Source organism: Dietzia sp. ANT_WB102, assembly GCF_008369165.1.
GTDB lineage: Bacteria > Actinomycetota > Actinomycetes > Mycobacteriales > Mycobacteriaceae > Dietzia.
Genome location: NZ_VOBA01000001.1, coordinates 1,196,734 through 1,311,182, shown reverse-complemented (window position 1 = coordinate 1,311,182; position 114,449 = coordinate 1,196,734). Strand labels below are relative to the sequence as shown.

Genomic DNA, 114,449 nt, shown 5'->3' with positions numbered 1-114,449 from the left:
CGACGCTGGCGAGGTACGCCAGGTAGCCGGGAACCAGCGGGATCACGCATGGCGAAGCGAACGACACAAGCCCCGCCAGGACGCACGCGCCCAGGGCCAGCAGAATCGGTCCGCTGGCCACGGTCTGCTGGAACGTCTCCCCCACGCTCTGCGCGAGCAGGATCACCTCAGGGTTCACACCGGCTCGACCTCCTCGGCGAGAAGTTCGTTGACGGTATCGCGCAGCTTCTCGTCCGTGATCTCGGCGAGGTACACCGCCGCCACCCGGTGCTGCTTGTCGAGGATGATCGTCGCCGGCACCACGGAGGTCGGGAAGCCCCGTAGTGCGGCGACCGCCGCGTTACTGGGATCCCAGATCGACGGGTATGTGATGCCGTTGTCCTCGACAAAGTCCACGGGCTTCTGCCGGTTCGGGTCGCGCAGATTAATGCCGAACACGGTGGCACCCTGCGGCCCGAACTCTTCCTGCAGGCGTTGCAGGTCGTCGGACTCGGCGCGGCACGGCCCGCACCACTGTCCCCACAGGTTGAGGATCACAACCTGGCCCGCGAAGTCGTCTTGCACGGTGAGCGTCCGGTCAGGGTCCAGCAGATCGGGCCCGGTGATCGACGCGACCGGCTTACGCTCGGACGGGAGGTCGTAGTGGATCTCGATCTGCCCATCGGGGCTGACGAACTCGAACGTCTCCGGGCCCACCACCACGGCGTCGTCGCCGGTCGCGCAGCCGGCAGTGAGAGCGCCGGTCAGCAGCAACGCGCCGAGGACGGCCTTGGTCTTGCGCATTGTTCAGGCTCCAGTCTGCGACGGGTCGGACGCCCCCGCCGGTTCCGAGTAGACGATGTCCCGCAACGTCGTGCCCTCGAACACCAGCGAAGTGATCGAGGCCAGCGAGCACTGTCGTTTCCGCGGGTCGTGCCACAGTCGCCGCCCTTCGAGGAAGCGGCGGGTGGTGTAGACCGGCAGCTGGTGGCTCACCAGGACTGCCTCATGCCCGCGGGCGGTGTCGAGTGTGGAGTAGACGGCGCCGATCATGCGGTGCGCAATCTGCAGGTACGGCTCGCCCCACGACGGCCTCAAAGGGTTGCGCAGGATCGGCCAGTACTGCGGGTCGCGCAGGGCGCCGCCGGGGCCGCCCACCTTGCGCCCCTCAAAGCGGTTGTCCGCTTCGATGATGTCGTCGTCGATCCCCACCGGCAGTCCGAGCAACTCGGCGAGCGGCGCGGCCGTTTCCTGGGCGCGCTGCAGCGGCGAGGCAACGACCGACACGATGTCGTGTCCCTGCCCCAGGACCCGGCCCACGGTCTCGGCTTGACTGCGCCCCAGCTCGGACAGTCGGAAGCCGGGCAGCCGCCCGTAGAGGACGCCCTCGGGGTTGTACACCTCGCCGTGGCGGACCAGGTGGACGATCGTCTGGGTCTCGTTCGCGCGAGACGAGGTATCGCGGGGGGTCGGCGACGACGAGACCGGCTCACCCGGAACGGCGATCGTCCCCGGCTCGGCCCCGTAGGCGGCGGACCCCTCGGGCTGCGTCTCGACCGGCGCCTCTGCCGGGGCCGCGGTGGCGGCGGGCCCGCGCAGCGACGGCGGGGCCGCGGCAGGGGCCGGATGGTCACCGCGGAGGGGAATCGGCAATGAGGTGGGGCCCGTCGACGGGACAGCGAGCCGCCCCCGCAGACCTCGCCCGGTGCGGCTCATCGGCCCGTCACCGGGGCGGACGCCGCGGCGGCAGCCTCGGCGGCCACCGGCAGGGCGTCGGCGATGTGCTGGAAGTCGTCGTCGGTGAGCGCGGTGGACACGAACCAGGCCTCGAACGCACTGGGCGGTGCGTAGACCCCGCGATCGAGGAGGGTGTTGAAGAAGGGCGCGTACCGGAAGGTCTCGGCCGCCTTGGCCCCGGCGTAGTCGATGACCTGCTCCTCGGTAAAGAACACGCTGAGCATGGTGCCCGCCCGCTGGATGTTGTGGGCGACGCCCGCGGCCTGCAGGGCGTTGCTGATGAGCGCCTCGAGCCGGTCGGCGTTAGTCTGCAGCGTGTAGTAGCACGAGTGGTCGGCCAGCCGCAGCGAGGCCAGACCCGCAGCTACCGCGACCGGGTTCCCGGACAGGGTCCCGGCCTGGTAGACGGGGCCGGCCGGCGCGAGGGCCGCCATGACGTCGGCGCGACCGCCGAACGCCGCGGCAGGCAGTCCGCCGGACATGACCTTGCCGAAGGTGGTCAGGTCGCCGGCCACGCCGTCGATCCCCCACCAGCCGCGGTCGCCGGCGCGGAACCCGGTCATGACCTCGTCCATCACAAGCAATGCGCCGTTGTCCGAGCACAGGGTGCGCAGTTCCTCGTTGAAGCCGGGCAGCGGCGGGACGGTGCCCATGTTGCCGGCGGCGGCCTCGGTGATCACGCAGGCGATCTCGTCGCCGTGGTTGGCGAAGACCAGGCGGACTGCTTCGATGTCGTTGTAGGGCAGCACGATGGTGTCGTGGGCGGCTGCACCGGTGACGCCGGGCGAGTCCGGCAGCGAGAACGTGGCCAGGCCCGAACCCGCGTCGGCGAGCAGTGCGTCCACGTGACCGTGGTAGCAGCCGGAGAACTTGATGATCTTGGAGCGGCCGGTGAAACCGCGAGCCAGGCGCACGGCGCTCATGGTGGCCTCGGTACCGGAGTTGACCAGGCGCACTTGTTCGACGGAGGTGCGGGCGACGATCTCACGGGCGAGGTCGACTTCTCCCTCGGTGGGGGTGCCGAAGCTCAGTCCGCGGCCCGCGGCTTCGCGGACGGCGTCGACGATCTCGGGGTGTGCGTGCCCGTGGATCATGGGGCCCCAGGAGCACACGAGGTCGATGTACGTGTTGCCGTCGACGTCGATCATGCGCGAACCCCGCGCTTCACGCATGAAACGCGGGGTTCCGCCGACGGAGTTGAATGCACGGACCGGGGAGTTGACTCCGCCGGGGATCAGCTCACTGGCCTCCGCGAAGAGCTCGGCCGATCGGGTGGTGCCGGACATGCCGGACGGGGTCTGGAAGGCATCACTCGAAGTCGTCACCCGACCAGTGTCTCAAAGTCCGGCCGCGAGTACCCCCTCGCGGTGTCAGGCCTGCGGCGACACCGGCGGTGCGGGGGGCGCGAACAGCGCCTTGGCGGCTGCGTCAACCTGGCCGGTGAAGTCGTGGAACGCCTTCTCCGCCTGCTGGTGCAGCTCCTGCGGCGTGGGCAGCGGTGCCGGTGCCGGCAGGACCGGTGCAGGTGCCGGTGCGGGAGCGGCACCGGCGTCGCGGTGTGTGCCGTACCAGTCGTCAGCACCGGCGACCGGGGCGGACATGCCCTGCTGAGCGGCGGCGATGCGCTCGGACTCGCCCCACTTCGGCAGCGGCTCGGGGGACGGCTTGCCCTCGACGTGGCCCGGTGTGGCGACACCGGTCTCGAGGAAATCCATCACCAGGTTGTCGACGGCCTCGTTGCCCATGCGGAAGGTGCCGTGGTCGCCGCCGCCGACGGTGACGAGTGCACCGCCCATGGCCTCGGCGACTCGGTGCGCGCCGGCGATGGGGGTGACCGCGTCGTTCTCGGAGTGCAGCACCAGCGGCTTCTCGTCGAGCGCGTCTCCGTTGGGGCGGATGGTTGTGGCGACGGGCTGCCAGCCGACGCAATCATCGCCGGCGGCTTCGACTGCGGCGCGGGTGGTGAGACGGTTGCCGCCGGTCGCCTTGTCGGCCTTGGCCGCCATCACGCCCAGCTGGTCGGCCGGTGCGGCGGTCTCATTGCAGGTGATGATCGAGTTCATCTCGATGTCGGTGCGGAACACCGGCGAGCGGTTCTCCTGCGCGGCCAGCATCAGTCCCACGGTCTCGTAGTCGACGCGCGCGATGGTGCCGCCGTCGTTGTAGTACTTGAGGATGTGGGCGAGCATCGGCCACGCCTGTTCGGAGTAGGTTGCGCCGACGGTGGCGTCGTACAACCCGGTGGTGGCGTTGTTCGTCAGTCCCTGCAGCGCCGCGGCCCGGGCGAAGCCCTCGACACGGGCACGGGTGGGGGCGGTCCCGTTGATCACGTCGAGCGCGGGCTGTTCGACCGCACTGCCGCGGAGTTCCACGGGCAGGTCACCGGTCTGGGCCGGCGGCGGAGTGAGGTTGGCGGGGCCGCCGACCTCCTGGTCAGTGACCCACTTCCAGGACTGGAACACCTTCAGGGGGGTGTCGCCGAGGCCGTAGTAGTCGTCGCGCTCCGCGATCCACGCGAAGATGTCATTGATCCGCTGCTCCTGGGCCAGCGCTCCCTGCTCGGCCTGCTTGGACCACCGCCAGTCGGGGTGGGTGTTGGAGTCCAGCACCATGCGGCCGGTGTGCTCGGGGAACAGGGTGGCGAAGTCGGTGCCGATCGCGGTTCCGTAGGACACGCCCACGTAGTCGACCTCGGCCAGCTCGAGCGCCTCACGGACCGCGTTCATGTCGCGGGCGGCGTTCTCGGTGGTCATGGATTTCATGTACTCGGGATCGGTCCCGTAACAGGCGTCGTGGAGCGGGTTCACCGCGTTCGGCCCCACGTAGTCGACGTTGCAGACCATGGGGTTGGAGCCGTACAGACCGCGCGGCTGAACAGCGACGAGGTCGTGGTTCTCGTACAGACCGGCCGGGCCGGTGCCGTCGAGGGCCGGGCTCCAAAAGTTCAGAGCGTAGTTGCCCGGCCCGCCGGGGTTGCCGAATACGGTCGAGCGCGGCTGCCCAGACGAGGCCTTGATGCGGGTGAGCGCGACCTGGGTCTTGGCGGAGTCGGGAGCGTTGTAGTCGACGGGAACCTCGACGGTTCCGCACTCGAGACCGGCGGGGACGTACTCGGCCTCGATGCCGAGCATCTCAGTACAGTCCTGCCATTCGACCTGGGCGGCAGAAGCCACTCCGGATCCCAGAAGGGCGATCGCTCCCACGACCGCGGTGGTGCCAACGAAAGTGCTAGACGGCTGCACCGATCCCCGTTTCCCTGTGCTGTAGGTGTTACTCCGACGAATCGGACGCATCGTCCGCCCATTTTCACGAGCGTCACATGCGTCCGAACCGCACCAAATGTAGCCTGTGTTCCGCGCCACGCGGCATCGGGCCGAGCACACTCAGGGAACCGTCATCTGATCGTTACCGCGGCGCGGGTTCGGCCCGGAAAAGCCCAGGCAGAAGTAGATCCGTCAGCCTCTTCCTCGAGGGGTGCGCCGGAGGACCGCGAGAGTCGTGAGGACCATCGTCAGCCCGGCCATGACGGTGGCTACCAGGAGCAGTCGAGTATCGGTGCGGACGCGTTCGATGCTGCCGTCTACTGGCGGGTCGACGACCGGCGGTGCGACGACCATGATGTCTCGGGACAGCCACCACAGCAGGACCGCGAGCACGGCGGTGACGACCGCGGCAACGGCGAGCCGGCGAGAGCTCACGTGGGGTCCGGCTCGCCGCGGACTGCCCCGACGGCTCCCGAGAGGGCGGCGTGCAGCGCCGCGCGGTTGCGGGCCCAGGCGCGGACCTCGGCCCCGGTGTCGAGGCGCAGCCCCACGGTGGACCGGCGACGGGGCACGTCCCGCAGTTCACCGAGGGTCCGGGCGGTCTCCCACTGGGCCTCGGGCTCGCCGGCGGCGGGAAGGGGCAGGACTCGCTCGACCCGGTCCAGCTCGAGTTCCTCGGTGCCCTGGATGTACACGTCGGGGGTCACGCGGATACGGCCGTGGACGCGGGTGGCGGCGATCATCACGCCGTGGCAGAGCGCGGTCGCGATCGCACAGACGGTGAGCATTAGCCAGTGCACGGGAGCTCCGGTGGCCAGCTCGAAGAGCGCGGCGAAGGCGCAGAACACGGGTGCGGCGAGGATCCAGGCCCAGCTCCAGCCGTCCTCGGCGTACAGAATCGGCCCCTCCGGCTCGATGCCCGGCCGGGTAACGGTGGGTTCATTTGCCGGCATGCGTGCCGCCCCCCGGGGTCGTGTACCGCATGGCCTCGGCCCTGTGCTGGCGCCACACTGCGGTGGCGGCGCACAGTCCGGCGAGGATCTGGAGGGCGATGATGACGAAGCTCACCACCTCGCCCCGCTCCCCCGCGGTCGCGACTCCGCCGAACACGCCGATGATCACGGACACGGCGTCGACGATGAGGAAGATGGCGACGATGTCGAGCATGGTGCGGGCCCAGCCCCTGCCGGAACGCAGCTGGAAGGCCAGCCACACGGTCACGGCAGCGGCGATGAGTGCCAACACGGCGCCGACGGCCCGGGCGATCGAGAACACGCTCTCCACGGTGATGTCGGCAGACGCGGCGCCTGCGACGGCGTCGCGAAAAGCGTCCCGGGTGGCTGGGGGCAGATCTCCGAAGCTGGCGGTCGCGGAGTTGATCAGCATCCCGATCAGCCCGAACGCGGAGGCGGCCAGCCACAGAACCCACGCGGTGTGGATCTCCTCCGGCGGAGGGCCGGGTCGCTCGTCGGGCGCGTCGCCGGGTTCGCCGGGGCCGGGGGCACCGGGGGCACCGGGGGCACCGGGCCCCGGGCTGGCCGGAGCGGGCGGGGCGGGCGGGCGCCAGGGCCCGCTGCTGCGAGTCACCGGGCGCCCCACCCCTGGGAGAGGAGGCGTGCGGCGTGCAGGGCCCAGTAGGTCAGGACGATGTCCGCGCCGGCCCGGCGGATGGAGATGAGCGACTCCATGACGGCCGGGTCGTGATCGATCCAGCCGCGCTCGGCCGCGGCGGAGATCATCGCGTATTCGCCCGAGACCTGGTAAGCGGCGACCGGGACGTCGGCCAGTTCGGCGGTCTGGCGCAGGATGTCGAGGTAGGACATGGCGGGCTTGACCATCACCATGTCGGCGCCCTCCTCGAGGTCCAGCTGCACCTCGCGCAGGGACTCACGCATGTTGGCCGGATCCTGCTGGTAGGTGCGGCGGTCCCCGCGCAGGGACGAGCCGACGGCTTCACGGAACGGGCCGTAGAAGGCGCTGGCGTACTTGGCGCTGTACGCGAGCACCGCGACGTCCTGGTAGCCCTCGCGGTCCAGGGCCTCGCGGATGGCGACGATCTGGCCGTCCATCATCCCGCTGGGGCCCACGACGTGGGCGCCGGCGGCGGCCTGTGCCACGGCGAGGTCGTTGTAGGCGGCGAGGGTGGCGTCGTTGTCGACGATCTGCTCGCCGCGCGGGTCGGTGCCGAGCACGCCGCAGTGGCCGTGGTCAGTGAACTCGTCGAGACAGGTGTCGGCCATGATCACGAGGTCATCGCCGACCTCCGCGCGCACAGCGGTCAGGGCCCGGTTGAGGATGCCGTCGGGGTCGGCGCCGCAGCTGCCGGTGGCGTCTTTGTCGGCGTCGAGAGGCACGCCGAACAGCATGATGCCGCCCAGGCCCGCCTCGGCGGCGGCAGCCGCTTCGCGCCGCAGCGAGTCGACGGTGTGCTGGACGACCCCGGGCAGCGACGAGATGTCGCGCGGGGCGTCGATCCCATCGGCCACGAATGCGGGCAGCACCAGCTGTCTCGGGGCGAGCGTGGTCTCGGCGACGAGCCTGCGCATGGCCGGCGTCGAGCGCAGGCGACGCGGGCGCACCAGCGGCGCGGGAACGGATGTTGTCTCGTCAGGCGTTGTCGTCACGGTTCCCACTGTACGAAAGTCGCCGGTGGTCGGGCGCGGCGCGGATGGCGTCGGTGCGAGCGGCGCTGGTGGACCGGCGCGGGCTCGTGGCCGTCTGAAGACGCCCTCACCCCGCCCGGCGGGTCGACGGGCGGGGTGAGGGCGTGCTGGTGCGCTGGCTCAGCGGCGCCGGGCGCGGCGGCGCGGGGGCGGCAGTTCGCCGGCCGCGCGCAGGTGGTCGGCGTGCGCGGCGAGGGCGTCGACCAGTTCGAGCACGGAGGCGTTCTCGGGCTGGACGTCCACCCGCAGGCCGAACTCGGCGGCGGTCTCGGCGGTGCGCGGGCCAATGCAGGCGATGAGCGTGCGGGCGTGCGGCTTTCCGGCGATACCCACCAGGTTCCGGACGGTCGAGGAGCTGGTGAAGCACACCGCGTCGAACCCGCCGGTCTTGATCATCTCGCGGATCTCGGCGGCCGGCGGGGCGGCGCGGACGGTGCGGTAGGCGGTGACGTCCTCGATCTCCCAGCCGCGGTCCGTGAGGCCCTCGGCGAGGGTTTCGGTGGCGATGTCGGCGCGCGGCAGGAGGACCCGGTTGACGGGGTCGAGTACGTCGTCGTACGGCGGGAACACATCGAGCAGGCCGAGGCTGGACTGTTCGCCGGTGGGCAGCAGCTCGGGCTGGATCCCCAGTTCACGGACGTGGGCGGCGGTGCCCTCGCCGACGCAGGCAATCTTCACGCCGGAGAACGCGCGGGCGTCCAGGCCGAATTCGACGAACTTCTCCCACACAGCGCGCACGGCGTTGGCGGAGGTGAACACGACCCACTGGTAGCGGCCGTCGACTAGGCCCTTGACCGCACGCTCCATCTGGGCGGGGCTGCGGGGCGGCTCGACGGCGATGGTGGGCACCTCGACGGGCACGGCGCCGTGCTCGGCGATCCGCTCGCTCATCTCGGCGGACTGCGCCTTGGTGCGAGGCACCAGCACGTTCCAGCCGAACATGGCGCGCGACTCCCACCACTGATGACGGTGCCGCTCACCCGCGGACTTTCCGATGGTGACGACCAGGTCACCTTCCATCTCGCGACCGACCTCGGCCATGGTGGCCAGGGTGCCGTCGGCGGACTTCTGGGCGCAGAGCGAGCCGGCGCACGTCACGGTCACCGGGGTGCCGGCGGCGAGGCCCTGCTCGGCGAGGTTGGAGGCGGCCTCAGCGAGGTGGCGGCCGGTGGTGCGCAGGACGATCGGGCCGGGCGAGCCGACGAGGGCGGCCCAGTCGACCTTGCCGCGGCCGTCGGCAAACACGTAGCCGGAGCCGAGCGCGATGCCGGCGAAGGCGGGCACGGCGGTGGCCTCGGCGACGCCGGGGACGACCTCGAACGGCACGACGGTGCGGCCGACGGCGGCGATCTCGGTGACAGTGGCGTCGGTGGTCATGGGGTCACCGGTGACGAGGCGGACCACATCCCGGCCCTTTTTGGCCTCGGCGACGAGTTGCTTGGCCACGGCGGCGGGCTCACCCAACACGGGGCGGACGTCGGCGGCGGTGGGTGCGGGCAAGGTCTTGAGACGCTTGACCTCCGCCTTGTCCTCGGCGGCGACGGCGGCGTCCATCTCGGCCTGTCGCGCGTCGAGCAGTTCCTGTGGGACCGGGACCTCGGTGGCGATCAGCGCCAACACGTCGGCCGAGACGTCGGCGTCGGCAAACACCAGCGAATTGCCGGTGAGGACCTCGCGGGCCCGGCAGGTGAGCATCCCCGCGTTGCCTGGGCCGCCGCCGACGAAGCGGACGGTTCCGGGGCGGGTGGTGCGTGCTCGAGTCATTGTTCGTCTCTCCGTGGGGTGGGTGCCGCGCGCTGGCTGCGCGCGAAATGGGAGTTCGGGGGTCAGGGATCGGTGACGGTCGGTGGTGCCGTCGTGGATACCTTGGGTACGAGTGGGGCGCGTTGCTCGGTCGAGTCCTCGGACATCAGGTCCCGGGCGCCGCGCTCGAGTAGTTCGGCCGCGAGTCGGCGGCCCAGCTCGTCGGCGGCGGCGATGGGCCCGTCCGGGTGGTCTGAGGTGGCGGTGGCGCCCTGGGTGCGCAGGACGGTGGAGCCATCGTGGGCGGCGACCACCGCGTGCAACGTCAGTTCGCCCTCCTCGAGCTCGCCGCGCGCGCCGACGGGGGCGGTGCAGCCGGCCTCGAGGTCGCGGAGGAGTCGCCGCTCGGCGGTGATCCGGACCCGCGACGGAAGGTGGTCGACGACGGTGAGGGCCTCGATGGCTTCGGTGTCGTCGGCGCGGCATTCGACGGCGAGGGCGCCCTGCGCGGGGGCGGGGAGCATCTCGTCGATGCCGAACCGGTGGGTGGCGCGCTCCCCCACTCCGGTGCGGTCGAGACCGGCCGCGGCCAGGACGACCGCGTCGAGGTCGCCACTGGTGACGTATCCCATGCGCGTGTCGATGTTGCCGCGCAGGGGATGTAGGTCGAGGTCTGGGCGCAGGGCCGCGAGCTGGGAGCGCCGACGTGGGGCGGAGGTGCCGACGCGTGCGCCGACCGGCAGCGTGTCCATGGTGAGCCCATCGCGGGCGATGAGCACGTCCGAGGGGTCGACGCGCGGCGGGACGGCGATGGGCGCGAACCGGTCATCGGGCGCGGTCGGCAGGTCCTTGTACGAGTGGACGGCGATGTCGCAGTCCCCGCGTTCGAGGGCGGCGCGTAGTTCGAGCGTGAACACGCCCACGCCGATGCGCTCGACCGGGGCCATCACCACGTCGCCGCGGGTGCGCACGATCACCAGTTCGGCCGGGTATCCGGCGGCGATGAGGGCGTCGCGGACGTGCCCGGCCTGCGTGGTCGCCAGGGTGCTGCCGCGCGTGCCCACTTTCAGGGTCCTGCTCATGACGCCTCCTCGTCCACGGTGTTGTCCAGGTCGAACAGTGTGCGTACGACCGCTGCGTAGTTTTCGCCATCGGGTTGGGCGGCGAGTTCCTTGAACCGCACCGTGGGCGGATGCAGGAGCTTGTCGACGACCCGGCGAACGGTGTTGGCGACCTCGTCGTGGACCCGGTCATCCATGTCGGGTAGCCGCGATTCGAGTCGCCGCATCTCGGCGGCGACGACCTGCCCGCCGCGGCCCCGCAGTTGGCTGATCAGCGGCCCGACGCCGGCCATGCGCTCGGCCTGGGTGTACGCGGTGAGCTCGGCGTCGACGATCGTGCGGGCGGCGTCGGCGTCCGCGGCGGCGGCGGAGGTGGCCGGGTCGGCCTTGAGCGCCTCGATACCCAGCACGGTGACGCCGGGCAGACCCGCGACGGCGGGGTCGACGTCGCGCGGCATGCCCAGGTCGCAGATGACCAGCGGGCCACGCTCGTCGCGGCCGGCCAGGGCGGTGTGCACGTCGCCGAGGGTGACGACCGTGCCGACGGCCCCGGTGCAGGTGAAGAGGATGTCGGCGCGGGCGACGGCGTCGGCGAGCCCGTCGAGCGGGAACGCCTCGGCGGGGGTCCCCGCGTCGCGGGCGATCTCCGAGAGCCGGTCGGCGCGCCCCGGGGTGCGGTTGGTGATCTCGATATGAGCGATCCCGCCCCGGCCGAGGTGGGCGACGGCCAGGCCACCCATCGCGCCTGCGCCGAGCACGACGGCCCGGCGCCCGTCGAGCCGGCGGGAGGCCGCCGCGTCGGCATCGGAGCTGCCAGTCGCCGCGGCGGCGCTGCTGCCAGCAGCGTCGGCGTTGAGGATCTCGGCCGCGCGGTCCAGTGCCACCGACACCACCGAGGCGCCGGCCGAGTCGATGCCGGTCTCGGTATGCACACGCTTGCCCACGTGCAGCGCCTGCTGGGCGAGCCGGTGCAGTGTCGTGCCGGCCGCGCCGATCTCGGACGCCGACTGGTAGGCGGTGCGGATCTGGCCGATGATCTGCTGCTCACCCACCACCATGGAGTCCAGGCCCGAGGCGACGGAGAACAGGTGCTCGGCGGCCGACTCGGAGTAGCGCACGTACAGGTGCCGGCTGAGCTCGTCGGCGGCCAGGCCGGAGTGGCGGGAGAGCAGGGCCACGACGTCGTCGAGGGCCGGGTGGAACGCGCCCACGGCCGAGTAGACCTCTACGCGGTTGCAGGTGGTGACGATCATCGCCTCGTCGACGTTCTCACCGGCGATGAGTTCCTCGGTGAGGGCGTCGCGGTCCGACTCGGAGACGGCGACCGCCTCGAGCAGGGACACCGGCGCACTGTGATGGGACAGCCCCACCAGGAGAATGCTCACAACCGACCCCCGGATGTCAGGGCCTCGAGGCCCCCTGCCAGAATGGGTGCTAAGTCGTCAACTCGGCGAGGAGACGGTCTGCGGGAAGACGGAACCCCGCAGGACGAACTCGCGGAACGCTGGTCCACAGTCGGTCGTCTCCCGTCGGTGTGCACGGCTGTGTACAAGGCAGTTCCATGCCGGAAGCGCCCTGCCGGGACGGCCGTGGCCTCAAGCCTGCGTACGACCCGTAACGGGCTCCACCGTAACCCGCTTGGCACCCCGGGACAAAACCGTCACCGGGGTGGATGCTATATCCGGGTGCCCCTCCGCACCTGCCGTGAACTGCTCGGACGCCGACCTCGCCCTCCCGTGAGGAACGCCGCACGAACCCCTGCCCGAGACCTGGCTCACTGTGGGGCCTCGTCAGGAGTCGTCCGACGTCGACGTACGGTGTCGGGCGTGCCCCCTCGCCGCAGGTCCTCCGCCACGATGTCCGCCGCGACCCGCGCCCGCTACGCCAAGCGACGTCAGCGGCGCCTGTCCCGCGTCGACAACGACCTCACCGATCCGCAGTGGTTCGAGATCCTCGATGCGTGGGGAGGCTGCGCCTACTGCAACGCGACCGGGCCGGCACTCCAGAAGGACTGCGTCATGCCCATCTCGCGTGGCGGCCGCTACACCCTGGAGAACGTCGTACCGGCGTGTGCGTCGTGCAATGCGTCTAAGCACAACAGCGAGGTCACCGGGTGGCTGCGGCGCAAAGAACTCGACGAGGGCGCGTTCCTGCTCCGGCACGCGACCATCCTGCGGGCCCTGCGGGATGCGCAGCCGGAGGAGTGACCGCCCGGGGGGCGCAGTGGTGGCGTGGGGGCCGGTTCAGTCCCACCCCGCGAACGGGCCGGGCTCGGCGAGGGTGGCGATGAGCTCGTCGTCGTCGATCTCCCAACACGAGTGCTCGGCGCCGTCGACCAACACCACCGGCAGCCGGTCGCCGTACTCCACCGCGAGTTCCGGGTCCGCCGCGTGGTCGACATCAACCGCCTCGAGGCGGGCGCCGGCGTCCTCGCACAGTGGGATCAACTGGCCGTGGACGCGGACGCAGCTGCCGCAGCCCTCGCGGGTCAACAGGGTCACCGTGTGCACCATGTCTCGATAGTGCACCACCCCATCGGGGCTGCCCTAGGATGGGGTGTCCGCGCCCTTCAGGAGGTCCCGCCCGGTGAACGACTCCCGACCGATGGACGACGACGACAACGACGCCGGCGGCCCCGAGAACAGCAACGCCGACCACGCCCCCACCTCTCCAGCGGAGAACGCGGACGGCACCGCCGATTCCGAGGATGCCCGCCGTTCCCGGTCGGGCCCGCGACTTCCCGGGCGCGCCGATTTCGTCACGGCGCTGGGTCGGCTGGTGTGGCGGCGCCGCGACGCCCGGATCCAGCGACGTGCCGGTGAGGCCTCCGCCGAGCACGCCGTCAAGCTCGAGCCCGGTGTGGAGCCTGGCGCCAAGTCCGGTGCCACGGCGGTCGCCGACACCGCTGCCCCGTCGGCCGACGAGCCCAGTCGCCCGCCTATCGACGGGCCGCCCCAGCCGGACCCGCAGGTCGCGGCGTTCTTCGACGTGGACAACACCCTCATCCAGGGCGCGTCGATCATCCTGCTGGCGCGAGGACTCGCCAAGCACCGCTTCTTCACCGCCCGGGATCTCGTGGGGTTGGCGTGGTCGCAGGCGAAGTTCCGGCTCTCCGGCGAGGAGAACGCCGAGGACGTCGCCGCCGGCCGCGACAAGGCGCTGAGCTTTGTCGAGGGACGCACCGTCGCCGAGCTGGTCGAGCTCAGTGAGGAGGTCGTGGACACGTCGATGCTCGACCGCGTCTGGCCGGGCACGCGCTCACTCGTCCAGATGCACCTGGACGCCGGTCAGCAGGTATGGCTGGTGACGGCGACGCCCGTGATGCTGGCGCGCGTGATCGCCACCCGGCTGGGCCTGTCGGGGGCGCTGGGCACGGTCGCGGAGGAGCGCGACGGCGTCTACACGGGCCGGCTCGTGGGCGACATCCTGCACGGGCCCGGCAAGGCGCACGCGATCTCCAAGCTCGCCGAGGTCGAGGGCTTCGACCTGAGTAAGTGCTACGCCTACTCCGACAGTTTCAATGACATGCCGATGCTCACGCTCGTCGGCAACCCCGTCGCGATCAACCCGGATTCGAAGCTGCGCAAGTACGCCTCGGAGAACGGCTGGGATGTCAAGGACTTCCGCACGGTACGCAAGGCCGCAAAGAAGGCGATGCCGGGAGTTCTCGCCGTCGGGGGCTTGGCCGGCGCCCATGCGGCCGCGCGCTCGTCCTATGGGGTGCGCACGATCGGCTCGCTGCGCCGCCTGTTCTGATTCTCCTGAAGAAGACTCAGCCGAAGAACACGCTGCCGCGGCGCGCGAGGTTACGGAACAGCGTGTTCTGGATGGTCTCGCGGACCTGGTCGGTGATCTCGAAGACCACCATTGGGTCCTCTGCGGCGTCGGGGCCCAGGTGTGAGGTCTCGATTGGCTCGCCGAACTCCATCGTCCACTTGGTGGGCAGTGGAATGCCGCCGAGAGCGCCGAGGAGCGGGAAGGCGGGCGTGATGGGCATGTACGGCAGGCCGAGCAGTCGCGCGAGTGCGGGCACCTCGCCGATCTTGGGGTAGATCTCCTCGGAGCCGACCACCGAGCACGGGATGATCGGCGCACCGGCGGCCAGGGCGGTGGCCACGAACCCGCCGCGACCGAAGCGCTGCAGGCGGTAGCGGTCGGCGAACGGTTTGCCGAGCCCCTTGAAGCCCTCCGGCCACACGGCCACCACGTTGCCGCCCTCCAGCAGCCGCTCGGCGTCGGCGGCGCACGCGAGGGTGGCACCTGCCCGGCGGGCGAGCGGCGCCGACACGGGCAGCGACATGGCCAGATCGGCGGCGAGCAGCCGCAGGGCGCGTCCGGCGTAGTCGTGGACGGCGACGGTGGTCATCATCCCGTCGAGTGGCAGGACGCCGGCGTGGTTGGACACGATCAGCCCGGCCCCCTCCTCGGGGATGTTTTCGGCGCCGATCACCTCGACCCGGAACCAGTGCTCGAACAACGGCCGCCACAGGGGAAGCCACACGTGGGTGTGGAAGTGCTCGTCGAACCCGAACTCGTCGACCTCGTACCCGCCGGTGAGGCGGGTGGCGAGCAGCTCGCCGGCAGCGCTGACGGCGTCGGCCAGCCCGGTCATCGCGCTGATGTCGCCCGTCGCGAGTGCCGTGTCGACGCCGCGGGCCAGGTCACGGACGGGGGCCAGGACCTCGGCGTCGATGGGTAGCGCGTCGGCGACCTGTGCGATCGACATCCGCATCGAGGTGAGGAACCGGTCGACGATCCGACCGAGCTCGGTGGCCGCGGCATCGCTGTTGGTGGTGTTGCCGAGGAAGCCCTCCCCGACCATCCGGTCGCTGCGGGCGTCGCGTCGACCCTCGCCCCATCGCGGTCCACCGAGGGGCTGGGACAGGTCGAATTCCGGGCCCTTCACGGCGCCTCCTCCTCGATGGGGTCGGGTAGGGCCCCCATCGCTTCGAGCTCGCCGATCGTGGTGTCCACCCCTGCGCGCAGTCGGCTGGCCATCGGGGCCGGCAGTCTCCTGGCGAGCGTGGCGGTCTTCCGTTCGAGCGAGGTGCGGGTGATCAGTGGCTCGGCACCGGAGTCCACGAGGTAGGCGTGCAGCGCTTCCTCGGAGGTGTACCTGGGCGTGAACCCGAACTCGGTGCGCATTCGGGTGGTGTCCATGGTGCGGCCGTACCTGAGGTATCGCAGCTGCGAGGGCCCGATGTCGCGCAATCCCTGGCTCGACAGCAGCCGGGCCGCGAGCCTGAACGCCGCGGGCATCACCGGCAGGGGGATGTGCCCGGCGCGTCGGATGGCCTGGGTGAGGGTGAGCACGCCGTCGGCCGCGATGTTGTACGTGCCGGGGGCCGCGCCCGTCGTGGCGTGCAGCAGCGCGTCCAGCGCGTCCTGCGGGTGCAGCAGCTGGATGCGCGGGTCGTACCCGGCCAGCACCGGAGCCACGGACGGCACCAGCAGTTCGCCGACGACCGTGGGCTCCGGCAGTCCGAGGATCGCGGGGATGCGCAGGATCGTCACGTCGATGTCCGGGCGTTTGCGGGACATGCCCCGCACATAGCCTTCCACGGACAGGTGATCGAGCGGGATGCCGCCGCTGGGCTGGCCTCGCGCGGCCATGTCCTCGGTGAACATCGCCGGGTCGACGCCCGAGGAGCCGTACACGGAGGTCGAGGAGATGAGGACGAACCGCTTGACCGTCGCGGCCCGCCCGCACGCGGCGATCACGTGCATCGAGCCCATGATGTTGGCCTCCTTGACGGCCGCGCGGCCGCCGGGGGCGAAATCCGTGTGGTGCAGTCCGGCATGCACGACCGTGTCGATACCGGCCTCACGGAGGATTCCCTGCAGTCGCGGGGACTGCGGGTCGAGGCGCACGAACTCGGCGTCCCGCATCCGTCGACGGTGCTGCGGCGACGGCTTCACCGAGTCGATCGCCAGGACACGCTCCACGGAGTCGTTGCGGAGCAGCATGCCCACCAGGTGCGCGCCGAGGTACCGACTGCCGCCCACGACCGCGACGGCACGGGCCGGGCGACGGGCTGCTAGTTCGGTATCCACCCGGCTGAGTCTAGCCGCGGAGCTGCCCTCCCATGTGGGTGGTCCGCGCAGCCGACCGTCCGCCCCCGGGGGTGCCGGACACTCCCGGCCGTAAATACACCGATGCCCGCCACCACTGCTGGTGACGGGCATCCGCTACAGGCGTGAGTCCGGGCGCTATCAGGGCGCCGCCGGACTCACTTACCGAGTTTGCGACGCTGCACGCGGGTCCGGCGGAGCATCTTGCGGTGCTTCTTCTTGGACATCCGCTTGCGGCGCTTCTTGATCACAGAACCCATATCGGGGTCACCTACCTGTCGACTACTGGTCTGGGGCCTTACAGCCCACAAATGGCCTTGACTTGCGCTCCGGCGCCTGAGAGCGAGCTCGAAAGCCGGGACGGAACCCGTCCAGACTACCTCCCGCGCCCCGCCGCCACGAAAACGGGCCGGGCACCGGCCCAGCGGGTTAACCCGCGGAGAAGTACGACGTGTCGAGATACTCGTGCACGGCCTTGGAGTGGACACGGAACGACCGCCCCACCCGTACGGCGGGCAGCTCGCCCGAGTGGACGAGTCTGTAGACCGTCATCTTGGATACGCGCATCAGCGCGGCGACCTCAGCAACGGTGAGGAACTGCGAGCCCCCCGCCGCCTGCGAGCCGCCCTCGGTCTTGTCGGTAGTCGCCATCGTCACAACCCTTCGTGGCACGCGTCGTGCCGCAGGCTTCCCCTCCTGCGGTACGGACACGCACGTGCTGGGTATGAGCCTAGCGTGAATGGTGTGATCAGTGCGACGGGAGTGGGCGATTAACTTCGACGACACGCCGCCCGGCCCAGGCCTCACCCGTTCTGAGCTGGGCTTGTGCTAAATACGCGGACCCGCCGGGTGGCTCACTTCTCACCCGGCGGGTCGGTTCGGCAGGGGCACGCCCGGCCCGCTCGGCCGCATCGGCGACGGGCTCTGGGCGGCAGTGGTCAGTCGTCCTCGTCGTCGTCAGCAGCGGCCTCGGCCAACGTCCGTGACCGCGACGCCGCCGCCTCGACCGCGTCCGCCACGGCCCCGCGCAGTCCCCCGGCCTCGAGCTGGCGGATCGCCGCCGCGGTGGTGCCGCCCGGCGAGCTGACGTTGTAACGCAACTCGGCGGGCCCCTCGTCACCGGCGGTGAGCATCGCGCCCGCCCCGAGCGCCGTCCCCGTGGCCAGTGTGAGCGCCACGTCGCGCGGGAGCCCCCGCTCCACGCCGGCGTCGACCATCGCCTCGACGAGGAGGAAGAAGTACGCGGGACCGGACCCGGACACTGCGGTGACGGCGTCCATCTGGGCTTCGGAGACGACGACGACGAGGCCCACGCTCTCCATGATCGTCACCACCTGCCGGAGGTGCTCGTCGCGCGCGTAGCGGCCCTTGCAGACCGCGGAGACGCCGTGCCCCACGAGCATCGCCGTATTGGGCATGACCCGCACCACCGGCGAGCCCGCACTGAGCCGGTTCTCCAGCACCTGCGTGGGCACGCCCGCCGCCAGGGACACCACGATCGACTCGTGGACACTGTCCGAGATGGCGTCGCCGATGCGGCCGACCACGGCGGGCACGTCCTGCGGCTTGACGGCCACCACGATGACGTCGGCGCCCTCGCAGCCGATGTCGAGGTTGGTGGAGAGGATGCTGTACTTCTTGGCCAGTTGGTCCGCGCGGGCCTGCACGGCCTCGATCACCACGATGTCCGAGGGCTCGGTCCCTGCCTCACGGAGTCCCGCGATGAGGGCCTCGCCGATGCGTCCGCCGCCGACCACTGCGATTCTCGTCATGCCCATCACGATGCCACACCCGTGCGCGGGCCTCGTATGCCCGCGGGGTCGCCGGGCCCGGCGGTGCACTGCCCCGGACTCGGCGCACAGATGACTCCGCCCGCACCTGGGGCAGGTGCGGGCGGACTCTGTGCCGGGGCGGGAGGCCAGCTAGGTGACGATCCTGAGCAGGAGCGGCCCGCACGTCACGCCCAGACCGACGATCACGGCCAAGGCGATGCTCACGGTGTCATTGGATCTGCGCAGGACGCGGACCATCGCGACCAGCCCGACGATCACGACGATCGCCAGGGCGAAGGCAACCCACGGCAGGTCGCCCCAGAGCAGCTGGAATCCGATGAACAGAGCCGCGCCCGCAACCGCGGAAGCGAGCACCTGCGCGACGAGGATCAGCCACTGCGAGGCCGAGGTCCGCTCGGGAGTGGTCTGGTCGAGGCTGTCACGCTCGACGCTGTCCGGGTCCACGCGGTCCAGATCGGCGCTGTCCCGATCGGCGGCGGGATGAGCGGCGGTGGTCTGGGGCCGGTCAGCCTGCTGCGTGTCGCTCTGCTGCTGGTCGGCCTTCGACCGATCGGCGCCGGCGCCCGCGCCGACGACCGCCGCGGTCATCCCGGCAACCCCGGCCCCTCCGGCGGCAGCTGCGGTCGCCGCGCCGGCGGCGCCCTGTCGATCGGGGGCGTCGGCCGCGTCGGCCTGTGAAGCGGGGGCCTCAGGGGCCCGGTAGGCCGTCGAGCCACTGCCCGACGGCACGCCCCAAGCGGGACTGTCGGAGGGTGCGGTTGACGAGTCAGCCGCGGCTGCGCGCTTGTCGGAAGCTGACTTGTCCGCGGCGGGCTCGTCCGCGGCGGCGGGCTTAACGGGAGCTGGCTTTGCGGTAGCTGGCTTGGCGGTAGCTGGTTTGTCCGCAGCGGGCGTGCCGGTCGACGCGGCAGCAGGACCGGCGGGCGTGCCGGCGGCCGGCTTGACTGCAGGTCCCGCGGGCGCCGGGGAGGAGGCCGTCGCGGTCGTGTCCGCGGTACCTGCGCGTGTGTCAGTCGCCCCCTTCCCTGCCGTGCTGGACGGGGCGACCTTCTCTGCCGGGCCGGCAGCCGCGGTTCCGGCGACACCGGCAGCGCCGGCGCCCACGACACCGGCGGCCGCGGCCCCGGCGGGCCCCACTCCGCCGCGGTCGGGCCGGTCTGCTGGCATCGAACGGTCAGCCCGGGCGTCGGACTCCGACTGCTCCACGCCCTTACGCCTGCGACCGAATAGTCCTCGCAGTCCGCCCTTCTTCTCGGGCTCGTCGGCGGCGTCGGAGGCCGCAGAGCGCGGCGGTGTCGGGGACGAAGGTGGGGTCGGAACTGCAGCTGGTACCGGGGTCACGGCCGGAGTCGACGTAGACGGCTGAGTCGACGCGGACGGCGTGGCCTGCGTGGAACGAGTGGTCTGCCCGGTCTGCCCCGGCCGGGTTGTCGAGGTCGGGGCCGATGACTGCGCAGCCGGCTTCGGCGTCTGACCTGCCGGAGCCGGCTGACCCGCCGGAGCCGTCTTCCCGGCCGCCTCGGCAGACGCAGGCGACCCGCCCTCGGGGGCCCGCCGCCGCCCCGTGGGCTTCGGAAACTGCGGGGTCTGGGGGGTCGACGAACTCGTCGTCGTCTCCGAGGTCTTCTCGGCGCCGACCCCAGCGCCCTTCGCAGCACCGCCCCCGGCACCCGGCTCCGCGCGGGATTCCGCGCCCTGGCCGGTGTCGCCTTCGGCGGGTGTTGTCCCCTCGGCTTCCTCGGCCTCCCGTGCCCGGCGACGCGCCGCGCGTCCACTGAGCACGGTGTCGTCGGTGATCCGCGGGATCTCACCGGTGAGTTCGGAGACGGTGACGCCGCCCTCATCGGCCCGGCGACGCCGGCGCCCGGTCGGGGCGGACTGCTGCTCTGCGCCCATGCGCTTGAGCAGTTCCGCCACGGTGATCTGCTGACCGTCTGAATCCTCGGCCATCGTCAGCTTCCCTTCCCGTCGCCGCCCACGTCCCGTTCGAGACGCTGCAGAATGAGCCCCTCTCGCAGAGCCCACGGACAAATCTTCACACTTTCCAAACCCAACGCACGCATGGACGCCTCCGCCACCAGCGCTCCCGCCACCACCTGATGGGAGCGGTCGGAGCTGATGCCCTCCAACTCTGCCCTGTCGGCGGCTGTCATGCGAGAAATAAACGCGATCACCTGCCGCAGACCGGCCGCCGTCAGGACCCGCTCGACGCGAGGCCCCTCCGACGACGGCGCCGCACCCGTGAGTCGGGCCAGCATGCGAAAGGTCTTGGAGGTGGCGCACGCCAGATCTGGCTCACCGGCCGCGCGCAGTTCCCGGGCGGGCCCATCGAGCTCGGCGTCGATGTAATCGCGCAGCTGATTGATGCGCTTACGCTCCGGCGGATCGGTCGTGAACCAGTCATAGGTGAGCCGGCCGGCACCCAGTTGCAGACTGTGGGCCTGCTCGGGCAGCTCGTCCTCGCCATACGTCATCTCGAGCGACCCACCACCGATGTCGAGGTTGATGATCCGCCCCGCGCTCCAGCCGTACCAGCGGCGAGCAGCAAGGAAGGTCATGCGCGCCTCATCCACACCGGACAGGACCCGCAGTTCGATGCCGGTCTCCTTGGCGACCTTGGTCAGCACCTCCTCCGAATTGGCCGCGTCGCGCACGGCGGAGGTGGCCAGCGCCATGACCTCACGGCACTTGGTGGCGCGCGCCAACTCGGCGGCCTCATTCACCGCGTCGATGAGCCGGGCGATGCCGACCTTGGAGATCTTGTTGTCCTCGTCCAGATACTCGATCAGCCGCAGCCGCGTCTTGGAATCGTTCATGGGCGTGGGATGGCCACCACGGTGGGCGTCGACCACCACGAAGTGGACCGTGTTACTTCCCACGTCCAGGACACCTAATCTCACACGACCACCCTAAACGGTCTACGGTCGCAGGTTGTGACCGCCACCGATCGCCCCTCCACCCCAGGTGACCCACTCCCCGAGGCCCCCCTCGACTTCCCTCGCGAGTGGTACACCTTCCCCGACCCCGCGAACGCCGAGCACCTCATCTCCGCCGACATGACGTGGCTGCTCTCCTCATGGACGTGCGTCTTCGGCACGCCCGCCTGCCACGGCATCGAACGCGACCAGCCCGACTCCGGCTGCTGCACGCACGGGGCGTTCCTGTCCGACGACGAGGACCGGCAGCGGCTCAAGGCCAACGTCGCGCTACTGCGGCCGGAGGAATGGCAACACCGGGAGGCCGCCCAGTCCGCAGCGTCTGCGGAGGGAGTCGTCCTGGAGTCGTGGCTCGAGGAGGACGAACTGACCGGCGACGACGGCGAGATGGAGCCGGCTCTGAGAACGCGCCGCCTTGGCGGGCGGTGCGTGTTCTTCAACGATGTCGGTTGGCCGACCGGGTCGGGCTGCGCCCTGCACCACCTCGCCGCGCGGACCGGGCGGAGCCTGCCCGAGTCCAAGCCGGACGTGTGTTGGCAGTTACCGATCCATCTGACGCACGAGTGGGAGACCCGCGCCGACGAGGTGGAGATCCTCCACACCCGTGTCGGTGAGTACGACCGCCGCGGCTGGGGCCCCGGCGGGCTGGACCTGGACTGGTACTGCACCGGTTCGCCCGAGGCGCACGTCGGGGTCGACCCCGTGTACATCTCGCTCCGCGACGAGTTGGTCGAACTGCTGGGGGCCGAGTGTTACGAGATCCTCGCGGCGGCGTGCCGGCGCCGGCGGCAGCTGGGGATCGTGGCCGTGCACCCGGCGACCGAGCGCGCGGGCGGCGCCTGAGCCGGATCCCTAGCCCCCGGGTCGTGGGGCCCCCGAGGCGTGGGGCCCCCGAGGCGTGGGGTCCCCGGGGCCCCTGGGGCGTGACGCCCCCGAGGCGTGAGGCCCAGGAGGGGGTGTGACGCCCCCGCGGTCAGCCCTCGAACTTGTAACCCAGCCCGCGGACGGTCACCAGGTGCACCGGCTTGCCCGGATCGGACTCGATTTTCGAGCGCAGGCGCTTGACGTGCACGTCGAGCGTCTTGGTGTCGCCGACGTAATCCGAGCCCCACACCCGGTCGATGAGCTGCCCACGCGTGAGGACCCGACCGGAATTGCGCAGCAGGTACTCGAGCAGGTCGAACTCCTTGAGCGGCAGCGTGACGGCCGAGCCCCGAACCATCACCGTGTGCCGCTCGATGTCCATCCGCACCGGCCCGGACTCCAGTACGCCGATCTCGTTAACCGGCTCCGCCTCGGAATCCGCGCCGCGGCGCAGCACGGCACGGATGCGGGCAATGAGTTCGCGGGCCGAATACGGCTTGGTCACGTAGTCGTCGGCGCCCAACTCCAGGCCCACGACCTTGTCGATCTCGCTGTCCCGGGCGGTCACCATAATCACCGGGACCTTCGAGGTCATCCGCAGCCGCCTGCACACGTCGGTGCCCGACATCCCGGGGAGCATGAGGTCCAGCAGCACGATGTCCGCGCCATCGGACTCGAAGTTCTCGAGCGCGGTCGGGCCGTCTCCCGCGACGGCGACCTCGAAGCCTTCCTTGCGGAGGAGGAACGCGAGCGGATCCGCCAGCGAGTCCTCGTCCTCCACGATCAGCACCCTGGTCACGGCACCTGGTCCTCTCCATGTTTGACGTGCTCGACGCCGGGCGTTCCCCCGCCGCCATCCGGCTCCACATGAGCCGGGAGTTCGAGTGTGAACGTCGACCCGGTACCGGGCCGGCTCCACAGGCTGACGGCGCCGTCGTGGTTCTGGGCGACGTGCTTGACGATCGCCAGCCCGAGCCCGGTCCCGCCGGTGGCGCGAGAGCGCGCCTTGTCGACGCGGAAGAACCGCTCGAAGACGCGGGCCTGGTCCTTGGGGGCGATGCCGATGCCGCGGTCGGTGACGCGCAGCATCACCGTGTCACCGCTGATACCCCGGGTGATCGACACCGGAGTCTGCTCGGGCGAGTAGTTGACGGCGTTGGAGATGAGGTTGGCCACCGCCGTCACCAAAAGAGTCCAGTCGCCCTTGACCTCGAGCCCGGACGGCGCGTCGGTGATGAGCTCGATCCCGGCCGCCTCCGCCGCCGACGCGGACCGGCGCAGCGCCTCGGCCACCACATCGTCCACGTCCACCGGCTCCGGGTCGCGGATCCGCTCGGCCCCCTGCAGCCGCGACAACTCGATGAGTTCGGAGACCATCTTCCCGAGACGCTGAGCCTCGCTCACCACCCGCCCGCCGAAGTACTCGACCGATTCCGGGTCGTCCTTGGACTCCAGCAGCGCCTCTGCCAGCACCGCCATCGCCCCGACCGGGGTCTTGAGCTCGTGGGAGACGTTCGCCACGAAGTCCCGGCGGGCGGACTCCATTCGACGGTGCTCGGAGTCGTCGTCGGCGAAGACCACCACGAATTGCTGACCGTTGCCCACGAGGATCTCCCCGCGTCCACTCACCGACGGAATGCGGCGGCGGCCGGGGGTCATCTTGGCGGGCAGGTCGAACGCAGTCGTCACCCCATCTGTGAACGTCGACTGGGCCGCCCGCCACACCGGCTCGACAAGCAGACGGTCGTCGACGATCCCCAACTCGGCCGCGCGACGGTTGTAGAGGACGACGTCCTGGTGGCGATCCACAACCGCCAGCGCGTACGGCGCCTGCTGGTAGACGCCCCGCAACACGTCCAAGCGGCTCGGTCCGGCCTGCTCAGCGCGGCGCCGATCGCTGCGCCGATTGATGAGCGGAACGACGAAGCCGCCCACGAGAAAGCCGATGATCCCGGCAACGATCGCGAGGAAGATCCCCAGACTGACCTGCACAACCCTGATCCTACGGTGTGACCCTCCGGCGCCCGAATCGACAAACCCCCGGCCACCTGCGGGAAGTTCGCAGGCAGCCGGGGGTTCACGACCCGTTCACCGGGGCTCCATCTCCTACTTGGCGCCCTGGTTGGCCACGGCTGCCGCGCCGGCGGCGGCGGCCTCCGGGTCGAGGTAGGTACCGCCCGGGTTGGCGACCAGCCCGGTCTCGTCGAAGTTGTAGACCAGCGGGATCCCGGTAGGGATGTTGAGGCCCGCGATGTCCTCGTCGGAGATGCCGTCGAGGTGCTTGACCAGTGCGCGCAGCGAGTTTCCGTGGGCGGCCACCAATACCGTCTTGCCCTCCGCGAGCTTCGGTTCGATCTCGGCGGCGTAGTACGGGATGAACCGATCCACGACGTCCTTGAGGCACTCGGTCAGCGGGACCTCCGGCAGGTCCGCGTAACGCACGTCCGAGGTCTGCGAGTAGTCGCCCGCCGGGTCGATCGCCGGCGGCGGGGTGTCGTAGCTGCGGCGCCACAGCATGAACTGCTCGTCACCGAACTGGTCCTTGATCTCCGCCTTGTCCAGCCCCTGCAACTTGCCGTAGTGGCGCTCGTTGAGCTTCCAGTGCCGGATCACCGGAATCCAGTGGCGGTCGCACGCGTCCAGCGCGATGTTCGCGGTGGTGATCGCGCGGCGCAGCAGCGAGGTGTACAGGATGTCCGGCAGGATCCCCTGCTCGGCGAGGAGCTCGCCGCCACGGACCGCCTCCTCGCGCCCCAAATCGGTGAGGTCGACGTCCACCCAACCCGTGAACTGGTTGGACGCGTTCCACGTGGACTGCCCGTGACGAAGAAGGATGAGTGTTCCGTAAGCCATACGGCCATTATGACCCGACTCCTTAGGACTACGGTGCAGACATGACTACTCCCGCCGGAGCCGCCACCCCCGGACACGCCGACCGGCCGTGGACCGCCCACTACACCCCTGGCACCACACAGAACCTCGATTACGGCACCACCACCCTGATCGACCAGTTCGACAACGCCGTTGGTGCGCACGCCGACCGGCCAGCCACCGAATTCTTCGGTCGCCTGACCACTTACTCCGACCTCGGCAGACGCGTCCGCCGCGCCGCCGAGGGCCTGCGTCGCCTGGGAGTGAACCGCGGGGACCGGGTCGCCGTGCTGCTGCCGAACTGCCCCCAGGGCATCGTCGTGTTCTATGCGGCGCTGCGCATCGGCGCAATCGTCGTGGAACACAACCCGCTCTACACCGCCGACGAGCTCGAAGGGCCGTTCTCGGACCACGCCGCGAAAGTCGTCGTGACGTGGAACGTCGTCGCCGACGTCGTGCAGGAACTCGCGAACCGCCCCGGTTCCGTGATCGAGCACGTCCTCGCCGTCGACCTCCTCGACGCGTTCCCCACCGCCAAGCGCCTCGCGCTCCGCCATCTCCCCGTGCCTGCGCTGCGCGCCTCACGCGCCAAGCTCTCCACACCCGCCCCCGGCACGCAGAACTGGGACGAGCTCGAGACCGGGCCCGAGTTGGACTTCTCGCACCCGCGGCCCGAGCAGGAAGATCCTGCGCTCATCCTCTACACCTCCGGCACCACCGGGGCCCCCAAGGGCGCGACCCTCACCCACGCCAACCTGGTGGCCAATTCGATGCAGGGCCGAGCCTGGGTGCCGGAACTCCAGCCGGGCAAGGAGAAGTTCCTGGCCTCTCTTCCCATGTTCCACGCCTACGGGGTGACGATGTGCGTGGTGTTCGGCATCGCCCAGGGAGCGCGACTGCAACTCGTGCCCACACCCGACATGGACCTGATCATGCCGATCTTCGCCAAAAATCTGCCGACCTTCATCCCAGCTGTCCCGCCGATCTACACGCGCATCCTCGAGGAAGCCGGCAAGCGCAAGATCTCGCTGCAGGGTGTGAAATTCTCCCTCTCCGGCGCCATGAGCCTGCCCACCGACCTCATCGAGAAATGGGAGAGCGCCACCGGTGGCCTGCTGGTGGAGGGCTACGGCATGACCGAGACCTCACCCATCACCGTGGGCAACCCGATGTCGACGGCGAGGCGGGCCGGCTCGATCGGCGTCCCGTTCCCCGACACCGACATCCGGATCAGCGACAAGGACGACCCATCGAAGGACGTTGCCGCTGGCGAGCCCGGTGAACTGCTGGTCAAGGGGCCGCAGGTCTTCCCCGGGTACTGGGGCAACGAGAAGGCGACCGCGGCGGCCTTCCACGACGGGTGGCTGCGCACCGGTGACGTGGTGGTCCAGGACCCCGACGGTTTCCTCACCGTGGTGGACCGCATCAAGGAAATGATCGTCACCGGCGGGTTCAACGTCTACCCGTCCGAGGTCGAGGCGGTGCTGCGCACGGCACCCGGGATCGCCGACTGCGCTGTGGTCGGCCGGCCGAGCTCGGACGGCGGTGAGAAGGTGGTGGCCGCAGTCGTCCTCGAGCCCGGGGCCACGTTGGACGTCGACGCGGTCCGCGCCCACTGCAAGGCATCGTTGGCCGGGTACAAGGTGCCGCGGGAGTACATCGAGGTAGACGAGCTCGCCACCAACCCGATGGGCAAGGTTCTGCGCAAGAAGGTAGCCGAGCAGATCGCCTCCTGACCGGTCACCGCAACCCGCGTTGAGTCACTCAGTCAGCCGCCGGCGCCACGCGCCCTGGCATAACGCTGCACGCAGTGACTCAACTCCCGGCTGAGCGGCCACGCCCAGTGCAGAACCACGCCCCGCGCAGCACCACAGGTCACCCGCCACGCCCGGCGGAGCATCTACGCGCGAGCGCCGGGCCGGGGGTTTACTCGGGCTGGGGCAGGTCGGTGGTGAGGTGGCGGAACGCGTCGAGGTTGCGCAGCGGCTCGCCCCGAGAGACCCGCCACTCCCATTCGCGGCGGATGGAGGTGTGGAAGCCGGTCTCGAGCAGGATATTGAAGTCATGGTCCGCGGCCTCGAGCACCTGTCCTAGGACGCGGTCCAGCTCCTCCTCGGTCACGGCGACCAGCGGCATCCTGCCCACCAGGTAGATGTCGCCGTTGTTGTCCAGCGTGTACGCCACCTGGTACAGCCGCCGGTTACGACGAAGCAGATACTTGTAGACCTTCTCGAAGTCCTCGTCGGGGTTGCGGCAGACGAACGCCTCGACCCGCACGCTCTCCCGGTTCACCGTCAGGTGGCACGCGGTCTTGAGCCGCTTCTCCCCCGGCAACTGCACGACGAAGGTGCGGCCCCCGGCGAGGGTCGATTCGATGTCCCGCTCCACCAGGAAGTTGCGGATCCGCTCGACGGTCGGCGCGTCGACATCGTCGTGGTGCGGGGCCGGCCCGCCGTCGTCGTCCATGCGCTTGCTCTCGGTGGGGTCGATCATCGTGACTCCTTCGGGGTGGTCGACTGGGGCTCGGCGTGGCTCCGGACTCGTAAGCGATTCGACGCGGCGGCTCGCGCGGACGGGGGTCAGGACGCAGTAGCCTCCGAACGCCGGGCCCGATACGCCGCCATTGTGCGCGCATACGAGGACAGCAGTCCGTCGGCCGTGGAATCCCAGGAAAACCCGGAGGCGTGCACCGGGGCGGCCCGCGACATCGACAGTCGCAGTTCGTCGTCGTCCAACAGCCCCGTCAACACCCGGGCCCATTCACGCGGATCGTGCCCGTCCACGGTGATCCCCGTGCGGCCGTCGGCGACGGCGGTGGGCAACCCGCCCACCGCGGCAGCGACCACGGGGGTACCGCACGCCTGTGCCTCGAGCGCCACCAAACCGAACGACTCCGAGTACGACGGCACAGCCACGATGTCGGCGGCGCGGTAGACGTCCACCAACTCCGACGGCGGCCGCGGCGCGAGGAAACACACGCGGTCGGCGACACCCAGCTCCTCGGCCAGATCCATCAGCGAGCTCGGCCGATCCATCCCCGACCCGCTCGGCCCGCCCACGACCATCAGGCGCACGTCGCGGTGCGGCTGGGTGCGCACGATCTCGGCGAGCGCACGGACGATCACGTCGGGGGCCTTGAGCGGCTGGATCCGGCCGACGAACGCGATCACCTCGGCGCGCTGCGCCAAGCCGAGCGCGCGGCGGGCCCGTTCGGTGCCCCGCTGTGTACCGGGCGTGTACTGCTCGAGGTCGGCCCCCGGCGAGACGACGTCGATATCGGCGGGGTCCGCGTCGTAGAACCCGACGAGTTCGTCCCGCTCCCCGGTGGTGTTGACGACGAGGCGGTGCGCGGCATCCACGATCTGCTGTTCCCCGATGCGCCGGGACTCCGGCTCGGGGGTGTCCCCGGCCGCGAGGACCGCATTCTTCACCTCCGCCAGGGTGTGCGCGGTGTGCACCAGCGGCACGCCCCAGTGCTCGGAGGCCACCAGCCCCGCCTGGCCGGAGAGCCAATAGTGCGAGTGGATGAGGTCGTAGTAGCCGGGTGCGTGACCCGCCTCCGCCCGCATCACGCCCGCCACGAACGGGCACAACTGCGTCGGCAGGTCCTCCTTGCGCAGGCCCTCGAAGGGCCCCGCCACGATGTTGCGGACCAGCACGCCGTCACCCGCCTGCTCGACCGGCGGCTGCGACGAGTGGGTGGCGCGGGTGAAGATCTCGACCTCCACACCGCGGCGGGCCAGTCGGCGTGCAGTCTGCAGGACGTACACGTTGAGCCCGCCCGCGTCACCCGTGCCCGGCTGCGCCAGCGGCGACGTGTGGAACGACAACACGGCGATGCGCCGGGGCAGCGGATGCCCGGCGAGGGAGTCGAGGTCGGATACGGTCACACGTCCGATTGTGCCCGCGCCCGCGCCGCCGTGCACGTGGCCGCCGGTCGACCCCCCGACGCCGCAGTGCCGAGCACCGCCAGTGGCCCTGCCGCTTGAAGCGCGGCCTCGTGACTCACCGCCGCTAGGTGCATCGGCGCTAGGAGTACCGCCGCTAGAGGGAGGCGGCGAAGTCGTCGAGCTCCGCCAGGAAGCGAGGCGTCTCCTCGAGGAACGGCGCGTGCGCGGAGTCGCCGAACTCGACATAGCGTCCGCCGGGGATCATCTCGGCGTTCGCCTGCCCGGCCGAGGGCAGCACCACTCCGTCGTGGGCGCCGTGGATGACCAGCGCGGGGACCGACAGGCCGCGCAGTGTCTCGTCATTGTCCACGCGGCGAGTGAGCAGCTTCTGCCGCACCGCCGGCGGGGTGGCCAGCGACAATCCCAGGATCCGCTGGGAGTCCGGGCCCGATCCCGACCGCATCATGGCGTTGCCGAAGCTGGTGAACGCCGCGAGCGCGACGGACGGCTTCTCGTCGAACGCGCCGCCCGAGGTGACCTCCTTCATCGCCGGGCCGATCGCGCCGCCGGCCGAGCGGGAGAGCGACGTGACCGCGCCGCACAGCACAATCCCGGCGATCCTGCCCTCGCCGCGGCTGGCCAGGTAGTCCGAGACCACGACCCCGCCGTACGACCAGCCGAGCACGATCGCGCCGGCGTCCTCGCCGATGCCGGCGGAGTCGAGGACCGCCTCGACGTCGTCCGCCCACTGCTGCGGCGAGTCGTACCCGCTCTCCGCGACACCGGAATGTCCGTGTCCACGCAGGTCGATCGCCACCACGCGGAACCGCTGCGCGAGTTCGCTCAGCAGCTCGGTCCCCCAGCTCGAGCTCGACTGGGCCCAGCCGTGGATCAGCACGAGCGGCCTGGCGGCGGGGTCACCGAGCTCGCGGTAGGCGATCGCGGTGCCGTCCGAGGAGTGAGCCGCGGCGACGGACGAGGGGGCGGGGGCGGGGGCGGCGGGCGAGGAGGTCATGGGCCTCATCGTGCCAGCCGCGCCCCGGCCTTGAGGGTCGCCCGGCGGCACCACCCCTGCGTCTACTGCACGCGTCGGCACGGCGCCCCGGGGTCGCACGAACGGGTAGGGGTGCGCGGGTGCGGGCGCTGTGCCAGCGCACCAGGTGCGAGGTGCGCTGCCCCTTTGGCTTGTGCCGGCCGAATGCACAGGGTGTCTCGGGGTGCGCTGGCGGAATGGACCATTTGGGCATCGCAGGTCCTCCCGGCAGCGCGTCCGGTGGTAGTTGCGCTGGCAAAATGCACGTGGATCACCTCGATCCGCCCTCCTGACCGCCGCCGTGACAGCTACCGTTACGCAATGGCTGCCACCACCATTCGCACCGACCCCGACGTCGTGGTCCGTACGTTCTTCGACGCCCTGACGACCGGGGCCACCGCCACCGCCGTGAGCCTGCTCAGCGACGACGTCTGGTGGGCCAATATCGGACTGCCCACCGTCCGCGGCAAGCATGCGGTCGCCCGCGCGATCGCCTCGATGCACCGACGCCTCCGCTTCGGCGTGGATATCCACCATCTCGCAGTGTCGGCGCCCGCAGACCCGACCGATGCTGCGGCGCCCATCGTGGTGCTCACCGAACGCACCGACTACCTCGGGTTCGGGCCGCTCCGCGTCGGGTTCTGGGTGTGCGGGCGCTTCGAGGTTCGCGATGGCCGGGTCTGCGGCTGGCAGGACTACTTCTCCAAATCGGACATGGCCAAGGGCGCGGTGCGCGGGCTTGTCGAGATGGTCACCGGCCGGGGTCGCTGACCTCGTCTTCGTCGCCGTCGTGTCGTCTCGTGTCCTGGCGCGTGGCACCCGCGGCTCGCACGACTCGCCGACGCTGTCGGACCCTCCGCCTACCCTCTAGTCCATGAGCATCGACCACTCCGCCGCCCGTGAGCGGCTCGCCGCCCTGCCCACCGAGACCCGCGTCGCAGTAGTGACGGGCGCGTCGTCGGGAATCGGCGAGGCGTCCGCGCGCGAATTGGCTCGCCTGGGGTTCCATGTGATCGTCGGGGCGCGGCGGGTCGAGCGCCTGGAGTCGCTGGCCGCGGAGATCGGCGGCACCGCCCTTCCCTTGGACGTGACCGACGCCGAGTCGTGCACGGCGTTCTGCGCCGCGATCCCGCGACTGAACGTACTGGTCAACAATGCCGGCGGCGCCAAGGGCACGACCAGCGTGATGGACGCGGACGAGGACCAGTGGCGCTGGATGTGGGAGACCAACGTTCTCGGCACGCTGCGCATGGTTCGCGGCTTCATGCCGGTGCTGGTCGACACAGGCGATGGGCTGGTCATCACCATCACCTCGATCGCCGCCCTCGAATCGTACGACAACGGCTCGGGCTACACGTCGGCCAAGCACGCGCAGGCCGTCCTGCACCGCACGCTGCGCGGGGAGCACCTGGGGCAGCCGGTGCGGTTCACCGAGATCGCGCCCGGCATGGTCGAGACCGAGTTCTCGCGCGTGAGGTTTGATGGCGACGACGACAAGGCGGCCGCCGTCTACCGTGGGCTGACCCCGATGGTGGCCGAGGATGTGGCGGAGATCGTCGGCTTCGTGGCGAGCCGGCCCTCGCACGTCAATCTGGACCAGATCGTGGTGAAGCCGCGGGACCAACACTCCGCGATGCGCGCCCACCGAGGCTGACCCCGGATAGGTGAGGCTGGCCATCCCGGACCGAGGTTAGGCTTACTGACCTGGCACAACGGCGGCGGCGAACATACGCTGGGCCTCTATCGAAAGGGGCCCAATGATGGCCAGGAACAAGAACTCGTTCGTCGAACTCCTCTCCGCTCAGGTCGGTCACGAGTTCGCTGCCAGCCAGCAGTACATCGCGATCGCCGTGTGGGCGGACGCGCAGGACCTGCCGCAGCTCGCGACGCGCTTCTACACGCACAGCCTGGGTGAGCGAAACCACGCGATGATGATGGTCCAGTACATGCTCGACCGCGACATCGCCGTGACGATCCCGGCGGTGCCGGCGCCCCAGGCCACGTTCGGCGGCCCAGCCGACGCGCTGCGCACGGCGCTGGAGCAGGAGAAGGAAGTCACCCGGCAGATCGAAGCAATGTTCCAGGCCGCCCGCGCGGAGTCCGATCCGCTGGGCGAGCAGTTCATGCTGTGGTTCCTCCGCGAGCAGGTCGAGGAGGTCGCCAACATGAGCACTCTCGTGACCATCGCCGAGCGCGCCGCCGGCGACTGGTTCCGCATCGAGGAGTACCTGGCCCGCGAGACCGATGCATCGACCAACACAGGCACCCCGCCCTCCGTGGCCGGCGGCGTCGTCTGACCCCTCCCCGGTAAGCAGACAGACCGCCCCGATCGGCGGGCAGACTTCACGATTCCGACGCTTCGGAACGTGAAGCCTGTCCGCCGATCTGCTGTGACGGCTGGACGCACCGCTAAGCGGCTCGGCAGGCTGGGCGGACGCGGTCAGGCGCGGCTGTACTCCACGTAGCTCACCCCGCTCTCGAAATCGCGACGCGTCCGACGGGTCAGCGTCAGCGGGAGCGCCCCACCCGCCACCAGCGGAACGCCCGCGCCAAGGACGACCGGGTTGACCTTGAGGCGGAACTCGTCGATCTCGTCGACCAGTTGACCGGCCAACGCCCCGCCGCCACACAGCCAGATGTCGAGCGCCGAGTCCTCCGCCTTGAGCCTGCGGATCAGCGTGACTGGGTCCTCGTCGGACGCCGTCAACGCCTGCTCGGCGGGCAGGTCCTCCGGCCGGTGCGTCACCACGTACTGACGCAGGTGCGGGTAACCACTGGACAGGCCCGCGTCCACGGCCACCTGGTGGGTGGTGCGGCCCATGATCACCGTGTCGAATACCCGGTGCGGCGTCTGCGCCAACCCCAGAGGCTCCCGGAGGTGTCCGGGGATAGTTTCGGGGTAGTGCTCGATGATCCAGGGCATGTGATCGCCCTCGACGAGGAAGTCGTCGAAGCCCCCCTCGGGGTCGGCGATGAAACCGTCGATACTGACGGCCACGTAGTAGATGAGCTTGCGCATGGCGGTTCCTCTCTGCGGTGGGATGTGCTTTGTCCACCCCGCTGGAGCAGGGTCAGCCGAGGGTGATCACGTCGTCCACCCCCACCAGTTCGCACCCCGAGGAGGCCTCGACCTCCGAGAACAGCCGCGCCCGCGCCCGCCCGTCGAGGTTGTCTGTGGGCTCGTCCAGCAGCAGAACCCGGGGCCGCCCGAAGAGCCGACTCGCCGCCGCGGCCAGGCGCTCGCCCACGCCGAGTTCCTCGGCGAGGGTGCGATCCGCAGGGGCATCGGCGAGGAGCTGCGGCAGGTAGGCGACGGCGGGCAGGCCAGCTCGTTCGCCATCGACGCTGATCGAGCCGCGTGCCAGCTGCAAGTCGCCCGCGATGAGGCGGAGCAGGGTGCTCTTGCCGGCGCCTTTGCGGCCGACAAGCGAGGTCAGTCCGGGGCCGACCGCGAGGTCGAGTCCGGTGAAGAGTGCGGTGTCGTCAGCAAACGCGTACGCGACGCCGGGCAGGACGAGGGAAGACATGTGTGCTCCAGGAGAGGTGGCGTGGGGCCGGGACTCACCTGCGGTTCAGCACTGTCCTTCGTTCTCCTCGTCTGATGTTCTCGGCTTCGCGCCCCTCACGCCCTAGGTCTCCCCGTGGTCGCGCCGTGCGCAGGCCGACGTGGCGAGCACGTTACGCCCGGTCGGCCGCGGCGGCAAGGGTTCGATCCGGTGGGCGGTGCGTTCCAGGTCTGCCCCGCGGCGGTTTTGCTGGCGGGTCGGTTGTTCTGGCAGATCTGATCGCGGCCCGGCCGATTTTGGTCGCAACCAGCGCGGGATCTCGGCCGATTTTCCGCGCTGGTTGCGACCATTTCCGCTATGCGTACGACCAATCTCGCAGCGCGGCGGGGCGAGCGCGGCGGGACGAGCGGGGCGCGGCGGGGCGGGGTGCCGGTCGCGGCGGGGGTGAGGGCGGGACGACGGCGAGGACTACATGAACGCGCTGGGCGGCAGGCCTTCGCGGCTCGTCATGGGCAGCTCCTTCTCGAGCCGCTCCATGAAGAAGTGCGACTGCACCGCGGTCCAGACGTTGTTGGTCAGCCAGTACAGGCCGATCGCGATGGGGAAGTTGAAAAAATACGCGCCCACGATCGGGAAGAACGGGAACAGGTACATCATGATCTTCATCGATTGGTTCATCGACTCGGTCATGGACTCGGTGATCGACTGGAAGTCCTGCGGCTTGTCCACAGCGCCGGAATTCGCCGCGCCGGAGGCCGCCCCGCCAGCGCTCGCCGCGCCGTCATCCGCCGTGCCGGAGTTCGCCGACGTCGCAGGCTTCTCACCGTCGATCTCGAGCACCTCGCCGTCAACGACCGGCCCGCCGGCGCGCTCGTCGGCATCGATCTGCGCAACTGCCGCCTGCTCGGCCGCCTTGGCCGCCTTCTGCCGACGGAAGGAGTTCCACATGTTGATGAACGTGGCGATGCCGGCCAGCACGAACAGCGGCACGGCCAGCACGAGAATGTCCTCGCGCACGAGCCCCGGATGCAGCGAGTCCATGACGTCCTGCGGCATCCGGATGTAGGACGCCAGCGGCACCCCGAAGATCTCGGCGTTGAGGAACGACGCCACCTGGTCGGGGCCGAACGCGCCGTTCGTGATGGTCGAGGCCTCCTCGATCGACATCCCCCGCGGCGAGAAATTCAGCAGCACGTGGTACAGCCCGATGAACACAGGGATCTGCACCAGCAGTGGCAGGCACCCCGCCGCAGGATGGACCCCGGCGTCGGCGTAGAGCGCCTGCATCTCCTTGGCCTGTTCCTGCCGGTCCTCGGGAGACTTGCGGTCCTTGTACTTGTTCTGCAGCTGCTTCATCTTTGGCGCCAACTGCGCCATCTTGCGCATCGAGTACTGCTGCCGCCACATGGACCGCATCAGCAGCAGACGCACGGTCACCACCAGCAGCAACACCGAACCGACCCACGCCGCTCCGGAGTCGGCGTCCACGATGAAGCTCAGCGCCCAGTGCCAGAACTTCATGACGAGGGACACCGGATACGCGAACAGGTCCACGGGATTCTCCAACGACGAGCGGCGCCGGGACGGGCGCGCGGGGCGGGACAGACCAGACAGGTCATGCTCCAGCGTGCCAGGGTCGACGCCCGGGGTGGGCGTCGGGGTCACACGGCCGGGCACTCCACGAGCGGCCCGGGGTCACGAGACCGGGCACTCCACGGGCGGCCCAGTGTCACGAGACCGGGCACTCCACGGGCGGCCCAGGGTCACGCGCCCGGGCCGACACACCAGGACGGCCGGGTCAGATGTGGCAGCCCACCCACACCGGCTCGGGGTGCAGCACCACCCCGAAGGCCTCGCGCACGCCGTCACGGACCTCGCGGGCCAGCGCGATCACGTCGTCCGCGGTGGCCGCCCCCCTGTTGGTCAGCGCCAACGCGTGCTTGGTGGACAGGCGCGCGGGGGACGACGACGAGGGATGCCCCTTGGAGAAACCGGCCCGCTCGATCAGCCATCCCGCCGAGAGTTTGACACCCCCGGGGGCGGAGAAGGCGGGCATTTGTTCGGCCTGCGCGGATCCGAGCCTGCCGGCCACCCGGGATCGGACCGTGGGGAGTTCGTCCTCGCGGATCACCGGGTTGGTGAAAAAGGATCCTGCGGACCAGGTGTCCTCGTCGTCGTCGTCGAGCACCATCCCCTTGCCGCGGCGAAGGTCCAGCACGGTGCGCCGGACCACGGCCGGGTCGCTCCGCTCGCCCGGGGAGACGCCGAGGCGGCCGGCGAGTTCGGCGTAGCGGATCGGTTCGCTGCGGCCGCCGGGATCGAGGCGGAACTCGACCTCGAGGACCACTGCGGCTCCGGTGTTCTTGAGCACAGACGTGCGGTACCCGAGGCCGAGGGCGTCCGGGGTGACCCACTCGTCGACGCCGGTGGCGCGGTCGAACCAGCGCACGCGGTGCAGGATCTGGGCGACCTCCACCCCATACGCGCCGACATTCTGCACCGGCGTCGCGCCCACCGAACCCGGGATGCCGGACAGGCACTCGAGGCCGCCATACCCGCGCGCGACAGTGTCGGCGACCAGGTCGTCCCACGTCAGGCCGGCCCCGGCGCGGACGAGGAGCACATCGTCGGTGGCGCCGGTGAAATAGGCGACGTCCCGGTTGCGCAGGGCGACCACGACCAGGTCGAGGTCGCCGCCGGCCACCACCAGGTTCGAGCCGCCACCCAGCACCAGCACCGGCACGTCCGCGGCGTCCAGGGACCGCACGGCCGCGACAATCGCGTCCGGCGTCGCACACTCCAGCAGGGCGCGGGGGCGGCCGCCGATGCGCAGGGTGGTCAGGTCAGCGAGGCGAGCGCCGGGGACGACGTCGATGTCGTCGATGTGCGACAGTTCGGCGACGACAGGGGCGGCGGGGCGCGGCGAATCGGCGGGATCGGGCGACGGCGGGTTCACACGACCGAGGGTAACCGGCGGCTTGTAGTGTCTGACCCCATGGCGACCCGCTTCTCCCACACGGCACGCATCGACGCTCACGTCGAGACCGTGTTCACCTCCTACGGCGACGAGGCCTACTGGCACGACCGCATTGCCGCCGTCGGCAGCCCGAACGACACCCTCGACGACTTCTCCGTCACCGGCGACACGGTCACCGTGACAGTCACCCAGCACATCCCCGAGGACGACATCCCCGACCTAGCCCGCAAGTTCCTGCCGGGGCAGCTGGTGATCGTCCGAACCAGCACCTACACCGGTTTCGACGGCGAGCGCTACACCGGGACGTCCCGCGCGGAGGCCGCCGGCGGGCTCGGGCAGATCTCCGGCGGCGCCGAGGCCGAGTACCGGGACGGGGCGGCCCACGAGTCCCTCACCGGTCAGGTCACCGTGTCGGTGCCGCTGCTCGGCGGCAAGCTCGAGAAGCTGGTCCTGTCCCACTTAGACCGACTGTTCGAGGCCGAGTACCGGCACCTGCGCCACTGGACCGCCGCCCGCTGACCTGCGGCGGAGGCGTCGGCGCTGCACGCTCGGCCCGGATCGGTGACAATCGGACGAATGCAGCAGCCGTACGACACCCAACGACTCCCCGCGTACGACCAGCCCGGCGTCCAGCACGCAGAGACCCAACAGTTCCCCGGACCCGGGGCGCCCGGCTCGGGCGAGCCCTGGACCGACGGGCGCGACTCGAGCGGGCGCGGCGCGGGCAGGAGGCGTCGCGGGCCGATGATCGCGCTGGTGGTGGCGCTTGCCGTTATCGGGCTGATCGCCGGGCTGGTCGGGCTCGAGTTCGGCATGCGCAACGCCATCAAGAACCGCATGAGCGAGGAGGTCACGGCCAGCCTCGGGTCCCCCGCGCAGGTCGAACTCGGCGCGCGCCCCGTGCTCCTGACCTACATCGACGGCTCGCTCGGCTCCGTCCACATCACCACCGACGGCACCCCCGCCGACGGCGCTACCGGCCCGGCACCGCAGATCGACATCCGGGCCGAGGGGGTGCGCTCCGACGGCGACCTGACCCACGTGGAGTCACTGACCGGGACCGCGTTCGTCTCCGAGCAGGCCATGTCCACCGCCGCGCAGTCCGAGGGCGCGGCAGACACCAGCCCACTTGGCGGGCTGATCCAAGTCCAGGACATCGTCGCCGACCCCACCGCCGGCACACTTCGGGTCTCGATCAGCGGCCTGGCCGAGGCGGTCGTGACGCCGCGGCTCATCGGCGGCAACCTCGAGATGCAACCGGAGCGGGCGTCGATCTTCGGCTTCCAGCTGCCCTCCGAGCTCCTCGGCGGGACCATCTCGATGATGGACTCGGCCCTGGCCGAACTGCCCGAGGGCGTCGAGCTGACCGACGTCCGGGTGGTGCCCGGCGGCATGACCGTCGATATCGCCGGGCAGGACGTCGTGCTCGAGGCCACCAGGTGAGCGTCGGAACGCGCATGCTCATCATCGCCGACACCCACGTCCCCACGCGCGCCCGCGACCTGCCCGCCCGGGTGTGGGACGAAGTCGACGCCACCGACGTGGTGATCCACGCGGGCGACTGGATGGACCTCGCGCTCCTCGACGCCCTCGAGGAACGCGCGGACCGGCTCATCGCCTGTTGGGGGAACAACGACGGCCCGGAGTTGCGGGAGCGCCTACCCGAAGTGGCACGCGAGACGCTCGACGGCGTGCGACTCGCGGTGACGCACGAGGCCGGCGCGTCCGCGGGCCGGGAGACACGCATGTCCGCCGCCTACCCGGACACCGACGTCCTCGTGTTCGGCCACTCACACATCCCGTGGGACACCACCGCGCCGAGGGCGTCCGGCGAGGGCAGCCTGCGCCTGCTCAACCCGGGCTCCCCGACCGATCGGCGTCGCCAACCGCACTGCACGTACATGACCTCGACCATCGCAGGCGGCGAACTGGGCGACGTCGAACTGCACCAGCTCTGAGACCGGCCCGGCGGCTCGCACCCGACGGGCGGCCACGGATTCTGCCACCCTGGAACCCATGAGCAACGACACCACCATGCGCGCCGTGCACCAGGACACCCTCGGGGAGCCGGATGTTCTCGCCGTCGTCGACCTCCCCCGACCGGCGCCCCGCACCAACGAAATCCTCGTCCGCGTCAAGGCCGCCAGCGTCAACCCCACCGACTGGAAGCACCGCGCAAACGGTGGCTTCCTCGGCGAGCCCCCGTTCGTGCTCGGCTGGGACCTGTCCGGCGTCGTCGAGGAGGTGGGCATCGGCGTAGCGCGCTTCTCCCCCGGCGACGAGGTGTTCGGGATGCTCTCCTACCCGTTCGGGCACGGCGCCCACGCCGAGTACGTCACCGCCCCCGCGGCCTGGTTCGCCCCCAAACCCGCCTCGCTCGACCACGTGCAGGCCGCCGCCCTTCCGCTGGTGTCACTGACCGCGTGGCAGGCACTCGTCGAGAACGCGGACATCCAGCCGGGCCAACGGGTGCTCGTCCACGCCGCCGCCGGCGGGGTCGGTCACGTGGCAGTGCAGATCGCCAAAGCCCGCGGCGCATACGTGATCGGCACCGCCAGCGCCGGCAAGCACGATTTCCTGCGCGAGTTGGGCGTCGACGAGGCGATCGACTATCGCGAAGTCGACATCGCCGACGACGTCCGGGACGTGGATGCCGTGCTCGACACGATCGGCGGCACGACCTCCCTGAAGTCCCTGCGGACGCTGCGTCCCGGCGGGATCGTGGTGTCGATCCTGCCCGTGGGTTCCGACGACTTCTACCGCGAAGCCGACGAGCTGGGGGTGCGCGCGGTCCGGATGCTCGTCGACGCCTCGCGGCACGATCTGGTGTCGATCACCGAGCTCGTCGAGCAGGGATCGCTCCGGGCGACGATCGCAGAGGTCTTCCCGCTGGAGCAGGCCGCCGAAGCGCACCGGCGTGGAGAGACCGGCCGGACCACCGGGAAGATGGTGCTCACCACCAGCTGACTCGCGGGCGGCTGCGGGCAGCTACGGGCCCGCGGTGGTCGCGAGCACGCCGCCAGCGCATCCCGTCCCGGATACGCTGCCTCTCCGGCTTGCGCGCCCTCTTTGGTCCATACCCGACGCGCATGCCGGGCGATTGCGTACATTCTTCGATCGCAAGCCGCACGGACTGGCGCCGCCGGCGTCAGCGGCGACGGCGCGCAGGGCGGGTCCGGGCCGGGAGCGGGCTGCTGGCGGGGTCGGGGTGCAGGCCGGGTGGTTACTCGGGGAAGCCCTCCAGCACCGCGCGGCTGCCGCTCAAGCCCAGCCGGGTCGCGCCGGCGGCGATCATCGCGCGGGCCGTGTCGGCATCACGGATCCCGCCGGACGCCTTGATTCCCAGTTGGCCGCCGACCGCCCGGTGCATGGCCTCGACCGCACGCACGCTGGCGCCGCCGGCGGGATGGAATCCGGTCGAGGTCTTGACGAAGTCGGCGCCAGCCCGGGCGACGGCATGGCAGAGGGCCTCGATCCGCTCGTCGCCCGCCTCCTCCCCCAGCGCCTTATGGATCGCCGCGGTCTCGAGGATGACCTTGATGACCACGGGCGGGGGAACGGCATCCCGCATGGCCAGCACGTCGGCCATCACCTCGTCGACCAGGCCCGCGATGGCGGCGCCCACGTCGATCACCATGTCCACTTCGCGGGCCCCCTGGTCTACGGCGAGCCGGCCCTCCATCGCCTTGACCAACGAGTGGTGCTTGCCGGACGGGAAGCCTGCGACCGTGGCCACGATCTGTTCCCCGGTCCGCACCGGGAGCATGGCCGGACTCACGCACACGGCCTTGACTCCCAGGTCACGGGCTTCGTCGACGCAGGCCTGGACATCGTCGCGGGAGGCGTCTGGGGAGAGCAGGGTGTGGTCGATCATCGCGGCGACCCGGGCGCGGGTCAGCTGGTGAGTCGGGGTGGCGTCCATGCGGGCCAGCCTAGCGGGGCCGCCCGGCAGCACTGCTGGCACAATGGGCACTCATGTCACGACGCTTCGTCCTCACGCTGGGTTGTCCGGACCGCATTGGTATCGTCGCCCGGATCGCCACCTTCCTCGCCGAGCTGGGTGGGACGATCGTGGAGGCGGCCTACCACGCGGACGAGGATTCGAACTGGTTCTTCACCCGCCAGTCCGTCGACGCGGAGTCAATCGGGATGGAGCTCGACGAACTTCGGCGTCGCTTCGAGCGCGTGGCGGCCGAGCTGGGCCCGGAGACCGACTGGAAGATCTCTGACTCCGCCGAACCCAAGGACATCGTCATCCTGGTCTCCAAGGAGGGGCACTGCCTTCACGACCTGCTGGGGCGGGTCGAGAGTGGCGACTTTCCGGCGCGGGTCCGAGCCGTGATCGGGAACCACGACAATCTGCGGGGGATGGCCGAGGCGCACGGCGCACCGTTCCACCACGTTCCGTTCCCGGCCGACCCGACCGAGCGGGGCCCGGCTTTCGAGGAGGTCGCCGCGCTCGTCGACGACATCGACCCGCACGCGATCGTGCTGGCCCGCTTCATGCAGGTCCTCCCGGACGGACTGTGCACCCAGTGGGCGGGCCGCGCCCTCAACATCCACCACAGTTTCCTGCCCAGCTTCGTGGGCGCCCGCCCGTACCACCAGGCGCATATCCGCGGGGTGAAGTTGATCGGGGCGACCTGCCACTACGTGACGGCCGACCTCGACGAGGGGCCGATCATCGAACAGGACGTCATCCGGGTGGACCACACGGCGACGGTGCGGGACATGGTCCGGCAGGGCCGCGACGCGGAGAAGCTGGTCCTGGCCCGGGGGCTGCGCTGGCACTTGGAGGACCGGGTACTGGTGCACGGCGGGCGGACCGTCGTGTTCGCCTAGATCGTCGTGATCGACTAGGTCAGTCCTCGGGGAAGCCGTACCGCTCGGTGAGCAGGGTCTGGGCCGCCGAGAGGAAGATCAGTCGGGCGGCGGCACCAGCCCGGGGCATGATCCCCGAGACCCGTTTGACGATGACGGACTGCTCCATCCCGGCGTCCCTCATGGTCTGGACGAGGACCTCGAGCGCCTCGGCCGCGGTGCTCTGCCCCTCGAGGAACAGGCGGCCGATCTTGCCGATCCCTTCCTCACCGACCCCGAGGACGATGAGCTCGCGGAACAACTCGTACATGTAGCGGTCCGCGAAGAAGTGGCCGGCCGCGCCAGATTCGCTGGTCAAGCCGATGGCCGATCCCTTTTCGAGGAGGTCCTCCCCGAACTCGAATCCCGCCACGGACTCCACACCGCCACGCGGGATTCGACGCCGGGGGCTGCTGGAGCGCCGCTCCGGCAAGACGGTCTCCACGTTCAGCAACTCAGTGAGCGTGAATCCGTGGCGCTCCGCGATGAACAGTTCTTCGATCGTGGCGAATGTGTAGCCGCGGTCGAGCAGACGGAGGATCTGGTTCAGGCGATGCTTGTGGGCCGGCCCGTAAAACGCGGTGCGGCCCCGGCGACTGGGCGCCGGTAGCAGTCCCCGCTCCTGATAGACGCGGATGTTGCGCACCGTGGTGCCGGAGTCCTCGGCCAGCTCCTCGATCCGCTGCAGCGGCCCGGTCTCCGACTGTTTCACCTGCGCCGTCCGCCGACCGCAGGTCGAACGTCAGCGAAGAACACGCCCACCGCGACCATGGCGATGATGCTGAGGAACCCCAATGGCCGGATCGCGAACATGAGGGCAGCAACCGCGCAAATCCCGATCCAGGCCGGCTTGGGCCACTTGCCCTCGACCGAGTACGCCGCTGCCGGCGGGAGGACGGCTAGGACAACACCGACCAGTGCCCACACGACGAGAGCGCCCTGGATAGCCAGTTGGACCATGCCCCACGTCCCGGGAAGTGTGTCAATCACGTAGCCCAGTGTAGTCGGCCCCTTCGACACCGAAGTGTGTCGATGTTCACGGCGTCCTGACCTCGAACGGGCGCCCGGGAGGAATGCACGACGCCCCGGCCCCTTCCCGAAGGAAGGGGCCGGGGCGTCGATGCCGCAGTCTTCAGCGTTGCGCTCTCAAGCGCCGCTGTCTTACGTGCCGCTGTGTCAGATGCGGTCCGTGCCCGCGGGGGGCAGCGGGGTGTCCGCGGTGGTCAGCGCGGGATCGTTGTACGCCAGCTCCATCGGCGACGGGGCGTCCGAGTCGCCTCCGGCCGGCGTGCTCGACTCGGCCTTACCGGAAGCCGGCTTGGTCGCGGCCGGCTTGTTTGCAGTCGGCTTGTTTGCAGTCGGCTTGGCGGCGGTCGGCTTGGCGGCGGTTGACGTCGTGGCCTCGGTGGTCGTCGTCGACTTGGCGGGGGCCTTCTTGGCGGGCGCCTGCTTAGCCGGAGCCTTCTTGGCGGCAGCCTTCCTCGCCGGCGCCTTCTTGGTCGGAGCCGTGCGGGCCTCGACCTCGGCGGTGCCGCGCGCAACCTCGGCGGACACCGCGGAGGCGGCCTCGTCGACGCGGTCGGCGGCCTTGCCCGCAGCCTCGTCGACGCGGACAGCAGCCTTGATCGCGGTCGTGTCGACCCTGTCAGCCACCTCGTCGACACGCTCCGCCGCCGACTCGGCGACGTCACCGGCGGCCTCGGCCGCCTGGCGGGCACTCTTGGAGACGCGACCGGCGGCCTTCACACCAATAGTGCGGGTCTGGCGGGCGACGGTGCCGAGGGCCTCCTCGCCCAGCTCGACCTGCTCCTCGACGGCACCGGCGGCGCGGGCGACCTGCTCGTTGACGCGGGCCAAGCCGGCCTCGAGCTGCGGGTTCTCCTCGCGGAGCCGGCTCACGACATCCTCACCGCGGGCCGCGAGCCCGCCGTAGATGCCGGCCGCAACCTGGACGTACGCGTCGGCGACCTTGCGCAGCTCCTCTGGGCGGAAGCGGTTGACGAGCTCCTCGACCTCGGCGGGCAGGGCCTGGACGCGCTCGGGGACCTCGTTCACGCGGTTCTGCACCTCGGTGACGCGGTTTTGCGCTTCGGCCACGCGCTCGGTGATCCGGTTCTGCGCCTCGGTGACGCGCTCGCTGACCTTGGACTGCGCGTCAGTGACGGCCTCCTCGGCGCGGCGGCGCAGGTCCGCGACCATCCCGGAGACGGCCTGGATCGCGAGGTCGTTGACCCCCACGTAGGCGTAGACCGGAGTGCGAACGGCGGCGATGGCCTGGCCGAGCGGACCCTCGAGGGCCTGCGCCTTCACAGCCTCGCCCTTGGCCTTCTGCTCTGCGGCCTCGGCGGTGGTCTTCTTGGACGTCGTCTTCTTGGACGTGGTCTTCTTGTCAGTCATGTGGGCTCCTCGTCAGTGTCATGCGGGTGTTCTCTTGTGCGGTGTCACGTGGCCCTGCGGGCCGCCGTCGGGCATTCCCTCAAGGAATGTCGACGACCTGGTCGGCTGCCGTCGCGTTGTTCGCTCGGAACGACTCGTAGATCTCCACGAGCACCTCCCTCTGTCGCTCTGTGAGGTCCGGGGCGGTGAGGATGGCATCCCTCACCGGACTCCCCTGCTTGAGCTCGAGGATCCCCGCGCGGGCATAGAGCACCTCTGCGGACAGCCTCAGACCTCGGGCGATCTGACCCAGCACCTCGGCGGACGGCTTGCGCAGCCCGCGTTCGATCTGGCTCAGATACGGGTTGGAGACGCCGGCACGCTCGGCGAGCTGCCGGATGGACACCTCGGCGGCCTCCCGCTGTGCGCGGATGAACGACCCGATGTCCTGCGACTCGGACGAACGCTTGTCGGACTCGCTGCGACCGGGGAGGGCGCTGGTCCGCGGGACCTCACCGGTCGGTTTGCTCCTACGAGCGAGGGTCCCGGCGGTCGGTTCGTCGACCTGCGGCTTGGTGTTCCTCGCAGCCCCATCGTGGGGGTGCCCACTTTGTGCGGCCATGGAGTCACCTCCCTCGCTGTTCGTCTCTCATCGCCTACTCACAACGCTAGCAAGGAGTGCTAGCTACAGCAAGCGCAATGTGCACAGTGATTGCGTGCAATGCATCACACTGGCGCGGGGCCGGCGGTCAGTCCACTCAGAAGATGAGCTCGGTGGAGATGTGGATGACGAGCCCCGCCAGGGCCCCCACGACCGTCCCGTTGATGCGAATGAACTGCAGGTCCTTGCCCGCGAGCAACTCGATCTTGTCGGAGGCCTCGTCGGCGTCCCACCGTTCAACGGTGTCGGAGATGATCGAGGTCACCTCGCCGGCATAGTTCTCGGCGACGTAGCGCGCGGTGCGGGTCATGTAGTCATCCATGCGGGCCCGCATCTTCTCATCGCCGACGAGCATGTCGGCCAGGCGGCCCAACAGGTCGTCGATCTTGACCCGCAGCGTGGACGAGGAATCCTCCGTGGCATCGATGATCATCCGCTTGGCGGCCGCCCATGCCGACCCGGCGGCGCGACGCACCTCGTCGCGGTTCATGACCTCCTGCTTGAAGGTCTCGAGCTTGGCCATCGTGGACGGGTCGTGTTGAAGGTCACGGGCGAAGTCTTCGACGAACCCGATCAGCGCGACCCGCACCGGATGCTGCTTGTCGACCTTGATCTGCCAGCTCCATTCGCGCAGCTCGCGGTAGGCGCGGTCGGAGAGCAGCTCGTTGACGAACTGGGGCGCCCAGGTGGGCGCCTTCTCGCGGACCCAGCGGTCGACGGTCTCCGGATTCGCCTCGACCCAGCCGTGCGCGCGGTCGGCCATGAGGTCCAGCAGCGGCAGGTGACGTCCCTCGTCGAGGAGCTCGGCGAGGATCCGCCCGGCCGGCGGGCCCCACTCGGGCTCGGCGATACGAGCGACGATGGTGCGTTCGATGATCGCGACGGCGTCGTCATCCCGCAGCACGGCGAGGACGGAGCGGATGGCCTTGGCTGCCTGGTCGGAGGCGAGCGCTCGGTGATCGTCCTCCGCCAACCACTCACCGGCACGTTCGGGGATGCGGGCGCTGCGGACCTTCTCGCTCACCATTTCGGGATCGAGGAAGTTCTCGCCGACGAACCCGCCGAGCGACGTACCCAGCTGGTCCTTCTTACGGCGGATGAGCGCGGTGTGCGGGATGGGGATGCCCAGCGGGTGTCGGAACAGGGCGGTCACGGCGAACCAGTCGGCCAGCCCGCCGACCATCCCCGCCTCGGCGGCGGCCCGGACGTAGCCCACCCACGGGTCGGCGCCGTTGTGCAGTGCGTATTGGGCGACCAGGTAGATCAGCCCGGCCACGACGAGGAACCCCGTCGCGACCATCTTCATGCGACGGAGGGCGGACCTCCGCTCGGCGTCGGTCGCCGGGTCGCCCGCCTTGAGGGCGGGCGTGCCGGCGTCGACGGCCGGGTCGACCGTCAGTGTGCGTCCTGACGGCCGTGCTTGCGGAAGCCGTACATGCAGACGAACAGACCGACGAGGAAGACGACGGCGGTCGCCACGACCGCGGCGACGGCCAGGCCCAGGGAGACCCCGGCGTTCTCGGTGTAGTAGCCGATGGCGGTGATGGGCAGCCCCAGCATCGTCATGCTCAGCAGGATGATGACCGAGCCCACGTAGATCTCGGTTGCGTACAGCGGGTAGGTGGGGGCGACCTCCGTCGCGTACTCCGGGTAGTACTCCTCGACGATGGCGGCACCAGTGTGCTCGAGCTTCTGACCGGCCATGATGTCGTCCTCTTTCGTCAACTACCGATCCCGGGCCCGTGGCCTGGGACTTGCTCGCCCCCCATCTTATTAGAACCGCGCCGGTCCGGGGCAACCGCCCGTCGGATCCGCCGCGCGGCGGTGACCAGATTGCGCAGGCTCGGCTCCAATTGCCAGGTGTAGCGGCTCTTGAGCCCTCCGTCGGGTACCGCCCACAGGCGCTCCACCCCGACCGCGTCCACCGCTGTGAGCAGTCGCTCGTGGAGTAAGTCGATGTCGGGCACGAACCCGGACCGCGACTCGTACACCCCGGGTGCGACCTGCCGGGTCAGGGTGTGGCCGGTGAGCGCGTCGAGCACCCACTCGATCGACCGCGTGGCGACGATCGCTGTGACGTCGGCGTCGAGCTCCTCGATCGCCTCCTGCATCACCTGCAGCGACGAGTACGTCATGTGGGTGTGGATCTGCGTGTCCGGGCGGGCCCCGGCAGAGGCGAGCAGGAAGGTACCCACGGCCCAGTCGAGGTAGGCGCGCCGGTCCGCGCCGCGGCGCGGCAGGAGTTCCCGGATGGCGGGTTCGTCGATCTGGATGATCGCCGTCCCCGCCGCCTCCAGGTCCGCCACCTCGTCGCGCACCACCAGCGCCAGTTGTGCGGCGACCTCGGGGAGCGCCAGGTCGGTGCGGCAGAACGACCGGGCCAGCATGGTGACCGGTCCGGTGACCATCCCCTTGACCGGGCGGTCGGTCAGCGACTGCGCGTACCCCGTCCACTCCACGGTCATCGGGGCGGGCCGGGCCACGTCGCCATACAGGATGGGCGGTCGCACGCAGCGGGAACCGTAGGACTGAACCCAGCCGCTGCGCGTGGCCGCGAACCCGTCGAGCAGTTCGGCGAAATACTGCACCATGTCGTTGCGCTCGACCTCGCCGTGCACCAGGACGTCCAGACCGATGTCCTCCTGCAGGCGGATCACCGAGGCGATCTCGGCGCGCAGGTAGTCGCAATACTTTGCGTAGTCGATCCGCCCGTCCGCCAAGTCCTTGCGGGCGCGCCGAATCTGCACGGTCTGCGGGAACGAGCCGAGGGTCGCGGTGGGCAGGGTGGGAAGACCGAGCCGCTCGGCCTGCCGGGCGGCCCGCTCGGAGTACGGTGCGCGGACCTTGTCGTTGTCGTCGATCCGGGCGGTCCGCGCCCGCACGTCCTCGCGGCGCGCACTGGGCAGTTCTGGTAGCCGGCGCCAGCGCGGCGAGACTCCGTCGACGAGACCGTGCGCCAGCGACACCACCTCGGCGACCTTCTGCTCCGCGAACGCCAGCGAGTCCGCGAGCTCCTCGGGCAGGTCGGGCTCGGCCACTACGTCGTACGGCACGTGCAGCAGCGTGCACGAGGTCGACACCACCACGTCATCGAACACGGTCCTCAGCTCGCGCAGGTAGTCCAGTGCGGCGAACTTGTCTGTGCGCCATACGTTCTGGCCGTCCACGACACCGGCGTACAGGCGCTTGCCGCGCAGCCCCGGCACGTCCGCGAGGTTGGCCGCCGACCGCCACCCGTGCACCAGGTCCAAGCCGATCGCCTCGATCCCGGTGGCCGCCAGGGCCGGCAGCGCATCGCCGAGGTCGCCGTACTCCCCCGCCACGAGGATCCGCGGCCGCGTCGCCGCCGCCGCCAGCCGGTCGTAGGCGCGGCGCAACGCCCCGATCTCGTCGGGCGTGCGTTCCATCGTCATGCACGGCTCGTTGAACTGCACGCACGTCACGCCGGCGTCGGCGAGCACGGTCAGCAGCGCCTCGTACTCGGCGAGCAGTCGGTCGAGCAGGTCGATCGGCCGGAAGCCCGGGGCGGCGGTGGCCGCGGCCTTGCTCAGCAGCAGTAGCGAGACCGGGCCGGTGACGACGGGACGGATCTCGAATCCCTGCTCGCGCGCCCGCGCCACCTCCGCGAGAAGCTGGTCCGGCCGCAGGCCCAGCTCGGACGCGTCGTCGAACTCGGGCTGGCGGTAGAGGTAGGAGGTGCCCTGGAGCGGGACCAGCTCGAGGGGGGAGACGTCGGCGCGGCCGCGGGCGAGCGCGAACACGGTGTCGACGGGGCTCAGGTCACGGGTGAGTTCGTGGAACCGCGCGGGGATCGCACCCATGAGCAGGGCGTCGTCGAGGATGTGATCGTAGAAGGAGAATGTGTTTCCGGGGATCTGGGTCAGCCCCTTGGCGCGCAAGTCGTGCCAGGTGGCGTCGCGGAGGCGACGGCCGGTGGCGAGCAGCTCGGCCCGGGTGCCGTCACCGTGCCAGTACCGTTCGAGGGCTCGTTTGAGCTCGCGTCGCGGTCCGATGCGCGGGTAGCCGAGGACCGACGAGGCGCGTGCGGGTTCCAGGTGCGGAAGCGGCGGGCGAGGTGACGACGGCGGCGGCGACGACGACGACGACGACATGATCTCAGCGGGCGGCGCGTGCCATCGCCCGCGGCGCGTCATAGCGGTAGAAGCCGTGGTCGGTTTTCGTGCCGAGCCTGCCCGCCTCGACCATTCGCAGGAGCAGCGGGGGCGGCGAGTACAGCGGCTCCTTGAATTCCGAGTACATCGAGTCGGCGATCGCCTTGATGGTGTCCAGCCCGACGAGGTCGGCGAGGGCGAGCGGACCCATCGGGTGTGCGCAGCCCAGGACCATGGCCTTGTCGATGTCCTCTGGGGTGGCGAACCCGGACTCGGCCATGCGGATCGCGGAGAGCAGGTACGGCACGAGCAGGGCGTTGACGACGGCCCCGGAGCGGTCGGCGGAGTGGACGACCTGTTTGCCGAGGACCTGTTCGGCGAACGCCTGCGCCCGCTCACGGATCGCGGCGCCGGTCTCCAGGGTGCTCACCAGTTCGACCAGCGGGAGCACGGGGACCGGGTTGAAGAAGTGCATGCCGATCACGCGCTCGGGCCTGACGGTGCAGGTGCCGAGCTTCATGATGGGGATAGAAGAGGTGTTGGAGGCCAGCACGGCGTCCGGGTCGGTGACGACCTCGTCGAGTTCGCGGAACACCGCGATCTTGGCATCCTCGTCCTCGACGATCGCCTCGATCACCAACTGACGGTCGGCGAAATCACCGAGGTCGGTGGTGAAACGCAGGCGTAGCGCGGCCTGCTCACGTTCACGTTCGGTGATCTTTCCGGAGGACACTCCCCTGTCGAGGGACTCGAGGATGCGGTTGCGCCCGGCGATGGTCAGCTCCCGGTTCGCCTCCCAGACGAGGACATCCACGTGGGCGCGGGCGCACACTTCGGCGATACCGGAGCCCATCTGCCCGGCGCCCACCACGCCGACGCGGGTGATCCGTACCGGATCGGTGGCGTCGCGGGAGCTGTTCATCTGCGCTGGGTCCTTCTCGAGGGGGATCTGTGGGGTGCCAGACACCACCGGGGGCCGGGCCGCCTCGTCGAGACGGCCGCGGCCCCCGGTGTGGTGAAGTGCCGTGCCTACGTCGATCTACTGCGATCGACCAGGGATCAGTGGAACTGACCCTCCTCGGTGGAGCCCTTCAGCGCCGCGGTGGACGTGTTGGGGTCGACCGTGGTGGCGATGAGGTCGAAGTAGCCGGCGCCAACCTCGCGCTGGTGCTTGACGGCGGTGAAGCCACGCTCCTCGGCAGCCTTGAACTCGCGCTCCTGCAGGTCGACGAACGCGCTCATCTGGTTGCGGGCGTAGCCGTAGGCCAGATCGAACATGCCGTAGTTGAGCGAGTGGAAGCCGGCCAGGGTGATGAACTGGAACTTGAAGCCCATCGCGCCGAGCTCCTTCTGGAACTTGGCGATGGTGTCGTCGTCCAGGTTCGCCTTCCAGTTGAAGGAGGGCGAGCAGTTGTAGGCCAGGAGCTGGTCCGGGTACTCGGCCTTGACGGCCTCGGCGAACTGCTTGGCGTACTCGAGATCCGGGGTACCGGTCTCCATCCAGATGAGGTCGGCGTACGGAGCGTAGGCCTTGGCGCGCTCGATGCAGGGCTCGATGCCGTTCTTGACGTTGTAAAAGCCCTCGGCGGTGCGCTCACCGGTGATGAACGGGCGGTCACGCTCGTCGACATCGGAGGTGATGAGGGTGGCGGCCTCGGCGTCGGTACGCGCGATGATGACCGACGGCACGTTCGCGACGTCGGACGCCAGGCGGGCCGAGGTCAGGGTGCGGATGTGCTGGTTGGTCGGGATGAGCACCTTGCCACCGAGGTGGCCGCACTTCTTCTCCGACGCGAGCTGATCCTCCCAGTGCACGCCGGCGGCGCCCGCGGCGATCATGGCCTTCTGCAGCTCGTAGGCGTTCAGGGCGCCACCGAAGCCGGCCTCGGCGTCGGCCACGATCGGGGCGAGCCAGTTCTCGACAGAGGTGTCACCCTCGATGCGGGCGATCTCGTCGGCGCGCAGCAGTGCGTTGTTGATGCGGCGGACGACGGTCGGGACCGAGTTGGCCGGGTACAGCGACTGGTCCGGGTAGGTGTGGCCCGAGAGGTTGGCGTCGCCGGCGACCTGCCAGCCGGAGAGGTAGACGGCCTCGAGGCCGGCCCGGATCTGCTGGACGGCCTGGTTGCCCGTCAGGGCGCCGAGGGAGTTGACGAAGTCCTTGTTGTTGACCTTGTCCCAGAGGATCTCCGCGCCACGACGGGCGAGGGTGTGCTCCTCGACGACGGTGCCCTGCAGCTGCGCGACCTGCTCGGCCGTGTAGTTGCGGGTGATGCCCTTCCAACGGGGGTTGGTGTCCCAGTCCTGCTGGATCTCTTCAGCGGTACGTGCCTTGCCGACGTTCGACATCGCGTCTCTTTTCTGTCTCGGGGGCGGGTCCGGATTCGCACTCTTGCGAGTTACGGCCCCTTACCCGCTTCAGGATGCCACACGACGGGCAACGCGTCTACCTGCGACAAGTGCGAACATGGCGAGTTTCTTTCCCTTCTTTGCAAAGTTTGCGAAGATTGTGGGGCACGCCACGGACTCAGGGGGGAAAGCCGATGACAGCCTCACATATGGGGGCGCGACTGCGTCGATTGCGCGAGGAGCACGGCCTGACCCAGGCCGCCTTCGCGCAATCGCTCGGCTTGTCGTCGTCGTACCTCAACCAACTCGAGAAGGACACCCGCCCCGTCACCTCCCGGGTCCTGGTGAAAATCTCCGAGATCTACGGCGTCGACTCCACGTTCTTCGCCTCCGACTCCGACACCCGGCTCATCGCAGCGGTCACGGAAGCCCTCACCGACACACAGCTCTCCGCCGAGGTGCCCGCCTCCGAGGTCGTCGACCTCGTGCGCGCACACCCCTCCCTCGCCCGCGCGTTCATGCTCCTGCACCAGCGCTACCGGAACTCCGCCGACCTGCTCGCTGCCCTCACCGAAACCCGCAACGTCCCCGAGACCACGGTCGACCGCTCGGTACTGTCCATGCCGCACGAAGAGGTACGCGACTACTTCTACCAACGGCAGAACTACATCGACTCCCTGGACACCGCCGCCGAGGACCTCACCACCCGCATCCGGCTCAACCGCGGCGACGTGCGCGCCGAACTCGAACACCGCCTCGCCGAAGCCCACGGTGTCCGCATCGCCCGCCGCGTCGACCTGCCCGACGGGCTGTGGCACCGCTTCTCCACCGAGGACCGCCGCCTCGACCTGTCCGCCCATCTCACGCCCGGACAGCAGGCGTTCCGCGTGGCCTCCGAGCTGGCCTTCCTCGAACACCGCGACCTACTCGACAGTCTCGTGGACGAGGGCTCGTTCACCTCCCCCGCCGCCGTCGCCCTGGCCCTGCGCGGCATGGCCAGCTACTTCGCCGCCGCCGTGCTCATGCCCTACCAGCGGTTCCTCGACACCGCCGAGGACTTCCGCTACGACGTCGAGCGGCTCATGGCCTTCCACGCCACCGGCTACGAGACCGTCTGCCACCGCCTGTCGACCCTCCAGCGACCGGGCGCGTCGGGGGTGCCGTTCAGCTTCGTCCGCGTGGACCGCGCCGGAAACATGTCCAAGCGCCAGTCCGCGTCCGGGTTCCACTTCACCACCTCCGGCGGTACGTGCCCCCTGTGGAACATCTACGAGTCGTTCTCGTTCCCGGGCAAGATCATGCGGCAGGTCGCGCAGATGCCCGACGGTCGCCTCCACCTGTGGGTCTCGCGGACCGTCACCACCCGGCCGATGCGCTTCGGCCAGCCACGTAAGACGTTCGCTATCGGCCTCGGCTGCGAGTCCCGCCACGCCCACCGGACCGTGTACGCGCAGGGACTGGACCTCGACGACGTCGACGCCGCCACCAAGATCGGCTCCGGTTGCCGCATGTGCGATCGCCCGGCCTGCCCGCAGCGGGCCTTCCCGCCGCTCAACCACGCACTCCGGGTGGACGCGCACCGGTCCTCACTCTCGCCCTACCTCCTCGACGAACCCGCCTCCCCCGGTGGGAAGTCCGGCCTACCCTGACGGCCATGAGCCAGTCTCACGACACCAGCCGCGGCGCCGACCCGGGCGGGCGGGCCCCCCGAATCAGGCCGGGCGGCTTCCGCGAACTCGGCCCGATCGGCTGGGTGGTCAACCGTCTCGGCGCGCGCGTCACCGGCACGCGGGACGTGCACCTGTTCGCCACCCTCGGTCGCGCCCGCCGACTCTTCCCCGCGTGGCTCGCCTACTCCGGGATGATGATGCCATTCGGCGTCCTCGACCGCCGCACCACCGAGTTGGTCATCCTCCGGGTCGCCCACCTGCGGGGTAGCAACTACGAGCGGGCCCATCACGAGCGGATCGGGGCGGCCGTGGGTCTCGACGACGACGAGATCACCCGCACCACCGCCGACCCCGCCACCGCCGGGTGGCCGAACCGGCTGCGGGTGCTGTTGACCGCCGTCGACGAGCTGGTGCAGGCCAAGGACGTCACGGACGACACCTGGGCAGAGCTGGCGTCGCACCTTAACCCGTCCGAGCTGGTGGGGCTGGTGCAATTGGTGGTGCAGTACGACGGTCTGGCCACGTCGCTGCAGGCGCTCCGGGTCCAGCCGGACCGCCCCCGCTGAACCGCGGCCCGCCGCACCCGCCGCGCCGCGCCCGCCGCGCCGCGACCGCCGCGCCCGCACGCTCTTCGACTTGCGTGTCCTCTTGGTACGGATTCCGGTCAGGTGCGCGCCCGGTTCGGACCACTCTGGAGGCGCACCTGCCGAAGACACCAGGTTCGGCGAGACTCATCGAACGCGCTCGTCCAGCCCGGCTCGGATGTCACGGGCTGCTCCGCCCCGTCCAGCAACGTCCACACTCCGACTTGCGCGTGCTCCCTGCACGGAAAATGCCCGGGTGCGCGTCCCCTCGTGACCACTCTCGGCGCGCACCTGGGTGCTACACCCGGGCAGACGAGGCGCGACCGTGAGACTGGTCGCTGATTTTCACACCTTGCCGAGCCCTCCACAGCCGAGTCGTCTCGCCACCCCGGTCGACGAGTGCGCACTTCCCACGCAACGCATGCTGAGACGCATGACGAGACGCTACCGAGGACCCCTGCACCCCGTGCTCTCCCACGCTCGACTCAGCACAGAGCTCGCCGCTCTGCCCCGGCGCCGCCGCGAGCGGGAGTTCATCAAGATCGCAGACGAGTTGTGGCTACCGGCCCGCCATCCGATCGACTTCGAGACACTCTCGGTCGCATATTCCCGCCTCTATCCGGATGCGGTACTCACCGGCTGGTCGGCGGCGGTCCTGCACGGCATCGCTCCTCCTGACGGCGCGGTGCCCGAACTGTGCGTCGGCCCCATTGGCAGGACCCGCAGCGGTCTCCGTGTGCGGCGGTACCGCATTCCTCCATCGGCGATCGAAGTTCGGCGAGGGGTCCGAGTCACCTCTCGTCGCCGGACTGCATTCGACCTCGCCCGATTCAGCGATCACCTGAGCGGGGTTTTGGCCGTCGAGGAGTTCTATCGGCGAGGATTCTCCCGGCGAGAGCTAGAGGAGGACGTCGCCGAGAGCAGCGGCGTATGGGGGGTCGCCCGCGCCAGACGAGTGCTTTCCGACGCCCATCCCAGAAGCGAGTCCCCGCGTGAGACGGAGACCCGGCTGCTCCTACGAGACGCAGGCTTCACGTCGTTCGTTCCCCAGGTCGAGGTGCGTGAACTCGGATACCGCCTCGACCTCGCCGATCCGGTGGCGAGAATTGCCGTCGAGTACGACGGCGCCCACCACGATGATCCCGCCCAGCAGTCCAAGGACAGATACCGACGCAACCGTCTGCAAGCGGCTGGATGGATCGTCATCGTGGTGGACCGGAAGATGCTCCGCCTCCAGCGCTATGAACTCGTGGAGCACGTTCGCGCGGCCTACGCGCGGCGGGCCGCAGGCTGGGCAGCATGAGACGGCGCCCTGCGACTTACGCGTGCTCTATGGTCCGAGCCCAGCGCGTACCCCGACCCGTACCGTGCAATCTGGGCGCGCAAGCCGGCGTGGGGGCGGCCGGCGTGGCGGCCGGCGTGGGGGCGGCCGGCGTTGGGGCGGCCGGCGTGGGGGCGGCCGGGGCCTGCGATGTGCGCAGGCCCCGGCTCGGCAGTCGCCGTACCGCGCCGTGGGCCCCGGCGGGTCAGCCGCGTTCGGCGCAGGACACGCAGACGCGGGCCCGGTCGTCGAGCTCGAAGGTCATCGTCTGACCCGCCGGCACGGTCACCGGACGCCCCTGCACCGTGCACTCGAAGTCCGCACCGTTGAGGTTCTCGATCGTGATCTCGGCGTGCGTACACCGGACCCGCACGTGCGTACCCCGGACCGTGAGCCGGAAGGTCAGTCCCGACCACTCCGCGGGCACCCGCGGGTCGAACGAGATGTCGCCGCGATAGTCGCGCATTCCGCCGAACCCACTGACCAGGGCGGACCACACCCCGCCGGCAGAGGCGACGTGGATCCCGTCGGCCGCGTTGCCGTGCACGTCGGCCAGATCCACCACGAGCGCCTTCTGGAAGTGCTCGAACGCCTCGTCGCAGTAGCCGATCTCGGCCGCGATGATCGACTGCACCACCGCAGAGAGGGTGGAGTCACCGGTCGTCAACGGGTCGTAGTACTCAAAGTTGGCCCGCTTCTCCTCTTCGGTGAATTCGTCGCCGCGCAGAAACATCGCCAGCACCACGTCGGCCTGTTTGAGCACCTGGTGCCGGTAGATCACCAGCGGGTGGAAGTGCAGCAGCAGCGGCCGCCGCGGGTCGTCGAGGTCCTGGTCCCAGACCTCCTTGGCGAGGAAGTCCTGGTCTTGCGGATGCACACCCAGTTCGGCATCAAAGGCGATCACCATGTTCTTGGCGGCGCGCTTCCACTCGGAGATCTCGTCGCCGCTCAGCTTGAGGCGGCGGCAGATGGCCTCCCACTGGCCGTCCCCCAGTTCGGCGATGCGTTTGCAGGCGATGGCTGCTGCCACGAGGTTGAATCGGGCCATCGCGTTGGTGAACAGATTGTTGTCCACGACGGTGGTGTACTCGTCGGGCCCGGTCACACCGTGAATGTGGAACATTCCGTCACCGTCGAAGAACCCCAGCGACACCCACATCCGCGCGGTCTCGACCAGCACGTCCACGCCCTCGCGGATCAAGAACTCATGGTCCTCAGTGGCCCACAGGTACTTGACCATGGCGTGCGCGATGTCCGCGTTGATGTGGTACTGGGCGGTGCCGGCTTCGTAGTAGGCCGATGCTTCCTCGCCGTTGATGGTGCGCCACGGATAGAGGGCGCCGTTGACGGACAGGTCCTTGGCCCGCTCGCGAGCCTTGTCAAGCATGTTGTAGCGGAAGCGCAGGGCATTCCGGGCGAACCGCGGCATCGTGTACGTCAGGAACGGCAGGACGTAGGTCTCGGTGTCCCAGAAGTAGTGTCCGGAGTAGCCGCTCCCGGTGACGCCCTTGGCGGCGATGCCGTTGTACTCGGCCCGGGCGGACGCCTGGGCCAACTGGAAGAGGTTGAAGCGGATGGCCTGCTGCGTCTCCGCCGGCCCCTCGACCTCGACGTCGGCACGGTCCCAGAAATGGTCGTACCAGTCCCGCTGGGTGCGGTGCAGCTCCTCGACCCCGCGCACACGGGCACGGCCCAGGGTGCGTGAGCACCGGTCGGCCAGTTCACCGGCGGGTACCACCTCGGAGGTGTGGTACGCGGCCAGCTTGGTCAGCGTGAGGACGCGGCCCGGGGTGACGTGCGCGTGGTAGACGACCGTGGACGAGTCGTCATCGATCTCGTGGCTCATCGCCACGTCGTCCTCGGTCTCCAGCAGGTGGTCCACGGCGACGGCGATCGTCATTCCCGAGTTGGCGCACCGGTAGCCGTGCACGTGGTAGCCGCGCTGGCATTCGGCGAGTTGGGATTCGAGCACGCGATGCTCGAGGCCCTCCGCACGGCGGGGGTCGAACCCCTGTTCCGGCGCGTCTTCCGCGGAACTGTATTCGTCCTCGCCGTCCTGCCTGTTGAGCACTTGCGAGGAGATCACGACGGGCGCGGGCTCGTCGGGGAGTTCGATCTCGTAGGTCATCACCGCGAGGTGCTTCTCCACCATCGACACCATCCGGCTGGAGCGGATGACGACCTTCTTGCCGGCGGGGGTACGCCACACGACCTCGCGACGCAGGATCCCGTCCCGGAAGTCGATGCTGCGCTCATAGTGCTCGAGGTCGGCCACACTCAGGCGGAGCGGTTCGTCGTCCACGTAGATGCGGATCGTCTTGGTGTCGGGGGCCTGGATCATGGTCTGGCCCTCGCGGGCGAGACCGTAGGCGTCCTCGGCGTGCTGGATGTGCCACGTCTCGTGGAAACCGTTGACAAAGGTGCCGTGCTGGGCGGAGTCGCGCCCCTCCTCGGGGTTGCCGCGCATACCCAGGTAGCCGTTGGCCACGGTGAACTGTGTCTCGGAGACCCCGAGCGGGGACGCCTTGGGTCGGGTCTCGACCCAGCGCCACGGATCGGCGGGGTGGGTGGAGCGGTTGATCTCCGGCACCTCGAGGTGGCTGCGGAGGTTGACGCCGTAGGTGGTGCGGATGTTCCCGGGTACGGACTGGCCGACGGTGTCGTGGACCGGTCCCCGCGAGAAGGGTGTACGGGTCACTGGTCGTCCTCCGCCCGTCCAGGGATGAGCTCGGCGAGGTCGACGACGACGACGTCGGCGCCTTCCGCGAGCAGGGTCTCGCGCCCGGCCCCGCGGTCCACGCCGACCACCCGGGCGAACCCGCCGGCGGCGCCGGCCTGCACGCCGGAGACGGCGTCCTCGATCACCACGCAGCGCTCTGCGGGCACGCCGAGCAATTCGGCGCCCCGCAGGTACGTGTCGGGGCGGGGCTTGCCGGGGAGACCTTCTGCGGCCGCGACCAGTCCGTCGACGATCACCTCGAAGCGGTTTCGCAGCCCAGCCGCGGTGAGCACTGCCTCCGCGTTCTTGGAGCTGGAGACCACGCACGAGGCGATGCCGGCGGCGTCCAGGGCGTCGAGGTAGGCGATCGATCCGGGGTAGGCCTCGATCCCCTCGTCGAGTAGCTCACGGAAGATGACGTTCTTGCGCAGACCGAGCCCGTGCACCGTGTCGGCGTCCGGGTCGTCGTCGTCGTTTCCCTCGGGCAGGGTGAGGCCACGCGCGGCGAGCATCGACGCGATGCCTTCGCCACGCGGTTTGCCATCGATATAGCGGAAGTAGTCCTCGTCCGAGTACGGGTCGATCCCGCGGGCGTCGAAGTACGTGGTGAACATCCGGTTCCACGCCTGCATGTGCTTCTCCGCCGTGGGGGTGATGACCCCGTCCAGATCGAAGAGCACGGCGTCCACACCGTCATGGTCCATATCGTTGTCCTAATTCCGGGTCGGGGTGCTCGGCTCGTAGGCCGATCGGGCTCGTCCGGTGCCGGACCAAGGTTAGACCGACACGGCGGTTTCTACCGCTTCGTGCCACCGCGGTTCCGCCCCCGACTCGGGTCCCCTACTCCCGGCTCCCGACTTCTCCGGCGTTCCCCGACCGTCCGCGGGGCCCGTTTCTCGAGGCGGCGGGTGTCGGGACCCTGGCGGCGGCGCGCGCGGGCAGAATGCACAGAACCGAGCGGCCCGGTGGCACTATGAGAGGTAACCGAAGACAAAGGAGAGAGATGCGCCTGCGCACCCGCACACCCCGCCGCGTCGCGATCGCCGGCCTCGCGCTGGCCACCACGGCAGCTCTCACGGCCTGTTCGTCGAATGACGAGAACGCCGGGGCCACTGAACCCACGGGCGAGACCTCGACGTCGGAGACCGTGGACCAGTCCGCACCGCAGGCGCCAGTCGATGAACTCGTGTTGGCGGAGGGCGAGGCTCCCGGTGGCGGAATCGTCCAGGTCATCGACCGTAAGCTGCTACAGGAGGCGGTGGACAAGCTCGTCGCCGACCAGGGCCGTCAGCTCATGGAGAACCCGGCGTGCGACAAGGTCTCCCGCCTGGAGACGGTCTCCAACCACGCCACGACCGACGGCGTGACCGCTGCTGTGCGGTACAAGCAGTCGGATACCGACGAGACCGAGCACCGGTTCGGCATCGGCATGGTGAACGGCACGCTCGGAGAGTTCATGGATCGCTCCCTGTACGAGGCGTGCACCTCCTCGCGCAGCGCCGCCAACCCGGACGTCGAGCTGGCGATGAAGGTCGAGGACGCCCCGGCCGTCGCCGGCGCCGAGGGATTCCGGGTCACCAGCGACTTCATCACCACGAAGCCGGACGGCACCCGGACGCTGAGTCGCGCCGTCGCGATCCACGGTGTCGCACGCGACACCACCGTGAGCGTCGAGTACGCGGCCCGCGGCGACGATCCTGCGGCGGACCCCGTCCTGCCCACCGCGGCCGGGGCTCTCGACGCGATCTACACCGCGCAAATGGAGAAGCTCGTCAACGCTGAGTGACCACCGCGCGGTGTGACGTCACCCGCAGGTCCACGAGAACGCCCCCGGAGCATGCTCCGGGGGCGTTCTCCTGCGCGTGCGGCTCTCGGGCCGATCAGAGGTTGATCATGTGGCCGCCGACGCCCTCGACGGCCTCCTTCATTGCCTCGGACAGGGTCGGGTGCGTGTGGACGTTGCGGGCGATGTCCTCGGCGGTGAGGTCCCACATCTGCGCGAGGGTCAGTTCGGGCAACAGCTCGGAGACGTCGGGGCCGACGAGGTGGGCGCCCAGGAGCTCACCGTGTGTTCCGTCGGCGACGACCTTGACGAAACCGACCGCGTGGCCGAGACCGTGCGCCTTGCCATTGGCGGAGAACGGGAACTTGCCGACCTTGACGTCGTAGCCCTCCTCCTTCGCCTGCGCCTCGGTCAGCCCGAACGAGGCGACCTGCGGCTGACAGAAGGTGGCGCGCGGCATCATGCGGTAGTCACCCAGCGTCTGCGTCTCGGCGCCGGCCATGGTCTCGGCGGCCACCACACCCTGCGCCTCGGCGACGTGGGCGAGCTGCAGCTTGCCGGTGACGTCGCCGATCGCGTAGATGCCGTCGACGTTGGTACGCATGTGGTCGTCGATGTCGATCGCACCGCGGTCGGTGAGCTCAACGCCGGTGTTCTCCAGGCCGAAGCCCTCTACGCGCGGGCCGAACCCGACGGCCATGAGGACCTTGTCCACAGTGACCGTGTGGGAGTCCCCGCCGTCCTTGGACTCGATTTCCACGTCCACCGAGTCGCCGTTGTCGGTGATCGAGGTGGTCTTGTGTCCGGTCAGGAGCGTGATGCCGAGCTTCTTGTAGTGCTTGGTCATCTCCTTGGACACCTCCTCGTCCTCATTCGGAAGCAGCCGGTCCATGAACTCGACAATCGTGACGTCGACGCCGTAGGCGTTCATGATGTAGGCGAACTCCATGCCGATCGCACCCGCGCCCACCACGACGATCTTCTCGGGCAGGTCGCGGGAGAGGATCTGCTCCTCGTAGCTCACCACGTTCTCGCTGAGCTCGATCCCGGGCAGCGTCTTGACCACGGAACCGGTGGCGATGATGCAGTTGTCGAAGGTGTACGCGGTGCCGTCGACCTCGATCGTCTTGGCGTCAGTGAACGTCCCGTAGCCGTCGATCTCGGTGATCTTGTTCTTCTTCATGAGGAAGTGGACGCCCTTGACAATGCCGTCCGAGACCTTGCGGCTTCGATCGAAGGCGGCCCCGTAGTCGAAAGACACGTCACCGGAGATGCCGAACAACTTGCCGTCCCGCTGGACGGTGTTGGCCAGCTCCGCGTTTCGGAGCAGCGCCTTGGAGGGGATACATCCCACGTTGAGGCATACGCCGCCCCAATACTTCTCCTCAACGACGGCCACCTTGAGGCCGAGCTGCGAGGCGCGGATGGCGGCGACGTAGCCACCGGGGCCCGCGCCGAGGACGATGAGATCGTAATGAGTGTCAGCCACGACACTCAGGGTAGCGCTCCCAGCAGTGGCATAATGCCGGAGCCGGTCGGAACTGCACCCGAAATGACCGGCGCCGCCCCCTCCGAGTGGAGGAAGCGGCGCTGGCGCTCGCGTGAGCCGGTGTCAGGACAGGTTGCCCAGGACCGACTTGAGGGCAGTGGCGACGAGATCGCCGACGGTCTCGGCGATCTGATCGGTGATGGTGTCGGTCGAGCTGCCGCCGCTGGAAAGGCTGGAAAGAGAACCCATTGTGTGTCTCCGTTTATCGAGGTGCATTCCCGGGTTCCCGAGAATGGCCGGGTCAGGTAACCCGTGCGCCCGGCTCATGCTACTGATCTCACGAACCCGTAACAAGAGCCTGTGAATATTCGGTTCGGATTTGGGTTCGTTCGCGTGGTCGCGGGCATGATCGAGGCATGACCGATACCGCCATCCCCGACCCCCATCTGCACCTGGAGGCGGTCGACTCCGCCGAGGCACTCGGGTGGGTGCGCGAGCGCAGCGACCGGACCCTCCACGACCTCGCTGGAGGCGACCACGCCGAGATGGCGTACGCCCGAGCCCTGGAGATCCTCGACGCCACCGACCGGATCGCGTGGCCCGTCCTGCGCGGCCGCTACGCCTACACGCTGTGGAAGGACGGCGACCACCCGCGAGGGCTGTGGCGGCGCGTGCCGTGGGCCGTGCTTGCCGACGGCGCACCGGGCGTCGACCACCCTGCGTGGGAGACGCTCGTCGACGTCGGGGCCATGGCAGATGAGGAGGGCGTCAACTGGGTGTACTCCGGCACGGTCGTGCGCCGGCCAGCAGACGATCGTGCGCTACTCCGACTCTCCCGCGGTGGCGCGGACGCCGTGGAGATTCGCGAGTACGACCTCACCACGCGGCGGTTCATCCCCGTGTCCGAGGGCGGGTTCAGGCTGCCCGAGGCCAAGTGTTCGGTGTCCTGGGTGGACCGGGACACCGTGCTGCTCACCGCGCCGCTGGACCCGGCGGGTTCCGACGCCACAGAGTCGGGCTACGCCCGCGTAGTGCGGCTGTGGCGTCGTGGAACCGACCCCGCGCAGGCTCCCGTAATCTTCGAGGGCCGCACCGACGACGTGGCCGTGGGCGCCTCGCACGACCCGGTCACCGGCAGAGTCCTGGCCAGCCGGGCCCCGGACTTCCACACCTCGCGGGAGGTGTTCTGGACCCCGGGCACCGACCCCACCTCATCCTCCCCGCACGCAGTGCCCGTACCCGAGGACTGTGACGTCACCTCGTGCGGCGACTGGTTGATGCTGCGCCCCCGCACCGATCTCGAGATCGCCGGCCGCTCCCACCCCGGCGGTTCGGTGCTCATCGTGCCGTGGTCCGCGGTTGACGACGACCCGGGCCGGCTGCCCGACCCCGTCGTCCTGTTCTCCCCCACCCCCTCCACCACGGTGGAGGACGTGACGTGGGGCAGCGGACGGATCCTGCTGACGGTCCTCGACGACACGGAGTCCCGGATCGACGCCTACGCGATCCCCGACGCCGCCGACGGCGAGTGGACCTCACTGCCCGTCGAGGGCCTGCCGGAACACGTCTCCGTCGACGTGCTGTCCTGCGACCGGCTGTCCGGGATGGACGGCGCCGACCCGGCAACGGGCGGGCCGGTCGTTGCCGGTTCGGCGGTCGAGCGGCCGCACCCCGACGACGCCGTGCTCGCGGTCTCCGGGCCTGTTGTGCCGCCGTCGCTCGTCCTGCTCCACGCGGACGGCAGCACCACGACGCTCGGATCCACCCCACATCGCTTCGAGACCGCTGGTATCGAGGTCACGCGCCACACGGCCGTGAGCGACGACGGCACCGAGGTGCCCTACACCGTCATGCGAGGCCCGGGCCCCGACGGACCGCGACCGACGATCCTCTACGGCTACGGCGGGTTCGAGGTGTCCATGCGGCCCGCCTACGCCGCTCTGCGCGGTGCGCTGTGGCTTGAGGATGGCGGCGTGTACGTGGTGGCCGGGATCCGCGGTGGCGGCGAGTACGGTCCGTCGTGGCACCGAGCTGCGATACGGGAGAATCGCCCCCGGGCATTCGAGGACTTCGCGTCCGTCGCCCGAACCCTCGTCGACACGGGTGTGACGACCCGCGACCAGCTCGGCGCCACCGGCGGGTCCAACGGCGGCCTGCTGATGGGCGTCATGCTGACCCGCTACCCGGAGCTCTTCGGGGCGCTGGCAATCGCCGTGCCCCTGCTGGACATGAAGCGGTACCACCTCTTGCTGGCAGGCGCGTCGTGGATGGCCGAGTACGGGGACCCGGACTCCGCCGACTGGGACGACTTCCTCGGCGCGTACTCCCCGTACCAGCAGGTACGCCCCGCCTCCGAGGTCCGCTATCCGCCGGTCCTCATGACCACCTCGACCCGGGACGACCGCGTCCACCCGGGTCACGCCCGCAAGATGACCGCCGCACTGGATGCCGCGGGACACGAGGTCCAGTACTACGAGAACATCGAGGGCGGGCACGCTGGCGCCGCGGATAATTCGCAGGAGGCCCGGAAGGCGGTCCTCATGTACGAATTCTTCCGGCGTCGGCTTCCTCGTCGTCGTCCCCACCAGGGGTGACGTCGACCAGTTCCCGGCCGATCCACGCCAGCACCCTGGCGACCACCTCGGCGGGGCGGCGCGCCCAGGTGTTGTGGCCGAGTGCCTCCGGCTCCACCTCCAGGGTCGTCCGCGCGGCGGGGAGCATCGCCAGGAGATTGCGGGCGGCGCTCGCCGGGGCCAACGGGTCATCTGCGATCACCACGGCCAGCGCCGGCACGGTGACGCGCGCCAGGCCCGCCGGGTAGTCCACGTCGGCGCGGGCCGGCTGCATGATGCCGGTGGCCGCGAGCCTCGACCAGTCGCGGATCCGGTCGGCCGGAATCTTGCTCCTGGCCCCGAAGACCTGGCCCGGCACGTGCCCGGACACCCAGCCCAGCAGAGGCAGGACCACCGAGGCGGCGCGCAGTTTGACACCGAGAGAACCGGGGAAACCGCGATGGAACGGCGACTGGGCAGCCACCGCGACCAGGCCCGCGACCCGCGGATCGTGCCGGGCCAGGTGGTAGACGCCGATCTGCGCACCCATGCTGTGGCCCAGCAGCACGACGGGTCGGCGCCCGAAGCGCTGCTCCATAGCGTCCAGCGCGAGCGGGACGTCCTCGGCCGCACTCTCGTGGTAGCCGGCCGGGCCGCTGCGACGACCGATCCGGTAGGTGCTCTCGCCCTGGCCGCGGAGTTCGGTGATCGCGACGTCGAGCCCCTCTGCCGCGAGCGCGCGGGCGAGCGGGAGGTAGTAGCGGGCGCCGACGGCGATGCCCGGCAGCACCAGGATCGCGGGCCGACGCTCGTCCCGCCGATCTGCTTCGACGATCAGCAGCGGGCTGGTGCTGCCGTCCGAGTGGTGTAGCTCGACGCGCTGCGGGTCCTCGATCCTGGTCATGCGTACAGGATGCCGGACTGCGCTCCGTTATGCGACAGCGGCCCCGATGACGACGAACCCCGCCCCACCTGTCATCGGTGGGGCGGGGTTCGTCGGCGTCCGAGGCGCCTGGTGCGGCACCCGGGTCAGGGGATCAGAGGGCTCCCCAGCGCGCGCCCATGGCATCGGCCATCATCGGCCAGGACTGCTTGAGGTCGTCCTCCCAGTAGCCCCACGAGTGCGTGCCGTTGGGCGCGAAGTCGAAGTGAGCCGGGATGCCGAGCTCGCCGAAGCGGCGGGCGAGGTTGGCCGTGCAGTACTGGGTGGCCGCCTCGATGACGCCGCCAACGATCGCCTGGTTCGCGAGTGCCGGGACGCTGTTCTTCAGACGCCAGTTCTCCAGCGACTCGTGCGGTCCGGGCAGTCCGTTGCCAGTGGAGATGAACATGGCGGGGAGCTGCCCGCGGTCCATCTGATCCTTGAAGCGGAAGGCACCCCAGACAGGATCGTTATCGAACCAGCCGTTATTGCCCACCTTGGGCTCGCCCGGGAACGGGCCCCACATGTTGTCCAGGTTGGCGCCGCCACGCAGGCCGGTGACGATGTTGATGAACTCGTGGCCGATCGGGGTAGAGGTCTCGGCACAGCCCGAGTAGGAGCCGATGGCCTGAAAGACGCCCGGGTGCTTCTGCGCGATCGTCAGGACCGAGGTGGCGGTCATGGAGATGGCGGCGAGACCGCGCTTGCGCGCGTTTCCGGTGTTGCCGCCGTACTTACCCTCGAACAAGTTCGGGAGCTCCTTGGCCAGGTACGTCTCGAACGCCATCGGACGGGTGGTCTCGCGGGCGTACCGGGTCTGGACGTTGGGATCGTGCTTCTGCCAGTCCGTGTAGTACGAGAAGGCGCCACCGATCGGAGTGACGGTCCAGGCGTCTTTGTCAGCCATGAACTTCTTGACGTCGGACTGCGCCTGCCAGGTGGCCGAGTCCTCGCCGCCGCCGGCGCCATTGATCAGGTACAGCACCGGGGCCTTGGCATTGCCGTCTCGCGGGGGCTGGACGATGTTGGGGACCTCGGCGGCCATCTTGTCGGACCAGACCGAGACGATGAGGCGACCGTCGGGAAGCCTGGTCTCGACGACCTTATTCCCGGCCGTGGCCTTGGTGTACTGAATGTTGCCGCCCTGGGCCTGGGCCGTGCCCGTGGCGACGACGGGGACCATGGCCGCAGCGAGGGCCGCTGCAGCGACCTTCGTGCCCAACCGCTTCACTGAACGCATATTTTCGACGCCTTACATTCTCGTTGTTCACAGACGGACCCGGGCATCCTCTTACTGAGAAAGCTAACCCGACTCCCAGTAGTCACACAAGTCTCATCAACCACACTGGCATCGCCGGCGTGCTCGCAAGACGGAGTATCGCGCCCGCATGGCACTGTCCGAGGTTCCCACATCCAGACGGAACGAGGGAAACCGCGGAGCCAGCCACTGCGGCTCACGTCAACATTATCGACGGCAACCGGCCGCCCGTTACCAAAATGAATTAATCCATACGCGCGAGCCACTGTCACGCGCCGAACAACCGGTACCGACGGCATCAAGAAGGGCCCCGGGCCGCAGCCCGGGGCCCTTCCTCAGGACGATTCCCGACTCAGGCCTTCATGAAGCCGTTCGCGATTGCCGCCTGGAGGTCTTCACCGGCGAAGTAGCCGATGCCCTTGACCAGGTTGTTGACCCAGCCGAGCATGTCAGAGAGGACATCGAAAGTCCCCTCCGGGCCGAAGATGCCGCCCAAGCTGCCGTCGGCTCCGAATGCGTCGCTGCCCATGATTATCTCCTTGAAGTACGTAGCGAGTGAGGTGGACCGTCACTCAGGGAAACTGAAAAGGTGACCGCCGTTAGGCCCGCGGTCGCGGCACAGGGCCGGAATGCGATTCCAGGAAGAGGTCCGGGGTCACGCATCGCCGACAGGCGCAGCCTGTCCGAGGCTGCCCAGGACGGCGTCCAGACCCTCGCCGGCAAGCGAGCCCGTCATTCCAACGACGCCGTCGAGGATGTTCTTGACCGCCGTGATCGCGTCGCTGATGGCCTTGAAGTCAGGCATGGTTTTCTCCCTTTTGCTGTGATGTCGCCCCGGCTCGCGGGGGCCCGAGTAAGGCTAGCCTAAGTCGCAGTAAAATTCATCATGACCTGCGTCTCGACCCGCCCGTGTGGCGCCAGATTCCCTCCCAACGCCGAGCGTGTGCCCAAAGTCACTGTAAACCACACGCGCTTAAGAAGTCTCATTAATAGAAGCGTTCCAAACGAAATTCTTACGATACTCACCCGGAGGACGATCGCTGCGCATCGGCAGTTCACCTATGTCACTCCACATTCACCTCCCCAATTCGGACCAGATGCCCACGCCGCACCCCTCGACAACGCGGCCGAACTGACCACTGCCAGGCGCAAATAGGCCGTGGCCCGCACCGGAGATCCGGTACGGGCCACGGCCGTGTTTGCTGGGATGGGCTACATCAGAAGCCCATGCCGCCCATCTCGTCGCCACCCGGCATTGCGGGGGCGGCGGGCTCGGGCTTGTCGGCCACGACGGCCTCGGTGGTGAGGAACAGCGCGGCGATCGACGCGGCGTTCTGCAGCGCCGAACGGGTCACCTTGACCGGGTCGTTGATCCCGGCCTTGAGCAGGTCCTCGTACTCGCCGGTGGCGGCGTTGAGCCCCTCGGCACCCGGCAGGTTACGGACCTTCTCGGCCACGACGCCCGGCTCGAGGCCGGCGTTGAGGGCGATCTGCTTGAGGGGGGCGCTGAGCGCGACCTTCACGATGTTCGCGCCGGTCGCCTCCTCGCCCTCCAAGGACAATCCGCTGATGGCGGCCTCGGACTTGACCAGGGCGACGCCGCCGCCGGCGACGATGCCCTCCTCGACGGCGGCCTTGGCGTTACGCACCGCGTCCTCGATGCGGTGCTTGCGCTCCTTGAGCTCCACCTCGGTCGCCGCGCCCGCCTTGATGACGGCGACGCCGCCGGCGAGCTTGGCGAGGCGCTCCTGGAGCTTCTCGCGGTCGTAATCCGAGTCCGAGTTCTCGATCTCGGCCCGGATCTGGTTGACCCGGCCCTCGATCTGGCCCTGGTCGCCAGCACCCTCGACGATGGTGGTCTCGTCCTTGGTCACGACGACCTTGCGGGCCTTGCCGAGCATGGAGATGTCGGCGGTCTCGAGCGAGAGGCCGACCTCCTCGGAGATGACCTGGCCACCGGTGAGGATGGCGATGTCCTGGAGCATGGCCTTGCGGCGGTCACCAAAGCCCGGGGCCTTGACGGCGACGGACTTGAAGGTGCCCCGGATCTTGTTAACGACCAGGGTCGACAGGGCCTCGCCCTCGACGTCCTCGGCAATGATCAGCAGCGACTTGTTCTCGCCGATGACCTTCTCCAGCAGCGGGAGCAGGTCCTTGACGGTCGAGACCTTGCCGGAGACCAGCAGGACGTACGGATCCTCCATGACCGCCTCCTGGCGCTCCGGATCCGTCATGAAGTACTGCGAGATGTAGCCCTTGTCGAAGCGCATGCCCTCGGTGAGCTCGAGGTCCAGGCCGAAGGTCTGGGACTCCTCGACCGTGATCACGCCCTCCTTGCCGACCTTGTCCATGGCCTGGGCGATGAGCTCGCCGATGGCCGGGTCGCCGGCGGAAATTCCCGCGGTGGCAGCGATCTGCTCCTTGGTCTCGATCTCCGTGGCGGAGTCGATCAGGTGAGCGGTGACGGCCTCGACGGCCTTCTCGATACCGCGCTTGATGCCCATGGGGTTGGCACCGGCGGCGACGTTGCGCAGGCCCTCGCGCACGAGCGCCTGGGCGAGAACGGTGGCGGTGGTGGTTCCGTCGCCGGCGACGTCGTCAGTCTTCTTGGCGACCTCCTTGACGAGCTCGGCGCCGATCTTCTCGTACGGCTCCTCGAGCTCGATCTCCTTGGCGATGGAGACACCGTCGTTGGTGATCGTGGGGGCGCCCCACTTCTTCTCCAGCACGACGTTGCGGCCCTTGGGGCCGAGCGTGACCTTGACGGCGTCGGCGAGCTGGTTGAGACCGCTCTCCAGGCCGCGCCGGGCCTCTTCGTCGAACGCGATCATCTTTGCCATGGGGTGAATCATCCTCCGGGTATGGGGTGACACGCGTGTGGTCAGCGTCGGTGCCCGCGACGGACGGTGCGGACCGTGTCGGATCCGCGCCTCACCTTGCGACCTCAGTTTTCAGATCTTGCTGGCACTCAGGGTAGCCGAGTGCCAATCGCTTTTCTAGCACTCGCCCCCGACGAGTGCAAAGGTCCCGAGCGGAAGATCGCGCTCGGCGAACAACCGTCATATCCCCGGGCACTGACCTACCATCGAGACGCTGTCTCACCCACCCGCCGGAAAGGCTCGTCAATGCCCACCGAACCCGCCCCCGAAGGCCCCATCGAGAACTCAATAGAGATCGACGCCCCACCGGCCCGGGTCTGGGAGGTTATCTCTGAGGTCCGCAACGCCCCCCAGTGGAGCAGCCAGGCGTGGAAGGTCTTCGCCCTCGGTGGCCGCACCGCCAAGGGGACGTGGGCGTTGAACCTCAACAAACGCGGGCCACTCGTCTGGCCCACGACCAGTCGCGTGGTGGAGTTCGAGCCCGGACGCCGGTTCGCGAACCGCATCACCGAGAACACCACCGTCTGGGCCTTCGAACTCGAGCCCACCCCCGCCGGTGGCACCGTCCTCACCGAGCGCCGCGAGGTCCCCGATGGGTTGACCTTCGTCTCCCGGCTCCTCACCGACAAGGTCTTCGGCGGCCAGGAATCGTTCACCACCGAGGTGGACCGGGGCGTGTCCACCTCGTTGCAGCGGATCAAGGCCCTCGCCGAGCGGGGCTGAGCCGAGTGTCGCGGGCCATAGCGGCCCTCGTTGTGGGGTCACTGGTCGCGTCCCTCACCGGGTGCGCCTTGCGGCAGGGAGCCGACGACGCCGATGATTCGGTACGCGAGCCCCCCGGCCCCACACTCGCTGCCGGCCCCCCGCCGGCCGACTGGCAGGACGTCCGTAGCCCCACCGGGCTCGTGTACTCGGTGCCGCCGCAGTGGGAGGTCGGGGACCCATTCGGGGTCGACGACGAGGGCATCGATCCCGGATCGGACTGGGGCTCGGGCTACGTCACCACCGCCAACGCCATCGCCGACCGCGACTACTGCCGAATCGGAGGCCTGAGCTTCCGGACCCTGGCCGGCATCAGTGCGACAACGTTGCCGGGTGATGCGCGCGAGCAAGCGGAGTCGGCGTCCCGGGCCATGGCGGACTCGATCGACCGACGCTTCACCCAGGCCGGCGCGGACGTTCCGGTGCCGGAGGCCCGCAGCATCGGGGTCTCGGGAGCGCCCGCCTGGTACGTGTCACTGCGCGGCCAGGTGAGGCCCCCGCGCAACGACTGCACCCCTCCGACCATCCGCTTCGACACCATCGCGGTGTCCACGCTAGGCCCGGACGGTGCGCCCGCCTCGATCGTGTTCGTCCTCATGACCGACGAGGGTGAACCCGACGTGCAGCCCACGGAGACGATCGACACCGTGGTGGCGTCGCTGCGCTACGACAACTCGGTGTGACGCGCGCCGATCGCGGCACTCCCGCTTCAGGCCGCCGCAGTCGCGCCGCGCTCGCCCGCAGCGGGACCACCTGCGACGGGATCGCCCACGACGGCCGGCACCGACCCGTCGTCACCCTCGAAGATCTCGGCCCAACCCTGCTCGCAGCACGCCCACGCCCAGCCGGCGTCGGCCGCGACGCCGGGTACATCCACAGGGACGGTTCCACGACGCAGCGGTTCTTCCGGGCCGCCGGACATCTCGATCAGCAGGCAGCCGCCGGAGCGCTCATAGCGGAACCAGCGCTCGTCGTCGACCTCGAGCTCCAACCGATCGCCGTCGACCAGCAATTTGCCGATCAGCTGAGCCAGTAGCTCGTGGGTGACCCACGGGAGGGTGCCGCGCGGGCGGCCGCGGACCTCATGGTCAACGATCCCCGCCCCCACCATCGTGGGGCGACGGTGGACATCGATGTCGATGCGCTCACGCGGGTCAGCCACAAGTCCCAGCTCGGGCGAAGTCACGCGGAGCTGGCGCGGGGCGGCGAACCGCATGACGGCGTTGACCACGAGAGGGCGCGTGATGACCTCGGGCCGGATGACAACGCTGACGCCCTCGATCTCCGGGCGGGCACACAACGCACCGGTCTCACCGACGGCGTCGGCCTCGGGGAAACGCTCCGACACCTCGTCGCGCAGTGCCTCGAGGTCCGCGCGCACATGCGGAGGCAGCTCGTCGAGGCTCGCGAGCTGGCACAACTCCCCCTCCACTGGGGTGACAACGATCACAAAGCTGCTCATGCCCCCACCATACTTCACGTGTCGTTCACCTACCGTTCATCTCACGCAGACCGTGTCGCATCAGGGAACTACTCTGTGCGCATGGCCGACTCCTCCGCGTTCGCTGATCCCCACCCCGATCTCGCACCGCTCGCCTCCGCGGTCTCCACCCAGCTCGACCGCGCCCGATCGGACCTTGCCGACCTCGTGGCCGTGCCGTCGGTGCACGATGCCGAGCCCGATGCCTGCGCCCGCGCCTGCGATCTGGTCCGCACGTTGCTGGCGGACCTTCCGGTCCCCGGCCTGGGCCCCGACGCGGTCGAGGTGATCGAGACCTCGGACGGGTCGCGCGCGGTGTTCGCCCACCGACCCGCCGCGCCCGGTCGCCCCACTGTGCTGCTGTACAGCCACTACGACGTGCAGCCCTCCGGGGATCCGGGCGAGTGGACGACGTCGCCGTGGGAGCTGACCGACCGCGACGGCCGGTGGTACGGCCGCGGCGCCGCGGACTGCAAGGGAAACTTCGTCGTACACCTCACCGCCCTGCGCGCCCTCGCGTCGCTCGGTGACGGCGCAGATCCGCTGGACGGCCTGGGAATCCGACTCGTCGTGGAAGGTTCCGAGGAGACCGGCGGAGGGGGGCTGGACGATCTCGTGGCCGATCGGCCCGAACTGGTGGCAGCGGACGCAATCCTCATCGCTGATTCCGGGAACGTCGCGGTCGGTACCCCCACGCTCACGACCAGCCTGCGAGGGATCGCGAACCTTGTCGTCACCGTCGACACCCTGGAGGCGGGCGTCCACTCCGGCCAGTTCGGGGGCGCCGCGCCCGACGCGCTGGCCGCGCTCATCTCGATCCTGTCCTCGATGCGCGACCCCCACACCGGGGCGACCACCGTCGACGGCCTGGACTTCACCGGCGAGTGGGACGGTCAGTCCTATCCCGAGGAGACATTCCGCGCCGACGCCGGGGTCCTCGAGGGAGTAGGGGTCTCGACGGCGGCGCCGCTCGCGGACCTGGTGTGGTCGCGGCCCGCGGTGACCGTGCTGGGCATCGACTGCCCGCCGGTCGAGGGTGCGATCGCCGCCGTCCAGCCCCGCGCCCGCGCCCTGGTCAACCTGCGCGTGCCGCCGGGCATGGATCCGCTCGAAGCGCAGCGACTGCTCAGCGAGCACATCGAGCGGCGCCGGCCTTGGAACGCCCGGATCAGCGTGGATCCAGAGGCCATTGGTCACCCGTTCCGCTCGGTCCCCGCCGGCGGCTCGAACCCGGTTCACGACCTGCTCTCGCAATGCCTCGCACATGCCTACGGCGCGGACGAGGTCGCAGTGGTGGGCTCCGGGGGGTCGATCCCGCTGTGCACGGCGCTGCAGCGCGCGCATCCGGACGCGAGCATCGCGCTCTTCGGCGTCGAGGACCCAGCGGCCGCGATCCACTCCCCCGATGAGAGCGTCGACCCTCGGGAGATCGAGCGCATCGCGCTGGCCGAGGCGGCGTTCCTCCAGCGGTACGTCTGAACAGCTGGCGCAGGCGGGCGTAGAACCGCGCGGTCGGCCTGCCTGCCCCCCACAGCGCCCATACCGGTAACGGTGTGACGGGCTGGGTCGATACTGTTTCCAGTGGTGGCTGCACGCTCCGGCCGCCCGGAAGAAGGAGCTGCCATGACCGTGCCCGAACTCGCCCACCGCGTCCGCCGCGCGGGTCGCGCTCTACTCGCCACCGCCACCGCCACCGTGCTGGCAGTAGGGCTGGCTCCCGCCTCGGCGCAGGCGCAGGCGCTGCCGGGGTCGATCAGCCCCGAGCAGATCGCCAACGACGCGCTCGGCACCATATCCCCGGAGAGCCTCAGCCAGCTCCTCTACTTCGGCAATCTGCCCGGCTCTTCCGGGTCGTCGATGATGGGCATCGCCAACCGCCTCGGCTTCTCACCAAACATGTTCGCCGGGCCGCCGCCGCCGGCGCCGCAACCCAACCCGAGCATCACCACGACGCGGGTTGTGGGCAAGGACATCGACGGTCGCTATGAGCGGTGGCTCATCGACTCCGCTGACATGAAGCGCGGGATCACCGTAGAGGTCTACCGCGCCGCCAACCCCAACGCGCCGTTCCTCTACCTCCTCGACGGTGTCGGCTCCGAGCTGCCCAGCGGCTTCATGCAGTGGGGTGCGGCCGAGCAGTTCCGTGACCAGAACGTCAACCTCGTCATCCCGACCGGCGGTCAGGGTTCGATGTGGGCGGACTGGAACCAGCAGGACCCGGTTCTGGGCCTCAGCAAGTGGGAAACCTTCATCACCCGCGATCTGCCTGCGCTCGTGGAACCTCAGGTCAGTTCCAATCGCAGCCGCGCGATCGGTGGTATCTCAATGGGCGCCGGCGCGGCCGTGACCATCGCGACCCGCCACCCCGACCTCTACAAGGCCGTCTTCGGCGTCTCGGGCTGCTACTCCACCGACGCCCTCGGGCAGATCCTCACCCGCTACACCGTAGAGAGTCGCGGTGCGACGCTGACCAACATGTGGGGCGAGCCGGGCAACGCACAGTGGGTGTCCAACGACGCCATGATCAACGCCGACAAGCTGCGGGGTAAGGCGATTTACCTCTCGTCCGGCACTGGCGTCGCCAACCCGGGCGACTGGGAGAACTACAACAACGATGCTCCCAACTTCGTCGCCGGCATGGCGCTCGAGCAGGCCACCGGTCAATGCACGCGCGCCGCGGACCGCCGCCTGCGCGAGCTGGGTATCCCGGCGCGCATCGATCACTTGCCGACCGGGATGCACAACTGGTCGTACTACTCCAAGCAGATCCCCGTCGCCTGGAACGCCATCCGGGGCGCCCTGTAGCCCCACCGGGACCCCGGGCACCCCGGACTGGCCGCGATACGCTCACTCGCGTGAACCCCCGCCCGGATCTTGACCTGACCCTGCGCCTGTCGGCGTCCGCGGCCGACTCCCGACGGGGGATCGTCCGCGCGCGCCCCGAGGTGATTCTCGCGCTGGGGATGCGGGAATGGGACGCCCTCGAGATCGTGGGAGCCCGCACCACCGGCGCCGTGGTCGCCGCGGCGGCCAAAGATGCTCCCAGCGGCGTACTGGTGGTCGATGAAGTGGTGGCGGCCAACTGTGGTCTGGGCGAGGACGCCCGGGTCACGGTGCGCGCGGCACCGGTGACCGGGGCGCAATCCATCGAGGTGCAGGGTTTACCCCCGGCAGGCCGTGGTGTCGCCGAGCGAGTGCTGCGGTCGGCGCTGCTGGGGAAGGTCGTGCGCGTCGGCGACTCCGTCACGTTGCTGCCGCGTGATCTCGGCCCCGACTTCCCCACTTCCGACACCACCCGCACGCTGCGCAACACCATGGGCGTGCAGTGGAGCACCGAGCTGCTCACCGTCACCGCGACCGTGCCCGACGGGATCGTCTCCGTCCAGCCCACCACCGCAGTCATGACCACCGCCGTGATGACTAGCGCGGTGGCATCCGACGCGGGAACGGGCGGCGCCAGCACCGCGGGCGCGAGACGAACGACGACGACGAGCTCAGCGGGCCCGACCGCTCCCGCGAGTGCCGGGAGCACGGATGTGGCCGGCGGTTCGGCCATCGCGGCCGTCGCGAGGGAGGACCTCGTGGGCGTCGCCGACCAGGCCGAGGTGCTGGAGCAGTGGCTTTCGCTCGCTCTGGATCGGTCGGAGCTGCTGCGCACGCTGGGCGCGTCACCGCACCTCGGGGTGCTCGTGGCGGGACCGCCGGGCGTCGGCAAGGCGACCCTCGTCCGCTCGGTCGCGGGAACACGGCGACTCGAGGTCGTCGACGGGCCCTCGATCGGGGCGCTCGACCCGGCGTCACGGTTGGAGACGGTGCGGGCGGCGGCCGAACGGGCCCGCGAGAAGGGCGGAATCCTGCTCGTCACCGATGTCGATGCGCTGCTGCCCGCCCAGACCGAGCCGGTGTCCACGTTGATCCTTGACCGGTTGCGCTCTGTGGTCGCCGCCCCGGGGTCGGTTCTGGTGGCAACGTGCGTGCGCCCCGACGATGCCGATGCCCGGCTGCGGGAACCCGACGTGTGCGACCGGGTCCTGGACCTGCCCCTGCCTGATGCGGCCGACCGTGCCGCACTACTGGAAGTCATGCTCCGGGGCGTTCCCAGCGCGACCCTGGATCTGCCGGCCGTCGCCGACCGCACTCCCGGCTACGTCGCCGGCGACCTACGGGCTCTCACCCGGGAGGCGGCCCTGCGGGCGGCCGGCCGGGCTGCAGGCGAGGATGGGTCCGTCCCTTCGGCCGCCCGCCTCGAACAGGACGATCTACTGGGGGCGATAGGTGTGATTCGTCCGCTGTCGCGGTCGGGCACCGCGGAGTTGAGCCTGGGATCAATCACCCTCGACGACGTGGGTGACATGCGGGAGGTGCGTCAGGCGCTCACCGAGACGGTGCTGTGGCCGCTGCAGCACCGCGACTCCTTCGAACGGCTCGGAGTGCAGCCACCGAGGGGCGTGTTGCTGTACGGCCCACCGGGCTGTGGCAAGACATTCATCGTGCGGGCCCTTGCCGCGAGTGGTCGGTTAACGGTGCACATGGTCAAGGGCGCCGAGCTCATGGACAAATGGGTCGGGTCCTCGGAGAAGGCCGTACGCGACCTGTTCCGCAAAGCCCGCGATTCGGCGCCTTCGCTGGTGTTCCTCGACGAGATCGACGCGCTGGCCCCGCGCCGCGGTCAGACCGGAGACTCGGGAGTGGGCGACCGTGTGGTCGCAGCCCTGCTCACCGAGCTCGACGGGGCGGAACCACTGGGAGATGTGGTGATCCTCGGCGCCACCAACCGCCCCGAGCTCATCGACCCAGCCCTCCTGCGTCCGGGGCGGCTGGAGCGCCTGGTCTTTGTGCCCCCGCCCGACGCCGAGGCCCGCGCCGATATCCTCCGGGCCGCCGGGCGGGACGTCCCCCTGGCCGAGGACGTGGACCTGGCAGAACTCGCCGCCGGTCTGGACGGCTACTCGGCAGCGGACTGCGCGGCCCTGCTGCGGGAGTCGGCGCTGACCGCGATGCGGCGCGACATCGACGCCGCCGAGGTCACCGCCGATGACGTGGCGCGCGCCCGCCGCGCGGTCAGGGCCTCACTCGATCCGGAGCAGGTGGAGAACCTGCGGCAGTTCGCCGAGCGGCGCGAGAACTGACCCGCGCGAAATCTGAGCCGCGGTGGAGCTGAGTGGCGGGATTCGCGCTGGCGGCCTACTGTGTGTAGCCATGCGGAAGATTCTCGTAGTAGCCGGACGTAACGGGGCCTGACAGACCGGCACCCCTGTTGCGTGGTTACTCCTTCTCCGTCGGTCACTGTACCGACGTAGAGAAACGAGAACGCCATGAACACCACCGCCAACACCACCTTCGACCAGCCCGACACGACGTCAACCACGTCCTCGTGCCCTTTCTTCACGCGGTTCGGTCGCCGCCTGCCGCGGGGGTTCGCCGCCGCGGCCGCGGGTCTGGACTGGCGCACACTGGTCGATACCTACGCGCCGTCGTCTGACCACTTCCATCTGTCCGACTTCTCGCGCCGCCCACTCGGCCGGGGCATCACCGCTTACGAGGCGATCCTGGCCACCCGCACGGCCGGGGATGCCCCCGGGGAGTTCACCGCCCACCGACTGACCACCGAGTCCTGCGGCGACGTCGCGGCCATGTCCGACATGTTGGGCCAAGTCGGCGCCCGGACCGAGATCGAGCGCTTCCACCAGTACGAGGGCCACTCCTTCGGCCAGACCGAATCCTGGTGCACCATCCTGCGGGCCAGCTGCGGCCGACGCGAGACGTGGGCGCTGGGGTTCGGGCAGACCTCCTCCGATGCCTCCATCTCCGCGCTACTCAGTGCCGCCACCCTCCTCCACCTGCGCTGAAGGTGGGCCAGAAACACTGTTCTGTAAAGTGATCGCTGGAACCACGCCCCGGTCGACCCCCGGCTCCCCGCCGTTTCACGGCGGGTTCGTCCGCACGTCGTCGTCCGATCGACGCTAGGAGAGGAGCCGCCGGTGATCGTGATCCTCGCGGCCCATGCCGTGGCCGCTCTGATCGCGATTCCGCTGGTGTTGAGGCTGGGTCGCCGCGCCTTCCCGCTACTGGCCCTGGTCCCCGCCGCCGGTGCGGTGTGGGTGGCAGCCCACCTCGACAGCGTTCCCACGGAGTCCATCCAGTGGGCTCCCACTGTCCACCTCGCGCTGGACCTGCGGATGGACGCCCTGTCCGCGCTGATGTCCCTCATCGCGCTCGGTGTGGGCGCGTTGGTCCTCATCTACTGCACCTGGTACTTCGACGACTCCGAACCGCGGCTACACCTGTTCGCGGCGGAACTCGTCGCCTTCGCGGGCGTCATGTTCGGGCTGGTTGTGGCCGACAACATGATCCTTCTGTACATCTTCTGGGAGATCACCTCCGTCCTGAGTTTCCTGCTGGTCGGCCACTACGCCGAGCGGGCCACGTCCCGCCGCGCAGCCACGCAGGCGCTGCTGGTGACCACCCTCGGCGGGCTGGCGATGCTCGTCGGCATGATCATCCTGGCGCAGGAGGCCGGGTCGTACCTGCTCAGCGACATCGTCGCGTCCCCGCCGTCCGGGACGCTCGTGCACTGGGCGCTCGCACTTGTCATCGTCGGCGCGACGAGCAAATCCGCCATCGCGCCCCTGCACTTCTGGTTGCCGGGGGCGATGTCCGCCCCGACCCCGGTGAGCGCGTACCTGCACTCCGCAGCCATGGTCAAGGCCGGAGTCTTCCTGGTCGCAGCGTTCAGCCCGGGGATGTCCGGCTCGGCCACGTGGCAGTTGCCCCTCATCGCCCTGGGACTGGGGTCCCTGCTCATGGCCGGATGGCGGGCGCTGCGCGAGACCGATCTCAAGCTGGTGCTGGCCTTCGGCACGGTATCGCAGCTGGGCTTCCTGCTGGTGCTGGTGGGAATCGGCTCCCGGAACACCATGCTTGCCGGGCTGACCATGCTACTGGCCCACTCGCTGTTCAAATCGTCCCTGTTCATGGCGGTCGGAGTGATCGACAAGACCACCGGGACCCGCGAGATCCGCGAACTGTCCGGCCTCGGTCGCACCCGCCCCGCCCTGGCGGTGTTCTTCACGCTCGCCGCCGCCTCGATGGCGGGACTGCCTCCGCTCCTGGGGTTCATCGGCAAGGAAGCCGCGTTCGCCACGGTGCTGTCCGAGGAGCGACTGCACGGGATGCCGTCACTCGTCGTCACTGCGGGATTGGTCGCGGGTTCGGTGCTCACCTTCGCCTACACCGCCCGCCTGGTCATGGGCGCCTTCCGCGCGAAGGCGTCCTTCCGCGACGGGATCAGCCCCGCCGTCGCCGACTCAAAGCCCGTCAGCCCGCTGTTCCTCTCGGTCCCCGCCGCCCTCGCCGTGGCCGGCCTGGTGCTCGGACTGTGGTCGGCCCCCGTCGAGAACCTCCTCGCCCGCTTCGTGGACGCCGCGTTCCCTCCCGGAAGCCCGTGGCGTGGCGGCGAGACCTACCACCTCGGGCTGTGGCACGGCCTCGACGTCCCACTGGCGCTCACGGTGGTCGTGTACGTGCTGGGGACCATGCTCTACGTCGCCCAGCGGACGGTTGAGCGCATGCAGTTCGAGTCGCCCGCTCTGGGTAACGCCGACCGCATCTACGACGCCGTCCTGCGCTTCTTCGACTTGTTGTCACTGCGCCTGACGGCGAGCATCCAGCGCGGCTCCCTCCCGCTGACTCTAGGCATCATCCTGTTCACGCTGGTGTTGTTCCCGTTCGTCTCCCTGCTGGTCGGCACCCGCGAGGGCCTGCGAATGGAACTGTCGAACAACCCCGTCGTGCTGTTCGTCATGATCCCCATGGCCATCGCCGCGGTCGCCGCCACCGTCCTGCGCAACCGCCTCGCCGCGGTGATCAGCATGTCCGTCACCGGCTACGGTCTCGCCATCATCTTCGCCTTCCACGGCGCCCCTGACCTGGCACTCACCCAGGTCCTGGTCGAGACGCTGATGATGGTGGCGTTCGTCCTCGTGCTGCGCACAATGCCCGCCGAGGTCCCGCTGTCTGCCGGCTTCCGACGGATGCGTGCCTGGCTCGGCATCGGGGTGGGCCTGCTCGTGGTGATCGTCGGCGCCTACGCCATCAACGCCCGCCAGGACCCGGCCGTGTCCACGGTCTTCCCGGACATCGCCTACGGCATCGGAAACGGCGCCAACGCCGTCAACGTCACCTTGGTCGACATCCGCGCCTGGGACACCCTCGGCGAGATCACGGTGCTGCTCGTCGCCGCCACCGGTGTGGCCAGCCTGGTCTTCCGTAACCGTCGCTACGGCTCGGGGCCGCGCATCGCCGACGCCGACAAGACCCGCTCCGGCCGACGCGGCATGGAGGCGGCCCGGATCGTCATCGAGGCGCCCGGCGCGTCCCCGGGCCGCTGGCTCGTCGGCGCGACCGTCCGCGACCCGCGCGCCCGTTCCCTTGTCCTCGAAGTCACCACCAGGCTCATCTTCCCCACGATGATGATCCTCAGCCTGTACTTCTTCTTCGCCGGCCACAACAACCCCGGGGGCGGCTTCGCCGGCGGCCTGGTGGCGGGCCTCGCCCTGGTCCTGAGGTACATCGCCGGCGGCCGCTACGAACTCGGGGAGGCCCTCCCGATCGATGCCGGCCGCATCCTCGGGGTCGGACTCCTGCTCGCCGCCGGGACGGCCGCCACCTCCATGGCGTTCGGCGCGCCCCCACTGTCCAGCGCCACCTTCGAGTGGACGCTCCCGGTGTTTGGTGACGTCAAGTTCGTCACGGCGATGATCTTTGACGCGGGGGTGTACCTCATCGTCGTCGGCCTCGTTCTCGACATCCTCCGCAGTCTCGGTGCCCGGCTCGATCTCGACGCCGAGGACCTCGCGGAACTCCGCGCCATCTACGTCGACGCCACCGATTCGCCGTCCACCGCCTCCCTGCGCAGCGTCCCCGGCGTCGACGGCGCCGCGCCGAGGTCCGATCTGTCCGCCCGCCGCGCCGCCCGACTCGAGGCCGCCGAGAACCAGGGCGCCTCTCCCCGGGGGATGCCATGACCGCCGACTTCGCGCTGCTCTTCCTCGCCGGCATCCTCAGCGCCGCCGGCGTCTACCTACTGCTCGAGCGGTCGATCATCAAGATCCTGCTCGGCATCATGATCCTGTCCAACGGCGTCAACCTGTTGCTGTTGGCCTCAGGTGGCGCCCCCGGGAACCCGCCCATCCGCGACCGGGGCTGGGGCGACAACGCCGTCGACTCCGACCCACTGTCCCAGGCGATGATCCTCACCGCCATCGTCATCACCGCCGGCGTCGGCGCGTTCATCCTCGCGCTGGCCTACCGCTCGTACCAGTTCACCACCGTGGATGAGGTCGCGGACGACGCCGAGGACACCAAGATCGCCAAGCGCTCCCCCACCGACACCTGGTCGGCGCCCGACCGCGACGCCTCCGACGACCTGACCACAGGCCTGCCCACGGAGCTCGGTGATTACGTGGACTACGACGACGAGGACCTCGAGGACGCCGAGGCCGAGGCCGCCGCGGGCACCCGCGCGGAGGCCACGTCGCGAGCCGAGGCCGAAGCCCGAAGGATGAACCGTCGCGAGCGGCGCGACAAGGCGACCGGAGAAGAGGAGGACCTGTGATCTCCCCCGATCTCTTCGGCTACCTCATCCCGTCCGTCTTCCTCGGCCCGCTGCTGGCGGCCGCCCTGTGTCTGGTCGTTTCCCGCCGGCCGCGGGTCCAGAACATCATCACGATCATCACCCTGGCCGGGGTGCTGGCCGTGTCGGGGATCCTGCTGGTGCTCACCGAACAGCACGGGATGCACACCGTCCAGGTGGGAGGGTGGGACGCCCCGGTCGGCATCACCCTGGTCGCGGACCGGCTCAGCGCGCTCATGCTGTGTGTGTCCGCCGTGGTCCTGCTGACTGTCATCGTCTACGCCGTCGGTCAGGGTGTCCGTGACGGCGACGGTGACCAGCCGACCTCGGTATTCCTACCCACCTACCTCGCGTTGGCGGCCGGCCTCAACGCGGCGTTCATCGCCGGCGACCTGTTCAACCTCTTCGTTGGGTTCGAGATCCTGCTGGCCGCCTCCTACGTTCTGCTGACGTTGGGGGCCAGCCAGGAACGCGTCCGCGCGGGTGTGTCGTACACCGTCGTGTCGATGGTGTCCTCCACCGTCTTTCTCCTCGGCATCGCGCTGACCTACTCCGCCACCGGGACCCTCAACCTGGCGCAACTCGCCACCCGCATGGCCGAGGTCCCGGACGGTGTGAGGAACACCATCTTCGCGGTGTTCCTCGTCGCGTTCGGTATCAAAGCCGCCGTGTTCCCGCTCTCCACCTGGCTGCCGGACTCCTACCCGACCGCGCCCGCCCCGGTCACCGCCGTGTTCGCTGGCCTGCTCACCAAGGTCGGCGTGTACGCGATCATCCGCTTCCACACCCTGGTGTTCCCCGGCGGCAGCATGGACGGGGTCCTCCTGGTGGCCGGCCTGCTCACCATGGTCGTCGGCATCCTCGGCGCGATCGCCCAGTCGGACATCAAACGAATACTGTCGTTCACGCTGGTCAGTCACATCGGCTACATGATCTTCGGCATCGCCCTGTCCACCGAGGCCGGGCTGAGCGCCGCGATCTACTACGTCGGTCACCACATCATCGTCCAGACCACGCTGTTCCTCGTCGTGGGCCTGATCGAACGGCAGGCGGGTTCGTCCTCCCTCCGCCGCTTGGGGTCACTCGGCGTCGTCAGCCCGGTGCTGGCCGTCACGTTCCTCGTCCCGGCGCTCAACCTGGGTGGCATCCCGCCGTTCTCCGGTTTCGTCGGCAAACTCGCTGTGATCCAGGCGGGGGCCGAGGTCGGCGGCGCACTCATGTGGGTTCTCGTCGCGGGCGCCATGGTCACGAGCCTGCTCACTCTCTACGTGATGACGCGCGTGTGGTCCAAGGCGTTCTGGCGCCCCCGCGCCGACGCCCCCGAGGGTGCGATTGCCCTGGCCAAGCCGCTCGCACTGCTGCCGTCCGACGAGTACGTCGAGTTCGACGAACGCGACGAGGTCGGCCGGATGCCGTGGACCATGCTCGCCCCCACCTGGGCGCTCATCGCCGTCTCACTGCTCATGACCATCTTCGCGGGCCCACTCCTCGAGGTCACCGACGGCGCCGCCGCGAGCCTGATGGGGCGCAGTGAGTACCTTGAGACCGTCCCCGCCGATGCGTCGCCCGGCCGTGTCGTCGACTCCGTGACGGGGGTGCGCTGACATGGCCAGGAAGATCAAGATGGAGCCCCGGGTATTCGGCGCCCGACTGAGCATGACCCTGTGGCTGGCCGCGGCATGGGTCCTGTTGTGGGGCAACACCGATATCGGGACCATCGCCGCCGGACTGCTGGTGGCGACCTTCGTCATGGTGGTGCTCCCCCTCCCCCGAGTTCCCGTGGAGGGGCTGCTGCGCCCGGTGTCCACGGTGTGGTTGGTGCTTGTGGTGGCCTACTATCTCGTCCGCTCATCGATCGCCGTTGCCTGGCTGTCGGTCCGCCCAACCGCCCCGCCCCGTTCCGCGGTGCTACGCGCACCGATGCGGCTGAAGTCCGACTTCACCCTCGCCTTGGCCGTCAATACCCTGAACCTCCTGCCGGGCGGCATCGTCGTCCGCGTCGATCCCGTCGCCCGATACGTGTACATCCACGTGCTGGACGCCGGCAGCGACAAGGCCGTGGAACAGTTCCGACACCAGACCGCGCACGTCGAGAAGATCTACAAGCGGGCATTCGAACGCGACGAGGACTGGCGGCCGAGCCCAGAGCACTACTGGGCCCCCGCCGACAGCGGCCCGACGGCCGAAGGCACGAACGGGCCCACGGAGTCCGGCGCCACCTCAGAACAGGAGGTCCCCCGGTGACCATCTCACTCATCCTGTGGACCCTGGCGATCATCGCACTGACGGCGGCGCTGGCCCTCACCATGATCCGACTCGTCGCCGGACCCAACACCCTCGACCGCCTGATCTCGCTCGATACGCTGGTCGCGGTCGCCCAGGGCGGCCTCGGCGTCTACATCGCCTGGACCAGGGACACCACACCGGTGGCCGCGCTCGTCGCGCTCGCCCTCGTCGCGTTCCTCGGATCGGTGTCCGTGGCCCGCTTCCGCGTCGGCGACAACGTCGGATCCCCCGAGGAGACACTCTCATGACTGACAACCTGGTGGAGATCGTCTCCGCGCTGTTCGTCCTCGCCGGGGCACTGCTCACTCTGGCCAGCGCCATCGGCCTCGTCCGATTCCGCGACACCCTGAGCCGCATGCACCCGGCGGCCAAGCCGCAGGTCCTCGGGCTCGTGCTGATCCTGTTCGGTGCCGGGGTCCGGATTTACCCGGACATTGACCTCGGAATGCTCGTGCTGGCAGCCATGGTCGCCGTGAGCACCGCGCCCGTGATCGCCAACCGGATGGGCAACCTCGCCTACCGGGAGAGCGTCGAGGACGGCACCATCACTCACGAGGCCCCGGTGCTGGAGAAATTCACCGCTAAAGACATCGACAACCACCGGAGTTCCTGACCGGAACGGCCGCCCAACGCCACGAGCGTCCCGCACGCGCCCGTTTCGGGGCGATGTGTGCGGGACGCTCGTCTCGACGTTAAGTGCGGCGCTGGGCGCCGAAAGGTCAGGGGGCGGGCTGCGCGGGGGCGATTCCGCCTTGCTGCGCGGGGCTCGGGGCGCCGACGCCAGCGCCGGCGGGGGCCTGGCCGCTACCCTCTGCGCCGCCTTCCGCGCCGGGCATGCCGGTCTCGGTGGCGTCGCCCTCGGCGCTGTCAGCCGGGGTGGTCTCCTGCGGAGCCGGGATCGAGCTGGTCGGCCTGGCGTCCTCGGTGTAGCTGGGCAGCGTGTACGGCGCGTCGGCCTCGGCCGGCTGCTCGTTGGGCGGGCTGCACGCGGCCACGGCGAACGCGAGGGCGAGGGCGGGAGCCGCGACCAGGAGGCGGCGGGCGGTCTGACGCGGGGCCATGGGGGCTCCTTCGATCTCGGGAAGCTGCAAGTCGCTAGTGAGCGCGCATCCCGCGGACGGGATGCTCGGGCTCATCATATCCTCAGACGTCAGCGGTTGAGATCCTGGGTGACGATCACGATCACCCCTGGGGCCTCTCCCGCGAGATCCGCTGGTCGCGGCTGGGCGGTGATGCCCAACTGCGCGGCGATCGCCTGGGCGGCCTGCTGCTCACCGGGGCCGGGGCCGTAGAACGCGGTCGACTCGGGGACGACGCCACGGTTAGACGGCATGTTTGCGACGTCTCCGACCGCGAAGCCGTTCTCACGCAGCGCCTCGCCTGTGCGGGCGGCCAGGCCGGTGACGGTGCTGTTGTTGAAGATCTGCACGGGGACGGTCGTCACGTCCGGCACCGCGCCTGCAGGAGCCTCGCCCGCGGGCCGATCCTGTCCGGGTGCTGCGGGATCCCCCGGCGGCGGGGCCGGCGCGTCGGCCCCACCGGGCGCGACGTCCGCGCCATTCGCGCCGGCCTCACCGTTTCCGGCACTCGGGTCTCCCGCACCGTCGGCACCAGCCGCGCCGGATTCGCCGTCGGCGCCCTGCTGGGCCTGCCCGTTCTGCTCGACCTGGGAGGTGGCCTCGGCGGCGGTGGGGCCGGCATCGTCGTCGCTCCCGAACAGCTGGACCAGCCCGACTCCGACCGCCACCACCACGGCGGCGAGCAGCACCATCGCAATGGCGCGGTACGGGGGACCACTCGGCTCGTCGACGGCCGGGCCATCACCCGGGGCGTACCGGTCGTCGGCGCCGTGCGGGCTGCCGAACTCGGCATCGCCGGGCTGCGGGCTGTCGGGCTGCGGGGTGTCGGACTGGGAGCTCACGCGGCCGAGTCTAGGTCAGTCGAGCCGCATTCCCAGGTTGCGCGCCGCGCGTGCCTTCTGTCGGCTCGAGCGCATACGGCGCAGACGCTTGACGAGGAGGGGGTCCGCGGCCAGGGCCTCGGGGCGGTCGATGAGGTCGTTGAGGATCTGGAAGTAGCGGGTGCCCGACATGTCGAACTGCTGCCGGATCGCTTCTTCCTTGGAGCCAGCGAACTTCCACCACTGCCGCTCGAACTCGAGCATCGCCCGGTCGCGGTCGGACAGGACGGGGTCAGCAGCGTTCAGTTCGCTCAGATCCTGCCCGCGTTTGACGTGCACCTCGTGTGCTGCGGCGGCCGATCGACTCATGTGCGCGCCTCCTGGGATACCGGTGTACGGGGGGGTGGTGTACGCCAGTGGTGTGCCGGCGTGAAGTGTGGGCGTGCTGTGCTTGCCTGTGCTGGCCTGTGCTGGCCTGTGCTGGCAGATCACAGCTGGCAGATCACACCGTTGTCATTCTCCCGTAGTGAACCACACACCTCCGACACGCTGCCATGCCCGGCGCTCTAGAATCGACCACCATGGCCGTCCGTCCCATCGTCATCCTCGGCGATCCTGCGCTCCACGCGCCCACCGAGCCCGTCACCGAGTCCCCCGAGGAGCTCACCGAGCTGGTGCAGGACCTCTACGACACGATGGACGCCGCCAACGGGGTGGGGCTGGCCGCCAACCAGATCGGTGTGCGCAAGCGACTGTTCGTCTACGACTGCCCCGACCTCGATACCGAGGACGGTGAGGGCGTCACCCGCGACGAGGTTAACGCTCGCGGCTGGCTCAACCGACGCGGCTGCATCATTAACCCGGTGCTGGAAACGTCCGAGATCCCGGAGACGATGCCGGACCCGGAGGACGATCTCGAGGGCTGCCTGTCCGTCCCCGGCGTGAACTTTCCGCGAGGTCGCGCGTGGTGGGCGCGGGTGACTGGCACCGACGAGCACGGCAAGCCCGTGTCGGTGGAGGGCTTTGGACTGTTCGCCCGCTGCCTGCAGCACGAGGTGGGCCACCTCGACGGCTTCGTCTACACCGATCACCTCATCGGGCGGAACCGCAAGGCCGCCAAGCGTCACATCCGCGATGCCGGCTGGGGCGTACCGGGCCTGAGCTGGGACCCGGCCACCGAGCCGGACCCGTTCGCCGACGAGGAGGACGACGACGACGAGGTCGTCACCGACCATGGCTGAGCCGGACCGGGGCCTGTCGAAGCGGTCCCGGTGGAACGCCGGCCGCCAGGTCGCGGTGGGCGATCGCGTGGTGGTGCGTCGGCATCTGGAGGCAGGCCAGACCTCACACCTGTACACGGATGTCATCGGCCACGTGGTCGAGCTCGAGCCGGAACTGGTCGTCTCTCGCGAGTCCGGTGAGCAGGTGCGGATCCCCGACGCGACCATCGCGGTACTCAAGGTGATCCCGCCGCGGCCGGTGCGGGCTCGCGACATCCGGGCGCACGAGTACGCCGGCGCGCTGGCGTGGCCCGGCACGGAGTACTCCCTGGTCGACGGATGGTTCTGCCGTGCGGGTGACGACTGGTCGTACCGCGGCAACTCGGCCGTGCCCGTCCTGCCGTGGGCCAGTTGTGCGGAGCTCGACGGGGTGCGCGACTGGTACGCCGCCCGCGGGTTGCCACTGCGGTTGGTGGACGTGGACCGGCTGGTCCGGTCCGACCAGATGATGCTCAACGGTGCGCACGTGGATCCCGGGCGGATCCGGGCTGACCGTGAACTACTGCTCTGCACCGTCGACAGCCACGACCTGCTCGAGGTGGTCGACGCCGCGTTCCCCGCCGACAGCCGCCCGGCGGTCACGCTAGCGGAACGCCCCGACGACGACTGGCTGGCGCTTTACCACGCCACCGCTGGCCTGGACCCCGAGCGCGTCCGGCCTGCCATGCTCGCCACGGCCGGGCTCGTCAGCACCGGACCCGACGCCGGCGAACCCGGCCCCGGCGGCCACGCCGTGTTCGCCAGGCTCGAGGAAGGCGGGGAGTTGGCCGCGATCGCCCGGGGCGCCGTCACCGCCGGACCCGACGGCGCCGCGAGAATCGCGGTCTCCTGCGTCGAGACCGCGGACGGCCACCGCCGTCGCGGACTTGCCGAGGTGGTCACCGGCTCGCTCGTCGACTGGGGAGTGAGCCTCGGGGCGCAGGAATGTCACCTGCACGTGTTCGCGAACAACTCCGCCGGGCGTGGACTGTGGGCCAAGCTCGGGCTGGAACCGCACCATTCGCTGCGCCACGTCGTCGTCGACTAGTCGTCGACCCCCGGCCCCGGTCGGAGTCTCCCACCCCGCCCAGGCACCGTTCGCTCCGCGGCCTCGTCCGGCACCGCCTACTCCGGTGACACCGCCGCACGGCGGGCAATAGACTCTGTCCCATGCGCCTGGCCACCTGGAATGTGAACTCGATCCGTGCCCGAAAAGACCGCGTGCTCGCCTGGCTCGAACGCTCCGACGTCGACGTCCTGGCGATGCAGGAGACCAAGTGCAAGGACGAACAGTTCCCGGAGGAGTCGTTCCGCGACCTCGGCTATGAGGTCGCCCATTTCGGGCTGAGCCAGTGGAACGGCGTCGCCGTGGCCTCCCGGGTGGGCCTCGAGGACGTGCGCCGGGGATTTGACGGGATGCCTGGTTTCCACAAAGACCCCGAGGCCTCGCAGGCCCCGGAGGCCCGCGCCATCTCGGCGGTCTGCGACGGCGTCCGCGTGTACAGCCTCTACGTGCCGAACGGTCGCGAGCTGGACGACCCCCACTACACGTACAAGTTGGAGTGGCTGGCCCGCCTGCGCGACCACGCGGTGGCCGAACTGGCCGCGGATTCCGACGCCCAGATCGCGTTGGTGGGCGACTGGAACGTTGCGCCGCTCGACGAGGACGTGTGGGACATGGAGGTCTTCGACGGCAAGACCCACGTCTCCGATCCCGAGCGGCTGGCGTTCGCCGCGTTCGACGGGGCCGGGTTCCGCGAGGTCACCCGCGACCACACTCCCGGGCCCGGCGTCTACACCTACTGGGACTACACGCAGTTGCGCTTCCCCAAGAAGCAGGGCATGCGCATCGATTTCCAGTTGCACTCCCCTGCACTAGCCACCCGGGTCACCGGGGCGTTCATCGACCGCGAGGAACGCAAGGGTAAGGGCGCGTCGGACCACGCGCCGGTCGTCGTGGACCTCGACTGAGCCATGTCCACATTCCAACTGCGCCACTACATCGACCGGCTGCGCGCCGAGGGGTTCACGGTCCGCGACGACCACGGTGAGGACCCGGACCTCATCGACATCCACGGCAACGCCGTCGACACGTGGCGGGAGAACTACCCGTACGACAATCGGATGGACCGCAACCAGTACGAGGTCGAGAAATATCTGCTGCAAATCGAGTTGTTGAAGTTCCAGAACTGGCAGGCCGAGACCGGGCATCGTCAGGTGATCGTGTTCGAGGGTCGCGACGCCGCCGGCAAGGGCGGGACGATCAAGCGGTTCACCGAATACATCAACGTCCGTCAGGCTCGGGTCGTCGCGCTGATCAAGCCGACCGAGACCGAGATGTACCAATGGTATTTCCAACGCTACGTAGCTCACCTGCCCAGTCGCGGTGAGCTCGTCCTGTTCGACCGATCGTGGTACAACCGCGCCGGTGTCGAGCGGGTGATGGGCTTCTGCACCGATTCCCAGTACGAGACGTTCATGGAGCAGGCGCCCATGTTCGAGAAGATGCTCGTCGATTCCGGGATCGGGTTGACCAAACTGTGGTTCTCCGTCACCCGCGAGGAGCAGAAGACGCGGTTCGCGATCCGCCAACTGGACCCGGTGCGGCGGTGGAAGCTGTCCTCGATGGACCTGCAGTCCCTCGACAAGTGGGAGGAATACACCCACGCCAAAGAGGCGATGTTCCGCCGCACGGACACCGAGTGGGCGCCCTGGATCACCATCAAATCCAACGATAAGAAGCGTGCCCGCATCAACGCGATGCGCCATTTCCTCAACCAGTTCGACTACCCGGAGAAGGACCCGCAGGTGGTGTTTGACCCGGACCCGAAGATCGTCCAGCGCGGCAAGGACGCCGCCGGGGACTAGCGGAGGGAGCGCCAGTGAGCGAAGCGATGTCCCCGCGCACGCCACCGCCGGGGACTAGCGGAGGGGATGGTGGGGAATGTCTGGGCGAGATCGGGCATTGCACTGTGTATGAGCCATACCAATGACCCGGCCGTCGTCACGCGTCTGCTTTCGGAGAAGGGTCGATGGGCCGTCGCCGGCCTGTCGAACAACACCGAGCGCACCGCGTACCGGATCGCCGCCTATGTCCGCGACCTCGGACACGAGATCGTTCCGGTCCACCCGAAGGCCGAGACGGTGCACGGTCAGCAAGGGTACCCCGATCTCGCGTCCGTTCCCGGCGAGATCGATGTGGTCGACGTGTTCGTCAACTCGCAGCTCGCGGGCGGCGTGGTCTACGATGCGATCGCCAAGGGTGCCAAGGCGGTGTGGCTGCAGTTGGGCGTGATCGACGAGGCTGCGGCGCAGCGGGCGAAAGATGCCGGGCTGGACGTGGTGATGGACGCGTGCCCCGCGATCGAGGCACCGCGCCTGGGCTTGGCCTAGTCGCGGGCCAGCCTGGGCTTAAAAGCCGCTCGAGGCCAGCCCCACCATCGCGAAGATGAAGATGAAGTACAGGACGATGAGCACCGCCACGATGGCCACTGAGATTATGCCGAGCTTTTTGGCCGTGGCGCTCGCGGCCTCCGCCTCGGCGTGGCGCCCGGCGGCCCATAGCGGATAGACCTCCAGGGCGCGGGTCATCGCGACGAACGACAGTGGCCAGAAGAACAGGATTGACGCGACCGCCCAGCCGACGTTCGACGGTGGGCCGGGGTTAGCGACCGAGGCGGCCCCGTACCCGCCCGCACCCGTGTAGGACGGGGTCTGCGCCCCGTAGCCTGGGGCTTGGGCGCTGAAGTCGGTCTGCCCGTACGAACCCTGGCCGTACACGCTCTGTTCGTGGGCCCCCTGTTCGTAGGTTCCCTGACTGTATGGGTTCTGCCCGGTTGAGCCGTTGCCGAATGGGCCTTGGCCATACGGGCTCCGCGTCGGGTCGTCAACGCCGGAGTAATCGCCGCCGGTGTAGTCATCGCCGGCGCTGTGGCCTTGCGGCGGGTACGTCATGGAAGTCCTCTGGATCGCTGGTCGTCTGGGGTCAGGTTAGGTCGGCTCCCCCACCGGCTGGCACCGGCCACCGGCTCAGGCGACTGTCGCCTGCAGCGGTGGTCACTCTGAGGCGGTGGTCACTCTGAGGCGGTGGTCACTCCGAAGCGACGAGGAGTTGGTACTCCGGGAATCGGACGAGGAAGCGCCGCACATAGCTGCACACCGGCCGGATCTTGAGCCCGTCGAGTCGAAGTCGTGTGAGCACCAAGCTGACCAGCAGACGAGCGATCCCCTGTTGGCCGAACCGCTCCTCGATCACGGTATGGAGGAGGATGTAGACCTCGCCGTCCTTCTCGTAACCGACCAAGCCCATAAAGGTCTCGCCGTCCCACAACTCGAACCGGTCTCTATCGGTGTTGTGGACCAGAACCAACGACGTGTCAGCGGACATCAGAACCCCTTCTGCAGAGTGTGTTCCACTGGCGATGCTACTCGTCGGGGTACGCTGCCCCCTGCACAATTCAATACTCATCCACACGGGAGTCCGCTTCGGAGCGCGGGCTGAGAGGACGACCAGCCGGGTCGTCGACCGTCGAACCTGTCCGGATCATGCCGGCGTAGGGAGATTGACACCACCATGGGCAGAGCTATATTCGCAGACGGCCAGGGCACCACCCCGTCAGGCGCCGTGACCTGCGGCCCCATCCATGCGAGCCGCAAGACCTACCTCGAAGTCCCCTCGGCGGGCAGCACACTTCGCGTGCCAGCCCGGCGGATCTCTCTGACGGACGGTACGGACTTCGACGTCTACGACACCTCCGGCCCCTACACGGAGTACCCCTCCGCCGACCACTGCCACGATCTCGCTTCCGGCCTGCCACCCACGCGGCAGGACTGGACCCACCCCGACCCCGCCGCTGCGTCGGTGGAGATCCCCACGCGCGTCCGGACCCAGCTGGCCTGGGCTCGCGCGGGTCATATCACGCCGGAAATGCGGTTCATTGCCGCCCGCGAGGGGGTCGGAGTCGAGCTGGTGCGGTCGGAGGTCGCCGCGGGTCGAGCGGTCATCCCGGCCAACCACCGCCACCCGGAGAGTGAGCCGATGATCATCGGCAAACGCTTCCTCACCAAGATCAACGCCAATATCGGGAACTCAGCGGTCACCAGTTCGATCGCCGAGGAGGTCGAGAAGATGGTGTGGGCTACCCGTTGGGGCGCCGACACCATCATGGATCTGTCCACCGGCAGGGACATTCACGAGACCCGCGAGTGGATCCTGCGCAACTCGCCCGTCCCCGTCGGCACGGTGCCGATCTACCAGGCACTCGAGAAAGTGGACGGAGATCCCACCAGGTTGAGCTGGGAGCTGTACCGCGACACCGTGATCGAGCAGTGCGAACAGGGCGTGGACTACATGACGGTCCACGCGGGGGTGCTCCTGCGGTACGTGCCCCTTGCGGCCAAGCGAGTGACCGGGATCGTCTCGCGCGGCGGCTCGATCATGGCCGCCTGGTGCCTGGCGCACCACCGCGAGTCGTTCCTCTACACCCACTTCGAGGAACTGTGCGAGATCTTCGCACGCTACGACGTGACGTTCTCCCTCGGCGACGGACTGCGACCCGGATCTATCGCCGATGCCAACGATGAAGCGCAGTTCGCAGAGCTGCGCACTCTGGGCGAACTCACGACGACCGCCAAGCGGCACGGCGTCCAGGTGATGATCGAGGGGCCGGGGCACGTCCCCCTGCACATGATCGTCGAGAACGTCCGTCTGGAGGAAGAGTGGTGCGAGGAGGCCCCGTTCTACACTCTCGGCCCTCTCGCGACCGACATCGCTCCAGGCTACGACCACATCACGTCGGCGATCGGTGCGGCACGGATCGCGGAGGCGGGTACCGCGATGCTCTGCTACGTCACTCCTAAGGAGCACCTCGGCCTGCCGAACCGGGACGACGTCAAGACCGGCGTGATTACCTACAAGATCGCCGCGCATTCCGCAGACCTGGCCAAGGGGCACCCTCGCGCCCAGAGCCGAGACGACGCACTGAGCACCGCGCGGTTCGAGTTCCGCTGGCGGGACCAGTTCGCCCTGGCCCTCGATCCGGACACCGCCATGGCGTTCCATGATGCGACGCTGCCCGCCGAACCGGCGAAGACCGCGCACTTCTGCTCCATGTGCGGCCCCAAGTTCTGCTCGATGCGGATCTCGCAGGACATCCGCGATTACGCCGCCGAGCACGGGATGGAGACAGTCGAGGCGATCGAGGCCGGCCTGGCCGAGAAGTCTGCGGAGTTCACCGCGGGCGGGGGTCGCGTCTACCTGCCGATCAGCGAGGACTGAGGAGACCGGGCCGCGCGCCACACCCCTGGGTCGGGGCGGGTGCGCGGCTCGGGTTCGGGCGTGCGGCCCGAACGGTCAGGCGTCCCGGCGCAGCGTCATCAGCAGCCCGACGCCCCACAGGGCCACGCACACGGCGGCGAACCACGCCAACGCCGGCCACTCGCCCCACGTGATGTAGCCGCGGACCGTCTCGCCCTGCGTCCAGAAGTCACCATTGGCGAATGGCATCCAGGCGGCCAGGTCCTCCCCGACCCGCGGGATCAAGGAGATCATGCCCTCGAGCGCCAGTGTCCACACCAGGAACAGCGAGATCGTGCCCGCAGCGTTGCGCATGATGTACGCCAGCCCCATCACAGCGAACGTGCCCAACGCCGCGTAAACGGGGAAGCGCCACAGGTACGTCAGCCCGTCCCCGGAGAACGGCGTCCACCCCTGGTTCCGGGACAACGCCCTGGCCACAAGGAGGGCCAGGATTACCGAGACGGCCGTGACCACCATCGACAGCGCCGCGAACAGGGCGGTCTTGGCCACGATGGCCGGCCAGCGCGACGGAGTGGTGAGGAACGTGGCCTTGATCGTGTGGTAGCGGTATTCACCGGTCACGCCGACGATTGCGGCGATCCATGCCAGCAGGACGGTGAACGCACTGACCCCGAGGATCGCGAACAGCGGGTCGCCGCCGCCGCCGGGCTCACCGGCCATCGGCTCCCCGGTGGAGGTCTGCTCGAACTGACCGATGATCCCGGCCAGCAGCAGTGCCAAACCGATGCCGATCGCGTACAGCCAGTAGGCACTCTTCGTGGTGGTGACCTTGATCCACTCGGACTTCAGTTGGTTCATCGGGTGGACTCCTGACCGTGGTATTCGACGTCCTGGTCGGTGAGGGCCATGAAGGCCTCCTCCAGCGACGCCCGCTTCTCGTGCAGTTCGTGGACGGTGATCCCCAGGCTGGCGGCGAGGTCACCGACCAGCGTTGCCCGGAGGTTCTCGATGAGGAATACCCCCTGCTCCGGGTCGAACGTGGCCTCGATGCCTTCCTCGCGCGCAGCGGCCGTGAACTCGTCGACGTGCGGGGTGCGCAGGATCACCGAGGACGTGGCGGCGGAGAGGAAATCCTCGACGGAGGTTTGGGCGCGGAGTTTGCCGCGGCCAATCACCACGAGGTCCTGCGCGGTCTGGGCCATCTCCGACAGCAGGTGTGAGGACACCAGTACGGTGCGGCCCTCGGCTGCGCGAGCGTGCATGAAACGGCGGATCCACAGGATGCCCTCGGGGTCGAGGCCGTTGACGGGCTCGTCGAACAGCAGGACCTCGGGGTCCCCGAGCATGGCGGTGGCCAGGCCCAGCCGCTGGCGCATGCCGAGCGAGTAGCCGCCCACCTTGCGGCCGGCGACGTCGGTCAAGCCCACCAGGGCGAGCACCTCGTCGACGCGGGTGGGGGCCACGCCGCCCGCCGCGGCGACCATCTTCAGATGCGCGCCCGCGGAGCGGTTGGCATGGGTCCAGGACGCGTCGAGCAGGCAACCGACCCGGCGGGCAGGGTGTTCGAGCTCGCGGTACGGGATCCCGTTGATCAGCGCCTGGCCGGACGTGGGGGTGTCCAGCCCGACCATCATCCGCATCGTCGTGGACTTACCGGCCCCGTTCGGGCCGAGGAATCCGGTGACGACGCCGGGTCGGACGGTGAAGCTGAGGTCGTCCACGGCGGTAGAGGCGCCGAAGCGTTTGGTGAGATTCCGTACCTCGATCATGGACACCAGTGTGCCTGCCGGGCTCCGCCCAGCGTGCGTCCACCTACTCAGCCGGCGTACAGCTCGCACAGGTCTAGGCTCGTGACCATGGACGACGCCACCCCCGAGCCGGACCGCCAGCTTCCGTCGGTTCGCGCCTCCGACGCCGAGCGCGACACGACCGCCAGGCTCCTGCAGGAGTCCTACTCGGAGGGGCGACTCACACTCGCCGAGTTCGACGAACGGACCTCGCGGGCGTACTCGGCGCGCTTTCGATCCGAGCTCATCGAGCTCACGCACGACCTGCCCGTGGCGCACCGCGAGCACGAGTCGACGCTGGAGGCCCGCCCTCACCGGGCCCCGGCTCGTCGGGTCACCGGCGGCAGCGGGCCCGCCACCTCACTGGCGATCATGGGCGGCGTCGAGCGCACGGGGACGTGGACCCTTCCCGCGGTGCACACGGCGTTCGCGCTGATGGGTGGCATCGAGATCGACCTGCGCAGAGCCGCGTTGCAGTCCCAGGAGACCACGATCCGGGCGTTCGCGATCATGGGAGGGATCGAAATCTACGTCCCGGACGACGTGCACGTGGAGGTCGAGGGGATCGGTCTGATGGGCGGCTTCGGCGAGGAGTCCGGGCATTGGAGGCCAGATCCGCGCCCGGTCCACCAGGCCCCGCCCGGCGCTCCTGTGGTTCGGGTCACCGGGCTGGCGCTCATGGGCGGTATCGGCGTGCGTCGGGTGCCCCGCATCGAGGAGTGACCGGGACCGCCCGCCACTGTCGCGCGGGCGGGGCTCAGTCCACCGGCGGGCTGGAGGCCTGCGCCCAGAATCTCTTGGGGATGCGACCGGCGACGCGGGCGGCGTGCCCGGCCCGGACGGCCTCGCGCATCGCCGCCGCCATCAGTGGCGGGTTCTCCGCTCGGGTGACGGCGGTGGCCAGCAGCACCCCGTCGCAGCCGAGTTCCATGGCCAGAGCGGCGTCGGAGGCGGTGCCGATGCCCGCGTCGCAGATCACCGGCACCCCGGCGCGCTCGACGATCATCTCCAGGTTGTGCGGGTTGCAGATCCCCAATCCGGTACCGATGGGCGCACCGAGTGGCATGACCGCCGCGCAGCCCACGTCCTCCAGCCGGCGGGCCAGGACGGGATCGTCGGTGGTGTAGGGGAGGACGACGAAACCGTCGTCTACCAGATCCTCGGCGGCCTCGACGAGTTCCACCCCGTCGGGCAGAAGGGTGCGCTCGTCGGCGATCACCTCGAGTTTGACCCAGTTGGTGCCGAGCGCCTCGCGGGCGAGCCGGGCAGTTTTGACGGCCTCGGCGGCACCGCGGCAACCAGCGGTGTTGGGCAGTGGCCGGATGCCGAGTTCCCGCAGCATCCCGAGCAGTCCGAGACCGTCCGAACCCAACCGTAGGTCGACCTTGCGGATGGATACGGTGGTCAGGGTGGTCCCCGAGGCGATCAGTGCCTCCCGCAGGACCTCCTGGTTCCCGGCGCCACCGGTGCCGGTGATGAGCCGCGAGCCGATCTCCTCGCCCGCGATGACCAGCGGAGAGTCCAGCACCGCGGCGATGTCGGCCGAGTAGGCGGGCGCCGTCGACTCCGCGATCCCGGAGGCGGGGGCGGGCTCAGCCACCCTGGACCGCCGTGAGGACGTCGACTTCTGCGCCCGCCCCCAGCGGGGCGTCGTCCCACTCCGAGCTGGGCACCACCACGCCGTCCACGGCGATCGCGACGCCGTCGTCGGGCAGGTCCAGCTCGGTGACGAGTGCACGGACGGTCGCGCCGTCGGCCAAAGTGCGGTCCTCGCCATTCACAGTGACGATCATGGGGCCTCCTGCTTCACATCTGCTGTCCATCCCACCGTAGTCGCCCCGGACCACACAGCTCATCCCCGGCTGAACCGGTCCGGGGCGGCCGCACGCGCCGCCACCGGCACGGGCAGTCCTCGGAGCTCCGCCCAGACCGCGGCCACGGTCACCGGGGTCAGGGCGATGCCGTTGCGGCCGTGCCCGGTGGCGTGGATGAGACGCGGGTCAGTGGGATCGGTGCCGAGGAAGGGCATGTTGTCCGGGGACATCGGCCGGAGACCGGCGATGGCCTCGGCCAGTTCGTACTCGCCGATCCCGGGGAAGACCGTCTCGGCGTCGGCGAGCAGGTCGCGCACACCGGCGACGGTGACTTGCCGGTCGTCACCGTGTTCGTACTGGGTCGCGCCCACGACCAGGCCGCCGTCACGTGGCACGAGGTAGAGCGGCCGCCCGTGCACGAACGCCCGGACGACTCCGTGGGGCGGGTCCTCGCATCCGGGCCGGGCGCGCAACCGGAGTACCTCGCCCTTGACGGGGCGCACCGGCAGACCTGCCAGGGCGGCGGACCCGGAGCCCGCGGCCAGCACGACGCGGTCTGCGTCGACGTCGTCGAGCGCGGTCACCGCGCTGCGCACCCACGTCACGCCCTCGGCGCGGCAGGCACGAGCCAGGGCTGCCAGGAGGATGCGGTTGTCGACGGCGCCCTCGGCGCCCATCCGGTAGGCGGCGCGGGCGACGCGGGCCAGGGACGGCTCGGCCTCGCGCAGTTCACGCCGGGAGATACGGCGCAGGTCGGCCTCGGTGATGCCGGGTGCCGCATCCGCGCCCGGGCCCGCGGTACCTCGGGTGGGATCGGGTTGGCGGGCGGCCCACTGCATGGCCATGTCGAGGTCTCGCGCGTCGGCCTCGTCCACCGCCACCATGTGTGTGTGGGTCGCGGTGCGGACGGGCGGGCCGGGAGGGACGTGCGGCGCGAGAGCGGCGAGGAACTCCGGCCACCGCCGCAGGGAGTCCACGCCGAGCGCGAACACCTCCTCCTCGCCCGGCCAGGCCTCGCTGAACGGGGCCAGCATGCCGCCGGCCACCCACGCCGCCCCCGAGGTGGGCACACCGTCGGGGGCGGAGTCGTCAGGCTCGTGGATCACGACTTCGGAGGCGAGACCGGACCGGGCGATGGACCACGCGCACGCCAGACCGATCACCGAACCGCCGACCACGGCCACGCGGCGGGCGCCGGTTCGGGCGGTGGGAGGTCCGGGGTCGATAGTCACGACGGTCAGCTTAGTGGGGCTCTCGCCTACGGTTGTGGGCATGACCTCTCGCGCCGACCGCCTCCGTGCCCGCCTCGCCGACGCCCGCCTCTACCTCTGCATCGACGCCCGTCGGCACCTCGACGAGGAGGCCCGTGGGCAGGGCTGGTCGGGCGACTTCCCGGCGCTGCGCAGGGACGTCTCGGCGGCGCTGGCCGGCGGGGTCGACATCGTCCAGTTGCGGGACAAGAATTCGGCCGGCGAACGCGACCACGGCCCGCTCGAGGCCGGTCACGAACTGCGGGCGCTCGCGGTGATGCGCGAGGTGTGCGACCAGCACGGGGCGATGCTGTCGGTCAACGACCGCGCCGACGTCGCCGTCGCGTCCGGGGCGGACGTGCTGCACGTCGGCCAGGACGACCTGCCGGTGGAATGGGCGCGCCGCATCGTCGGCGACGACGTGGTGATCGGCCTGTCCTGCCACGCCGCGGCCGAGGTGGACAAGGCCGCAGCGAACCCCCTGCTCGACTATTTCTGCGCCGGCCCCGTGTGGCCCACTCCGACCAAGCCGGGCCGCCACGCGCCCGGCCTCGACCTCGTGCGCCATGCAGCGGCCGCGACACGGGATCGGGCCGCCACGCCCTGGTTCGCGATCGGCGGCATCGACGCCGACACCCTTCCGCAGGTGCTGGCCGCGGGTGCACGGCGGGTGGTGGTGGTCCGCGCGATCACCGGTGCCGACGACCCCGAAGCGGCCGCCGCCGCGCTGACATCCGCGCTTGCCTGAGTCACCCTCCCGGCCTGCCCGGGGCGGGCCGGATCAGAGCGCTCCGAGTAGAGAGACCAGGCAGCGGTGAAGACGGCTCGTCCCCCATCGGTCGTGAGCCGTCATCAGGCGCCGCCCGTGAGCTCCTTGCTCAGCGTCCTCCGCAACACCTGACGGGGTTTACGGTTGAGCGAATCGCCGCCTTGCCGTCGTCGTCCCCACGACTCCGGCACCAGCGCGGGCACCAGGGTGAGGATCTTGCCCAGACCACGTCCGGGCCACTCGACGGTGGCGTGATCGACCTGCACCATGGCGCGGCGACCGCGAAGTACAAGAGTCATCACGCCGTTGTTAAACCAGACGCCGTCGGTGACCTGCCACCGCACCTCGGGATCGCGCACCCCCACCGCCCGGGCCAGTCGGCGTGTCAGGGCGGGGACGGGATCGCGGACCGAGAGCCGGTTCACCGCGCGGATCGACTTCTGTAGGGGGTTTCGGAAGGGCGACATCACCAGCTGGTGGACCCGGGTGGGAGAGCCCGCGACCCGCCCCGCGGTGAGTTCGACCTCCTCCAGGTACGAACAGTGCACGTCGCCACCCAACAGCAGGATTGACGCGGGTGCGGGCCGGTGGTCCCCCGCCGCCACCTCCGTGAGTAGGCCGACCAGGTCATCGAAGCTGTTTCGAAACGCACCCCAGTGCTCGAGGTCCACCGCCAGGCGGATGCGCTCGCCGATCCGCGCGGTGATCGGCTTGTCCGGGCGGTCGCGGGCCACGGACTCGTTCCATCCCTCGATGTGGTGAAGAGCAGGCAGCATGAACGCGGGTAGCGACGAGCCGATCACCAGGTGGTCCACCTCCGCGTCGGCGTCCAGACATGCATCGCGGGCCCACGCCCACTCCTGCGCGTCCATCACCCGCCGATCCTGCGGGTCCAGCTGCCTGGACGCGCGCACATCGAGCATCACCACCCGCACCCGCCCGAAATCGCGCTTGAAGCTCCACTGCACCGTGCGGCGGTCGGAATCGGCGGACAGGGCGAAGTCATCCAGCAGCGACTCCCTCTCGGCGTCCGAGCTCGCGGCCCGCAACGCCTGATACATCTCGTTGGTCTCCAACTCATCGGGGGCGAGGTTGCCCAGATGCTGGTAGACGAAGTAGCTGGAGAACGCTCCGATCACCCGGTCGCGCCACCACGGCTGGGCGGTCATCTCGCGGCGCCACGAGTGCGACGAGTTCCAGTCGTCGCGCAGGTCGTGGTCGTCGAGGATCATGCAGCTGGGCACGGTAGACAGCAGCCAGCGCACGTCCGGGTCCCGCCACGACTCGTGGTACAGCCACGTGTACTCCTCGAAGTCGCAAATCTCGTCGGACACATCGCGGTCACCGCCGGCGCCGGCCGAGTCGCGCACCGACTGCGGCCCCTCGCCCGCGCGGCGGCGCTCGGCCAGCCGCTCGGAGATCTCCCGGCTGGGGATGTCGGCGTACACCTGGTCGCCGAGCAACAGCATCGCGTCCGGCCACTCGTCGTGCGGGGTGTGGGCCATGCGGTGCGCCAGGGCCACCAACGCGTCGGCGCCGATCTCGCGCAGCGCCACCGCGGTCTGGCTCTCACCGCGACGGCACGAGCCGAACGCCAGGCGCACCGTGTCGTCGGCGCGGGGCGTGCGGATCACACTCGGGCGGTCCGGCTCGACGGGCCACGCGGGCCGGTCGTCGAGCGACACCTGGTACGGGGTCACCTCCCCCTCGGGTAGGTGGCGCAGGTGCAGCACTGCGAAGTGGTGGCCGTGCACGCCCCAGGAGCGCTCCGTGACCACCTCGTCGCCCGCGTGGATGGTCACCTCGCACGGCGCCGACACCTCCACCCACACCGTGGCGTCGGTGCTGTCCACGTACCGCAACATCGGGCCGACGAGGATCTCAGGAGGAGGAGTCATCGTTCCAGTGTGCACCTGCGCGCTGCAGCACCGCCCGCACCCGTCAGCTTCACCGTGACCGCACCGGTGCGCGCGAGTGCTAGCCGAGAAGGGCGCGGGGCCCGACGACGAGGACACCCTCCGGCACCCTGTCACGCAACCCCCGATCGGCCGTCACCACCACCACCCGGCGGGACCCGCCATCGAGCTCGGTGGCCAGGTCGACTATCGCGTCGTCACCCGAGCCGGCGGCGCGGTGAAGGACGAACGGACCCTCGTGCTCCGCGGCCCGGGCGGCGCCCTCGATGACGGCGTGTGCGCGGGCGACCCAGCCGAATCCCTCCGGCAGTACGAGAGTGCGGGGCATCCCGGTGCCCAGTTCGTCGAGCAACCGAGTGGTGGAGCCCGCCCGGTCCTTCCACCAGCCGTCGGGGCGGGAGCCGAGCACGTTGGCCACGTCCACCACGAGCTCGACGGGCTCGGTGCGCAACCCGTTCGCCCACGCCTGGGCGAACGCGGGCATCAGCGGCAACTCGGTCACCAGCGTCTCGGGCACCCAGCGCAGCTCAAGGCTCTCGTTGTTGGGCACGGTTTCCAAAGCGCGCGGGGCGTCCGCGATGACGGTCGTGTAGGTCCACTCCACCGCGTCGGCGGATTCCTGGACCAGCGGCGGAATGGTGCGGAGACGGCCGCCGCCGGAGCCGCCCGCGTCCCCGGTGGCCTCGCCCGGATGGCCATCGGGCTCCTCGTCGTGTCGCTGGTCGGGCCGCATCCGCCGCATCATCTCGGCCGCGTGCCGCATGTCCAGGCCGGGCCGGTGCCACACCGTGCCCGGCATCCGGTGCGTGACGACCTCGGCGCGCACCACCACGTCGGAGGGCCGGATCTCGGCCTCCTCCTCCGTCTCGCGCAGGGCCGCCACGGGCGCGTCCTCGTACGAGTCCCGCGCACCGCCCGGCAGCGCCCACGTGTCCCCGGAGGCCGTCCACACGGCGCGGTGCTGCAGCAACACGAGCGGGGTGTCGGGGTCGGTCGGGTCGGCTGCGCGCAGCAGTAGCCCGGCAGCTCCGAACCGGCCCCACCGACGATCACCGGCATCGGACACCACCCAGCCGTTACCGTCACCCTCGCTCGCCGCCACTGGTCCACCACCTCCCCTGGACCCGTCCACCCCCGGATCGGGCGAAACCTTGAGTCCTCGTCGACCAGTCTGCCCGACTCCGCGCCGTCACTTCACTAACCTGGGACACACTCCCGCCCGATCGTCGGATCGGCGGGCGAGAACCGGGGAGGTGAGCGAGTAGATGCGCGCCCGAACCCTTCCCCGTCGCCGCCCCCGCGGCGCGTCGGTGGGCGGCACCACGCCAACGCCCGCCGCGATGTCCGCGCCCGCCCCCCGCAGGGGCGGCGAGTCGACCAGCCCCCTCCAACCCCGCCGCCCGGTCCGCCGCCGCGCCGCACGCTTCTGGAACGACGTGCTCACCACCCCGGGCCGCATGTCGGTGTTCGCAGTGGTGGCGATCATCGCGGTCCTCACGGGCGGGATCGTGGCGTCCTCGACGATCACCCAGCGGCAGAGCTACCACGAGACGCTGTTGGCAGAGGTCGAGCCGGTCGCCAACGCCTCGCAAACCCTGTACAGCTCCCTGACGATCGCGGACTCGGCGGCGAACACCGCGTTCATTACCGGGGGGATCGAGCCTGCGGATCTGCGCGAACGCTATCTCCAGGCCATCGCGACCTCGTCGTCGTCGATCATCGCCGCCTCCCAGGGACTCGACCGCACCGACACCGAGTCCATCGACCAGCTGGCCCACATCAACGCACAACTGGCGACCTACACCGGTCTCGTGGAGACAGCGCGCACCAACAACCGGGTGGCCAATCCGGTCGGGTCGGCGTACCTGGCATCGGCGTCGGCGCTGATGCAGGACACAATCCTGCCCGCCGCCGCGGACCTGTACGACCGGCAGTCCTCGTCGGTGGGCCAGTCGGACCGCCAGTGGTCGTCGCCACCATGGGGGTCGTTCTTCCTGCTGGGGCTGGCGATAGCGTTGCTGCTGTTGCTGCAGCAGTGGCTGTGGCGTCTCACCGCGCGGCGGGTGAATCCGCCGCTCGCCCTGGCCTCGATGCTCATGGTGGCGACGTTCCTGCTCACCATGATCGCGGGGTTCCTCGCCGCGAACGACAACGCGAAGGGCCTGTCCGAGGGCGCGGCGCCGATGAACGAGCTGACCCGCCAGCGCATCAATGCCCAGAAGGTGCGCGCGCAGGAGACCCTCAACCTGGTCCGGCGTACCGATCCGGAGGGGTCGGCGGGCGAGCGGGCGTCCATCCTGGGCGGCGTCCGGGACACCCTGACCGTGTACCTCGACGACGACGAGGACTCCTCCAACCGCATCAGCCTCGACTCGCACGGCGCGGTGACCGAGGCGATCGAGGCGCTCGACGACTGGGTGGCCGCCCAGAACCGTGCCGACTCCCTCTACCAGCAGGGTGACTATCAGGGCGCCATCACCATCTCCTCCGGCCAGGGGCAAGGCGACTCGGGCGCGGCATTCGAGAACTTCGACGAGTCCATGCAGGACGCCATCGAGGAAGCCCGCGACACTCTGCGTACGCGCATCGACAAGGCCCGCCGTACCTCGTCCAGCGGCCCGGACCTCATCATCGCGCTGTCCACGCTGGCCGCGTTCGCGGTGATCGTGGGCATCGCCCCCCGGATCAGGGAGTACCTGTGACGTCGCCGGTGAGGACGCGGGCCGGGGGCCGAACCGGGGGTCAGACGGCAGCTCGGGCGGCGAGCCGGGCGGCGCTCGGCGGTGTGCTCGTGGCGGCCCTGGCGGTCGGCGCGGCATGTGGGGTCGGCGACGGCGCGGTGAGTCCCGGCACCGGCGGGCCGGAACCGAGCACGGCCGCGGATTCCGCCGGGCCGGAGGGGGCGGGGATCCCGAAGGTTTCCGCAGTGATGCCGCTTCCCGCCGGCGCCCTGATCAGCACGCACGTCCCCGCAGGGCTGCCCGCCAAGAGCGACGAGACCTGCGATCCCCTGCCCAGTCTGCGTCCCGACGACGCCGATCCCGCGGAGAGAGTGCCGCGGATCCGGCAGCGGGGCCGGCTGATCGTGGGACTGGACCAGGGCTCCAACCTGTTCTCGTTCCGTGATCCGGCCAGCGGTCAGCTCACCGGCTTCGACGTGGACCTCGCGCGGGAGATCGCGGAGGATATTTTCGGCGACCCCCGGCAGGTGGAGTTCCGGTCGCTGACGTCGTCCAACCGCCTGGCGGCGCTGGAGAACGACCAGGTGGACGTGGTGATCCGGTCGATGTCCATCACGTGCGAACGGCGGAAACGGGTGACGTTCTCGGTGCCGTATTTCCAGGCCTACCAGCGGGTGCTGGCGGTCCGCGGCTCGGGCATCACAGATATCGAGGACCTCGAAGGCAGGCGGGTGTGCGTGGCAGCGGGGACGACGTCGGCGTCACGGCTGTGGTCCGCGATGGAACGGATCACGGTGTTGTCGGTGAACACCTGGGCGGACTGCCTGGTCGCCATCCAGCAGAACCAGGTCGATGCGATCACCACCGACGACGCGATCCTCGTGGGCATCACCGCGCAGGACCCGTACCTGGAGATCGTGGGCCCGCAACTCGACGCCGAGCCGTACGGGGTGGGCATCGCCAAGTCCACGCCGGGAAACAACACCGACGGGTTGGTCAGGCAGGTCAACTCCACCCTCGAGCGGATCCGGGCGGACGGCACGTGGAACCGCATGTACTCCAGATGGCTATCCGGGCTGGGACCGAGTCCCGGGATGCCAGTGCCGAAGTATGTGCCGGAGGAGCCGCGATGAGCTATCGGAAGTGGGACGATCCGCCGGAAGACGGCGAGCCCACCGTCGGCACCCAGGCCACAATGCGGACCGAGGCGGTCGCGGTGACGGGAGATGCGACGGAGACCGAGGGCACGGCGTCGACCGGCGCCATGGCGGAGACCGGGGAGGCCGCGGCCACCGGTGGCGTGTCGATGACCGGCTTCCTGGCCGACACCGACCCCGGCGGCGGGAGCAGCCCCGGCGTGGCGGAGGCGAGCGGCACGGCGGGCGCGGGGCGCAGTCACGATCCCGAGTCGCGCACCGAATCCGTGCCCGGCGCGCGGCGCTCGGGCCGGACCGGCGAGGTGCCCACCGGTGATCGCGTCGCGTCGACACCATTCCGCCTTCGACACCCGGACAAGCCGGAGGACCGCCCGAGTCAGGCTGCGGAGGGCCTGGTCGACCTGCCGTACATTATTCCCGTCGACCCGACCTCGGCCATGCTGGAACCCGAGGACATCGAAGCCGAGTGCGAGGCGTCCAACGGCAGGTTGCCGTACCCCGAACTGCGGCCCGGCGACATCGTCGCCGACCAGTACGAGGTCCGCGGCGCACTCGCCCACGGTGGGATGGGCTGGATCTACCTGGCCGTCGACCACAATGTGTCCGACCGCTGGGTGGTCCTCAAGGGACTGCTCCACGCCGACCAAGCCGAGGCCCAGGAGGTCGCGGTGGCCGAGCGAGAGATCCTCGCCGAACTGTCCCACCCGTCGATCGTGCGAATCTACAACTTCATCCACGACGACTGGGCCACCTCGCCCACCCACGGCGGGTACATCGTCATGGAGTACGTCGGCGGGCCCAGTCTGCGAGACGTCCGCCGAGCCGCGCCCGGGAGGGTGCTGCCGGTGGAGAAGGCCATCGCCTACGTGCTCGAGGTACTGCAGGCGCTGTCGTACCTGCACTCAGTGGGACTGGTCTACAACGACCTCAAGCCCGAGAACATCATGCTGACCGAAGACCACGTCAAACTGATCGACATGGGCGCCGTGTCGGGAGTCGGAGACTTCGGGCACATCTACGGCACCCCCGGCTTCCAGGCCCCGGAAATCCCCGAGACCGGACCCACCATTGCCTCGGACCTCTACACGGTCGGCCGCACCCTCGCATCGCTCATCGTGCGACTACCTGTTGTCGACGGGCGCTACGCCGACGGGATCCCCTCCCCCATGGAGGAACCGGTGTTCAGCCGGTACGACTCGCTGTACCGGTTCCTGCTGCGCTCCACGCACGAGGACCCGGACTCACGGTTCCGCAGTGCCAACGGGATGGCGAACCAGCTCATGGGCGTGCTGCGGGAGGTCCTGGCGCTGCGCACCGGGGTCCCACATCCGGCCTTCTCCTCGGTCTTTTCACCCCAGAGGTCGACTTTCGGCACCCTGTTCACCGTGGAGCCGACGGATTTCCTCGTCGACGGCCGCGCGCGCGACACGACGCTCACCGGCGCCGAACTCGTCGACGCCCTGCCGGTGCCGCTCATGGAGCCGTCCGACCCAGCCAGTCGTATCCTGGCCGCGACGTCGTACACCTCGGTCGAGCAGCGGATCGACACCCTCCGCGAACTGAATTCCGACACCGAGTCCGAGGCCCACGAGAGCATCGGCGTGATCATGTCACTCACACGCGCCTACCTCGAAAGCGACGATCTCGCGTCGGCGGAGGCCCTGCTCGAGAAAAACGCCCATCGCAAGTCAGCGGAATGGCGGCTGGTCTGGTACGACGGCGTGGTGGCGCTTCTCAAGGGCGACCCAGTCGGGGCGTACCCCAAGTTCCAGCTCGTGCTCTCGGCGATGCCGGGCGAGAACGGCCCGAAACTGGCGTTGGCCGCAACGGCCGAGCTGATCCTCGACGTGTGCGCCGAGAGTGACCGGGCCCGCTGGGCGCGCTCGAGCGAGCACTTCTACCGCACGGTGTGGTCGGTCGACCGGTCGGTGATCAGCTCGGCGTTCGGGCTGGCCCGCCAATTGCAGCGCCGCGGCGAAGTGACGTCCGCCATCGAGGAACTCGACCAGGTCCCACCCAACTCCCGCTATTCAGCGCTGGCCAATCTCACCGCGATCCTCATGCTGTGCCAGGGTCGACCGCTCGAGGAGACCGAGGAGTCCCACCTGCGCGAGGCAGCCCGCCGCGTCACCAACCTGTCCGCCGGCGAACACCGGGCGTTCCAGATCCGGCTTACCGTGCTGACCACCGCGTTGTCGTGGATACAGTTGCCGGGTAACGAGCCGTCCCCGTCACCGCTCCTGCGGGGCGTGCCGTTCACGGAATTCGGACTGCGATCGGGCGCCGAGAGCGTGCTGCGGACACTGGCCCGATCCACAGAGACACGGCAGCAACGCTTCCGGCTGGTGGATCAGGCCAACAGCATCCGCCCACGCACCTTGTTCTGACCGGCCGGGGACTTCGTTCCAGCGTCAGCCGTCGGAGCCGGCTGGTGGGTCATCGTGACGGCGGCGCTTGACCAGCAGAATCAACGCGGCCCCCGCCGCTGATGCGGTGAGCGCCCACAGCAGGAGGTCGATCGCACCGACGCCTGTCGACGCCAGCGATCCGCGCACGTCCGAGTTGGCGCGGGCCCACTCCTGCGACGGCGCCCCTTCGCGCGGCGTCACCGAGTTCACCGGCACCTGGCCGGTCTTGCCGGTCTTTCCGCCGTCCGTCCCAACGAGATTGGCAACGGCCGAAACATCCCTGTCAGCGCCGGTGTCGGACGGGCCCGCCTGGTCCTGACCGTCCTTGTCGCGGTCGGGGCCGCTTGAGTCGCTCGAGCCGCCGGACCCACCGGAACCGTTCGAGCCGCTAGATCCTTCAGAACTGCTAGAGCCGCCCAAGCCACCGGAGCCACCGGAGCCACCGCTTGAGCCAGCGCTGCCGAGCGAGCCCATGAGAGACCCGAAGCCCTGGCCGAGGATCACGACGACCGTACCGATCACCCCGATCCCGACGATCGGCCAGAAAAAATCCGGTAGGTCGGACGAACCGCCGCCCGACGCGGGTTCGACCACCACGCGACGAATCGACTGATATGTGGCACCATCCGGCATCGTCACGGTGAACTCAACGTCAAAGGTGCCAGCGCGGGTCGGTGTGCCGGTGAGGACGCCGTCGCGGAGTCGCAGTCCGTCGGGAAGGGTGGATTCGTCAACCTCGAGAATCGTGCCGTCGGGCGGTGTCGGCAGGAATGGCTCGGGGCCGTAGCGCTGCCCGACCGTGCCACCTGGCAGAAGGTTCACCGGGTCGTCAGGATCGGTACCGAGTTGGTCCTCGTCGCGATCGGGCAGTCCGTCACCGTCGCGGTCGATCACCCCGAGGTCAGTGAATGCGACCCAAATCCTGGGGCTGACGCTCTGATTCTGCGCATAAGTCTGGGGGTCGACCGGGACCGCCACCTCGTCGACGACCCTCGCTGACTGCCCCGGCGCCAACTCCAGTGCGGCGATCATGGTGCCGCGATCCGGGGAGTCGTCGGCCTGCGGCGTGTCCTCGCCGTAGATCGTGACAGACTGAGAGTCTGCGTCCGCGTCACCGGTGATGGTCGAGGTGACCGCGAACTCGGCTTCGCCGGAGACCACAAAGTCCCCGATGCCCACCTCGTAACGGCCCACCCGACCGGTGTTGGTTGAGTTGCGGACGAAGTAGGTGCGGTCGACCGACTCCCCCGGGGACATCGAACACGGGTCGACGCCCGGCGTGCCGTCAATAGCTCCGGCTGGATCCGGGATCGTTGAGTCTCCACTCACATCGCAGCCCCACGAGCCCAGGACTAGGTCTGGGACATCACTCCAGGACGAACCGTCGAGCGAGAACTCGAGGTCGGCGTGCGCGTTTAGCGGCGGCACTTCCATCGCCCGCGCCACCGAGGCACCACCCAGCACGAGGGTAGCGACGGTGGCCAGTGCGACCGGGACGATATTCCGCCTACGTCTGACACGTGCCGGGCCCGGCCGAGAGCTTCGGCCGCCCCCTGGGACGGGCGAGGAGTCTGGAGTGTTCGACATATTCCGGTTTCGTCATGCCGAGAGCCACCTCCCGGACTTCACCACACTGTATGCGTTAAGGCACTCTTAAGAAAGATCGGGATTCACATCAACTCTTCAGCACGAGGACGTCGTCGCACGCGCGGGCGATCGCCAACTCCTCGTCGGTGGGCACCACGAGGACCTTCACCGAGCTGCCCGGTGAAGAGATGATGCGTTCGCCGGAGCCGTTCTCGTTAGCCTCGGCGTCGAGCTCCACCCCCCAGCCGGCCAAGGTGGACAACGCATCGGCTCGCAGGCGGGCGACGTTCTCTCCCACCCCGGCAGTGAACGTGATGGCATCCACTCGGCCGAGGATCGCCCAGTAGCCGCCGATGTAGCGACGCAGCCGATGGATCACCACGTCGTAGGCGAGGATGGCGTCGTCGTCGTGGTCATCCACTCGGGTGAGCAGTTCTCGGAAGTCGCGCGCCCCGCACAGGCCTTCCAGTCCGGACTTCCGGTTGAGGAGGGTGGAGACGTCCTGCGGCGTCATGCCACGGTCTCGGATGAGGTGGATGAGCAGTCCGGGGTCGACGTCGCCGGGACGGGTCCCCATGACCAGCCCTTCGAGCGGCGTCAGGCCCATAGAGGTGTCCACAGCACGGCCGCTGTCGATCGCTGACGCCGACGCCCCGTTGCCGAGGTGGAGCACGATCTGGTTCAGCTGCTCGTAGGGCTGGCCCAGGACGTCGGCTGTTCGGCGGGACACGAACTCGTGGCTGGTGCCGTGGAACCCGTACCGGCGCAGGTCCCACTTCCGGGCCGTCTCGAGGTCGATGGCGTAGGTGTGTGCTGCGGCGGGAAGCGTGTGGAAGAAGCCCGTGTCGAATACGGCGACGTGCGGGAGCCCGGGCAGCAGTTCGCGGGCCACCCGGATTCCACGAAGGTTCGCTGGGTTGTGCAGCGGTGCGAGGAGCTCGAGCTCCTCGATTTCCGCCTCCACCTCGGGCGTGATCTCAACCGGGTCGTGGAAGGCGGGCCCGCCGTGGACCACCCGGTGGCCGATCGCCTGGACTCCCAGCTCGGTCGGGTGTACGTGCAGCTCGCGTGTCAGCTCCAGCACGCGGGAGAGCGCGGCCGTGTGGTCGGGAAACTCCTCCTCGACGGTGCGCTGGTCACCGGGAGCCCCGGGTAGATCACTGCGGCGGACGGTCACCGTGCCGACGGGCTCACCGATCCGCTCGACCAGAACCCAGGCCAGCTCGCTCTCGAGGGCGGTGTCGAGAATCTGGAGCTTCAGCGAGGAGGAACCGGAATTGATGACGAGCACACGGGTCATGAGTTACTTTCCTGAGAGTCTGCGACGCCCTGCGCCTGGACGGCAGTGATCGCAACCGTGTTGACGATGTCCTCGACCAGCGCACCCCGGGAGAGGTCGTTGACGGGCTTGCGCAGCCCCTGCAGGACCGGGCCGATCGCCACGGCGCCGGCTGTCCGCTGCACGGCCTTGTAAGTGTTGTTCCCCGTGTTGAGGTCGGGGAACACCAGGACGGTGGCCCGTCCGGCGACCGGGGAGTCGGGCATCTTTTTTTGTGCGACGGTGGGGTCGACGGCGGCATCGAATTGCAGCGGTCCGTCCACCACGAGGCCGGCCACCGGGTCGTCGGCGCCCGCCTCGTCGATCCGGGATCGCACGAGAGCGGTCGCCTCGCGCACCTTGTCGACGTCGGCCCCGGTGCCGGAATCTCCGGTGGAGTACGAGAGCAGGGCCACGCGCGGGTCGATGCCGAAGCGTGAGGCGGTCTCGGCAGACGACAGGGCGATGTCCGCGAGTTGCTGGGCGGTGGGGTCGGGTACCACCGCGCAATCCCCGAACGCCAGGACGTGGTCGGCCAGGCACATGAGGAACACGCTGGACACCGTCTCCACGTCGGGTTGCGTGCGGATGATCTCCAGCGCGGGGCGAATGGTGTGTGCGGTGGTGTGTGCGGCACCGGAGACCATGCCGTCTGCGAGCCCGGTGTGCACCATCATCGTGGCGAAGTAGGAGATATCGAGAATGCGGTCGCGCGCCACATCCAGGGTCATGCCCTTGTGCTTGCGCAATTCGACGTACTCGTGGGCGAACCGGTCGGCGTGCTCGCTCGTGCGCGGATCCAGCACATTCGCGTCGCCCAGTTGGATGCCCAGTTCGTCCGCGCGCCGGCGGATCGACTCGGGATCGCCGAGGATCGTCAGGTCCGCCACCTCGCGTCGCAGGAGCCGGCCGGCGGCGTGCAGGATGCGGTCGTCGTCCCCCTCGGGGAGCACGATGTGGCGCTTGTCGGTCCGGGCTCGTTCGAGCAGTTGATACTCGAACATCTGGGGCGTCATGACGTCGGGCGTGCCAACGCGCAGCGGTGCGAGCAGCTCCTCCGTGTCGACGTACTTTTCCATCAGACTGAGCGCGGTCTCGACCTTGCGTCCCGATCCCGCGTATACCCGCCCGCGGGTCTCTGAGGCCAGACGAGCGGTGTCGTAGGTTCCGTGATCCGTGCAAATGATCGGCAGTGTGGAGCGCATGCCGCAGACCAACTTGTCCAGCGCCGAGTTCGGTTTGACCCCGCCGTTCCAGATCATCCCGGCCAGTGAGGGGAAGCCCTCGGCGGCGTGCGCGGCGAGGATCGCCAGCACGGCATCGGTGCGGTCCGCGGGGACGATGACGACCATCCCGTCGACCAGTCGCTCGAGAATCCTGTCGCCGGTCATGCCGCCGACCATGACGGCCATCGCCTCGCGGTCGAGCAGAGCCGGGTCACCCGAGTAGAGGTCGCCGTCGACAGCCTCCATGAGTTCGCCCATCGTGGGGGCGGTGAGCACCGACTCGGTAGGCAACGTCCAGGAGGAGACACCCACCGAACTGAGCTCGGTCTTGATCTGGTCGAGCGCTTCCGGGTCGCACCGGTTCGCGACGACTCCGATGGGGTGCGCGTGTTCGGCACGCAGCTCGTCCAGGGTGAGTCTGGCGTTGGTGCCGATCTCCGCAGGGGTTCGGTCCGCGCCGCGGATTACCAGCAGGACAGGCGCTCCGAGGTTCACGGCGATGGTGGCGTTGAAGTCGAATTCGGTGGGGCTCGGCACGCCGGTGTAGTCAGTACCGACAATCACCACGACATCGCACTGCCGGGCCACCGCGTGGTATCGGTCGACAATCTCGCTCAGCGCAATATCGCGATCCTCGTGGACCCGCATGTTGGTGACGCCGATGCAGTCCTCGTATTCGAGATCCGCAGTGGTGTGCTGCAGCAGCATCTCCACGATGCGGTCGCGGGCGGCCTCACCGTCACCGCGTCCTGCGGCGGCTGAGCGCGGCTCGACCGTGACGGGGCGGAACACGCCGACCCGCTGGACGGTCCCTGCGAGGATACGGAGCAGTCCGAGTGCGACCGTCGATTTTCCCGTGTCCCCTTCGGGTGCCACCACGTAGACAGCCGACGACGAGAGTGGTTCGCCCGCCGACTGGGACGGGATCGACAGAGCCGCGACCTCTGCCTCGGAAAGCTCGGCTCTGGCTGGCTCGTTAGAAGCGGACACAACGGACTCGGGCGGAAGAGAATCGGGCACGGAGGCATTGTGACAGCGCGGGCCCCGCAGCACACCACGCACACACCCAAGGCCCCGATCCCGCACCCCAGTGCGGGGCCGCCCGTCAGACATCGGTGAGCCTGTCGACGCCGGGCGGCAGCCACCTGCACAGCCCGGGAGAGGCGGGGTTCACCACTGTTTTCCACCCAGCCGGGCCGTCGCCGACGAACCCGTGGTGAACGGGGCAGCAGAGCGCCCCGTTGGCGACGGTAGTGGGCCCACCTCGGGACCATTGCCTCACGTGGTGGAACTGACTTCGTCTGGCTGGTGCGCTGCACCCGGGGAAGGTGCATCGCCCATGGGCGGCGTAGAGGACCAACCGTTGGATCGCCGACGCCAGTCGGCGATCGGGATGAGCGTCCACGTCGATCCGGTGCAGTTCCTCGCGTCCGTCCCGCAGCAGCGAGACGAACCACGGCATTGCGCCTGCCAGGGACACCGCTTGCCGCACGCTGAGCTGGGTGCCGGCGTCGGTCCGCACGAGCGCGGTGGGGTCCTCGAGCTGCTCGGGGGTCACCCGCACGATGATGGTCGCTATGCCCTTGGGCCGTGCCGGGTCGACGGTCGACCCGAGGGCCCACTGATGCACGAGTGCGTCGTGCGCGCGCTGCTCGGGTGTGCGATCGTCGGTCCCGGGCTCACATTCCATGGCGCCGCCGGGTCCGCCGAAGTCGCACAGTGCCCGCTCGACAAGCGCGCGAGCGCGAGGCGTGAGGGTCATGGTAAGCGTGCTGGTGCCGTCGGACCGGACCGCTCCGAGCCGGGCCGCACGTTGCCGCTCCTGGTGCTCCTCGCGGCCCCTACCCCGGTCGGGGCACAGGGCCGCGACCCGACGCGCGGCCTCGGCTCGCAGGTCGGCGGGAGCTGCCGAGCGTGCGAACTGTGTGAGCTCCTCGGCAAAGCGGAGTTTGGCGTCGCCGCCCATCGTCCCCGGCAGCCCGGAGACCGCCTTGGCGATGATCCGCTCATGCTCACCCGTGATCTCCCCGACCGCAGCAGCCCGGCCTGCCGGGGTGGCTTGACGTCCGCCGGCCTCGATCCGTCCGTGCACCGTCCCCTTGGCCAGACCCAGTTTCTCGGCGAGCATCGCGGCAACACCACCGGCGCTGCGCCCCTTCAGCCGGTGTAACGCGGCGAGCTCGGCGGTGGCCCGGGCACCGCAGGCGCCCAACCGTCGTGCGACCACCTCCACGCGCCCCACGGCGGCGGCGAGCGCCTCCGCCTCGTGCTCGGCCCAGTCGACCACGCACAGCGTCTCCACCGACGCCTCGAGGAAGGCGAGCACCTCGGTCAGCGGGGTCGGCTGATCTCGCTCGCCGCCCCACGCATCCGCGTCTCGCTCTTCCCGATCCACGCCTCACACGATAGAACACACGTACGACACAAAGCGGCCGACAACGAGCTTCACACGGCTCCGCCCCGGTCAGCCGCGAGAGGTCATGGTCCGGAACTTGAGCTCGTCCAGCATCGCCCCGACCTCGCCGCTCAGCAGCGCGCGGTCCAGCGCGATCAGCCGCGGCAAAGCGGCGTCGGCGGCGTCCAACTCATCGTCGTCGAGGTGCCGAGATGCCTGCGAGTAGAGAAGTTCGAACTCGGCGAACTCGCGCACCCGGGTGGCAGCGAGCTCGCCCATCCACACGCACTCGCGGGCCCGGCCACCCGCCGCCTGAACAATGCGCCGCACCGAACGCAGCTCAGCCCTGGCCTCCGCTGCACCGCGGTCGGCGCCGGCGGCAGCTCCGTCGGTGGCCCGGCTGATCTCCTGACCGAGCCGGTCAGCGGCCAGAGTGATCGATCCCAACTCGTCGAGCAAGCCGCCCACCAGATCCCGCTCGGCCGCCACGTGCGCCCCGCTCCTCGCCGCCCGGCTCCGGGTGTCGGCCCGAGCGACGTCCCCGCCCAGCCTGAACATCATTGCGGCCGCCGAGTCGAGGGCGTCCTCGGCTGCCCGGGCCTCCTCGAGGAGGCTGCGCGCCCGGTCCACCAGATCCGATCTGTCTGAACTCGTCACCGACTACTCCTCCCCCTTGGGCGCGCTGCGCCCATCGTGGGAACGCTCCTCGTGGAATCGCCCTCCTGGGAACGGTCCTCGCCGTGGGCGGTGGGAACCGCCCCTAATCGACGACGACGACAACAAGTCCAAAGTCCCCTGCGTCGTCCGTCCACACGGTCGGGCGCACATATCCGTAGCCCGCCAGCTCGTCGGCAAGGACGTCCGGCTCGAACTTCCTCGCGATCTCGGTGCGGATGCCTTCCCCTGCGGCGAGAGTTCGCGAGCGTCCCAGTGTGGGGAACTCGACGTGCACGTCGCGGACAGCACGTAGCCACATCTCGATCCGGCTCTCGCCGGGATTCCACACGGCCTCGTGTCGGAAATCGGCGCGGTCCAGACCGGTGCACTCGACGGTACGGGCGATCACATCGAGCATGTTGAGATCGAACTCGGCGGTGACCCCGGCGGAGTCGTCGTAGGCCGCGGTGAGCCGCTCGGGACTCTTGACCAGATCGAACCCGACCACCAATCGGTCGCCCGGGTCCATGATGGCGCGCAGCATGGTGAAGAAGTCGGCGCGCTGGGCATCGGAGAAGTTGCCGATCGTCCCACCGAGGAACAGCACCATCCGTCTGCCCGGCTCACCCGGCAGGGGGCCGTCTAGGGCGGTGAGATCGCCGACGACCGGGACGACGCGCAGCCCGGGGTACTCGGCGGTCAGCGCCCGGGCGGAGCCAAAGAGCATCTCGGTGCTGATGTCGACCGGCACGAACAGCGGCCCGGCATCGGCTGCGGCGGCCGAGCCGTTCGACGCGGCCTCGGGGCAGGTCGACGCAGCCTCGGGAGGGGCCGGCTCAGAGGCGGCCGGTCCCGGCGCGAAGACGTCGAGCAGCGCCCTGGTCTTCTCGCAGGTACCCGCCCCGAGCTCTACCATCGTGTCCGCGCTGCCCACGATGTCAGCGGCCCGCGCCCGCAGGATCTCCGCTTCTGCGCGGGTGGGGTAATACTCGGCCAGCCTGGTGATCTGGTCGAACAGCAGGCTGCCCTTCTCGTCGTAGAACCAGCGGGGCGCCAGCGTCGGCGGGTCGGCGAAGAACCCGTCGAGCAAATCGGATTCAAGGGCTGCGGTGTCGGGGTTGGCGGTGCTCGTTGTCGTTGTCGTCGTCGCTGTCGTTGTCGTCGTCGTTCTTGTGGTCGTACTCGTCTCCCCGGGGACTCCGGCAGCTCCGACGGCTCGAACCACTCCACGCTGCGACTCCACGTCCTGCACGCGGCTCACCGGGCGAGCCTCAGCCCGGTGGCCGCCCATCGTGACGCGGCGGGGTAGAAGTTCCGGTACGTGTGTCGGGTGTGGCCGGCGGGCGTGAAGGCGCTGCCGCCGCGTAGAACGTGCTGGTCGGACATGAATTTGCCGTTGTACTCGCCGGCCGCGCCCTCCTCGGTGACGAACCCGGGGTACGGCAGGTAGGCGCTGGACGTCCACTCCCACACGCCGCCGATCGTCCGCTCCGCTGCGGGTTGCGGGTGGCACCTGTCGGGGTCGAGCTCGTCGCGGATCTCCCACCCGGTGGCGGCGATCTCCCACTCGAACTCGGTGGGCAGTCGTCCGCCGGCCCAGCGGGCGTAGGCGTCGGCCTCGTAGAAGGACACGTGGATGACCGGTTCGGCGTCCACGGTCGGGCGTCGTCCGCTCAGGGTGAAGGTCGTCCACCGGCCATATACCGCGTCGGCGTCGGGGCCGTCGTCCTCGCGCCGCCAGTACCCGGGCGCGTCCCAGCCCTCAGCCTGGACCGTGGCCCACCCGTCGGACAGCCACAGTTCGGGCCGGGAGTAGCCGCCGTCGGCCATGAACTGCTTCCACTCGCCCACGGTGACCTGGCGGGTGGCCACCTCGCCGCCGGGGATCCACACGCGGTGACGGGGGCGCTCGTTGTCGTAGGAGAACGCTGCCCCGGGGTCGCCGTCGACGGGGTTCTGCGCGCCGATCTCGGCGATCCCC

Annotated in this window: 109 protein-coding genes and 1 riboswitch (2 of these 110 only partly in view); of the genes, 40 read left to right on the top strand and 69 right to left on the bottom strand. The window is 69.5% G+C overall.

The window, feature by feature from the left end; genetic code table 11:
• The 12 genes from FQ137_RS05985 to FQ137_RS05930 all read right to left on the bottom strand — a co-directional run.
• Window positions 1-178, bottom strand: partial view of a cytochrome c biogenesis CcdA family protein gene (locus FQ137_RS05985; protein WP_149291583.1) — the 5' end (the start) only. 683 nt of this gene lie to the left of the window's left edge; 178 of the gene's 861 nt are visible here — the first part of the coding sequence; the start codon lies at window positions 176-178; the stop codon falls past the left edge of the window.
• Window positions 175-783, bottom strand: coding sequence for a TlpA disulfide reductase family protein (locus tag FQ137_RS05980; RefSeq protein ID WP_149291582.1), 609 nt, complete (start codon window positions 781-783; stop codon window positions 175-177). The genes FQ137_RS05985 and FQ137_RS05980 overlap by 4 nt, the downstream gene beginning before the upstream one ends.
• Before the next feature lie 3 nt (window positions 784-786).
• Entirely contained in the window at window positions 787-1,407 is a 621-nt protein-coding gene (locus tag FQ137_RS05975; RefSeq protein ID WP_149292677.1) for a histidine phosphatase family protein, read from the bottom strand.
• Between the two features lie 284 nt (window positions 1,408-1,691).
• Complete coding sequence (gene hemL / locus FQ137_RS05970; RefSeq protein ID WP_149292676.1) at window positions 1,692-3,002, bottom strand: glutamate-1-semialdehyde 2,1-aminomutase; 1,311 nt, start codon at window positions 3,000-3,002, stop codon at window positions 1,692-1,694.
• Between the two features lie 84 nt (window positions 3,003-3,086).
• Window positions 3,087-4,889 carry an alpha/beta fold hydrolase gene (locus FQ137_RS05965; protein ID WP_255583671.1) on the bottom strand — a complete coding sequence of 601 codons (1,803 nt, stop codon included), beginning with the start codon at window positions 4,887-4,889 and terminating at the stop codon, window positions 3,087-3,089.
• A 282-nt stretch (window positions 4,890-5,171) separates the two neighbouring features.
• The gene (locus FQ137_RS05960; RefSeq protein ID WP_149291580.1) at window positions 5,172-5,414 is read right to left on the bottom strand and encodes a hypothetical protein; all 243 of its coding nucleotides are present in this window, start codon (window positions 5,412-5,414) and stop codon (window positions 5,172-5,174) included.
• The gene (locus tag FQ137_RS05955; protein ID WP_149291579.1) at window positions 5,411-5,932 is read right to left on the bottom strand and encodes a hypothetical protein; all 522 of its coding nucleotides are present in this window, start codon (window positions 5,930-5,932) and stop codon (window positions 5,411-5,413) included. The genes FQ137_RS05960 and FQ137_RS05955 overlap by 4 nt, the downstream gene beginning before the upstream one ends.
• Window positions 5,919-6,566 carry a hypothetical protein gene (locus FQ137_RS05950; protein WP_149291578.1) on the bottom strand — a complete coding sequence of 216 codons (648 nt, stop codon included), beginning with the start codon at window positions 6,564-6,566 and terminating at the stop codon, window positions 5,919-5,921. Before FQ137_RS05950 ends, FQ137_RS05955 begins: the two co-directional genes overlap by 14 nt.
• The gene (gene hemB / locus FQ137_RS05945) at window positions 6,563-7,603 is read right to left on the bottom strand and encodes a porphobilinogen synthase (RefSeq protein ID WP_149291577.1); all 1,041 of its coding nucleotides are present in this window, start codon (window positions 7,601-7,603) and stop codon (window positions 6,563-6,565) included. The genes FQ137_RS05950 and hemB overlap by 4 nt, the downstream gene beginning before the upstream one ends.
• A gap of 159 nt (window positions 7,604-7,762) precedes the next feature.
• Window positions 7,763-9,406, bottom strand: coding sequence for a uroporphyrinogen-III synthase (locus FQ137_RS05940; RefSeq protein WP_149291576.1), 1,644 nt, complete (start codon window positions 9,404-9,406; stop codon window positions 7,763-7,765).
• A 62-nt stretch (window positions 9,407-9,468) separates the two neighbouring features.
• A complete protein-coding gene (gene hemC / locus FQ137_RS05935) occupies window positions 9,469-10,467 on the bottom strand; it encodes a hydroxymethylbilane synthase (protein WP_149291575.1) in 999 nt (332 codons plus the stop codon).
• On the bottom strand, window positions 10,464-11,831 hold the full coding sequence (locus tag FQ137_RS05930; RefSeq protein WP_149291574.1) for a glutamyl-tRNA reductase: 1,368 nt from the start codon (window positions 11,829-11,831) through the stop codon (window positions 10,464-10,466). The genes hemC and FQ137_RS05930 overlap by 4 nt, the downstream gene beginning before the upstream one ends.
• A 471-nt stretch (window positions 11,832-12,302) precedes the next feature.
• Here FQ137_RS05930 and FQ137_RS05925 point away from each other — a divergent pair, with 471 nt between their 5' ends.
• Window positions 12,303-12,653 carry an HNH endonuclease gene (locus FQ137_RS05925; RefSeq protein ID WP_149292675.1) on the top strand — a complete coding sequence of 117 codons (351 nt, stop codon included), beginning with the start codon at window positions 12,303-12,305 and terminating at the stop codon, window positions 12,651-12,653.
• Window positions 12,654-12,689: 36 nt separating this feature from the next.
• Here the strand turns inward: FQ137_RS05925 and FQ137_RS05920 are convergent, their stop codons facing one another.
• Window positions 12,690-12,959, bottom strand: coding sequence for a glutaredoxin family protein (locus tag FQ137_RS05920; RefSeq protein WP_149291573.1), 270 nt, complete (start codon window positions 12,957-12,959; stop codon window positions 12,690-12,692).
• Between the two features lie 73 nt (window positions 12,960-13,032).
• Between FQ137_RS05920 and FQ137_RS05915 the strand changes: the two genes are divergently transcribed.
• Window positions 13,033-14,202: an HAD family phosphatase gene (locus tag FQ137_RS05915; RefSeq protein WP_255583670.1), complete on the top strand. Its 1,170-nt coding sequence runs from the start codon at window positions 13,033-13,035 to the stop codon at window positions 14,200-14,202.
• Window positions 14,203-14,218: 16 nt separating this feature from the next.
• On the opposite strand, the gene FQ137_RS05910 is transcribed toward FQ137_RS05915, so the two are convergent.
• The 7 genes from FQ137_RS05910 to FQ137_RS05880 all read right to left on the bottom strand — a co-directional run bounded on the left by FQ137_RS05910 (window position 14,219) and on the right by FQ137_RS05880 (window position 21,211).
• Window positions 14,219-15,352, bottom strand: a complete 1,134-nt coding sequence (locus FQ137_RS05910) for a lysophospholipid acyltransferase family protein (RefSeq protein ID WP_149291572.1) — start codon at window positions 15,350-15,352, stop codon at window positions 14,219-14,221.
• On the bottom strand, window positions 15,349-16,500 hold the full coding sequence (locus tag FQ137_RS05905) for an NAD-dependent epimerase/dehydratase family protein (protein ID WP_255583669.1): 1,152 nt from the start codon (window positions 16,498-16,500) through the stop codon (window positions 15,349-15,351). The genes FQ137_RS05910 and FQ137_RS05905 overlap by 4 nt, the downstream gene beginning before the upstream one ends.
• 176 nt (window positions 16,501-16,676) lie before the next feature.
• Window positions 16,677-16,778: a 30S ribosomal protein bS22 gene (locus FQ137_RS05900; protein ID WP_003855542.1), complete on the bottom strand. Its 102-nt coding sequence runs from the start codon at window positions 16,776-16,778 to the stop codon at window positions 16,677-16,679.
• A gap of 169 nt (window positions 16,779-16,947) precedes the next feature.
• A complete protein-coding gene (locus FQ137_RS05895; RefSeq protein ID WP_010540934.1) occupies window positions 16,948-17,169 on the bottom strand; it encodes a helix-turn-helix domain-containing protein in 222 nt (73 codons plus the stop codon).
• A gap of 287 nt (window positions 17,170-17,456) precedes the next feature.
• Window positions 17,457-18,290: a pyrroline-5-carboxylate reductase gene (proC, locus tag FQ137_RS05890; protein WP_149291571.1), complete on the bottom strand. Its 834-nt coding sequence runs from the start codon at window positions 18,288-18,290 to the stop codon at window positions 17,457-17,459.
• A 150-nt stretch (window positions 18,291-18,440) separates the two neighbouring features.
• Window positions 18,441-20,261, bottom strand: a complete 1,821-nt coding sequence (locus FQ137_RS05885) for a hypothetical protein (RefSeq protein WP_149291570.1) — start codon at window positions 20,259-20,261, stop codon at window positions 18,441-18,443.
• Window positions 20,262-20,263: 2 nt separating this feature from the next.
• Window positions 20,264-21,211: a Ppx/GppA phosphatase family protein gene (locus FQ137_RS05880; protein ID WP_188064787.1), complete on the bottom strand. Its 948-nt coding sequence runs from the start codon at window positions 21,209-21,211 to the stop codon at window positions 20,264-20,266.
• Window positions 21,212-21,244: 33 nt separating this feature from the next.
• Between FQ137_RS05880 and FQ137_RS05875 the strand changes: the two genes are divergently transcribed.
• Entirely contained in the window at window positions 21,245-22,090 is an 846-nt protein-coding gene (locus FQ137_RS05875; RefSeq protein WP_149291568.1) for a hypothetical protein, read from the top strand.
• 130 nt (window positions 22,091-22,220) lie between these two features.
• On the opposite strand, the gene FQ137_RS05870 is transcribed toward FQ137_RS05875, so the two are convergent.
• The 3 genes from FQ137_RS05870 to FQ137_RS05860 form a co-directional block, all read right to left on the bottom strand.
• Window positions 22,221-22,910 carry a response regulator transcription factor gene (locus FQ137_RS05870; protein WP_149291567.1) on the bottom strand — a complete coding sequence of 230 codons (690 nt, stop codon included), beginning with the start codon at window positions 22,908-22,910 and terminating at the stop codon, window positions 22,221-22,223.
• Entirely contained in the window at window positions 22,907-24,103 is a 1,197-nt protein-coding gene (locus FQ137_RS05865) for a cell wall metabolism sensor histidine kinase WalK (protein WP_149291566.1), read from the bottom strand. The genes FQ137_RS05870 and FQ137_RS05865 overlap by 4 nt, the downstream gene beginning before the upstream one ends.
• A 114-nt stretch (window positions 24,104-24,217) precedes the next feature.
• Window positions 24,218-24,964, bottom strand: a complete 747-nt coding sequence (locus FQ137_RS05860) for a phosphoglyceromutase (protein ID WP_149291565.1) — start codon at window positions 24,962-24,964, stop codon at window positions 24,218-24,220.
• Window positions 24,965-25,005: 41 nt separating this feature from the next.
• Between FQ137_RS05860 and FQ137_RS05855 the strand changes: the two genes are divergently transcribed.
• Complete coding sequence (locus tag FQ137_RS05855) at window positions 25,006-26,718, top strand: long-chain-fatty-acid--CoA ligase (RefSeq protein WP_149291564.1); 1,713 nt, start codon at window positions 25,006-25,008, stop codon at window positions 26,716-26,718.
• Window positions 26,719-26,908: 190 nt separating this feature from the next.
• Here the strand turns inward: FQ137_RS05855 and FQ137_RS05850 are convergent, their stop codons facing one another.
• The 3 genes from FQ137_RS05850 to FQ137_RS05840 form a co-directional block, all read right to left on the bottom strand.
• The gene (locus tag FQ137_RS05850) at window positions 26,909-27,475 is read right to left on the bottom strand and encodes a YbjN domain-containing protein (protein ID WP_370452323.1); all 567 of its coding nucleotides are present in this window, start codon (window positions 27,473-27,475) and stop codon (window positions 26,909-26,911) included.
• Between the two features lie 86 nt (window positions 27,476-27,561).
• On the bottom strand, window positions 27,562-28,872 hold the full coding sequence (gene mshA, locus FQ137_RS05845; RefSeq protein ID WP_149291563.1) for a D-inositol-3-phosphate glycosyltransferase: 1,311 nt from the start codon (window positions 28,870-28,872) through the stop codon (window positions 27,562-27,564).
• 154 nt (window positions 28,873-29,026) lie between these two features.
• Window positions 29,027-29,887 (bottom strand): alpha/beta fold hydrolase, encoded by an 861-nt coding sequence (locus FQ137_RS05840; protein WP_255583668.1) that lies wholly within the window; start codon window positions 29,885-29,887, stop codon window positions 29,027-29,029.
• Window positions 29,888-30,226: 339 nt separating this feature from the next.
• On the opposite strand from FQ137_RS05840, the gene FQ137_RS05835 reads away from it, so the two are divergent.
• The 3 genes from FQ137_RS05835 to FQ137_RS05825 all read left to right on the top strand — a co-directional run bounded on the left by FQ137_RS05835 (window position 30,227) and on the right by FQ137_RS05825 (window position 32,202).
• The gene (locus FQ137_RS05835) at window positions 30,227-30,676 is read left to right on the top strand and encodes a limonene-1,2-epoxide hydrolase family protein (RefSeq protein WP_149291561.1); all 450 of its coding nucleotides are present in this window, start codon (window positions 30,227-30,229) and stop codon (window positions 30,674-30,676) included.
• Window positions 30,677-30,779: 103 nt separating this feature from the next.
• A complete protein-coding gene (locus FQ137_RS05830) occupies window positions 30,780-31,559 on the top strand; it encodes an SDR family oxidoreductase (RefSeq protein WP_149291560.1) in 780 nt (259 codons plus the stop codon).
• Between the two features lie 106 nt (window positions 31,560-31,665).
• Window positions 31,666-32,202 (top strand): ferritin, encoded by a 537-nt coding sequence (locus FQ137_RS05825; protein ID WP_149291559.1) that lies wholly within the window; start codon window positions 31,666-31,668, stop codon window positions 32,200-32,202.
• A 143-nt stretch (window positions 32,203-32,345) separates the two neighbouring features.
• Here the strand turns inward: FQ137_RS05825 and FQ137_RS05820 are convergent, their stop codons facing one another.
• From FQ137_RS05820 to FQ137_RS05805, 4 genes are all read right to left on the bottom strand, one after another.
• Window positions 32,346-32,924, bottom strand: coding sequence for a dihydrofolate reductase family protein (locus FQ137_RS05820; RefSeq protein ID WP_149291558.1), 579 nt, complete (start codon window positions 32,922-32,924; stop codon window positions 32,346-32,348).
• A gap of 52 nt (window positions 32,925-32,976) precedes the next feature.
• On the bottom strand, window positions 32,977-33,432 hold the full coding sequence (locus FQ137_RS05815; protein ID WP_149291557.1) for an ATP-binding cassette domain-containing protein: 456 nt from the start codon (window positions 33,430-33,432) through the stop codon (window positions 32,977-32,979).
• Between the two features lie 447 nt (window positions 33,433-33,879).
• Entirely contained in the window at window positions 33,880-35,076 is a 1,197-nt protein-coding gene (yidC, locus tag FQ137_RS05810) for a membrane protein insertase YidC (RefSeq protein WP_255583667.1), read from the bottom strand.
• 133 nt (window positions 35,077-35,209) lie between these two features.
• Window positions 35,210-36,367 (bottom strand): UDP-N-acetylmuramate dehydrogenase, encoded by a 1,158-nt coding sequence (locus tag FQ137_RS05805; RefSeq protein WP_370452322.1) that lies wholly within the window; start codon window positions 36,365-36,367, stop codon window positions 35,210-35,212.
• Between the two features lie 39 nt (window positions 36,368-36,406).
• Between FQ137_RS05805 and FQ137_RS05800 the strand changes: the two genes are divergently transcribed.
• Genes FQ137_RS05800 through FQ137_RS05785 form a run of 4 tightly spaced genes read left to right on the top strand, consistent with a single transcriptional unit; the run spans window position 36,407 to window position 39,355 of the window.
• On the top strand, window positions 36,407-36,907 hold the full coding sequence (locus tag FQ137_RS05800) for a DUF2505 domain-containing protein (protein ID WP_149291556.1): 501 nt from the start codon (window positions 36,407-36,409) through the stop codon (window positions 36,905-36,907).
• 57 nt (window positions 36,908-36,964) lie between these two features.
• Window positions 36,965-37,831, top strand: coding sequence for a DUF2993 domain-containing protein (locus tag FQ137_RS05795; RefSeq protein ID WP_149291555.1), 867 nt, complete (start codon window positions 36,965-36,967; stop codon window positions 37,829-37,831).
• 14 nt (window positions 37,832-37,845) lie between these two features.
• Window positions 37,846-38,346 (top strand): metallophosphoesterase, encoded by a 501-nt coding sequence (locus FQ137_RS05790; protein ID WP_149292669.1) that lies wholly within the window; start codon window positions 37,846-37,848, stop codon window positions 38,344-38,346.
• A gap of 58 nt (window positions 38,347-38,404) precedes the next feature.
• The gene (locus tag FQ137_RS05785; RefSeq protein ID WP_149291554.1) at window positions 38,405-39,355 is read left to right on the top strand and encodes an NADP-dependent oxidoreductase; all 951 of its coding nucleotides are present in this window, start codon (window positions 38,405-38,407) and stop codon (window positions 39,353-39,355) included.
• 256 nt (window positions 39,356-39,611) lie between these two features.
• Here FQ137_RS05785 and deoC read toward each other — a convergent pair whose 3' ends face one another.
• Window positions 39,612-40,310: a deoxyribose-phosphate aldolase gene (gene deoC / locus FQ137_RS05780; protein WP_149291553.1), complete on the bottom strand. Its 699-nt coding sequence runs from the start codon at window positions 40,308-40,310 to the stop codon at window positions 39,612-39,614.
• 53 nt (window positions 40,311-40,363) lie between these two features.
• Here deoC and purU point away from each other — a divergent pair, with 53 nt between their 5' ends.
• Window positions 40,364-41,230, top strand: coding sequence for a formyltetrahydrofolate deformylase (purU, locus tag FQ137_RS05775; RefSeq protein ID WP_149291552.1), 867 nt, complete (start codon window positions 40,364-40,366; stop codon window positions 41,228-41,230).
• 19 nt (window positions 41,231-41,249) lie between these two features.
• Here purU and FQ137_RS05770 read toward each other — a convergent pair whose 3' ends face one another.
• From FQ137_RS05770 to aceA, 9 genes are all read right to left on the bottom strand, one after another.
• The gene (locus FQ137_RS05770) at window positions 41,250-41,960 is read right to left on the bottom strand and encodes a MerR family transcriptional regulator (RefSeq protein ID WP_149291551.1); all 711 of its coding nucleotides are present in this window, start codon (window positions 41,958-41,960) and stop codon (window positions 41,250-41,252) included.
• Window positions 41,957-42,238 (bottom strand): DUF2516 family protein, encoded by a 282-nt coding sequence (locus FQ137_RS05765; RefSeq protein WP_149291550.1) that lies wholly within the window; start codon window positions 42,236-42,238, stop codon window positions 41,957-41,959. Before FQ137_RS05765 ends, FQ137_RS05770 begins: the two co-directional genes overlap by 4 nt.
• Window positions 42,239-42,424: 186 nt before the next feature.
• Window positions 42,425-43,645, bottom strand: coding sequence for a hypothetical protein (locus FQ137_RS05760; RefSeq protein WP_149291549.1), 1,221 nt, complete (start codon window positions 43,643-43,645; stop codon window positions 42,425-42,427).
• A gap of 79 nt (window positions 43,646-43,724) precedes the next feature.
• Window positions 43,725-44,246 (bottom strand): helix-turn-helix domain-containing protein, encoded by a 522-nt coding sequence (locus FQ137_RS05755; protein ID WP_149291548.1) that lies wholly within the window; start codon window positions 44,244-44,246, stop codon window positions 43,725-43,727.
• A 136-nt stretch (window positions 44,247-44,382) separates the two neighbouring features.
• Window positions 44,383-45,591 carry a DUF445 domain-containing protein gene (locus FQ137_RS05750; protein WP_149291547.1) on the bottom strand — a complete coding sequence of 403 codons (1,209 nt, stop codon included), beginning with the start codon at window positions 45,589-45,591 and terminating at the stop codon, window positions 44,383-44,385.
• Between the two features lie 89 nt (window positions 45,592-45,680).
• Window positions 45,681-45,989, bottom strand: coding sequence for a hypothetical protein (locus FQ137_RS05745; RefSeq protein WP_149291546.1), 309 nt, complete (start codon window positions 45,987-45,989; stop codon window positions 45,681-45,683).
• Window positions 45,990-46,006: 17 nt separating this feature from the next.
• Window positions 46,007-48,397, bottom strand: coding sequence for a 5-methyltetrahydropteroyltriglutamate--homocysteine S-methyltransferase (metE, locus tag FQ137_RS05740; protein ID WP_149291545.1), 2,391 nt, complete (start codon window positions 48,395-48,397; stop codon window positions 46,007-46,009).
• A 4-nt stretch (window positions 48,398-48,401) separates the two neighbouring features.
• Complete coding sequence (locus tag FQ137_RS05735; RefSeq protein WP_149291544.1) at window positions 48,402-49,319, bottom strand: 3-hydroxybutyryl-CoA dehydrogenase; 918 nt, start codon at window positions 49,317-49,319, stop codon at window positions 48,402-48,404.
• 137 nt (window positions 49,320-49,456) lie between these two features.
• Window positions 49,457-50,746: an isocitrate lyase gene (gene aceA / locus FQ137_RS05730; RefSeq protein ID WP_149291543.1), complete on the bottom strand. Its 1,290-nt coding sequence runs from the start codon at window positions 50,744-50,746 to the stop codon at window positions 49,457-49,459.
• Window positions 50,747-50,940: 194 nt separating this feature from the next.
• On the opposite strand from aceA, the gene ramB reads away from it, so the two are divergent.
• The 3 genes from ramB (at window position 50,941) to FQ137_RS05715 (ending at window position 54,303) form a co-directional block, all read left to right on the top strand.
• Entirely contained in the window at window positions 50,941-52,395 is a 1,455-nt protein-coding gene (gene ramB, locus FQ137_RS05725; RefSeq protein ID WP_149291542.1) for an acetate metabolism transcriptional regulator RamB, read from the top strand.
• 5 nt (window positions 52,396-52,400) lie between these two features.
• A complete protein-coding gene (locus FQ137_RS05720) occupies window positions 52,401-52,982 on the top strand; it encodes a carboxymuconolactone decarboxylase family protein (protein WP_149291541.1) in 582 nt (193 codons plus the stop codon).
• A 451-nt stretch (window positions 52,983-53,433) separates the two neighbouring features.
• Window positions 53,434-54,303 (top strand): DUF559 domain-containing protein, encoded by an 870-nt coding sequence (locus FQ137_RS05715; RefSeq protein ID WP_255583665.1) that lies wholly within the window; start codon window positions 53,434-53,436, stop codon window positions 54,301-54,303.
• A gap of 223 nt (window positions 54,304-54,526) precedes the next feature.
• Here FQ137_RS05715 and FQ137_RS05705 read toward each other — a convergent pair whose 3' ends face one another.
• A complete protein-coding gene (locus tag FQ137_RS05705) occupies window positions 54,527-57,019 on the bottom strand; it encodes a glycoside hydrolase family 65 protein (RefSeq protein ID WP_149291539.1) in 2,493 nt (830 codons plus the stop codon).
• Window positions 57,016-57,744: an HAD family phosphatase gene (locus FQ137_RS05700; RefSeq protein WP_149291538.1), complete on the bottom strand. Its 729-nt coding sequence runs from the start codon at window positions 57,742-57,744 to the stop codon at window positions 57,016-57,018. The genes FQ137_RS05705 and FQ137_RS05700 overlap by 4 nt, the downstream gene beginning before the upstream one ends.
• 299 nt (window positions 57,745-58,043) lie before the next feature.
• Here FQ137_RS05700 and FQ137_RS05695 point away from each other — a divergent pair, with 299 nt between their 5' ends.
• Window positions 58,044-58,826, top strand: a complete 783-nt coding sequence (locus tag FQ137_RS05695; RefSeq protein WP_149291537.1) for a hypothetical protein — start codon at window positions 58,044-58,046, stop codon at window positions 58,824-58,826.
• Window positions 58,827-58,920: 94 nt separating this feature from the next.
• On the opposite strand, the gene lpdA is transcribed toward FQ137_RS05695, so the two are convergent.
• Window positions 58,921-60,312, bottom strand: coding sequence for a dihydrolipoyl dehydrogenase (gene lpdA / locus FQ137_RS05690; protein WP_149291536.1), 1,392 nt, complete (start codon window positions 60,310-60,312; stop codon window positions 58,921-58,923).
• A gap of 123 nt (window positions 60,313-60,435) precedes the next feature.
• Window positions 60,436-60,561 (bottom strand): hypothetical protein, encoded by a 126-nt coding sequence (locus FQ137_RS15535; protein WP_255583664.1) that lies wholly within the window; start codon window positions 60,559-60,561, stop codon window positions 60,436-60,438.
• Between the two features lie 167 nt (window positions 60,562-60,728).
• Here FQ137_RS15535 and FQ137_RS05685 point away from each other — a divergent pair, with 167 nt between their 5' ends.
• Window positions 60,729-62,906: a prolyl oligopeptidase family protein gene (locus tag FQ137_RS05685; RefSeq protein ID WP_149291535.1), complete on the top strand. Its 2,178-nt coding sequence runs from the start codon at window positions 60,729-60,731 to the stop codon at window positions 62,904-62,906.
• Here FQ137_RS05685 and FQ137_RS05680 read toward each other — a convergent pair.
• From FQ137_RS05680 to groL, 5 genes are all read right to left on the bottom strand, one after another.
• On the bottom strand, window positions 62,851-63,768 hold the full coding sequence (locus tag FQ137_RS05680; protein ID WP_149291534.1) for an alpha/beta fold hydrolase: 918 nt from the start codon (window positions 63,766-63,768) through the stop codon (window positions 62,851-62,853). The two genes, FQ137_RS05685 and FQ137_RS05680, sit on opposite strands and share 56 nt — an antisense overlap.
• A 133-nt stretch (window positions 63,769-63,901) precedes the next feature.
• Entirely contained in the window at window positions 63,902-65,026 is a 1,125-nt protein-coding gene (locus FQ137_RS05675; RefSeq protein ID WP_149291533.1) for an alpha/beta hydrolase family protein, read from the bottom strand.
• Between the two features lie 370 nt (window positions 65,027-65,396).
• Entirely contained in the window at window positions 65,397-65,573 is a 177-nt protein-coding gene (locus tag FQ137_RS15340; RefSeq protein WP_188064785.1) for a hypothetical protein, read from the bottom strand.
• Between the two features lie 126 nt (window positions 65,574-65,699).
• Complete coding sequence (locus FQ137_RS15335) at window positions 65,700-65,849, bottom strand: hypothetical protein (RefSeq protein WP_188064783.1); 150 nt, start codon at window positions 65,847-65,849, stop codon at window positions 65,700-65,702.
• 412 nt (window positions 65,850-66,261) lie between these two features.
• Window positions 66,262-67,884 (bottom strand): chaperonin GroEL, encoded by a 1,623-nt coding sequence (gene groL, locus FQ137_RS05670; protein WP_149291532.1) that lies wholly within the window; start codon window positions 67,882-67,884, stop codon window positions 66,262-66,264.
• Window positions 67,885-68,169: 285 nt separating this feature from the next.
• Here groL and FQ137_RS05665 point away from each other — a divergent pair, with 285 nt between their 5' ends.
• Window positions 68,170-68,646, top strand: coding sequence for an SRPBCC family protein (locus FQ137_RS05665; protein ID WP_149291531.1), 477 nt, complete (start codon window positions 68,170-68,172; stop codon window positions 68,644-68,646).
• Between the two features lie 32 nt (window positions 68,647-68,678).
• On the top strand, window positions 68,679-69,368 hold the full coding sequence (locus FQ137_RS05660; RefSeq protein WP_255583663.1) for a hypothetical protein: 690 nt from the start codon (window positions 68,679-68,681) through the stop codon (window positions 69,366-69,368).
• Between the two features lie 26 nt (window positions 69,369-69,394).
• On the opposite strand, the gene FQ137_RS05655 is transcribed toward FQ137_RS05660, so the two are convergent.
• Window positions 69,395-70,147: a hypothetical protein gene (locus FQ137_RS05655; protein ID WP_255583662.1), complete on the bottom strand. Its 753-nt coding sequence runs from the start codon at window positions 70,145-70,147 to the stop codon at window positions 69,395-69,397.
• An 81-nt stretch (window positions 70,148-70,228) separates the two neighbouring features.
• On the opposite strand from FQ137_RS05655, the gene FQ137_RS05650 reads away from it, so the two are divergent.
• From FQ137_RS05650 to FQ137_RS05605, 10 genes are all read left to right on the top strand, one after another.
• Window positions 70,229-71,644 (top strand): dipeptidase, encoded by a 1,416-nt coding sequence (locus tag FQ137_RS05650; protein ID WP_149291529.1) that lies wholly within the window; start codon window positions 70,229-70,231, stop codon window positions 71,642-71,644.
• 144 nt (window positions 71,645-71,788) lie between these two features.
• Window positions 71,789-72,970: an alpha/beta hydrolase family protein gene (locus FQ137_RS05645; RefSeq protein ID WP_149291528.1), complete on the top strand. Its 1,182-nt coding sequence runs from the start codon at window positions 71,789-71,791 to the stop codon at window positions 72,968-72,970.
• Between the two features lie 50 nt (window positions 72,971-73,020).
• Window positions 73,021-75,294 (top strand): AAA family ATPase, encoded by a 2,274-nt coding sequence (locus FQ137_RS05640; RefSeq protein ID WP_149291527.1) that lies wholly within the window; start codon window positions 73,021-73,023, stop codon window positions 75,292-75,294.
• A 186-nt stretch (window positions 75,295-75,480) separates the two neighbouring features.
• Window positions 75,481-76,014 carry a hypothetical protein gene (locus FQ137_RS05635; protein ID WP_149291526.1) on the top strand — a complete coding sequence of 178 codons (534 nt, stop codon included), beginning with the start codon at window positions 75,481-75,483 and terminating at the stop codon, window positions 76,012-76,014.
• A 132-nt stretch (window positions 76,015-76,146) separates the two neighbouring features.
• Window positions 76,147-79,191 (top strand): Na+/H+ antiporter subunit A, encoded by a 3,045-nt coding sequence (locus tag FQ137_RS05630; protein ID WP_149291525.1) that lies wholly within the window; start codon window positions 76,147-76,149, stop codon window positions 79,189-79,191.
• On the top strand, window positions 79,188-79,781 hold the full coding sequence (locus FQ137_RS05625; protein WP_149291524.1) for a Na(+)/H(+) antiporter subunit C: 594 nt from the start codon (window positions 79,188-79,190) through the stop codon (window positions 79,779-79,781). Before FQ137_RS05630 ends, FQ137_RS05625 begins: the two co-directional genes overlap by 4 nt.
• Complete coding sequence (locus FQ137_RS05620) at window positions 79,778-81,403, top strand: Na+/H+ antiporter subunit D (protein ID WP_149291523.1); 1,626 nt, start codon at window positions 79,778-79,780, stop codon at window positions 81,401-81,403. The genes FQ137_RS05625 and FQ137_RS05620 overlap by 4 nt, the downstream gene beginning before the upstream one ends.
• Window position 81,404: 1 nt before the next feature.
• Window positions 81,405-82,043, top strand: coding sequence for a Na+/H+ antiporter subunit E (locus tag FQ137_RS05615; RefSeq protein ID WP_149291522.1), 639 nt, complete (start codon window positions 81,405-81,407; stop codon window positions 82,041-82,043).
• The gene (locus FQ137_RS05610) at window positions 82,040-82,333 is read left to right on the top strand and encodes a monovalent cation/H+ antiporter complex subunit F (protein WP_149291521.1); all 294 of its coding nucleotides are present in this window, start codon (window positions 82,040-82,042) and stop codon (window positions 82,331-82,333) included. The genes FQ137_RS05615 and FQ137_RS05610 overlap by 4 nt, the downstream gene beginning before the upstream one ends.
• Window positions 82,330-82,698: a monovalent cation/H(+) antiporter subunit G gene (locus FQ137_RS05605; RefSeq protein ID WP_149291520.1), complete on the top strand. Its 369-nt coding sequence runs from the start codon at window positions 82,330-82,332 to the stop codon at window positions 82,696-82,698. The genes FQ137_RS05610 and FQ137_RS05605 overlap by 4 nt, the downstream gene beginning before the upstream one ends.
• A gap of 106 nt (window positions 82,699-82,804) precedes the next feature.
• Here the strand turns inward: FQ137_RS05605 and FQ137_RS05600 are convergent, their stop codons facing one another.
• From FQ137_RS05600 to FQ137_RS05590, 3 genes are all read right to left on the bottom strand, one after another.
• Window positions 82,805-83,146: a hypothetical protein gene (locus tag FQ137_RS05600; RefSeq protein WP_149291519.1), complete on the bottom strand. Its 342-nt coding sequence runs from the start codon at window positions 83,144-83,146 to the stop codon at window positions 82,805-82,807.
• Window positions 83,147-83,235: 89 nt separating this feature from the next.
• Window positions 83,236-84,006, bottom strand: coding sequence for a LytR C-terminal domain-containing protein (locus tag FQ137_RS05595; protein WP_255583661.1), 771 nt, complete (start codon window positions 84,004-84,006; stop codon window positions 83,236-83,238).
• A 15-nt stretch (window positions 84,007-84,021) separates the two neighbouring features.
• On the bottom strand, window positions 84,022-84,354 hold the full coding sequence (locus FQ137_RS05590) for a DUF3263 domain-containing protein (protein WP_149291518.1): 333 nt from the start codon (window positions 84,352-84,354) through the stop codon (window positions 84,022-84,024).
• A gap of 212 nt (window positions 84,355-84,566) precedes the next feature.
• Between FQ137_RS05590 and FQ137_RS05585 the strand changes: the two genes are divergently transcribed.
• From FQ137_RS05585 to FQ137_RS05560, 5 genes are all read left to right on the top strand, one after another.
• Window positions 84,567-85,226 carry a peptide deformylase gene (locus tag FQ137_RS05585; RefSeq protein WP_149291517.1) on the top strand — a complete coding sequence of 220 codons (660 nt, stop codon included), beginning with the start codon at window positions 84,567-84,569 and terminating at the stop codon, window positions 85,224-85,226.
• Window positions 85,219-86,292: a GNAT family N-acetyltransferase gene (locus FQ137_RS05580; RefSeq protein ID WP_149291516.1), complete on the top strand. Its 1,074-nt coding sequence runs from the start codon at window positions 85,219-85,221 to the stop codon at window positions 86,290-86,292. The genes FQ137_RS05585 and FQ137_RS05580 overlap by 8 nt, the downstream gene beginning before the upstream one ends.
• A gap of 122 nt (window positions 86,293-86,414) precedes the next feature.
• On the top strand, window positions 86,415-87,215 hold the full coding sequence (locus FQ137_RS05570) for an exodeoxyribonuclease III (RefSeq protein WP_149291515.1): 801 nt from the start codon (window positions 86,415-86,417) through the stop codon (window positions 87,213-87,215).
• 3 nt (window positions 87,216-87,218) lie between these two features.
• Window positions 87,219-88,112, top strand: a complete 894-nt coding sequence (gene ppk2, locus FQ137_RS05565; protein ID WP_149291514.1) for a polyphosphate kinase 2 — start codon at window positions 87,219-87,221, stop codon at window positions 88,110-88,112.
• 108 nt (window positions 88,113-88,220) lie between these two features.
• Window positions 88,221-88,637, top strand: coding sequence for a CoA-binding protein (locus FQ137_RS05560; protein WP_149291513.1), 417 nt, complete (start codon window positions 88,221-88,223; stop codon window positions 88,635-88,637).
• Between the two features lie 18 nt (window positions 88,638-88,655).
• On the opposite strand, the gene FQ137_RS05555 is transcribed toward FQ137_RS05560, so the two are convergent.
• Window positions 88,656-89,198, bottom strand: coding sequence for a CD225/dispanin family protein (locus FQ137_RS05555; RefSeq protein ID WP_149291512.1), 543 nt, complete (start codon window positions 89,196-89,198; stop codon window positions 88,656-88,658).
• A 136-nt stretch (window positions 89,199-89,334) separates the two neighbouring features.
• Window positions 89,335-89,631 carry a GNAT family N-acetyltransferase gene (locus FQ137_RS05550; RefSeq protein WP_149291511.1) on the bottom strand — a complete coding sequence of 99 codons (297 nt, stop codon included), beginning with the start codon at window positions 89,629-89,631 and terminating at the stop codon, window positions 89,335-89,337.
• Between the two features lie 75 nt (window positions 89,632-89,706).
• Window positions 89,707-89,822: riboswitch (TPP riboswitch) on the top strand.
• Here FQ137_RS05550 and thiC point away from each other — a divergent pair.
• The gene (thiC, locus tag FQ137_RS05545; RefSeq protein WP_149291510.1) at window positions 89,818-91,521 is read left to right on the top strand and encodes a phosphomethylpyrimidine synthase ThiC; all 1,704 of its coding nucleotides are present in this window, start codon (window positions 89,818-89,820) and stop codon (window positions 91,519-91,521) included. (Overlaps the previous riboswitch by 5 nt.)
• A gap of 75 nt (window positions 91,522-91,596) precedes the next feature.
• Here thiC and FQ137_RS05540 read toward each other — a convergent pair whose 3' ends face one another.
• Entirely contained in the window at window positions 91,597-92,361 is a 765-nt protein-coding gene (locus FQ137_RS05540; RefSeq protein WP_149291509.1) for an ABC transporter permease, read from the bottom strand.
• Window positions 92,358-93,272, bottom strand: coding sequence for an ABC transporter ATP-binding protein (locus tag FQ137_RS05535; RefSeq protein WP_149291508.1), 915 nt, complete (start codon window positions 93,270-93,272; stop codon window positions 92,358-92,360). The genes FQ137_RS05540 and FQ137_RS05535 overlap by 4 nt, the downstream gene beginning before the upstream one ends.
• A gap of 87 nt (window positions 93,273-93,359) precedes the next feature.
• Between FQ137_RS05535 and FQ137_RS05530 the strand changes: the two genes are divergently transcribed.
• Complete coding sequence (locus FQ137_RS05530) at window positions 93,360-94,013, top strand: DUF1707 domain-containing protein (protein WP_188064781.1); 654 nt, start codon at window positions 93,360-93,362, stop codon at window positions 94,011-94,013.
• Window positions 94,014-94,047: 34 nt separating this feature from the next.
• Here the strand turns inward: FQ137_RS05530 and FQ137_RS05525 are convergent, their stop codons facing one another.
• The 3 genes from FQ137_RS05525 to FQ137_RS05515 are packed head-to-tail and all read right to left on the bottom strand — an operon-like array spanning window position 94,048 to window position 96,336.
• Window positions 94,048-94,863 carry a thiazole synthase gene (locus tag FQ137_RS05525; protein ID WP_370452378.1) on the bottom strand — a complete coding sequence of 272 codons (816 nt, stop codon included), beginning with the start codon at window positions 94,861-94,863 and terminating at the stop codon, window positions 94,048-94,050.
• A gap of 19 nt (window positions 94,864-94,882) precedes the next feature.
• Complete coding sequence (gene thiS, locus FQ137_RS05520; RefSeq protein ID WP_149291506.1) at window positions 94,883-95,083, bottom strand: sulfur carrier protein ThiS; 201 nt, start codon at window positions 95,081-95,083, stop codon at window positions 94,883-94,885.
• A gap of 59 nt (window positions 95,084-95,142) precedes the next feature.
• Window positions 95,143-96,336, bottom strand: a complete 1,194-nt coding sequence (locus tag FQ137_RS05515; RefSeq protein WP_255583660.1) for an FAD-dependent oxidoreductase — start codon at window positions 96,334-96,336, stop codon at window positions 95,143-95,145.
• Between the two features lie 40 nt (window positions 96,337-96,376).
• Here FQ137_RS05515 and thiE point away from each other — a divergent pair, with 40 nt between their 5' ends.
• Window positions 96,377-97,102: a thiamine phosphate synthase gene (gene thiE, locus FQ137_RS05510; protein ID WP_149291504.1), complete on the top strand. Its 726-nt coding sequence runs from the start codon at window positions 96,377-96,379 to the stop codon at window positions 97,100-97,102.
• Between the two features lie 104 nt (window positions 97,103-97,206).
• On the opposite strand, the gene FQ137_RS05505 is transcribed toward thiE, so the two are convergent.
• Together FQ137_RS05505 and FQ137_RS05500 are read right to left on the bottom strand one after the other, a co-directional pair.
• The gene (locus FQ137_RS05505; RefSeq protein ID WP_149291503.1) at window positions 97,207-99,021 is read right to left on the bottom strand and encodes an alkaline phosphatase D family protein; all 1,815 of its coding nucleotides are present in this window, start codon (window positions 99,019-99,021) and stop codon (window positions 97,207-97,209) included.
• Between the two features lie 79 nt (window positions 99,022-99,100).
• A complete protein-coding gene (locus FQ137_RS05500; RefSeq protein ID WP_149291502.1) occupies window positions 99,101-100,141 on the bottom strand; it encodes an NUDIX domain-containing protein in 1,041 nt (346 codons plus the stop codon).
• Between the two features lie 163 nt (window positions 100,142-100,304).
• Between FQ137_RS05500 and FQ137_RS05495 the strand changes: the two genes are divergently transcribed.
• The 3 genes from FQ137_RS05495 (at window position 100,305) to FQ137_RS05485 (ending at window position 105,264) form a co-directional block, all read left to right on the top strand.
• On the top strand, window positions 100,305-101,741 hold the full coding sequence (locus FQ137_RS05495; RefSeq protein ID WP_255583659.1) for a hypothetical protein: 1,437 nt from the start codon (window positions 100,305-100,307) through the stop codon (window positions 101,739-101,741).
• 89 nt (window positions 101,742-101,830) lie between these two features.
• On the top strand, window positions 101,831-102,853 hold the full coding sequence (locus tag FQ137_RS05490; RefSeq protein ID WP_370452377.1) for a glutamate ABC transporter substrate-binding protein: 1,023 nt from the start codon (window positions 101,831-101,833) through the stop codon (window positions 102,851-102,853).
• A complete protein-coding gene (locus FQ137_RS05485) occupies window positions 102,850-105,264 on the top strand; it encodes a serine/threonine protein kinase (RefSeq protein ID WP_149291501.1) in 2,415 nt (804 codons plus the stop codon). Before FQ137_RS05490 ends, FQ137_RS05485 begins: the two co-directional genes overlap by 4 nt.
• Window positions 105,265-105,288: 24 nt before the next feature.
• Here the strand turns inward: FQ137_RS05485 and FQ137_RS05480 are convergent, their stop codons facing one another.
• From FQ137_RS05480 to egtB, 7 genes are all read right to left on the bottom strand, one after another.
• Window positions 105,289-106,614, bottom strand: coding sequence for a thrombospondin type 3 repeat-containing protein (locus FQ137_RS05480; protein WP_149291500.1), 1,326 nt, complete (start codon window positions 106,612-106,614; stop codon window positions 105,289-105,291).
• 346 nt (window positions 106,615-106,960) lie between these two features.
• A complete protein-coding gene (locus FQ137_RS05475) occupies window positions 106,961-108,172 on the bottom strand; it encodes an acetate/propionate family kinase (protein WP_149291499.1) in 1,212 nt (403 codons plus the stop codon).
• On the bottom strand, window positions 108,169-110,436 hold the full coding sequence (gene pta / locus FQ137_RS05470) for a phosphate acetyltransferase (RefSeq protein WP_255583657.1): 2,268 nt from the start codon (window positions 110,434-110,436) through the stop codon (window positions 108,169-108,171). Before pta ends, FQ137_RS05475 begins: the two co-directional genes overlap by 4 nt.
• An 85-nt stretch (window positions 110,437-110,521) precedes the next feature.
• Complete coding sequence (locus FQ137_RS05465; protein ID WP_149291498.1) at window positions 110,522-111,811, bottom strand: HNH endonuclease signature motif containing protein; 1,290 nt, start codon at window positions 111,809-111,811, stop codon at window positions 110,522-110,524.
• Between the two features lie 69 nt (window positions 111,812-111,880).
• Window positions 111,881-112,468, bottom strand: coding sequence for a hypothetical protein (locus tag FQ137_RS05460; RefSeq protein WP_149291497.1), 588 nt, complete (start codon window positions 112,466-112,468; stop codon window positions 111,881-111,883).
• Window positions 112,469-112,571: 103 nt separating this feature from the next.
• Entirely contained in the window at window positions 112,572-113,759 is a 1,188-nt protein-coding gene (locus tag FQ137_RS05455; RefSeq protein WP_149291496.1) for an L-histidine N(alpha)-methyltransferase, read from the bottom strand.
• Window positions 113,726-114,449, bottom strand: the 3' portion of a protein-coding gene (egtB, locus tag FQ137_RS05450; protein ID WP_149291495.1) for an ergothioneine biosynthesis protein EgtB. It continues 569 nt past the right edge of the window; only the last 724 of its 1,293 coding nucleotides appear in the window; its start codon lies beyond the right edge, outside the window; it ends in the stop codon at window positions 113,726-113,728. Before egtB ends, FQ137_RS05455 begins: the two co-directional genes overlap by 34 nt.

Coding starts and splice junctions, on each gene's coding strand:
- FQ137_RS05475 (WP_149291499.1), bottom strand. CDS start 108,172: ATGACCCGTGTGCTCGTCATCAATTCCGGTTCCTCCTCGCTGAAGCTC.
- FQ137_RS05840 (WP_255583668.1), bottom strand. CDS start 29,887: ATGACCTCCTCGCCCGCCGCCCCCGCCCCCGCCCCCTCGTCCGTCGCC.
- thiE (WP_149291504.1), top strand. CDS start 96,377: ATGACCTCTCGCGCCGACCGCCTCCGTGCCCGCCTCGCCGACGCCCGC.
- FQ137_RS05855 (WP_149291564.1), top strand. CDS start 25,006: ATGACTACTCCCGCCGGAGCCGCCACCCCCGGACACGCCGACCGGCCG.
- FQ137_RS05590 (WP_149291518.1), bottom strand. CDS start 84,354: ATGAGTCGATCGGCCGCCGCAGCACACGAGGTGCACGTCAAACGCGGG.
- FQ137_RS05850 (WP_370452323.1), bottom strand. CDS start 27,475: ATGATCGACCCCACCGAGAGCAAGCGCATGGACGACGACGGCGGGCCG.
- thiC (WP_149291510.1), top strand. CDS start 89,818: ATGGGCAGAGCTATATTCGCAGACGGCCAGGGCACCACCCCGTCAGGC.
- FQ137_RS05885 (WP_149291570.1), bottom strand. CDS start 20,261: ATGGCCGAGGATTCAGACGGTCAGCAGATCACCGTGGCGGAACTGCTC.
- FQ137_RS05820 (WP_149291558.1), bottom strand. CDS start 32,924: ATGCGCAAGCTCATCTACTACGTGGCCGTCAGTATCGACGGTTTCATC.
- FQ137_RS05925 (WP_149292675.1), top strand. CDS start 12,303: ATGTCCGCCGCGACCCGCGCCCGCTACGCCAAGCGACGTCAGCGGCGC.
- FQ137_RS05585 (WP_149291517.1), top strand. CDS start 84,567: ATGGCCGTCCGTCCCATCGTCATCCTCGGCGATCCTGCGCTCCACGCG.
- FQ137_RS05695 (WP_149291537.1), top strand. CDS start 58,044: ATGCGCCTGCGCACCCGCACACCCCGCCGCGTCGCGATCGCCGGCCTC.
- FQ137_RS05815 (WP_149291557.1), bottom strand. CDS start 33,432: ATGTCTTCCCTCGTCCTGCCCGGCGTCGCGTACGCGTTTGCTGACGAC.
- FQ137_RS05955 (WP_149291579.1), bottom strand. CDS start 5,932: ATGCCGGCAAATGAACCCACCGTTACCCGGCCGGGCATCGAGCCGGAG.
- FQ137_RS05790 (WP_149292669.1), top strand. CDS start 37,846: ATGCTCATCATCGCCGACACCCACGTCCCCACGCGCGCCCGCGACCTG.
- FQ137_RS05895 (WP_010540934.1), bottom strand. CDS start 17,169: ATGGCGACTACCGACAAGACCGAGGGCGGCTCGCAGGCGGCGGGGGGC.
- FQ137_RS05625 (WP_149291524.1), top strand. CDS start 79,188: ATGACCGCCGACTTCGCGCTGCTCTTCCTCGCCGGCATCCTCAGCGCC.
- FQ137_RS05900 (WP_003855542.1), bottom strand. CDS start 16,778: ATGGGTTCTGTGATCAAGAAGCGCCGCAAGCGGATGTCCAAGAAGAAG.
- FQ137_RS05665 (WP_149291531.1), top strand. CDS start 68,170: ATGCCCACCGAACCCGCCCCCGAAGGCCCCATCGAGAACTCAATAGAG.
- FQ137_RS05455 (WP_149291496.1), bottom strand. CDS start 113,759: ATGGGCGGCCACCGGGCTGAGGCTCGCCCGGTGAGCCGCGTGCAGGAC.
- FQ137_RS05835 (WP_149291561.1), top strand. CDS start 30,227: ATGGCTGCCACCACCATTCGCACCGACCCCGACGTCGTGGTCCGTACG.
- FQ137_RS05570 (WP_149291515.1), top strand. CDS start 86,415: ATGCGCCTGGCCACCTGGAATGTGAACTCGATCCGTGCCCGAAAAGAC.
- FQ137_RS15535 (WP_255583664.1), bottom strand. CDS start 60,561: ATGGGTTCTCTTTCCAGCCTTTCCAGCGGCGGCAGCTCGACCGACACC.
- FQ137_RS05540 (WP_149291509.1), bottom strand. CDS start 92,361: ATGAACCAACTGAAGTCCGAGTGGATCAAGGTCACCACCACGAAGAGT.
- FQ137_RS05645 (WP_149291528.1), top strand. CDS start 71,789: ATGACCGTGCCCGAACTCGCCCACCGCGTCCGCCGCGCGGGTCGCGCT.
- FQ137_RS05555 (WP_149291512.1), bottom strand. CDS start 89,198: ATGACGTACCCGCCGCAAGGCCACAGCGCCGGCGATGACTACACCGGC.
- FQ137_RS05530 (WP_188064781.1), top strand. CDS start 93,360: ATGGACGACGCCACCCCCGAGCCGGACCGCCAGCTTCCGTCGGTTCGC.
- FQ137_RS05980 (WP_149291582.1), bottom strand. CDS start 783: ATGCGCAAGACCAAGGCCGTCCTCGGCGCGTTGCTGCTGACCGGCGCT.
- thiS (WP_149291506.1), bottom strand. CDS start 95,083: ATGATCGTCACTGTGAATGGCGAGGACCGCACTTTGGCCGACGGCGCG.
- FQ137_RS05560 (WP_149291513.1), top strand. CDS start 88,221: ATGAGCCATACCAATGACCCGGCCGTCGTCACGCGTCTGCTTTCGGAG.
- proC (WP_149291571.1), bottom strand. CDS start 18,290: ATGACGAGAATCGCAGTGGTCGGCGGCGGACGCATCGGCGAGGCCCTC.
- FQ137_RS05675 (WP_149291533.1), bottom strand. CDS start 65,026: ATGCGTTCAGTGAAGCGGTTGGGCACGAAGGTCGCTGCAGCGGCCCTC.
- metE (WP_149291545.1), bottom strand. CDS start 48,397: ATGTCGTCGTCGTCGTCGTCGCCGCCGCCGTCGTCACCTCGCCCGCCG.
- FQ137_RS05680 (WP_149291534.1), bottom strand. CDS start 63,768: ATGACCAGGATCGAGGACCCGCAGCGCGTCGAGCTACACCACTCGGAC.
- FQ137_RS05600 (WP_149291519.1), bottom strand. CDS start 83,146: ATGGCCCCGCGTCAGACCGCCCGCCGCCTCCTGGTCGCGGCTCCCGCC.
- FQ137_RS05615 (WP_149291522.1), top strand. CDS start 81,405: ATGGCCAGGAAGATCAAGATGGAGCCCCGGGTATTCGGCGCCCGACTG.
- FQ137_RS05735 (WP_149291544.1), bottom strand. CDS start 49,319: ATGAACAGCTCCCGCGACGCCACCGATCCGGTACGGATCACCCGCGTC.
- FQ137_RS05505 (WP_149291503.1), bottom strand. CDS start 99,021: ATGACTCCTCCTCCTGAGATCCTCGTCGGCCCGATGTTGCGGTACGTG.
- hemC (WP_149291575.1), bottom strand. CDS start 10,467: ATGAGCAGGACCCTGAAAGTGGGCACGCGCGGCAGCACCCTGGCGACC.
- FQ137_RS05715 (WP_255583665.1), top strand. CDS start 53,434: ATGACGAGACGCTACCGAGGACCCCTGCACCCCGTGCTCTCCCACGCT.
- FQ137_RS05755 (WP_149291548.1), bottom strand. CDS start 44,246: ATGGCCGCACAAAGTGGGCACCCCCACGATGGGGCTGCGAGGAACACC.
- FQ137_RS05750 (WP_149291547.1), bottom strand. CDS start 45,591: ATGAAGATGGTCGCGACGGGGTTCCTCGTCGTGGCCGGGCTGATCTAC.
- groL (WP_149291532.1), bottom strand. CDS start 67,884: ATGGCAAAGATGATCGCGTTCGACGAAGAGGCCCGGCGCGGCCTGGAG.
- FQ137_RS05685 (WP_149291535.1), top strand. CDS start 60,729: ATGACCGATACCGCCATCCCCGACCCCCATCTGCACCTGGAGGCGGTC.
- FQ137_RS05825 (WP_149291559.1), top strand. CDS start 31,666: ATGGCCAGGAACAAGAACTCGTTCGTCGAACTCCTCTCCGCTCAGGTC.
- ppk2 (WP_149291514.1), top strand. CDS start 87,219: ATGTCCACATTCCAACTGCGCCACTACATCGACCGGCTGCGCGCCGAG.
- FQ137_RS05920 (WP_149291573.1), bottom strand. CDS start 12,959: ATGGTGCACACGGTGACCCTGTTGACCCGCGAGGGCTGCGGCAGCTGC.
- FQ137_RS05760 (WP_149291549.1), bottom strand. CDS start 43,645: ATGACTGACAAGAAGACCACGTCCAAGAAGACGACGTCCAAGAAGACC.
- FQ137_RS15340 (WP_188064785.1), bottom strand. CDS start 65,573: ATGGGCAGCGACGCATTCGGAGCCGACGGCAGCTTGGGCGGCATCTTC.
- FQ137_RS05830 (WP_149291560.1), top strand. CDS start 30,780: ATGAGCATCGACCACTCCGCCGCCCGTGAGCGGCTCGCCGCCCTGCCC.
- FQ137_RS05785 (WP_149291554.1), top strand. CDS start 38,405: ATGAGCAACGACACCACCATGCGCGCCGTGCACCAGGACACCCTCGGG.
- FQ137_RS05485 (WP_149291501.1), top strand. CDS start 102,850: ATGAGCTATCGGAAGTGGGACGATCCGCCGGAAGACGGCGAGCCCACC.
- hemL (WP_149292676.1), bottom strand. CDS start 3,002: ATGTCCGGCACCACCCGATCGGCCGAGCTCTTCGCGGAGGCCAGTGAG.
- FQ137_RS05800 (WP_149291556.1), top strand. CDS start 36,407: ATGGCGACCCGCTTCTCCCACACGGCACGCATCGACGCTCACGTCGAG.
- ramB (WP_149291542.1), top strand. CDS start 50,941: ATGACAGCCTCACATATGGGGGCGCGACTGCGTCGATTGCGCGAGGAG.
- FQ137_RS05550 (WP_149291511.1), bottom strand. CDS start 89,631: ATGTCCGCTGACACGTCGTTGGTTCTGGTCCACAACACCGATAGAGAC.
- FQ137_RS05720 (WP_149291541.1), top strand. CDS start 52,401: ATGAGCCAGTCTCACGACACCAGCCGCGGCGCCGACCCGGGCGGGCGG.
- FQ137_RS05580 (WP_149291516.1), top strand. CDS start 85,219: ATGGCTGAGCCGGACCGGGGCCTGTCGAAGCGGTCCCGGTGGAACGCC.
- FQ137_RS05605 (WP_149291520.1), top strand. CDS start 82,330: ATGACTGACAACCTGGTGGAGATCGTCTCCGCGCTGTTCGTCCTCGCC.
- aceA (WP_149291543.1), bottom strand. CDS start 50,746: ATGTCGAACGTCGGCAAGGCACGTACCGCTGAAGAGATCCAGCAGGAC.
- FQ137_RS05535 (WP_149291508.1), bottom strand. CDS start 93,272: ATGATCGAGGTACGGAATCTCACCAAACGCTTCGGCGCCTCTACCGCC.
- FQ137_RS05745 (WP_149291546.1), bottom strand. CDS start 45,989: ATGGCCGGTCAGAAGCTCGAGCACACTGGTGCCGCCATCGTCGAGGAG.
- purU (WP_149291552.1), top strand. CDS start 40,364: ATGTCACGACGCTTCGTCCTCACGCTGGGTTGTCCGGACCGCATTGGT.
- FQ137_RS05655 (WP_255583662.1), bottom strand. CDS start 70,147: ATGAGCAGCTTTGTGATCGTTGTCACCCCAGTGGAGGGGGAGTTGTGC.
- FQ137_RS15335 (WP_188064783.1), bottom strand. CDS start 65,849: ATGCCTGACTTCAAGGCCATCAGCGACGCGATCACGGCGGTCAAGAAC.
- FQ137_RS05700 (WP_149291538.1), bottom strand. CDS start 57,744: ATGGACCATGACGGTGTGGACGCCGTGCTCTTCGATCTGGACGGGGTC.
- FQ137_RS05940 (WP_149291576.1), bottom strand. CDS start 9,406: ATGACTCGAGCACGCACCACCCGCCCCGGAACCGTCCGCTTCGTCGGC.
- FQ137_RS05635 (WP_149291526.1), top strand. CDS start 75,481: ATGAACACCACCGCCAACACCACCTTCGACCAGCCCGACACGACGTCA.
- FQ137_RS05495 (WP_255583659.1), top strand. CDS start 100,305: ATGCGCGCCCGAACCCTTCCCCGTCGCCGCCCCCGCGGCGCGTCGGTG.
- FQ137_RS05650 (WP_149291529.1), top strand. CDS start 70,229: ATGGCCGACTCCTCCGCGTTCGCTGATCCCCACCCCGATCTCGCACCG.
- FQ137_RS05795 (WP_149291555.1), top strand. CDS start 36,965: ATGCAGCAGCCGTACGACACCCAACGACTCCCCGCGTACGACCAGCCC.
- deoC (WP_149291553.1), bottom strand. CDS start 40,310: ATGGACGCCACCCCGACTCACCAGCTGACCCGCGCCCGGGTCGCCGCG.
- FQ137_RS05860 (WP_149291565.1), bottom strand. CDS start 24,964: ATGGCTTACGGAACACTCATCCTTCTTCGTCACGGGCAGTCCACGTGG.